This is a genomic window from Corynebacterium uberis (assembly GCF_020616335.1).
Lineage (GTDB): Bacteria > Actinomycetota > Actinomycetes > Mycobacteriales > Mycobacteriaceae > Corynebacterium > Corynebacterium uberis.
Genome location: NZ_CP085051.1, coordinates 515774 through 631116 on the forward strand (window position 1 = coordinate 515774; position 115343 = coordinate 631116).

A 115343-nucleotide genomic window follows, 5' to 3' on the forward strand; every position below is an offset into this window, starting at 1 on the left:
CGGGTGGCGGTGGTGTTGGGGGCGTTGTTTGTGCTGGTGGCGATCGTGGCTGCGACGCTGATGTGGGGTCGTGGTGGGGCCGTGATGGCTGTGGTGATTACTGCGGTGGGTGTGGGGGTGTTGGTGGCGCCGGCGCTGGTGCGTCTGTGGGGCAATCTTGGCCAGGAGCGTGCGCAGAAGCTTGCTGCGGATGAGCGTGCGCGCATCGCCGCGCACTTGCATGATTCGGTGTTGCAAACCCTGGCGTTGATTCAGCGGCAGTCTGGGGATGCGCAGGTGGTGGCGCGGCTGGCGCGGCGCCAGGAGCGGGAGTTGCGCCAGTGGCTTTTTGATCCTTCGGAGAAGCTTCAGCCCTCCGTGTTTGCGGCCCTGACTCATGCGTGTGGGGAGGTAGAAGACGCTTTTGGGGTGCGCATCGCGCCGGTGACGGTGGGGCAGGACCGGGATACTGATGCCGCTACCCAGGCGGCGGTGTTGGCTGCCCGGGAGGCGATGGTCAATGCGGCTAAGCATGCGGGGGTCGCAGAGATTGATGTGTATGCGGAGCTTGTGGGCGGGCGTTTAGAGATCTTTGTTCGGGATCGTGGCTGCGGCTTTGATCAGGAAACGGTGCCGCTGGGCGATGGGCTGCGTGAGTCGGTGTTCGCCCGGATGAAGCGCGCCGGGGGGACGGCCACGGTCACGTCTACCCCGGGAAGTGGCAGCGAGGTGGTGGTGGCGGTGCCGGTATCGTGAGTGCCATGGTTACTGTGGCTCCGGTGCGGGTGTTTTTGGTGGATGACCACTCGGTGTTTCGCTCCGGCGTGCGCGCGGAGTTGGCCCAGCGGGTGGAGATCGTCGGTGACGCTGGCACGGTGGCGGCGGCGATTGCGGGTATCAATGCCACCCGCCCTGATGTGGTGCTTCTCGACGTCCACATGCCCGACGGCGGCGGAATGGCCGTCATCCACGGGGTCACCGTTGCCACCACCTTTTTGGCGCTGAGTGTCTCCGATGCCGCAGAAGACGTCATCGCCGTGATCCGTGCCGGGGCCCGCGGTTACGTGACCAAGTCCATCTCTGGGGAGGAGTTGGCGCAGGCCGTGGAGCGCGTCCACTCTGGGGATGCCTATTTTTCTCCGCGGCTGGCGGGCTTTGTCCTGGATGCCTTCGCCGGGGGCGAGGTCATTGAGGATACCTCGGATCCGGTTCCCAACGAGCCGACTGCGGCGGATCCTGTCGCCCAGCATGATCCGGTTGTCGATGCCTTAACGCGCCGGGAGCTAGAGGTGCTGCGGCTGCTGGCGCGCGGCTACACCTACCGCGAGATTGGCACGCAGTTGTTCATCTCTGTGAAAACGGTGGAGACGCATGCCTCTAATATCTTGCGTAAGACCCAGCAGTCCAACCGCTATGCGCTGTCGCGGTGGGCGGCGTCGCGGGATTTGGACTAGCCGCGGCCGCGCGCCGCGCTATAGGCCCTGCTAAGGAGCACCTTTTTATGAAGATCTTTCACATCGACCCCGTGCGCAGCCTGCTCTTTGCGGTGGTGTTTAGCATCATTTTGTGCTGGCAGGCGAACCTGAATTGGATGTGGTGGCTACCCACCGGGCTGGTGGTGTGGGCGGTGTTTTATGTTGCCAACGTGGCCTACGTGGCCATTAATAACAAGATCCAGCAGGTGGCCGCCGATCAGCGGGAGCGGAATCGGCCAGGTTCCGGCAGGGCCTAAGGGGAGTATCGGGGCTGCTAGCGTGCGGGGCTGTTAGCTTTTGTTCCGCTGGTGGTTAATCGACAAACGCCAGCACTCGGGTGCCATCAACGTGGGGGAAGACCAGCCACATCCAGCCAAAGATGCCCACAAAGACGAGGATAGAGCCCCAGAGTGGAAGCGGGGCGAACGCGGGAATGATCATCAGGGTCAGCCAGACGAGGAAGAGCGGGATGATTTGGCCTAGTCGGGGGGTGTAATGCAGGTTGCGCTTGTCCAGGAAGGCGCGGATGTCGCGGCGGTAGGGGTGGGAGAAGATCAGCAGGCAGGCCGCGGCGATGAAAATGAGCATGAGTGCCAGTTGGATGGCGTGGGAGAGGTCGAGGGACAGTGCGGCGACTCCGGCGGCAATGAGCGCGGATCCTCCCAGCCGGACGGGCTCGGGCGTGGGGATGGGGGTGGTGTGTGCGCGCATGGTGGAGTAGCCGTTCATGCCGGTCAGACTACCAGTTGACGGGGGCGGTCATGCGGCGCAATAATCGTACCCAGCAATAGAACAGGTGTACGTATAGGCGCGTGGGGAGGTGGTGCGAGTGGGACTACGGCAGGTCGGCGACGCGGATCGCGCCGCGGTCATTGCTTCCCTGCGCAAGCAGATGGGGGCGCTTGCTCCGGCGCCAGACCTGGGCGCGAAGCGTCGGGCCTTAGGCCCGGAATCTCGAAGCGGCGGCGTTATTAGTACGCCAGAACCGCTGGCTGCGGCGATTCCGGCGGGTGGGTTGCCCCGCCGCGCGGTCACGCAGGCCTCTGCGTGCGCGGCGCTGGTCGTGGAGCTTGTGGCTCACGCAACCGCCTCAGGGGCGCGTGTGGGGGTGGTGGGCTGGCCGGAACTATCCTTTGCGGCAGTGGCCGCCTCTGGCGGTGATCTCGAACGGGTGATCGCTGCTCCGCTGCCAGGTCCGGACGCGCTAGGGATCGCCGCGATCTTGTGCGAAGGCCTTGACCTGGTGGTCTGCCATGCGCCTTCCCCGGTGCGGCTGACCCCAACACAGATGCGCCCGGTGGCCGGGAAGCTGCGCGTTGGGCAGGCGGCCTTGCTGTGCGTGGGGGTGGAGGTGCCTTCGCCGGCGCTGCGTTTGGGCGCGCGGGTGACCCAGGTGCATGGTTTGGGGCGTGGGACTGGCCGCATTCGAGGGGTAGACATCGCGGTAGACGTGCAGGTCAAAGGGGTACCTGCGGGTGCGGTGACACTGCGTGTGGGCACGGCAGGGCAGGCATCAGCAGGACAGGCATCAGCTGAGCAAGCATCGACCGGGCAGGCATCGGCGACGCAGTCTCCGGCAGGACAAGAATCATCGGCCCGTCGGCTGCGTGCGGTATGAGCGGGCAGCGGGTGGCCGCGCTGTGGTTTCCGGACTGGCCGGCGCAGGCCTACGCCCTGGCCAGCGATGACGGCTCCGCGCTGGGGACGCGCCCGGTGATCATCGCACGGGACCACCGGGTGCTGGTGTGCAGCGTGGCCGCGCGCCAGTCCGGCGTGCGCCGCGGGATGCGGGTGCGCCAGGCGCAGGCCCTGTGCCCGGGGGTGGAGGTGGCGTCGGTAGATGAGGAACGCGACGCGCGCTTCTTCGAGCCGATTGTCTCTGGGCTCGATGAGGCCGCCGCGTCGGTTGAGGTGCTGCGCCCGGGGTTGGTGGTGGTGGAGCTGGGCGCGGCGGCGCGTTTCCACGGCGGGGAGGATGCTGCCGCGCAATTGCTTATCGACGCCGCCCAGCGCCGCGGCATCGACTCCTGCGTCGGGATCGCCGATGAGCTCGCCACCGCGATCCTCGCCGCGCGCGCAGGCAGGGTGGTCCCCCCGGGCGGGTCCCGCGCGTTCCTCTCCGACTTGCCGCTGCGGGTGCTGGCGGCGGAGGTGGCGCTGGGCTGTGGGAAGGGGGGCGTCGATAAGCTGCACCAGCTCGGAGTGACCACCCTGGGCCAGCTTGCGCAGCTGCCGGTGCGCGCGGTGACCACCCGATTTGGTGCACAGGGGCGCCGCTGCCACGACATCGCCTGCGCAGTGGCTGACCGGCGCGTCGCCCCGGATGCGTCACCTGTCGATCTTGCTGTGAGCATGCGCCCCGAGCATCCCATCGAGCGTGTCGACGCCGCCGCCTTCGCCGCCCGCACACTCGCCACAGCACTGCACCAGCGCCTGGCGGCAGCGGGATTGAGCTGCCAACGGCTGCGCGTCACCGCCGAATTCGACTACTCCCGCCAACGCTCGCGCATCTGGCGCACCCGGGAAGCGCTGAGCGAATCGGACACGGCCCAGCGCGTGCGCTGGCAACTCGACGGCTGGCTCACAGCCGGAGCAACAGGACCGCTGACCGCGCTTTACCTTGATCCCGTAGAGGCCAGCCCGCCCGACCCCGCAGGACCCCTGTGGGGTGCAGACACCGGCACCCAGGCACAATCCCGGGTGGTCAGCCGCGTGACCGCCACCTTAGGAACCGACGCAGTAGTCCAACCCCGCCTGGCTGGCGGCCGCGGAGTTGCTGAACGCATTGCCCTGATCCCCTACGGCGATGACCCCACCCCTGCGACCACCGCCGAAGAAGGGCGTTGGCCAGGCCGGATCCCCCCACCGCTGCCCACACGGATGATCAGCCCCACCCACCCCGCCAGCGCCATTACCGTGCTGGATGGGTCCGGACAGCGCGTGCTCATCACCGCAGAAGCCCTCCTCAGCGCACCGCCAGTTGGCGTGGCCTGGGCGGGGGCACGCTACCGCGTCACCGGCTGGGCCGGGCCCTGGCCGGTAGACGCCCAATGGTGGGATACCGCCACCGGCAGGCCCAGGCTCGCCCGGCTGCAACTGAGCGGGACGGATCCGCGTACCGCCGAGCAGCGCGCCTGGCTGCTGGTGTGGGTCGAGCGCACCTGGCGGGTGGAAGGGATGTATGAGTAGGCGCTTGGAACCGCGCGGAGGAAAGGGCGCCGTTAGCGTGCCAACTGTGCGTAATCATCTTCCCAAACCTGCCCGAAAAATTCAGAATTGATACGTCCTCAGATGTGGGTAGGCAACGTAGACGGTGATATTCCCTTTTGGTCCAGGTGTGTGGCAACAATTCTTCAGACAAGGGAAGAACGTTGGACAAGGCTGTCCAGAGTTCGGGAAGGCGCGTGTTACCCAGATTGCATGGTGGAGTCTATTTTTCGGGGAATCTTTGACTTATGTGCCCCTCGGTCGACCGGACTCTCTTGATCTCCCCACGGTTGATGATCCTGGGCGTCGCGACGGTTGGCTGGTACCCTAGCGATATATCTACTGAGATAGCGCTGGTTGCTCTCGTTAGGACAAGCATTGGTGGAGGTTAGCTCTCTAATAGGTCCTACCGAGGAGGGCCTGGGGCGTTACAAAAATTGCAATTATCTGTGGGGATGAGAGTCAGTGATTTATAGAAATAGATTTGTAGTACTACTTCCTGTCGTTGCAGTTATGATGTTATCTGGTGCTCTCGTGTCCTGCAGCGATGATGAATCACATCAATTGATAGGGCCAGATACTTCTGTAGTGTCTGATCGTGGTGAAAGTGGCGCCCCGGTTGAGGGGTTAACAAGTGATCCAAGACCGACTTTGCCTAGTTCAGAGAAAGATGAGCCAAGTAAGTCTCCCGAAGCTACTGAGTCTCGTGTTTCCATGGGTAGCGAAAGTGGTCTCCCGGAAAACTTCTCGAACAATGGCGCTACTCCCGGAGAAGCGGGGTTTATGAGCCACCAAACATGGGCTTTGACAAAATGGTCGAGCCGAGCTGGGGCCATCGTTTTCGATGATAGTGCTCGGGGGGTTGTGACTAGGTATTATTTCCCTGGATCCGTTGCTGAGGGGCCAGAAATTAACGATGAATCAGTTTTGAAAGTTGTAGATATTAAAGGTCACCCCAACCAGGGTGAGATTTATGCTCGCGTATTGGAATCGCGCCATTACAACGATGCGAACGGCGGCGCACCATTCGCGGTTGGAGATATAGTAAAGTTAACGGTCGAGAGGGGTATACTGTATGATCCGGATGGAAATCTATATTGCTCAGATTACACTCTAGACTCGGCTAATGCATGTAACGTATAAGACCTGCTATTTTTGCCGGTATGTCTTGTAAATTCCGGAGTGTGAGGAACTTCCTTTATTTGTTCCGGTACTTGAGTTTGGCGCTCCATATAGTGTGATGAACCAGGTGAGCGGTAAGGCGTGCCAACTTGAATCCGTTATGGGATTAAGCCCCAAGCCTCATCGCACCAGGTCGATGACCAGGCGGGTTGGCCCTTGGAGGACTTGTACGGAGTAGGGGACGCGTTCGCCAAGGCCAACAATGTACTGGGCGCGGCCTTCAAACATGCCGGCGCTAATAACCTCGGTCACGTTGCCGTCTTCTATGCCATCAACGTGGGTTGGTGCCGTGTCTTCCACGCCGGCCTCAAAGGGGTAGGCGGTGCCGTCAATGTTGACGTTGAGAGCGGTGGTGCCTGTGTAATTGATGACGTGCCCGGAGGCCTGTTGGGTGGGCCGGTCGGTGTAATCCACGAACCATCCGGGTTCACCTTGGCCAACAAATTCGAAAACCACGCGATCAAAGCCCTTGTGGTGTCCGGTGCGAATCTTGGTGACTACGAGCTGATTGGGTGCCTTGGGGCGCTCGGTCTTGCGCTCGGTGTCGGCGTTTCCTAAGGGGGTCAGGCCCGCGGGCGGGGTGCGATCCGGCCCGTCCTCGGTGTGTGGCTCGTCCGCGCTTGGCGAGCTTCCCACGCTGCCTAAGGTCGTTGCCTGCGCATCCGTGGGGGTACTGCCGTGCGAGCAAGCGGCAGTCCCGGCGACCAGGGCTGTCATGGCGCTCAGGGCGCACAGGCGTGCGGCGCGCCGCCAGGCGGGGGTGCACATCGCGAAAGGCATGATTCTTACCGTATATGCCGCCGGGCGGATCCGGAAGAGTAAACGGTCTACCCGGGGGTGACAGGAGGGGGTGACCATTGGTGGGGTGCTTATCGACGCCCCGGAGCATCCGCAGGCACGTCCCGCAGCGAGGGCACAATCCAGCGGTAATCTTGGGCGCAGAATCCATGTTGACGTGGTCACAGGGGATGACAGCAGCCGTAAGGAGGAGCGCGTGATTGATGTCGATTGTGTCATTGGGCACGCCGGTCACGCCTTGGGCCATGTTCGGGTGCAGTGGCCGGCGGGGTGTCTGGTGGCGCTGACCGGGGCGAATGGTTCAGGCAAGTCAACGCTGTTGGCAACCATCTCCGGGGAGGTGGAACCGCTTGCCGGGCAGGTGCGTACGCAAGCCCGCGTGGTCAGGATCTCCGAGCCGGTCTTTTACCCAGAACTTAGCATCGGCGAGCATTGTCGCCTCCTGCGCCGGTGCCAATCCCCGGCGGAGGAAGAGTTCATGGTGGCGCGGTGGCGGCTGGCGGAGATCCTGCGGGTGCGCCCTGGTCAGCTTTCGTCTGGACAGCGCCAGCGGGCATACCTGGCGACACAACTAGCTGTGGTCCAGCCGCACAGCGTGGTGGCTATTGATGAGCCTGAGCGCCACCTGGATGCGCAGTGGACCGAGGAGTTGGTGCGTTACCTCCGGGAGCTTGCCACCAACAAAGGATGCTGCGTGGTTGTGGCGACCCACCACGAGCAGATCATTGCGTCCTGTGATGTCACCTCCACCATGCAGGACCTGGTGTCATGAGCTTTTTTGACGTGGTCGATCGCGTGACGGACAGGATTTATCCGCTATTTGTGTATTCCATGATCGCCGGTGCGTTGGGTACGGCGATAGGTGCGCTCACGCATCCACCGGCGAGTTTTGCGGCCCCCGGCCCGCTGGCGCGATGGTTCGCGGCTGTGCTTATTGCCGCGGTGTACGTGTTCATGGCTCAGCGCCTTGCCCCGCTGGTGGGGATCACCGAGGAAGATTGGGTATGGAAGCTCCGCGGTAGCGATCGGTTGCCCCGCTGGGACAGGGTGTCGGCGGTGCAGTGGGTCGCGGCCAGCGTCGTTGGGGCGGCATTAGGTGCCTGTGCGGGGTGGTCGATCACGGCAAGTGTGGTGAGCGGCGCGGTCGTGGGGGCGGCGAGGGTCGGATATGGGTGGGCGTGTGCGCGTCACTGGCGGGTGGCACACCTGCTGGAGGCGGGCCGCCGCCGCTTCCTGGTGACGCACTTCTTTTCCTTCCAAGATTCGGAACTGGTCTCAGATGCGCTAGCCGTGGCGTGGCAGGGTGCTCGCCCGCCCCGTACGTGTGGGGCACCCGTGGCGGTCAGCCGCTTGTTGCGCCGGTACTACCTGGTACTGATTGCGGTGGTTGTGGCCTTGTGGTCGTGGGCGCTGGCGCCAGCATACGGCGGCTATGGTCTGACCGTGGCTGCGGGCGCCTGGATGCTGCTGGCGCCTGCCTGGTTCCGTGTCGGGGACTTCACCCGGTTAGTTGATTCCAGCCCGGAGCGATGGGTGCTGCTTGGCGCCCATTCCGTGGTGGGCGTCCTGCTTCTTCTTGTTGCTGGCATGGGGGCGTTGGGGATAGCCATCAGCGTTGTGGCCTGGTGGTATGCGGGGATTGTGCGGGGCCGGCCGCGCGTGGTTTCTGACCTGACGGTGATGGATACCGGGCAGGGGTTGTCGGTGTCGCCGGAGATTGTGGGCTACTACGTGCGCGGTCTGTGGCCGGTGGCGGCTGTGTTGTGGGTGGCTGCGCGCTAGTTGTTAGCTGCCCAGGCGGGCGAGGGTGGCGTCGATAAGCGTGTGGGCCGCGGCCTGGGTGCGCGCGGGTGGGCGGCGGAGCCACTGCACACCCTCCTTGACGGGGCGCACCCCGATCAGGCGTCCGTTGTTGATGATCAGCGGGCGGAACATGCCGTTGCGCGCGGGGCAGATGAGCTGGTCGCCGGCGGCGTCGGTCAGGCAGGTGCGATTGGTGTAGCCAACGTAGATTTCGTCGAAGGAGGGCAAGAAGAGCAGCCGGGTGGCGTCGGCGTAGTTGTCGGCGAGGATGCTGGGAAGCTGCGTGGACATGTAGAGCAGTCCGCGGCGTTGCTGTGCGGTGCGCGCCGGGTCGGCCGGGACCAGGGCGCCGTCTTCGCCGCCCGCGGCGCTGAGCTGGTAGCGGCCCAGGGTGCTATCGGCGGCGCAGGCTGCTTCAAGAAGCTCCGCGGAGTGCCGGATGCCCAGGCCTGTCCACCAGGACAGGTCGGCCACGCTCACCGGGCCGTGGCCGAGGATGTACCGGCGGGCGATTTCTGTCAGCCCACGCTCGCGGGTGGCGGGGGTGAGGGGGAAGCCGGACTGTGGGGCGTCGGCAGCCGGTAGGGTGCGCGCGTCAATGAAGTAGTGCTGGTTGGTCCCCAGCGGGCCTTCGATGACCGCCCCCTGGCGGGCCAGCGACCACATGAGGCATTGGCACCAGCGGCGCTGGGAACGCGAATCCGTCAGGTGCGTTGGCGCCAGCGCGTCGATCCAGGCGGCAAACAGTGCCGCGCGTTCTCTGCGCCCGCCGGCGGCAGCGATGGCCTCCCAGGAGACCTCCGCGGCCTGTGCGCACACGGCATCGTCAATGCCCAGACGCTGGCGCTCGCGCGCCTCCCAGGTGGGGATCTTTTCCTTCAAAGCCAGGCGCATCCAGTGAAAGTCGCGCGCGTGGGTGATGTGCACCGTGCCGCGCATCGGGCGGTGGCGCACCAGAAGACCCTGGTTAAAGGCGCGTGCGACATCGCTGCCCCGGGCACCGGGGCACCGGGCCAGCAGCGCGTGCGGCAGGGCAGAGACCTGCTGGCCCTGCACGGCCAGCAACCTGTCTGTCACCTCCGCGACGCTTCGGGCAGCGGTGGCAGGCACCAGCCCTTGGGCGCAGATGCGCAGCAGGCTGATCTGGGTGGGCAGGGCGACGTGGGGGCGGGGCATGGGTGTGGTCCTGAGCAGCAGGCTAGCGGGCGAGGACGTCCGCGATGAACTCCTCGGCGGTGTCAACCACCACGTCGGTGGCTGCCTGCACCTCAGCAGGGGAGTAGCTAAAACTTGCGGAGTGATCCGCCCAGCGATGCATATCGACGTCGTTGTAGGAATCCCCGATGCTCAACGTGCTCCACTGCCCGCCCAACAGCTCCACCAGTGCGCGAAGTCCGCCGGACTTGCTGGAGCCCGCGGGCACGATATCCAAGACATCAACGTTGCGGTGGACGTCCACGTCCGGGAAATCCTGGGCTAGTTCGGCAGCAACCTCGCCGAGTTCATCCAGGTTGGGGATCCACAGGGGAATGCCCATGACAGACTCGGCGACGACCTGCTCCGGGCTGCCATCCGCGCACGTCAGCGGGATGGGCATGGTGGCACCTGCAACGCCCTTAGACACCAGGTAGTCCGTGTCACCCAGGGTGGTGGCGTAGACGTCGATTCCCGGGCGGTGACAAAAGCGGGCGAAAAGTTCGGTGGCGCGATCGTCGGGGATGCCGGTGGCGTGTTCGATGCGAAAGTCGCCGTCGGTGATGGCCGCGCCGGTGTAGAGCACAAAGTGATCAAAGTGCACCCCCTGGTTGACCAGGGAACCGCGGGCGGAGGCCAGTGACTTTCCCGTCGCGCACACGGCCAGGTTTCCGGCATCTTGCCACCGCCGAATCGCCGCGGCGGTGGCGGGGCGGACCTGGGAGTGAAAAAGGATCGTGCCGTCCATGTCAAAGGCCATCATGCGTCGCGTCATGGGCTCCACCCTAGGGCATCAGGCCCGCAATTGGTCACATGTTTGGGTGAAAACGTCAACCCCCTCCGAGCGGCACTGGTGGGTACCTTTCGGTGGGGGAGGGGGCGTCGATAAGCAGGACAGGAGGTGAGCCCGCCGTTGTGCTAGCGGCGCATGATCTTCTTGGACAGCCAGTTGCCCAGGAATTGGGCGGCCTGGACCAGAATGACAATGGCAATGACGGCAACATACATGGCCTCATTGTCAAAGGCTCGGTAACCGTAGACGATGGCAAAGTCACCCAGGCCGCCGCCGCCGATGTAGCCGACCATCGCAGACATATCCACAATGGCAATAAAGATGAAGGTGTAGCCCAGCACCAGGGGACCCAACGCCTCCGGGATGATCACCGAGGTGATGATCTTCCAGGGGCTCGCCCCCATCGACCGCGCGGCCTCAATCACGCCAGGATCAATGGCCACCAGGTTTTGCTCCACAATGCGCGCCACCGTAAACGTCGCCGCAATGATCATCACAAAAATGCCCGCATTGCGGCCAATCGATGTGCCAATAGCCGCCACCGTCAGCGGCTTAATCGCCGCAATGAGGATGATAAACGGAATGGGGCGCACAAAGTTCACCAACAGATTCAGCGTGGTGTAAACAAAGTTATTGCGCAGAATACCGCCCTCGCGGGTGGTGTAGAGCAGCATGCCCACCACCAGGCCCAGCAGGCCCGCAACCACCATGGTGACCGCCACCATGATGAGGGTGTCCAAGATGGCCTTGCCAAAAGTGTCACCCAGCCGGTTCCAGTCCGCGGCGAGCGTGGTTACTGTTATCTGGTTCATCGGGTGATCTCCTCAATGGTGGTGGAGGCCTTGAGCGTGCGGTAGAACTGCTCAATGGCCGCGGTGGGCCCGTTGAGCCGGACGGTCATCTTGCCAAAGCTGTGGCGCTGCAAGGTGGTCACCCCGCCGTGCACGATGGACAGCGCCACCCCCGCGGCGCGGGCATCAGCGGTGGCGCCGAAGAACCCGGAATCCTCCGTCAACTCGATGGTAAACAGGCGACCCTCGTGGGCCAGCAGATCCTCCGCCTCCACCAGGTCCGGGGTGTTGCGCAGGGAGGTGGCCACAAACTTGGCGGCCACATCCGTCTGCGGATCAGAAAAGACCTCATAGACGCTGCCGTATTCGACCACTCGGCCGGCCTCCATGACGGCAACCTTGTCCGCGATGGAGCGCACCACCTCCATCTCATGGGTGATCACCACGATGGTGATGCCGAGCTCCCGGTTGACGCGGCGCAACAGCTCCAGCACGTCATGGGTGGTCTCCGGGTCGAGGGCAGAGGTGGCCTCGTCGGCCAGCAGCAGGGAGGGATTGCAGGCTAGCGCCCGGGCGATGCCCACGCGCTGCTTCTGCCCGCCGGAAAGCTGCTCGGGGTAGTTCTCGCCCTTATCGGACAGGCCCACAAAGTCCAGCAACTCCGCCACGCGCTTCTTGGTCTCCGCCTTGCTCACGCCCGCCAGCTCCAAGGGGTAGGCGATGTTGCCGGCGGCGGTCCGCGAATGGAACAGGTTGAACTGCTGGAAGATCATGCCCACGTTGCGCCGGATGGCACGCAGCTGCTTTTCCGACTTGCCCACCACGTCTACCCCGTCGAGCAACAGCTGGCCGGAAGTGGTGGTGTCCAGGCCGTTGATCAGGCGGACCAGCGTGGACTTGCCGGCGCCGGAATAGCCGATCACGCCCAGGATCTCCCCGGGCTCGACGGTCAGGGTCACGCCGTTGACGGCCGTGGTCTCCTGGGATTTCTTGTTGCGCGAGGGAAAGACCTTGGTGGTTTCCCTAAACTCCAGGCGGGTGCCGCGCTGGGAGCGCTCGGCGTGTGCCGGTGCGGCCGGTGTGGCCTGCTCGGCCGGTACGGCTTGCTCTGCCGGTACGGCGGGCGTGTTGGGGTCGTGCGCGTTGTGGGGCGATGGCGATGTTGGTGCCACGGGGGTGGTGCTCGCTCTCACTGTGAGGCTGATGGATAAGGGGGAAAGGTGAAAGTCAGAGGAGGGCAAGAGGGACGCGTGCCCGCCCGGTGGGGGCGGGCGGGTGCGGGCCTACTTGCTGGTGGCCGACTCTTCGAGCTTGTGCAGGATCTGCTGGAGCTCTTCGGGGGAGCGCTTGACCTCCACGGACGTGCCCTTGGAGTCCTCGGCGACGGCGGCCTGGACGTCCGGGTCGTGCCACAGCTCGACGAGCTTGGCAATCTTGTCATTGTCCTTGTCTTCTTCGCGGGTGACAAAGACGTTGATAAAGGGCTCCGCGCTGGCGCTGGAGGGATCGTCCTGGAAGACGGAGGTCTTCGGGTCGATGCCGGCGCGGTCCAGGAAGGAGTTGTTAATGATGGCCGGCTGGCCCTCACCGTAGGCCACCGGCGACTGGGCGGCTTCGACGGGGGTGACGGTGACCTTGGAGGACCCGGCGTCAATGTCGGCGGGGGTGGGGTCGAGGGTGTCCTTCTTCTTCAGGGTGATCAGCCCGGCCTGGACTAGGACGTTGATGGCGCGGCCCTGGTTGGTGGAGTCGTTGGGGATGGCCACGGACTTGCCTTCGATGCCGTCGAGGGAGGAGTGATCCTTCCAGAACAGCGCCAGGGGGACAACCTCGGTGGAGCCGACGGGGGTGAGCTTCTGGCCGGTGCCGGCGGTGTAGTTGGCCAGGAACTTCAGGTGCTGGAAGAGGTTGACGTCCAGCTGGCCCTGGGCCAGGGCGTCGTTGGGGGTGTTGTAATCGGAGAAGTCCTGGACGGTGAGGTTGATGCCGGCTTCCTGAGCCTTCTTTTCGTAGACCTGCCAGGCCTTCTTGGCGGAGTCGGTGGTGCCGATCTTGATGGTATCTTCGCTGCCGCAGGCGGTCAGGCCGGTTGCGGCGATGGCGGCGACGCCGATGGTGGCAAACAGTGCGCGCAGTTTCATGGGTGGGACCTTTCGGGGGAGTGTTTTGTGGAAAAGAACTTGGAAGCGACAATAGCAGCCACCGTACCGCTCGGTCTACAAACGGGTCTGCGGGCTAGACAGAGCGTGTCACTCTGCGGCTGTACCCGGCCCCCATCGTGGAACGGGTGTTCGATTCTGCGCTAGGGTGAAAGCATGCGTTTTCACGGCGGGTCGGCCCTGGGATGGTCGCGCATAGAAAGGATCCTCTCCGGGCGCCCCCACCCGGACCTTATCCCGGCAGGTCCCCCCAGCTTGACGACGCCCCCTCCCCCCACCGCGGCACCGGAGCCACCCGCACGGCGCGCCCCGTCCATCCCCTTCGCCGAGCTGCATGCGGTCAGCTCCTACAGCTTCCTCGGCGGCGCCTCCGAGCCGGAGGAGCTCGTCGCCCGCGCAGTCGAGCTGGGCCTGTGCGGCTTGGGGCTGCTCGACCGGGATGGTTTCTATGGCGTGGTGCGCTTTGCCGAGGCCGCAGCCAAGGCCGGCCTGCCCACCATCATCGGCGCGGAGCTGACCCTAGACAGTGCTGGTGGCGCCGTCCTGCCGGTCATCTGCCGCGGACCGGCGGGATACCAGGCGTTATGCCAGGTCTTGACCCATGCGCACATGGTCACCGGGACCAAGGGGCAGGTGGCCTATCCGCCGCTTGCGCAACTTGCGCAGCGCCTGGCCGGGACGTGCCTAGTGCTGGCCAATCACACCTGGGCAGACCGCCTGGAGGAACTGGTGGACTGCTTTGGGCCCCAGGGGGTGGTCCTGGAGTACCAGGCCACCATGGTCCCGGAGGATGCTGATCACGCCATGGCTCTCGACGCCGCCCGCCAGCGGTGCGCGCGCAGCGGGCGGGCGGGACTGCGGGCCATTATCAGCGCCGCCCCGGCCGCCGCCACCCGGGACGGGGTGCGCCTGGCTGCGGCCAAGCGGGCCTTGGCGTGCCGGGAATCCGTGGGGCAGGCCGCCCCGCGCCTGCACCCCATGGGGGCGCCGTGGTTGCGCTCCGGGCAGCAGGTGGCGGCCCTGGCCCCCGACCGCTCGGCAGAGATCGCACAGACCTGCGAAATTGCGGCGGAGTGTGCCTTCACCCTTAACCTGGTGGCCCCCCAGCTTCCGGACTGCCCCACCCCGCAGGGCTACACGGAGATGACGTGGCTGGCCCACCTGACGCGCACCCGGGGCCAGCGGCGCTACGCGGCGCGCAGCGCGGACGTTCAGCGCCGGGCGTGGGCCCAGATCGATTATGAGCTGGGGGTCATTGAGGAGCTGAACTTTCCGGGCTACTTCCTCATCGTGCTGGGCATCGTGGATTTTTGTGCCCGGGAAAACATCTACTGTCAGGGCCGCGGCTCGGCGGCGAACTCCGCGGTGTGCTTCGCCCTGGGGATCACCAACGCGGAACCGATCAGCGCCGGGCTGCTCTTTGAGCGCTTTCTTTCCCCGGAACGCGACGGCCCACCAGACATTGACCTAGACATCGAATCGACCCGCCGCGAGGAGGTCATCCAGTATGTTTATGCCACCTACGGGCGCGACAACGCCGCCCAGGTGGCCAACGTGATTACCTATCGCCGCAAGGGCGCTACCCGCGATGCCGCGCGCGCTCTGGGCTACCCGCAGGGCGCGGCTGACTCCTGGGCGCAAGGGGTCCATGAGGTGCCAGAAGACGTGGCTACGCTTGCGCACCAGTTCCTTGGCCAGCCCCGCCACCTGGGCATTCACTCCGGCGGTATGGTCATCTGTGATCGTCCGCTAGCGCGCGTGGTGCCCACCGAGTGGGCGCGCATGAAGGATCGCTCCGTGGTGCAGTGGGACAAGGATGACTGCGCGGGCGCCGGGCTGGTGAAGTTTGACCTGCTGGGCCTGGGCATGCTGGAGGCGCTGCACCACATGGTGGATCTGGTGGCGCAGACAACCGGAACAACCATCCACCTCTGGGACCTAGACCTGACGGAGCCGGCCGTGTATGACATGCTGTCGCGCGGCGATGCCGTCGGGGTCTTCCAGGTGGAATCCCGCGCCCAGCTGGCCACCCTGCCGCGGCTCAAACCCCGCGTATTTTTTGACCTCGTGGTGGAAGTGGCGCTCATCCGGCCCGGGCCCATCCAGGGCGGCTCCGTGCACCCCTACCTGCGGCGCCGGGACGGGCGCGAACCGGTCACCTATGAGCACCCCTGCCTGGAAAAATCGTTGGGCAAGACGCTGGGTATTCCGCTGTTTCAGGAACAGCTCATGCAGATCGCCGTCGATGCGGCTGGGTTTTCCGGCGCGGAGGCAGACACGCTGCGCCGGGCGATGGGCTCTAAGCGCTCCCCGGCCAGGATGGCCGCCCTGCGTGAGCGCTTCTTCGCCGGCCTGCGCGCCACTCACGGCATTGAGGGCGATACTGCCCAGGCGTTGTGGAACAAGATCGTCGCCTTCGCCGCCTATGGGTTTCCCGAGTCCCACTCCCAGTCTTTCGCCTCCTTGGTGTTTTTCTCTGCTTGGTTCAAGCTGCACTACCCGGCCCAATTCTGCGTGGGCCTGCTGCGTGCCCAGCCGATGGGCTTTTATAGCCCGCAGTCGCTGATCCAGGACGCCCGCCGCCACGGGGTGGACATCCTGCCCGTGAGCATCGCGGAGTCGGAGGAGGAAGCCACGGTGACCCCTGGCGGGGCCATCCGCCTTGGCCTTAACCTCGTGCGCGGCCTGGGCGCTGGGGCGGCACGCATCCCCGCCGCCCGGGCCGCCGGTGGGCCCTTTGCCTCCATGGCGGACCTGGCCCGGCGGGCGGAGCTAAGCGTGGAGCAGGCAGAGGCGCTTGCCCGCGCCGGGGCGTGCGACTGCCTGGGGGTGGATCGCCGCCAGGCGCTGTGGGCCGCCGGGGTTGCCGCCACGGAGAAGGCCGGCATGCTGCCGGGGCTGAGCCAGCTGGATGCCCCGGTGCTGCCCGGCATGAGCGCGCTGGAGATCCTGGCTGCCGACGTCGCCGCCACCGGGGTCACCCCGCATGCTCAGCCCATGGAGCTGCTGCGCGCCGGGCTGGAGGCCGCGGGCGTGATCCCTGCTTCCGGGCTGATGGGTGTGCCGGATGGCACCCGCATCCGCATCGCCGGGGTGGTCACCCACCGGCAACGCCCGCAGACGGCCTCGGGGGTGACGTTTTTTGGGCTTGAAGATGAGACCGGGCTGATCAACGTCATCGTCTCCCCGGGGCTGTGGGCTCGCCAGAAGGTGCTGGCGCGCACCGCGCGGGCGCTGATCATCCGCGGAAAGGTAGAAAACGCGAGCGGGGTGGCTGCGGTGGTGGCGGACAAGTTGGAGCCGCTTGCGGTGGGGCAGGTGCTCTCGCCCGGCTCGCGCGACTTCCGGTGAGGATGGTGAGGACGGTGAGGGGCGGGCACGAGGCGGCGCGGGGGCGTCGATAAGCAGGCGTGTTGTTTTTTTGCTGATGCCGCGCCTCCCGCCTCGGTAGCGTGATGGTTCATGGAAGGATTCGTCTCCCCGCTATCCACCGGCGCGCTGTTGGGGGTGGCCGCCGCCGCGGTCGCTGTGATCCTGGTGCTGGTCATCGGGTTTAAGCTGCACGCATTTCTTACCCTTATCATCGTCTCGGCGGCCACGGCCATCGCCGCCGGCATCCCCATAGACCAGGTGGTTCCCACCATGACCCAGGGTTTTGGCACCACCCTGGCCTCCGTGGCGCTGCTGGTGGCCCTGGGTGCCATGCTCGGCCGGCTGGTGGAACGCTCGGGTGGCGCGGCCAGTTTGGCAGAGGCGCTCGTTGCCCGCTTCGGGGAGCACCGCGCCCCCTTCGCGCTGGGGCTGGCCTCCCTGATGATGGGCTTTCCCATCTTCTTCGACGCCGGCCTGGTGGTCATGCTGCCGGTGATCTTTGCCGTGGCGCGGCGTCTGGACGGGCCGGTGGTGGCCTACGGCATCCCCGCCGCCGGCGCGTTTTCCGTCATGCATGTTTTTGTGCCGCCGCACCCCGGCCCGATCGCGGCCGCGGAGTTCTATGGGGCGCAGGTCGGCGCGGTGCTGCTGGTGGGCCTGCTCGTCGCCCTGCCCTGCTGGTATCTCACCGGTTACCTGCTCGGGCGCGTCCTGGGCGCCCGCTTTACCCAAGCGGTCCCGGACCTTCTCGCCGGTGGCCCACCGCTTGCCGACGCCCCCTCCGCCCCCGCGTCCGCCCGCGCCGTCACCGCCATCCTCGCCCTGCCCATGCTGCTCATCTTTGGCAACACCGGCATCCACATGGCCGCGGCGGCGGGCCTGGTTGATGCACAGGCTGGGTGGGCGCGCCTGCTGACCTTCCTGGGCGCCACCCCCGTCGCCCTGACCATCACCGCGCTGGTGGCGCTGGTGGTGCTCGGCGCGCGGCGGGGGATAGGTGCGGCGCAGCTGGAGGACCTGCTGGAGTCCTCGCTGGGGCCCATTTGCTCGGTGGTGCTCATCACCGGCGCCGGCGGCATGTTCGGCGGGGTGCTGCGCACCTCCGGGATTGGCGATGCCCTGGCCGGATCCATGAACCACCTGGGCCTGCCCGTCATCGCCGCGGCCTTTGTTGTCGCCGCCGCCCTGCGCGTGGCCCAAGGCTCTGCCACCGTGGCGCTGACCACCACCGCGGCACTGATGGCCCCAGCCGTTGTCGCCCAGGGCTATCCGCCCATCCAGCTCGCCGCGGTGGTGGTGGCCACCGCGGCAGGTTCCGTGATTGCCAGCCACGTCAATGACTCCGGCTTCTGGCTGGTAGGCCGACTGATGGGCCTGGACGCCGCCACCACGCTGCGCACCTGGACTGTCAACCAGACGCTCATCGCGGTGGTGGGCTTTGTGCTGGCGTGGGCGGTGTTTGCCCTGGCCGGGGCGGCGGGCCTCTAAGCGCGCCGCGCCGGTGCTACATCACGCCGATGATCTGCCACCACAGCGGCCCGATAGCCAGCCAGATGATCAGATGCACCGCGCCGAGGGCAAGGCCGATCTTCCACCACGTGCCCACCGAGACTGACCCGGTGCCAAAGTAGAGGGGAGCCGGGCCGTTGCCGTAATGGGTGAGGCATCCCATGAGGGTGGGCAGCGCTGCGAGCAGCACAATGAGCGGCGTTGCCGGGATGCCCAGTGCGATGCCGGTGCCCAGGAAGACGCTAAACATGGTGGCGGTGTGCGCCGTGCCGGAGGCAAAGAGGTAGTGGCTCAGCGCGTAGACCACGCCGAGGATGACAAAAGCCACGCCGGCCGAGAGCCCGCCGAGGTGTTGCTGAACCAGCTCACCCAGCCAGGAGATGAACCCGGTCTTGTTCAGGTACGCGCCCATCATCACCAGGGCGGCAAACCAGGTCAGCGTGTCCCACGCGGACTGCTCCTTTTTGATGTCCGTCCACGTCAGCACCCCCGTCAGCAGCAGCAACCCCAGGCCGATGAAGGCAACCGTGGTGGCGTTGAGGACGGATGATCCTCCCACCCACAGGGCGATGATGGTGACAAAGACCGCCAGGGTGACCTTCTCTTTACGGGTCATAGGGCCCAGCTCGGCGAGCTGGTGGCGGGCGTGGACGGGGGCGTCGGGAGTCCGGGTGGTGGTGGGGCGCCACAGCGCGTAGATGACCAGCGGTACCGCGATGAAACCGAGGATGCCGGGCACGCACGCCGCCAGGAACCATCCGCCCCAGGACGGGGCGGTGACCCCCATCTGCTCGGCCAGCTTGGCACCCAGGGCATTGGGGGCCGCGCCGGTGAAGAAGATGACGGAGGCGGCAAGGTCAAGGTTGTAGGTAGACAGCGCCAGGAATCCGGCGGTCGAACCGCGGCGGGGAGTCGCTGTGGTTGCTGTGGTTGCAGTGGTGCCTGTTGCCGAGGAATCGGTGCGCAGGATGGACTGCATGATGGGGTAGACGATCCCACCCGCACGGGCGGTGTTGGAGGGGATGGCCGGCGACGTCGATAAGTCCGCCAACCCCAGCCCGTAGGCCAGACCCAGCGTGGAAGATCCGAAGGTCCGCACGAAGAGGTAGCCCAGCCGGGTACCCAGCCCGGAGGAAATGACGGCGCGCGCGATGAAGAACGCGGAGACGATCAGCCAGATCGTGGAGTTAGAAAACCCGCTGAGCGCTGCGGAGATGGACTCGCTGGGGTCCCCCGGGGCCAGCACACCGGTGGCCGCGCACAGGGCCATAGCAATGATCGCGACCGTGCCCATGGGCGCAGCGTTGAGGATGATGGCCACGATGGTGGCCACAAAGAGGGCGAACAGGTGCCAGGCGTGAGACTCCAGACCGGCGGGAGTGGGGATCACCCAGATGGCCGCCCCGATGGCCACCGCGGCCGCGATCCGGCGCAGGCGAATCTCCCCGGGGGGTGCGGCGGCCGGTGGGGGGTTGGTTGCCGGTGGTGGCACGCGGCGCAACGTGGCGGTCATTTGATGAACCGGACCTTGTCATAGAGCTTCTTCAGCGCGGCCTCTTTGCGTTCGTTGTAAATGACCTTCTGCTGCTCAAACAGGTTCGCGCCGGTGGCGTCGATGGACACGATCAGCGGGCCGAAGCCGGTGACGCGGTTGACCCACAGGCTTTCCGGCATGCCCAGCTCGGTCCAGTGGACGTCTTCGATCTCGTCGACCTCCGTTGCCGCGATGACGGCGTTTCCGGCGGGGAACACGCAGTGCAGGGCGCCAAACTCGGCGCAGCCGCGCTCCGTGTTGGACCCCATCCCGCCCTTGCCCACAATCAGGCGCACCCCGGTGTCCCGGATGAAGTCATACTCAAACTTCTCCATGCGCATCGACGTGGTCGGGCCAACGGAGACCATCTCATAGCCGGAAGCCGAGTCCTCGCTGCGCCGCGTGATCGGCCCGGCGTGCAGGATGGCGCCGTCGCGCAGGTCGACGGGAAGCTCGCGGCCGTATTCGATCAGGCGGCGGTGGGCGACGTCGCGGCAGGTGACAATGTGGCCGTCAAGGAAGACGATGTCACCGATGCGGATATCGGCGATGTCCTCCCGGGAGATCGGGGTGGACAGGTACCAGGTGCGGTGGCCGCTATCCTGGGCGTCCTGGGTGGGGGCAACGGTTGCAATGGTCACAGGTCAAACCCTTCGTGAGTAGACGACTCGAAGGAGCCGTCAGCGTGGATAGTGATGGTGCCGCGCCGGTGCGACCAGCACCCGGTGTTCACGGCCACAGACAGCACGGAGGGGTGCCGCGCAGAGTTTTCAATGTTGACGCCCATGACGGACTTGCCGCCACCCAAGCCCTGGGGCCCCAGGCCCAGCGAGTTGATGGCCTCTTCCAGGTCATCCTCCAACCCGGCAACCAGCTCATTGGGGTTGCGGGATTCCACCGGGCGCATCAGCGCCCGCTTGGACATGTAGGACGCGGAGTCGATGGAGGTGCCAATGCCCACGCCGACGAGCAGCGGGGGGCAGGCGTTGAGCCCGTAGGAGGTCATCACGTCCAGCACGAAGCGCACCGCGCCCTCGTAGCCCTCGCCGGGCATGAGGGTCTTGCCCTGACCCGGCAGGGAGCAGCCGCCGCCAGCCAGGTAGACGTTGAGCGTCAGGTCGGACGAGCCCTCCACAAAGTCCCAGTAGATCCAGGGGGAATCGGAGCCGGTATTCGTGCCGGTGTTGACCTCCTGGAAGGTCTCTACGGTGTTGTGGCGCAGCGGTGCAGTCTGGGTGGCGGTGCCCACGGCTTCCTTGAGCATGGTGTGCAGCTCATCGCGCAGCGGGTAGTGGGAGCCCACGTGGGCAAAGATCTGCACCAGCCCAGTGTCCTGGCAGCTGGGCCGGTTGAGCTTGGCGGCCAGCTCCTGGTTGCGCTTCATGGTGTCATAGATCATCAGGGCGCGCGGGTTGGTTTCATCGGCGCGCAGCCGCTCAAGCCGGCGGGAGACATCGACGGGCAATTGTTTGGAGATCAGATCCGTGAACCGCGCGACAATGTCTACAACGCGGTCCCGGGTGCAGGGAACAACAGTGGTCATGGAGATGACGCCCTTCTGTGTATGAAGGTGAACGGGTACTACACCATTCATTGTTCCGGCGCTGCGCGGTTGTGCGACAGGGAAATTATACGGACTTTTCCGCGCGTGCAACCCCATTATTGCACCATTGGGGGGTGAAAGGAAAGCCGTCAAAGGTATTATTTACCCCTGCCGGAATCGCCTGTGACCTGCTAAAAGGGTGGCGGGCCCGGTGCTTTCGCCCGGCTTCAAGTCAAAAAATTCCCCCTATGGAAACGCCTAAGTATAAGCTTCCCATTAGTGCGTGGTCCGGTTAAGTATAGCGTGGCCTAATGGTCCGCAGTATCGGTATTGTTTGCATTACCTGAGTTGCCCGAATTGGTGGGGCTGTCGCTCAAGATCGCCGCAAGGCGCCGAGCCAAGACCACCGGATCATCCTGATTATCAGTGACCGCGCCGGAGTGCGCCCAGGACGTCAAAGTGGCGTACACATCCGCCTGAGAACGCGGGGTAAAACGACGCTTAAAGGTGGCATCCACCTGCCGGGCCCCGGGCGTGGTGCCCAGATTCGCGCGGTACTTCGACGGCGTCAAACCAAACGTGGACTTAAACGCGGTGGTAAAAGTCTTGGTGTCCGCAAAGCCGTTGTCAAAGGCGATGTCCCCGATAAGCGCGTCCGTGGCAGACAGCTGGCGTGTAGCCGCGCGCAGCCGCACCCGGGAGATGAACTCAAAACACGTCATCCCCATGGTTTGGGAGAACACTGAGGACAGGTAGGGCTCGGAGTATCCGGCCAGGCGCGCCAGCTGTGCCAGCGTGAGGCGCTGGGTATAAGCCTGCTCGATGTAGGCGCACACGCGCCCCAGTGCGGCGGTGATCTCGGGTCCAGGGGCGGCGGCCTCGTCCCGGTGGTCCCGGTAGTTGCGCTGGGACAGCGGGAAGCATTCCACAATGTCGGCGGCTAAATGGCCGACGTCGCCGATGGTGCGCAGCATGTCTACGGCCGAGTCTCCGTCGCGCAGCAGCAAGGTGGCTAGCCGGGCGGTGAGCTGGTCGGTGGGAAACGCCGGGGTAGAAGAAAACTGGGGCGTAAATCCTGGGACGTATTGGGCAAAAATCGTGGGCTGGAGGTGGACCGCAATGGCTCGAGACCCGGGCTCGACAGCCAGGGTGGCGTGCCCCTGGTTGGAGTTGAGCAGTGCCGCATCGCGCTCGCCGAGCAGCGTGGTGGCACCCGCGGTGGCCAGTTCTACCCGGCCGCCCGCCACCACCAGCAGCTCGATGTCGTCGTGCCAGTTGAAGTGGTAGGTGCCAATGTCATAGACGTAGGCGTGTGCGCCGCCGGTGGCCGCCGGGGCGGTGAATTCGAAGGCATCCGGGTTGATCATGGGTTTTACACACCTCCGGCAAATCCCAGTTGGCGCCACGCCTCAAAGACCCCCACGGCCGCGGCGTTGGATAGGTTCATGGAGCGGCGGGCGGGCAGCATGGGGATGCGCACCAGTTCGGTCACTCGGGGATGGTCCATGTGGGCTTGCGGCAGCCCGGTGGGCTCGGTGCCAAAAAGCAGCGCGTCGCCGGGTTGATAGGAGATCTGGTGGTGATACGTGGTGGCGTGTCCGGTAAAGGCAAAGACCCTGGCGCCCGGCAGCTCCGCCAGGCAGGAATCCAGGTCCGGGTGGATGGTGACCTCAGCAAGGTCGTGGTAGTCCAGTCCCGCGCGGCGCAGGTGGCGGTCATCAAAGTTGAACCCCAGCGGCTCGACCAGGTGCAGGTGGGCGCCGGTATTGGCGCACAGGCGGATGGCGTTCCCGGTGTTTCCGGGGATGACGGGGTTATCAAAGATGACGTGCAGCAGCTGGCCCATGGTCTTTATTTTAGGAGGGTGCTTGTGCGCGCCCCGATTTCTGCGGGTCCCATGCGCCTGCCGTGTGGGCGGTGGCATTGAGATGCGCGGTTCAGGTGGGGATAATGGGCACCGTGACTGCGCAAAAACTTGACGGCAAGTTGTATCGCTCTGAGCTGATTGAGGACCTCACCTCCCGGGTGGCGGCCTTGAAGGACAAGGGGGTGACCCCCGGCCTGGCCACCGTGCTGGTGGGCGAGGACCCGGGCAGCCAGAACTACGTGAAGATGAAGCACCGCGATTGCGAGCAGGTGGGCATCACCTCGATTCGCCGGGACCTTCCTGCCGATACCACGCAGGAGCAGCTGCACGCGGTCATCGATGAACTCAACGTGGACCCCGCCTGCACCGGCTACATTGTCCAGCTACCGTTGCCGCGCCACCTCAACGAAAACGCGGTGCTTGAGCGCATCGATCCGGCCAAGGACGCCGACGGCCTCCACCCGGTCAACCTGGGCAAACTGGTGCTTGGTGAGCCCGCCCCGCTGCCGTGTACCCCCAATGGGTGCATCAGCCTGCTGCGCCGCTTCGGCGTGGAGCTCGACGGGGCGAAGGTGGTGGTCATCGGCCGCGGCGTGACGGTGGGCCGACCCATCGGCCTCATGCTCACCCGACGCAGCGAGAACGCCACAGTCACCCTCTGCCACACCGGCACGAAGGACCTGGCCGCAGAGACGCGCGCGGCGGACGTGATCATCGCCGCGGCGGGCAAGCCGCACATGCTCACCGCGGACATGGTCAAGCCGGGTGCGGCGATCCTGGACGTCGGCGTGTCCCGCGTGGATGGCAAGACCACCGGCGATGTGGCCCCGGACGTGTGGGACGTGGCCGGCTGGATTTCCCCGAACCCCGGCGGCGTGGGCCCCATGACGCGGACGTTCCTGCTGGAAAACATCGTGGAGCGCGCCGAGGCGCTGGCGGGTGCCGGTGCCTAGCGTGCGCCCTGCGACCCGCGCCGAGGCGCTGCACAACCCGCACGATGTGGCGCTGCGGCCCTCCCGGATTCCGGTGAGCGTGCAGCGCGCTGGGGTGGCGGCGTTTGTGGCCGTGGCGGCGGCGTCGGCAGTCTTTGCGCTCACCGACCACTGGCGGCGCGCCACACTGTCTTTGGGGGTGGCCATGCTGTGGCTGGCGGTGGTGCGTCTGGTGTGCGACTCGCGGATTGTCGGCGTCTTTGCGGTGCGCTCGCGCCGCTTTGACGCACTGTTCGCTGCCGCCACCGGCTTCGCGATGTCCTTTTTAGCGCTGTCCGTTGATTCGCTGGGCAGCTAGCGTGTCCCAGGATCGGCACTCGCGTTCGGCTGTTCGTTCGTGGCTCATCGCTTGTCGACGCCCCATCGACCCTCTTCGCACGCCCGGCGCTGTCCCCCGTGGTGCCGGCGCAGCCCTCTGCCGAGTGGTGAAAAAGGAAATCTGCGTCCTGCCATGGTCGATGAGGGGCCAAGAATGATACGGTCGCTTGCGAAGCACGTGTAGTCAGTGGATATCCTTGTGCACTCCTCGGGTCCGCTGCGTGCGTGTGGTGGATTCCCTCCCCGGCAAAGGGCACCGGAATAGTTCTCGCCTATAGTCTTGCCCTTCTTATTCAGCTTGCGTGTCTGATTGTGGCCATTGGTGTGCGCGCTGCACAGGGGACAGCATTTCTCCAGGCTGAGCTGGCAATAAACGCCTTAGGCGTCCTGTGCGCCTGCGCTGGTGCGGGTGGTTAACTCATCAACGGTGAGGTCTTTGGCATCAATGTAGATCTGGCCTTCGGTCCACCGATCGCCGCTGTGGTGGCCACGGCTCTGCTGCTAGTGCTGGTGGCGAGGGCAGCTGCGGGAAAAAATGATTGCGCGCGCTGAGCGCGGTGCTGGCAATGCGTGTTTGTGCGACACATCGTGATCCATCATCCTTCTTGTGCGCAGTGGAATTTCTTCGCGGATGGTGGCCTCATGATGGGAATGCGTGCAGCATTCATGCGCCTTTCCGTGTGCATGACTGAGCCGCACAGGGGGATGTGTGGGTCTTTACCGGCTCGGCTGGCTGCGTAGTTTCAGTGCCCCGAACAACAGCCTGCTGTGGTCTCCTAGATGTAGTACTCGATTCTGCCCGTGGTGTCCGGCGCTGTGGGGTCGATGCGCTGGAGGAAGCCGCGCAGGATGCGGTCCATCTGGCGGGTTTCGGTGAGGAAGGCATCGTGGCCCACGGGGGAGACGATTTTGGCCATGCTCAGCAGGTTGCCCAGGTTGCGGGAGAGGTGTTCTTGCTGGTGGTAGGGATAGAGGATGTCCGTGTCCACTCCGGCGACGAGCACGGGGACCGTGATGGCGGCCAGGGCCTTGTTCAGCCCGCCGCGTCCGCGGCCGATGTCGTGGCGGTTGAGGGCGTCGGTGAGTACCACGTAGGAGCCGGCGTCGAAGCGCTCGGTCAGCCGTGCGGCCTGGTAGTCCAGGTAGCTTTCCACGGCGAAGCGCTGGTCGGGGCGTCGATAGGCGCCGAGGGGGTTTTCGCCCGGCTGGGCGGCGGTGCCAAAGCGTTCGTCAATTTCGAGCTCACCGCGGTAGGTCAGGTGGGCGATGCGCCGGGCGGTGGCCAGGCCGTCGAGCGGCGTGGCCCCGGTGTCGTAGTAGTCGCCGCCGGCCCAGGCGGGGTCGTTTTCTATGGCGTCAATTTGGGCTGCCTGGATGCCAATCTGCCAGGCGGACGCCCGCGCGGATACGGCGAAGACCCCGGCTGCTGCTAGGGAGTCCGGGTACATGGCGGCCCATTCCAGGGCGCGGGCGCCGCCCATGGATCCGCCGATGACGGCGCGCAGTCGGGTGAGCCCCAGGGCGTCGAGAAGCTGTTTTTCTGTGGTGACCTGGTCGCGGATGGAGATTGCGGGGAAACGCGAGCCCCAGGCGCGCCCGTCGTCGGGGTGCGGGCTGGCCGGGCCGGTGGATCCCGAACAGCCGCCGATGACGTTGGTGCACACCACGCAGTAGCGGTTGGTGTCTAGCGCCAGCCCGGGCCCGATGAGCCCTGCCCACCAGCTGGCGGCGTTGGGATCGCCGGTCAGCGCGTGCTCGACGAGTATGACGTTGGACCAGCCGTCCTCGTCGGTGCGGAAGTGGCCCCAGCGGCGCACCGCGATGTGGGCGTCGGCAATGATGGCGCCGGCCTCGGTGCGGACGTCGCCGATGGGGCAGACGCTTAAGCGTCCCGGTTCGGGCAGGTGGGGCATGGCGGGCTACTCGGGCTTTCTCCAGGGCTTCTAACAGGCGACCTACGGCCTACAGGGCGGCGAAGCCCAGGTCCAGGTCCGCGAGGATGTCCTCGATGGCCTCGAGCCCCACGGACAGGCGGATGGTGGACTGGCTGATCCCGGCGCGGGTCAGGCCGTGCTCATCCGACTGCGAGTGCGTGGTGGAGGCCGGGTGGGCGACCAGGGAGCGCACGTCGCCGATGTTGGCCAGGTTGGAGTGCAGCTTGAGCGCGTCGATGAAGCGCCAGGCCTCCTCGCGCCCGCCCTCAATGTCAAAGGACAGCACGGAGCCGGTGTAGTCCAGGCCGAGCTTCTGCTTGACCGCGTACCAGGGGGAGGACTCCAGCCCGGCGTAGTTGACCTTGGTCACCTTCGGCTGCTTGTCCAGGTAGTGGGCCACCGCGTCAGCGTTAGTGTTGTGTCGCTCCACGCGCAGGGACAGCGTGTCCAGCCCCTGGAGGGTGACCCAGGCGTTGAAGGGGGACAGGGTGGCGCCGGTGTCGCGCAGCAGGCCGGCGCGGGCCTTGAGCCCAAAGGCGACGTCGCCCAAGTCCACGTACTTCAGGCCGTGGTAGGCGGGATCGGGGTTGACAAAGGTGGGGAAGATCGGCTCGCCGTCACGCTCGACGGTCCAGTCGAAGTGGCCGCCGTCGATGAGGATGCCGCCGATGCCGGAACCGTTGCCCGTGTAGAACTTGGTCAGCGAGGCCACCACCACGTCCGCGCCGAGTTCCAAGGGGCGCACCACAGCCGCGGTGGCGATGGTGTTATCCACAATCAGCGGCACCAGATGCGCGTGGGCGACCTCGGCGATGGCCGGCACGTCCAGCACGTCTGCCTGCGGGTTGGCAAAGGTCTCCGCGTAGAAGGCCTTGGTGTTGGGGCGCGCGGCGGCGTCCCAGGAGGCGGGGTCATCAGGCTCCTCGACGAAGGTGACCTCGATGCCCAGGCGCGCCAGCGTGGACTGGAACAGCGTCTCGGTGCCGCCGTAGAGGCGCGGGGAGGTGACAATGTGGTCCCCGGCGCCGGCGACGTTCAAAATCGCGGCGGTCTCCGCAGCCTGCCCGGAGGCGAAGGCCACGGCGTGGGTGCCGCCCTCCAAGGAGGCCAGGCGGTTTTCCAGCACCTCGGTGGTGGGGTTGGTCAGCCGCGAGTAGATGGGGCCCGGGTTTTCCAGGGCGAAGCGCTCCTTGGCGTGCTCGGCGGAGTCAAAGACGTAAGAGGAGGTGAGGTAGATCGGCTGGTTGCGCGCGCCGGTATCGGAGTCGACGGGCTGGCCGGCGTGGATGGAGCGGGTGGAAAAGTCCCAGTTGGCGGCCTGTGAGTTGTCATACTTGGTGGTCATGGGGGTGGCCTGCGGCTTTCTGTGGTTGGTGCTGTTTTCGTGCTTACCGACGCCCCGTGCGTGCGGCGCGTGCGCTATCCCTGCGGGTCCTCGCGGCTGTTGCCTTGTGGCGGTGCTGCGGTTGCTGCCGTGCTGCCGTTGCCGCGGGGGCTGAGGGATGCAGTGCGTCGTGGTGGGCGGTGCGGGGGTATGCAGGCGACCGTAATGAACCAAGCTGTCTAGTGCGACGGTGCTGTGGCCGGGCCGGCCAAACTCCAAGGTGAGCCCGTGAATAAAAATCCTCCCCAGATCTGCTCTTACGGTACTGTCGTACTGCTTGACCAGGGTTTTCAGTCCGTGTGCAAATGTAGTACCAAGGACGTCTGACGTGTACGGTGGGAGGGGCAATAGTAAGGGCCGTCACAGCGCCCTCGTGACTGCGTGCCATCGCACTGACAGCGAGTGCCCCTGCGGGGCACACAATATGCGGACAGTTCGCGGCCCGGCACCGTAAGTGAAAGGTATAAACACCATGGCAGTAGCCGCACCCCCGGAGGTACCTCAGACCCCCGAGGGGGTCAGACTCCTGCGCAATAAGGACACCGGGCACATCGTCGGGGTGGAAGACACCCGGCGCCCCTCGGTGACCTCCCGCATTGTCATGATGGTCATTGCCATCATCGCTGCCGTCGGCTGGGGCATGGTCGGCCTGAGCCGCGGAGAGACCGTCAACTCCGTATGGATCGTGTGCGCCGCCGTCGGCTCCTACATCATCGCCTACACGTTCTATGCCCGGCTGATCGCCTACAAGGTGGTCAAGCCACGCGATGACCGCGCCACCCCGGCCGAGGAGCACGCTGACGGCAAGGACTTTGTGCCCACGGACCGTCGCGTTCTGTTCGGCCACCACTTCGCCGCCATTGCCGGCGCCGGCCCGCTGGTCGGACCCGTCATGGCCGCGCAGATGGGCTACCTGCCCTCGACGCTGTGGATCGTGCTGGGCGTCATCTTCGCCGGCGCCGTCCAGGACTACCTGGTCTTGTGGATCTCCACCCGGCGCAAGGGCCGCTCCTTGGGCCAGATGGTGCGCGATGAGATGGGCACCATCGGCGGTGCTGCGGGCATCCTTGCGGTGATGGCCATCATGATCATCATCATCGCCGTCCTGGCGCTCGTCGTGGTCAATGCGCTGGCGCACAGCCCGTGGGGCGTGTTCTCCATCGCCATGACCATCCCCATCGCCTTGTTCATGGGCGTGTACATGCGCTACCTGCGTCCCGGGCGCATCGTGGAGGTCTCCGCCATCGGCGTCGTCCTGCTGCTGCTGGCCATCATTGCCGGTGGCTGGGTGGCTGACACCACCTGGGGTGCAGAGATGTTCACCCTGTCCAAGGTGGCGCTGGCCTGGTGCCTGATCATCTACGGCATGGTGGCCGCGCTGATGCCGGTGTGGCTGCTGCTTGCCCCGCGTGACTACCTGTCCACGTTCATGAAGATCGGCGTGATCGTGCTGCTGGCCATCGGCATCATCATCGTGCGCCCCGACGTGGAAATGCCGGCCGTGACCCACTTCATCCACGGTGGCGGCCCGGTCTTCTCCGGTTCGATTTTCCCGTTCCTGTTCATCACCATCGCCTGCGGCGCGCTGTCCGGTTTCCACGCCCTGATTTCCTCGGGCACCACCCCGAAGCTGGTGGAGAAGGAATCTCAGATGCGCATGATCGGCTACGGCTCCATGATCATGGAGTCCTTCGTGGCCATCATGGCGCTAATCACCGCGGTGATCATTGACCGCCACATGTACTTCATCATGAACGCCCCCACCACGCTGACCGGCGGGGATCCGGCCACGGCCGCAGCCTGGGTGGATTCCATCGGGCTGCCGGGCAATGACCTGACCCCGCAGGACCTGGTCGCTGCGGCGCAGGCGGTGGGCGAGGAGTCCATCATCTCGCGCACGGGCGGTGCACCCACGCTGGCGTTCGGCATGTCGGACATTCTCACCCAGCTGTTTGGTGCGGATTCCCTCAAGGCCTTCTGGTACCACTTCGCCATCATGTTCGAGGCCCTGTTCATCCTCACCACGGTGGACGCCGGCACCCGTGTCGCCCGCTTCATGATGACCGACACCCTGGGCAACATCCCCGGCCTGAAGCGCTTCCACGACCAGACCTGGACCGTGGGCAACTGGATCTCCACCATCGTGGTGTGCGGCCTGTGGGGCGCGATCCTGCTGATGGGCGTGACCGACCCGCTGGGCGGCATCAACGTGCTGTTCCCGCTGTTCGGCATCGCCAACCAGCTGCTCGCCGCGATCGCACTGTCCCTGGTGCTCGTGGTCGTTGTAAAGAAGCGCCTGTACAAGTGGGCCTGGATCCCCGGCGTCCCGCTGGTGTGGGACCTGCTGGTGACCATGACCGCGTCCTGGCAGAAGATCTTCTCCTCCGACCCGTCGATCGGCTACTGGGCCCAGCACACCCGCTTCCGCGACGCCGCAAACCAGGGCCTCACCGAGTTCGGTACCGCCACCTCGCCGGAGGCTATCGACGCCGTCGTGCGCAACACCCTCGTCCAGGGCCTGCTCAGCGTCCTGTTCGCGGTGCTTGTCCTCGTCGTTGTCATCGCCGCCGCGGTGGTGTGCGTGCGCACCATCCGCGCGCACAGTCGCGGCGAAGAGGCGGAAACCAGCGAGGAACCCTACAGCGCTTCCAACTTCTTCGCTCCCGCCGGCATGATGGCAACCGACGTCGAAAAGCGAGTAGCGCAAGCACAGGGTGACGATGAACTCGCCGCCACCGCGGGGCACGCATGATCCGCGCACTCAAAGCGGTGCGCTGGTACCTCGGCGCCATGATGGGTGAGCAGGACTACCCGCGCTACGTCGCACACCTGCGCGCCCACCACCCCGACGCCCCCGTGCCCACCGAGCGCGAATTCTGGCGCAACCGCTGGGCCGAACAGGACGCCAACCCGGGGGCGCGCTGCTGCTAGAAGGGTCACCGCGCCGCTTGGCGACGCCCATGGCGGTTACCCTTGCGCGCATTGCTCACCGCCACCACGATGAGCACCAGCACCCCAAGGGCAACCACCGCGCCCAGGGCGTACCACCCCACGGGCGTCCCTTTGAGCTCCTTGGCGCACCCGGTGAGATCCTTGCGCAGCTGCTGCTGAAGCTGCGCAAACTCGTCCGAGCGCTGAGTAAACAGCTCCTGCTCAATGGTGGCGATGCGCAGCCCTGACGCCGCCTGCGCCGCCAAGGAATCCTGCGCCGTCCGGGTGGGATCTTGCGCAATCTTGTCCGCGGCGGCCTGGGCCTCTTCCGCGGTGTAGGTCAGCTCGGCCGGCTGAGTCTCTGCGCCGGGGACACCATCGGCGGCTGCGGACCGGTGCGGGGCCAACATCCCAACGCCCTCCGCCGCGCCAGCCCGGGTGAGCATCTCTTGAAGCTCGCCCGGGCTCTTTGCGCCCGGCTGCTGGTGGTCATAGGCCTCAATGGCCGGCTTGATGCCCGGCACCTGCGCTTCAAGCTCACCGAGGCGCTGGGCAGCCGCATCCGCCTGAAGGCGGGCCCAAAACTCCACGATTGGCGAATCCTCCTGCGCCGGGTTGACCTTGCACACCCCAGCATCCTTATCTGCGGTGATGGTGTACGCATGCTGGGTTTCGGCGAGAGCAGGCGTAGCGGCGGATAGGCCCACCAACACGGTGGCCAGGGCGAGAGAAAAACGACGAGCGTGCATGGGAGGGATCGTAGCCGATGGCCCTAGCGTGCGGGCCGGACGTCCCGCCGTCGCCGTGGTGCCCTCGCGCCGTCCTCCCATGCCTTGGTGTGCGCCCCGGGTGGGGTGGTGTGCGTCGCCGGGGCTCTTCTCCATACACCGTGTGACTGGTGTGACTGGGTGAATGCGTTTTCGGGGGGTAAAAAGGGCGCGTTTCGGGGGTGTTTTACGCACCGTGTTAATCCCACCAGTCACACGGTGCAAGGAGGGGGAGGGACGGGGTAGGAGCGGAGAGGGGCGCGTACAGGGGTGGGCGGATCGACGGAGCAAGGGCGTCCGCAGCGGGTGGAAACCCCGCGGAATGCTTTAAACAATCACGGATGGGTTTGTGGGGCTAGTGGGACTGGAGGGGTGATCCGGTGAGTGGGTGCGTGATTGTGTGTCCGGGTGTGGCGTGTTTCGCGGGTATTGCGAGCCCCGGGGTGCGCCCCCATGCACCGTGTGACTGGTGTGACTGGGTGAGTGCGCTTTCGGGGGTAAAAAGGGCGCGTTTCGGGGGTGATTTGTGCACCGTGTTAATCCCACCAGTCACACGGTGCAGGAGGGGCGTGCGGAAGGGGTGCAGGAGGGGCGTGCAGGAAGGCCGTGCAGGAAGGGCGTGCAGGGAGGCCGTGCAGGGAGGCCGTGCAGGAAGGGGCCTGTCATGCACAAGACTGAAGCCCGCCGAACCGGGTGGTCCGACGGGCTTCAGTATGAGTGAGATATTTACAAGCAGTTGCTACTGTAGCACTGCGGCTGCCGCCTGTCATCTTTTTGCGCGGCAGGCGTGTGACCTCGGGAAATGTCGGTTGTAGTGGCTACTCCTTGATTCCATCGATGATCGCGTTGAAGGTCTCCGACGGGCGCATGACCTTGGTGGTGGCGGCGTCGTCGGGGTAGTAGTAGCCGCCCAGATCGGCAGGCGAGCCCTGGACTGCCAGCAGCTCCGCGTCGATGGCGTCGGCGTTTTCCTCCAGCGCGGCGGCCACGGGGGCAAACGCTGCGGCAAGATCCTGGTTGTCTTCCTGCGTGGCCAGGGCCTTCGCCCAGTAGGTGGCCAGCCAGAAGTGGGAGCCGCGGTCATCGATCTCGCCGACCTTGCGGGAGGGGGACTTGCCCTCGGTGAGGAGGGTTTCGGTGGCGGAGTCGAGGGCGTCGGCAAGCGTGCGGGTTTCCGCAGTGCCGATGTGGCGCAGGGACTCCGCCAGGGCCAGGTATTCGCCCAGGGAATCCCAGCGCAAGTGGTTTTCTTCTTGGACCTGCTGGACGTGCTTCGGTGCTGAGCCGCCCGCGCCGGTCTCAAACAGTCCGCCGCCGGCCATGAGCGGAACGATGGACAGCATCTTTGCGGACGTTCCCAGTTCAAGGATGGGGAACAGGTCCGTGTTGTAGTCACGCAGCACGTTGCCGGTCACGGAGATGGTGTCCTCGCCACGGCGGATGCGCTCGATGGACACCTTGGTGGCCTCCACCGGATCCAGGATCCGGATGTCCAGGCCTTCCGTGTCCTCTTCGCCCAGGTAGGTGTTGACCAGGTCGATGAGGTTGCGGTCGTGGGCGCGCTCCGGATCGAGCCAGAAGATGGCGGGCATCCCGGAGGTGCGGGCGCGGTTGACGGCCAGCTTGACCCAATCGCGGATGGGGGCGTCCTTGGTCTGGCAGGCGCGCCAGATATCTGCGGCGGCAACGTCGTGGGACAGGAGGACCTCGCCGGCGGAGGTGCGCACCTCGACGCGGCCGTCGGCGTCGATGATGAAGGTCTTGTCGTGGGAGCCGTACTCCTCAGCCTTCTTGGCCATCAGGCCCACGTTGGGAACCGTGCCCATGGTGGTGGGATCGAAGGCGCCGTTGGCCTTGCAGTCCTCGATAACCGCCTGGTAGACACCGGCGTAGGAGGAGTCGGGAATGACAGCCAGGGTGTCCTGCTCAGCGTCGTTCTTGTTCCACATGTGTCCGCCGGAGCGGATCATCGCCGGCATGGAGGCGTCGACGATGACGTCGGAAGGCACGTGCAGGTTGGTGATCCCCTTAGCGGAGTTGACCATGGCCAGATCCGGGCCGTCGACCAGAGCTTGGTCGAAGGCTGCCCGGATCTCGGCGCCGCCCTCCAGGTCCTCCAGGCCGGCGAAGATGGCGGCCAGGCCATTTTCCCCGGTCAGCCCCGCGGCGGTGAGCGCGTCACCGTACTGGGCGAACACGTCCTTGAAGTAGGCGCGCACCACGTGGCCGAAGATCACCGGGTCAGAGACCTTCATCATGGTGGCCTTCAGGTGCGCGGAAAACAGCACGCCTTCTTCCTTGGCGCGGGCGACCTGGGCTGCCAGGAACTCGTCGAGGGCGGCCGCTGACAACACGGTGGCGTCCAGGACCTCGCCCTTTTCCAGGGGCAGCTCCGCCTTGAGGACGGTCTCGGTGCCGTCGGCGGCCACGTGCACGATGCTCACGGTGTCCGCCTCGGGGAGGATGACGGACTTTTCATTGTGGCGGAAGTCCCCGGCGTCCATGGTGGCCACGGCCGTCTTGGAGTCGGCCGACCACTCGCCCATGGAGTGGGGGTGGGTGCGCACAAAGTTCTTCACGGCCTGCGGGGCGCGGCGATCGGAGTTGCCCTCGCGCAGCACCGGGTTGACGGCGGAGCCCTTCACGGCGTCATAGCGGGCCCGGGCCTGCTGCTCTTCGTCGGTGCTGGGGTTATCCGGGTAGTCCGGGAGGTCAAAACCGGCGGCCTGGAGTTCCTTGATGGCTGCCTTGAGCTGCGGCAGGGAAGCCGAGATGTTGGGCAGCTTGATGATGTTTGCTTCCGGGGTGGTGGCAAGCTCGCCAAGCTCCGCAAGCGCGTCGCTCTGGCGCTGGTCCTCGCTCAGGCGCTCCGGGAACTGGGCGATGATGCGTCCGGCTAAGGAGATATCCCGCGTTTCCACGTCGACACCGGCGGTGGAGGCGAAGGCCTCCACGATGGGCTTGAGTGAGTACGTTGCCAGCAAGGGGGCCTCGTCAGTACGAGTCCACACGATCGTGGGCATGGATGACTCCTTATCTCTGTGAAAGATTCTCAACTGAACATAAAAACCCGCGCGGGTTCGTGCACCCACGATACCGGCGTTTTCCGGTTCGGGGGTAGAAAACCGCCGCCACGGGCCCCGCCACGGCCGTCGCGACAGACACCACCACAGCCGCTGACGCGGCCGCCTCCGCGCCTAGCTGCGCATGGCCACACCCCGGCGCCAGTACCCCATAAACGTCAGCATGTCTTTGGGCCGGTCATCCAGGCGCCGCTTCAGGGCGCGCACCACCCCGGACTCCGCGCTGATCCACACGTAGGTCTGTGGTCCGAGGGCATCGGGATCCGAAGCCAATAGGTCGTCGAGGGCGTTGTGGAGGACGACGCCGCGGTCGTGCTTGCCGCGCGGGAGCCAGCTGACGGTGGGGCGGGGGGCGTCGATAAGCAGGGCGTCCTCGGCTGTGGGTATCTCGATGTAGGCGCGCAGGCGGGTGTCGTTGAGGTCTTCGGCGGTCCGGGCGATGGCGGGTGCTGCGGTTTCATCGCCCAGCATGATCCAGCTGGTGGCGTGGTCGGGGGGAAGGAATTCGATGCCGCCCAGGTCGGCGTAGCCGCGTCGCGGGCCGGCGATGATGACCCGCTGACCGGGGCGCGCCTGCGCTGCCCACGCTGCCGCCGGCCCGGTTGCTCCCGGGACGCAGTGCAGCACAAAGTCGACGGTCATGCGGGTGGCGTGGGGGAGGTGTTCGAGGGCGCGCACGGAGTAGGTGCGCATGATCCCGCGCTGGCCGTCGGGGATGGCCAGCCACTCCTGGTACCAGTCGGGGCCATCGGATAGTGCGGGGAGTGCCCCTGTTGTGGGGTCGGGGATCACGATCTTGATGCGCCGATCGCGGGGGCAGTCATCGCCGATGATGGCGCTGTGCGGGTCGGCGAACACCACCCGCATGAAATGCGGGCTGATCTGCTCGGCCGACTCCACGATCATGGGGGTAATGGCGTAGGGCGCGGGCGAGGGCTCCGGCGGCACAGGCGGCACGGGCTCCGGCGGCACGGGCGACGCAGCCACCGACGCTTCGGACGGCCTGCGGGATGCGGGAGAGGTGGACATGGGAAGGTCAGACACCTGGCTTTCAGTGACTCAATGGAGGACCGGGGGGTAGGGGGCTAGCCAGCGGTTACCGGCTGACGTGGTGGCGCCCTTCGGGACTGACCAGGGGCCCTCCGGAGACGGGATCGGGGACGATGACCGAGGAGATGCCAAAGACTTCGCGCATAGACGCCGCGGTGATGACTTCCTCGGGGGTGCCGCTGGCCACTAGCCGCCCGCCGGCCATGGCTACCAGCCGGTCTGAGTAGCGCGCCGCCAGGTTCATGTCATGGAGCACCATGACGATGGTGGTGCCGCGCTGCCTGTTTAGGTCCGTTAGCACGTCAAGGACTTCAAGTTGGTTGGCAATGTCCAGGTAGGTGGTGGGCTCGTCGAGCAGCAGAATGTCCGTCTCTTGGGCGATGGCCATGGCGATCCACACGCGCTGGCGCTGTCCGCCGGACAGTTCGTCGATGCTGCGTTCCGCAAGCTCGGCGGTACCGGTGACCTCCATGGCGTGGGCAACCACCTCATAGTCGTGGCGGGACCAGCGCCCAAACAGGCCCTGATGCGGGTGCCGGCCGCGTCCCACCAGGTCAGCGACCACAATGCCCTCCGGGGCCACCGGCGTTTGCGGCAGCAATCCGAGCGTCTGCGCCAGCTTCTTGGGCCGGTGCTCCCGCAGCGCCACCCCGTCGAGGGTCACCTCACCAGCGGTGGGTGCCAGCAGCCGCGACAGCGCCCGCAACAGCGTGGACTTCCCGCAACCATTGGGTCCGATGATCGAGGTCACCGCCCCGGGAGTGATAGCCAAATCCAGCTTATCGACGACCCTGCGCTCACCGTAGGCAAGCGAGATCCCGTGCGCAGTCAGCTCGTGGGAGCCCGCCCGGCCCAGCGCCGGCGAATCGTGTGCCGGCGTGCCGGCGGTTGGAGAAACAGCGTTATCGCTCACAGGGACGCCCCCGATCGATTGGAACGGACAAGAAGATAAATCAGGTACGGGGCACCGAGCACGCCGGTGATCACACCCACCGGGTAGCGCGTACCCAGCAGGTTTTGGCCCAGCAGGTCCGCACCCAGCACCAGCGCCGCGCCGACCAATGCTGCCGGAATAACCAGATTGGCCGCAGGGCCCACCAGCCGTGAGGCGATGGGCCCAGACATGAAGGCCACAAAGGCGATCGGCCCGCAGGCGCTGGTAGCCATGGCCACCAGGGCGACGGCCGCCAAAATGGCCACCACCCGCACCCGCCCCGGGGTGACCCCGAGACTCTGGGCGGAATCATCACCCAGGCGCAGCAGGCCAAGCTGGCGGGAAAACACCGTGATGGTGGGCAGCAGCACCGCGCAGCACACCGCCACGGGTATCACCCGCTGCCAGGTCGCCCCGTTGAGCGAACCAGTCAGCCAGCGCGTGGCGGTGACCAGGTCCCATGCCGCGGCCTTGGACAGCACATAAGACACCACCGAGTTGAGCATGGCGGCAACACCAATACCGATGAGGATCAGCCGCGTGCCAGCAAACCCGCCCTTGATGGACAGCAGGTAAATCAGCGCGGCCGTGCCCAGCGCGCCCACCAGGGCTACCAGGGAGACCATGGTCTGGGAGTATTGCAGCACCACAATGGCGGTCACCCCGGCGGCGGAGGCGCCGGAGGAGATGCCGATGATGTCCGGCGAGGCCAGCTGGTTGCGCAGCATAGTTTGGAAGATCACGCCGGCCGCGCCGAAAGCGGCGCCGGCTACCAAACCTAAGGTGGCGCGCGGGAGCCGCAGTTCCCCAACAGTGTAGGACGCGCCGGGGACAGTCTGTCCCAGAATGACCCGCATGACCTCGCCGGGGGAATACCAGGTTTCCCCAATGAGCAGGCTTGCGGCGTACAACGCGCAGGCCAGAATGGCTAGGGCGATACCCACGCCCACGCGCCGCAGCATGCGGGCGCGCCGGGCGCTGCGCAGCGCGGCGATCTCTGGCGTCTCAGCGCCGATTCCAGCACCAGCACTAGCGTCGGCGGTTCCAGCATTGTTAACAGGTTGGTTCACAGCTCACGCACCTTGTGCCGGCGAACAATCCAAATGAATAGCGGGGCGCCGATGATGGGGGTGATGATCCCTACTGCCACCTCGGAGGGGCGGGTGACCACTCTTCCCACGATGTCCGCGCTCAGCAGCAGCACTGCCCCGCACAGGGCGCTGATGGGTACCAGCCAGCGGTGGTCGGTTCCGGTGAGTAGTCGCATGACGTGGGGGACCACCAGGCCCACAAACGCGATGGGGCCAGCCAGCGCGGTGGCCACGCCACACAGCGTGACCGCTCCCAGGGAGGAGATCAGCCGGGCACGTAGGACGTTGACGCCCAGCCCGGTGGCCACGTCATCGCCGAGGGCCAGCGAGTTCATCCCGGAGGCGCAGCCCCAGCAGATGACAAAGCCAAGGGCGAGTAGCGGCAGTCCGGTGGCCAGGTCTTGCCAGGAGGCTCCGCCGACTCCGCCGATCTGCCAGAACCGGAACCGGTCCATGACTTGGGCGCGGGGCAGCAAGATGGCGCTTACTAGGGAAGAGGCGGCCGCCGTGGTGGCCGCCCCGGCGAGGGCAAGCTTGAGGGGGGTGGCGCCGCCGCGGCCTAGGGAGCCTACGGCGTAGACGAAGACTGCCGCCGCGGCTGATCCCACCACTGCCACGATCATGGTGGGCAGACGTTGGGAGAGGCCAAAGAAGGTGATGCCGATGACCACTGCCAGCGACGCTCCGGAGAGCACGCCGAAGATGCCGGGGTCCGCCAGCGGGTTGCGTGTGACGGCTTGCATGGTGGTGCCGGAGACGGCCAGTGCCGCGCCGATGGCTACGGCCATGACGGTGCGGGGGATGCGGGCGCCGGCGGCGGCCTGATTGACGGTGTCGGTGGCGCCGGTGAGGGCGGAGAGGGCGTCGGCAAGCGCAATGTCGCGGGCGCCAAAGACCACCGAGGCCACGGCTGCCAGCCCTATCAGGATGGTCAGCACGGCGACGGTGGTCACGCGGGAGGCTGTGTTCACGGTGAATGCGGGGGTGGAGTGACAGGGACGCGGGGGTGGGAGGTTACTTCAGTGCCTGGGCGATGGCGTCGAAGTACTCCTTGAGGTTGTAGGGGATGGACAGCGGGGAGGGGTTGGCGCCGCTGGCCAGGGTGCCGTTGCCCAGGAAGACCACGTGGCCGTCGCGGATGGCGGGGATGCGTCCGCGCAGCGGGTCGGCTTGAAGGCCCTTGAGGATCTCTTCATCCTTGGCCTTATCTCCGGTGCCGTAAGCAACAATGGCGTCGACGTCGGAGAACTCATCGGGGTTTTCGGCGGAGATTTCTGCCCAGAATCCCTTCTCCTTGTCCGAGGTCTTCTTGACAATGTCGGGCACCCCGAAGCCGGCGCGCTCCAGGAACCCGGCGCGCGAGTCGTGGGAGGTGTAGAAGCCGATCATGTTGGGCTTGTCATCCCCGGCGAAGCCGGACATCATGACCTTCTTGTCCTTGAACTCTGGGTGGGCGTCAAAGGCGTCCTTGACCTGCTTGTTCAAGTCTTCGAGGAGCTTCTTGCCTTCCTTTTCCTTGCCGATCGCCTTGGAGTTGAGTTCGATCATCTGCTCCATGTTGGTGCCCCAGGCCTGCTCTGGGTAGGCGACGGTGGGGGCGATCTTGGATAGCTGCTCGTAGTCTTCCTTGGTGATTCCGGAGTAGGAGGCCAAGATGACGTCGGGCTTGGTGTTGGCGATCTGCTCGAAGGGCAGTGCGTCCGTCTCGTCGAAGAGGACCGGTGTATCGCCGCCAAGTTCGGCAACCTTGTCCTTGACCCACGGCATCATGCCGTCGCCGTCCTCATCGCCCCAGGTGGCCTTGGACATGCCCACGGGCATGACGCCCAGGGCCAGCGGAACCTCGTGGTTCATCCAGGCGACCGTGGCAACGCGCTTGGGGGTGCCCTTGATCTCGGTGGTGCCCAGCGCGTGGTTGATGGTGATGGTCTCGGCGGTGTCTGAGCCGGCGGCGTCGGAAGCGTTCGTCGACGATCCGGAATCAGTGGCGCAGGCGGCAAGCCCGGTGGTCACTGCTGCGGTGGCGGCGAGTGCTGTGAGACGGCGGGCACTGCGTAGGTGCATGGGAATTCTCCTTGGTGTGTCGGCTCGACAATGGGGATTCGAAATTCAAGGTGAGTTTCAGGACTCTTTTAGGTAAGGCGTCCGTTAGTCGCAGGAATCAACTCTACGTGAAGTCGCCGGAGCCTGCGTTTGTTGGCCCGCCGCACGGCCATAGATACGCTGGTGGGCATGGCTTTAACCATCACCAGCATTAACGTCAACGGCATTCGGGCGGCCACCAAGCAGCGCAGCGAGGACAACCTGGGGCTTTTGGACTGGCTGAAAAACGCCCCCTCCGATGTGGTTCTCCTTCAGGAGGTGCGCGCCACCGAGGAACAGTCACGCGCGGCGCTTGCCCCGGCGTTGGATGCCGGGTGGACCTATATTGGGGCGCCGGCGGCGGCCAAGGGGCGCGCCGGGGTGGGCATCCTCTCGCGCATCCCGCTTATCGACGCCTCCGTGGGCTTCGGATCCTTCACCGATTCCGGTCGGTGGGTGGAGGCCACACTCGACGGCACCGGCGTGCGGGTGGCCTCCCTCTACCTGCCCTCCGGCGCGGCTGATACCGCCAAGCAGGATGAAAAGTACCGCTTCCTCGACGAGTTCACCGACGTGCTTGACCAGCGTGCCCGCGACTACCCGAACATGGTCATCGGCGGGGACTGGAACATCTGCCACCGCCGCCAGGACCTCAAAAACTGGAAGGCTAACCAGAAGAAGTCCGGCTTCCTGCCTGACGAGCGCGCCTTCATGGACGCGGTGGTGGGCACCTACCCCGACGAGGCCTCCCAGGTGGAGGGCGCAGGCGCGTGGGCTGGCGCCGTGGACTACGCGGGTGGTGCGGCCCGCGTTCCGGCCGCCGACGCCCAGTGGTTCGACGTGGCCCGCAGGCTCAACCCGCAGGCCGATGGCCCGTATACCTGGTGGACCTACCGGGGCCAGGCCTTCAACAATGACGCCGGGTGGCGCATTGACTACCAGCTGGCAACCCGGGCGATGCTGGACCGCGCAGAAGAGACGTGGGTGGACAAGGCCGCAAGCGTGGAAATGCGCTGGTCCGATCATGCCCCGCTGAGTGTGCGGTACGCCTGAACCCAACGGGGGTGAAAAGTGATTTATTTGCCACTGCAACCTATAGTAGGAACCGTTGTCTTGGTTGCTATAGATAGGAAAAAGCTCAGTGGTTAAGTCACTCATTTTCGTTGTGCTCGGTGCCGCCATCGCCGTGGGAGGCTTCTATCTCACCTCCATGGTCGGTCACACCATCGCCGGCATGTTCACCATCGCTGTGGTGGCAGTAGGCATCGGCATGGCCGTCTGGGCCCTCGGCGTCATGGCGGACATCAATTCCCCCACCTCTAAGAAGCTCTAGGCGGGTTGCGGCGCTGTTCGCCTGCCGCGATGCAGCGCCCACCAGGAGCCGGGAAGCCCCACGATAATCAGGGGAGCGAGGGCGATAAAGAGGCCGGGGACGGGGGCCTCAAAGCTCACCATGGCGCGCGTCATCAGCGACATCGCTACCACGTACCCGATCACCAGAACTATCAAGGTGACAATGACCACCGTGACCCCCGTGTAGCGCCGCAGCGCACCGATGAGCATTCCCAGGGCGGCGGATGCGAAGAAGATGGTAGCCAACCCCGCGCAGGTGGCAAGAAACATGGCGATGGGTTTATCGCCGAGGAAGACTAGATCAGAAGCCGACTGCCCGGGGACGACGGTAGGCATGTTGTGTGGCCCTACAACAGCATCGGCATACGACTCCGCGATGTGATCCGGGATCTTCGTGATAATCACCGACTGCCTGAAATCGTTCGCATCCTGATTGGTATACACGGTGGACAGCCCGGCTAGCAGCGCTAGGACAGCGCTGATGATCAGCGCCCACCCCGTGTTGATCAGCCACCAGCGCGTCGGGCTTACTCCCATGTGAATGACGCCCAGGCTGCGCGATGCAGCAAGTGCCCACAGGGTTACCAAGACACCCGGAGCAAGAAGGAAAAACACCACGGCATAGAGGAAGCCAGTGTGGGGCAGCATGGTCAAAAGCGTAAGAAGGATGAGTCCACCTAGCCCAACGGCAGCCGGTTGCCTGATGGGCAGGAAAAACAGTTTCCATGATGTCATGACTGCTAGCCTTTCTGTGCAGCGGCGTAGTGGGTTACGGCCGCGTTGATGGCATCGGCGTCATCGGCGATGTTCACGCGGACGCCGGTAGGGGGTGGTCCCAGGGGCGCGTCCACCGCTAAGGTGACTCGCCGGAGGCCGCCCAAGTGGGCGTCGCTGAGCACGGTGGCAGTGCCGATGAATGCGGTGACGGAATCCGCGGGACCTTCGACGGTGGGGTAGTAGGCACGCAGCTCGTCGATGGACAGTGGGGTGCGAACGCGTCGCCCGGATACCACCGTGATGTCATCAATGAGTCCGGAGAGATCCTCGGCGCGATGGGAACTGATCAACACGGTCGCGCCTTGCTGTGTGATGCTCAGCAACACCGCGCGCAGGTGCGTGCGCAATGTGACGTCCAGTCCGGTGAAGGGCTCATCAAGCGCCATGATCTCGGTGTGAGCAGCCACGGCGGTGGCTACTGCGACGAGCTGGCGTTGCCCCACACTCAATGTGCGGATGGCGCTGCGGTCGGTCAGCTGTAGTGGTGCGATGACCTCGGTGGCGCACTCGCGCTGAAAGCGGGGAAACACCGCAGCGGCAGTGCTGAAATGATCCCCGATCGTATCGCCCACGAGTGCCGCATCCGAGGCCGCGTGTGCCATGGCTGCCGACGCCGCCGTGCGCTCGCCGGAACGTAGCTCCATCAAGCCAGTGGCCAGGCGAAGCAGGGTTGTTTTGCCCGCGCCGTTGGGGCCAATGATGCCGTGGCATCCGGGCCCAAAACTCACGGACACAGGGCTGAGCACGCGGCGGGCATCCACCGCGTGGCTCAGATTAAGAGTGGTGCTCATGATTGCTCCCGGTGCCTTTCTTCATCGATGAGCATGGACAATTCTTCGGGGCTTAAGCCCAGGGCGGCGGCCTCGTTGAGCAAGGGGCGAATAAAGTCCGCCGCCAGCGTGGTGCGCCGCTGCTTGAGCACCGTGTCGCGGGCAGTGGGAAGGACAAACATGCCTATTCCGCGGCGTTTTTCTACTAGTCCGTCTTCGGCCAACTGGTTGAGAGCTCGCGCGGCCGTGTTGGGGTTGACGGAATGGAAAGCGGAAAGCTCATTGGTCGAGGGGACCTTATCGCCGGGGCCAAGCAGGCCGGCGGCGATTTGGTCGGCGATGCCTGCGGCTATCTGGATATAGATGGGACGAGGGTCGGATGCCATGGGTCACCTCCTTACTTCTGTTTCTGTGTGGGGTTTTCTGCGTGGGATGGGGCTGAGTTGGCTCCGTGGAGTGTCTGCATCGCTGGAGCTCTGGGGTGTACTGGTTACCTAGGTACATAGGTAACCATAGTAGGGGTCAAGTAGCTGGCGCAAGGCCCACCGGCGGGTCGCGCCCACGTTGCCGGCCCGCCACCGCACCACCGCACTTACCTTTCGGCTCCGGGCGATATGCTGAAACCCATGACTGCACAGACCACCGCTGAAACCAGCGCCCCACAGCGCGTCCTCTCCGGAATCCAGCCCACCGCGGACTCCTACCACCTGGGCAACTACCTGGGAGCACTCAAGCAGTGGATCGAGTTGCAAGACTCCTATGACGCGTACTACTTCATCCCGGACCTGCACGCCATCACCGTGGACCAGGACCCCACCGAGCTGCGCCATCGCACCATCGCCGGAGCAGCACAGCTGCTGGCGCTAGGCATTGACCCGGAGCGCTCCACCCTCTTTGTGCAATCCCAGGTCCCCGCCCACGCCGAACTCGCCTGGGTGCTCACCTGTATGACTGGCTTTGGTGAAGCCTCCCGGATGACCCAATTTAAGGACAAGTCCGCCAAGCGCGGCGCCGACCGCACCTCCGCCGGGCTGTTTTCCTACCCCATGCTCATGGCGGCGGATATTCTGCTGTACCGCCCACAACTCGTCCCGGTGGGGGAGGACCAGCGCCAACACCTCGAGCTCACCCGCACGTTGGCGGAGCGCTTTAACTCCCGCTACGGCACCACCTTTGTCGTGCCGGAGGGCTTTGTTCCGCAGGGCTCTGCCAAGGTGTATGACCTGCAAAACCCCACCGCCAAAATGTCCAAGTCTGGCGATAACCCCAAGGGCATTATCAACCTGTTGGACCCGCCGCGCACCTCCGCCAAGCGCATTAAATCCGCGGTGACGGACAATGATGGCGTCATCGCCTTTGACCGCGAGGCAAAACCGGGAGTGTCCAACCTGCTGGCCATTCAGTCGGCGCTCACAGGTACCAGCATTGAAGACCTGGTGGCCGGCTATGAGGGCAAGGGCTATGGCGCGCTCAAGGTCGACACCGCTGACGCCCTAGAGGCCTTTACTGCACCGCTGAAAGCCAAGTTTGACTCCTTCATGGAGGATCCGGCTGAGCTGGAGCGCATTCTTGACCGCGGCGCGCAGGCGGCCTCTGCCGTGGCTTCTGAGGTCTTAGCGGAGGTCTATGACAAGGTGGGCTTCCTGCCTCCGCGGCGGCGCGCATAGGCTCACGCGTGGGCCTTTCCGCCGGAGCAGCACTGGTACCGGCGAAGGGGATTAAGGCCGCGCCCGCACACCCCGGTGTACCGCGATATGCTGGGCACCGTTAGCGTTATTTCCGCAGTACCCGTAGTCCGCTGCACTGCCTGCAGTGCGTCCCACCCGCCCAGTGCGCGCAGTGACGGCGCTTTGCCTGCCACGCGCGCACCCGCTTAGACCCATACGAGGAGAACCGCCCCGCCATGGCTACCGTGACTAGCTCAGATAAATCAAAAACTGATGAATACGGCATCGAGCGGGTACATAAAGATGACCCCGGCATGGTGGATAAGCTGCGGGAAAAGTGGGGCTGGTTCGACCACATCATGCGCATGCAGGACCGCTATAGCTCCATGGGCGGTAACCAATACGCTGCGGGAATTACCTATTTTTCGGTGTTGGCGATCTTCCCGATTCTCATGTTGGCGGTTGCTATTTTGGCGTTCGCTCTGGCTGCGAATCCGGATCTTTTTGATCGTATCCAAAACGCGGTGACAGATTCCCTGGATGGGCAGCTGGGAGACACCGTCAATCAAGTGCTAGAAACTGCGATTGACCAGCGCGGCACGGTCGCCGGCTTGGGTGCAATCACGGCGCTGTGGTCCGGGCTGGGCTGGATGAACAACCTGCGCTACGGCGTATCCAAGATGTGGCGTCTGGATCCCACGGACGGAAATTTTGTGAAGAAAAAGCTGCTGGACTTGGTGGGGCTGCTGGGCCTGTTCGTGTCCTTCGCGGTGGCCTTTGGTATTACGGCGGTGGGGTCGTCCGGGTTGACGGAACGCATTCTCGCGCGGATGGGAATTGACGATGTCCCCGGGATCTTCCTGCTAGTCAACCTCGTTGCCATCCTCGTCGGTGTCTTGGCCAACTTCCTTGTGATGTCTTGGATGATTATGTTCCTCCCGCGCACCCGCGTGCCGCGCCGCTCAGGATTCTTTGCCGCTGTTATCGGCGCCATCGCATTCGAGGTCATTAAGCAGCTGGGCTCCCTGTTTGCCTCCAATGCGCTGTCCAACCCGGCCGGCGCGACCTTCGGCCCAATCATTGGTCTGATGGTGGTGATGTACCTCATCTGGCGCGTGGTGCTGTATGTGTCTGCCTGGGCCGCCACCACCGAGGAATCCCTGGCACTGGCTGTGCAGCCGGTACCGGAGCCCGCCGTCGTGCGCGTGCGCACCCAAATCCGCCCGGAGGGCGTGACCACCTCCACCGCTGCCGGGCTGGGCATTGCCGCAGGCATCGTGGGCAGCGGCCTCCTGCGCTACCTGCGGCGCCGCTAGCTCGCTTTTCGCTTATCGACGCCCCGTCTCCCCGCGGGCGGGAGCGCTGAAGCACTGGTTTATCCGGGCTAGGGAAGAACTGATCTGCGGATCCGTGGAGGTACCCGCGGGAGTATCAAAAGCGGTGGTCAGCGGTCCCATGAGGGAGGAATCGCACAATTCTGCCACACTGTTGGCAAGCTGGGTGCGCACCACGGTGTCATCGAGGCGCTGAGGGGGCAGCAATCTGCGCTGACCTTCCAGGGTGAGGGATAGCCGCGGCTCCGGGGTTTCCCGCAGTGCGGCGCCACGATTGTGAAGGCGCACTTGAGTGGGGAGCTCCTGGGCGTAGGCAGAAGAACTCACCAGCGTGTCAAGAGTCTTTGCCGCAGGCTGGAGATAGGGAATGTTGGAGTCGGCGGCACAGACTTCCCCGTGGGGGCCAAAGCGTTCGCATCTGGTGTACCCGTAAGCGCGGGCCTGATCACGGTCTGTGTTCGGGCTAATCAGCGATGTTGTGATGAAGTAGCACCCCGCGAGTGCCACGGCGAAAACTGCCGGGGCTACCCACAAGGTGGGCACGTACCATCCAACAAGTAGGCCGATGAGGCCGCACAGGATCCAAACAATCAGAAGCAGGCCAAGACTTGCGGCACTACTTCCCAGGTCTTTGAGCCCGGTAGAGATTGGCATCCCACCATGCAGTGCGCCGAATAGCGACGCTGCGCCCAGGATGAGTACAGAAAGAATAAACACGATGACCACGCCGCGGAGGAACGGGCGGACAATCAGCAACACAATGCGTGCGGTGTGCCGGGGGGACGTGCGCTCCCACGCGGTCACCTCGATGCGGTGCCTGGTGTTGCCTATCATCACGCCCGCCAGTGCAATAACAGGTGTGATGAGACTTGATGCGGCCTGGAAGTTATCACTGCTCATCATCCGTGGGCTCGCGCCCCACGAATTCACAAGCGAAAACATGGTCACTGCCGTGAGAAGCCCAGAAGTGACCAGCAGTATATTTCTGTAGCTAGCGCTGGCTAATCCGTGTTGGAGATACTTGCGCGGAGAACGCTGCACCGCATGGTGTGTTCCGTGTGCGGTCGCGGGTGTTGTGAATGCAAAAGAACTATTTCGTAGATATAAAACCGTGCCTAAAACAAAAACTGCTGCACACACAAGGAGGCTCACGTCCCATCCGCCGCCGTGCATGCGCCAGGTGCCAGGTGCACGCAGGGCGCCCCAGACAGAATGGGACGTCGGGGCGTTCCATGGCCAACCAAAGGTCATCGAGGCCACGGTGGCCACAACCGGGGCCACCCACATGCGGTTTTGGGGAACGAAACTACGGGAAATAAGCGCTAGCCCCAACAGCCCAAGAATGCTGCGAAACGTAGCGACGAGACCAAAATCAGTGAAATTAGTGGGGTAGGCGGCAGCGGCAATGATCGCTGCGGTCACAAGGCTGACTGCAACGAGGATCCCGCGCCTGAGTGCCAAGGATCGCGGTGCGATCGGGTCCCATGGTGTCTCATGGGCAAAAAGCGTCATGAGAACCAGGCCACTTGCTCCGGCTATCCACAGCTGCGCAATGTCTGTTTGACTATCAGCGCTCAGAAGATTTATTACCCGGATACTCACCCCCACCATGAGCGTGAGCACCACAGTGGGGATCACCCAGTGCTGGCGCAAGAAAATGCGGTTCCCACTCATCGGGCCACCGCCTGCAAATACCGCTGTTCTACCGCGGCGAGATCACGCCCTGCCCCAAATTCTTCCCAGGGGCCGACGTAAATGAACTGTCCTTTATTCATCACCGTCAAGGTATCGGCAATGGACAGCACATCTTCGACGATGTGTGTAGACACGATGACCGTGGCGCCTTGGGCAACGCGGGAGACAATGGAGCGCAGGCGATCTCGCTGCGCGACGTCTAATCCCGCTGAGGGCTCATCCAGGATGACTAGCTGGGGGTGCCCGGCCAATGCCGAGGCAATACCCACTCGGCGGCGCATGCCTCCAGAAAGTGCTGAGATTCGGCTATGTGCTTGATCCTCAAGCTCGGCAATTGCCAGAAGTTCCTGGATATGCTCGGGCGTGTGGTGTTCGGGGATTTCTTTGAGCCAGGCCATATAGGTCAGGTGCTCGGTGACTGTCATGCGGGATTTGCCCAGATTGTCTTGGGGCAAATACCCCAGGGTGCGTCGCACGTCTGCGCCGGTGCGTCTGTCAATGGAAAAACTTCCCGACGTCGGCTTGCGTAGCGTAGCCAGCGTGCTCAGCAGGGAGGATTTCCCAGCACCATTGGGGCCCAGTAGCGCGTGGACGCCGGGGCCTAAGTCCCAGTCCACGGCGTTGACGGCGGTCTTATTCCGATAGCGTACGGTGAGTTTGCTTACTGTCAGTCGCATGGCTGAACTACCTGCCTCAAAGTGTCAACGAATGCCGATTGTGGGGAATGTCGCTCTTCTCCCCGTTGGCTAGGCCACCGTGTGTGTTGAGGGCTGTGCGGCAAGGGCCTGGAGCATTTGTTGTGCGTAGCCGCATGGCCGTCATCCCCTGGGTAAATGTTGGCTGTAGTACCTATGTTTAGCGTAGGGTTATCGGCTCTGGGCTGTCACTGGTATCGCCAAAGTAGGGCCAAAGGGAGACACCCGTTGGCGGTGCGCCCTTCTCAGCAGTGCGAGGACAGCACATACGCGCACACGTCGACCCGAACCCGGAAAAACCTAGGTCAAGTCTCTACCTCAGAGGCATCAGAGGGAAGCTGACTTGTGAACAAGATACTCGGATAAGTCGGCAAACCTCTTGAATCAGCGGTGGTAGTTACCGGCCTCAACAGTGGGAAACTACCGGCGCCGGCGCAGGCTCCAAACACCTGCACCTATGGCGGCGATGATGACGACTGCCGCAACGATGCCGCCGATGAGGGTGCCGTGGGCGTCGCTAAGCGCGGAAGACGTATGCGCCTCGGCTGGGCCTGGGGCTTCGGGAGCCTCGGAGGTGGCATCCGGTGCGGGTGGGGGCGTATCCAGGCTGCCGATCTGGGCGGCTGGAGGCAGCGCATAGGCCGCGTTGAGGAGGCGTTGGGCCTGCTCCCAGGGGCGGCCCTTGTCGATGGTGGTATCCAGAATCACCGCGGCCAGGCGCCGCCCGCCGCGATCCATGCCGCCGACGAAGGTGTGGTTGGCGTCATCGGTGTAGCCCGTCTTGCCGCCGATGCCATCGGGATCATTCATGAACAGGCCGTTGTCGTTCCACACCTGGTAGCCGGGGTGGTCATCGTAGCCAGGGAAGTCCACGTGTTCGGTGTTGACGATCTGGGCGAACAGAGGGTTGCGCCAGGCCGCCCGGTAGAAGCGTGCCAGGTCCGTCACGGAGGTCATCTGCCCGGCGGAATCCAGGCCGGTGACCGCACCAACGTGCGTGTCCGTGGCGCCGAGCTGCTGGGCCAGCTCGTTGACCTTGGCCAGCGCCACGTCCGTGCCGCCGAGTGCCTGGGACAGGGCCGTCGCGGCGTCATTGCCGGAGGCCAGCAGCAACCCATAGAGCAGGTCGCGGGTGGTGTAGCGCCCGGTGGTGCCCACGCCCACGGCCGAGCCTTCAATGCCGGCAGCCTCCTCGCTGATGGGGACCACCGCATCAATGTTTAAGTCGCGCAGGACCACCATGGCCAGCAGGACCTTGATCACGCTGGCCGGACGGTAGCGCCCGTGCGGGTCCTTGGCAGCAACGATCTGTCCGGAATCAATATCGAAAATCAGCCAGGAGCTGGCCGTCAGCTCGGCGGGTACCTGGAATCCCGGAGCGGCGCTGACCCCACAGGGCCCCTGGTAGGTCACCGGCGGGGGAGTAGGCGCAGCCTGGCCGGGGGCCAGGGCCTCAGAGGTGGTGCGGGCCTGCGGGGGGACCAGCGCATTGGGGCAGTTGTCCGTATTGGGCGCGGCGGAGCGGGTCGGGATGGCTGCGGGATCAGACGACTCGCCTCCATCGGCCCCGGCTGAATCGGCTGCATCAGCAGCATCAGCGGAGACCCCTCCAGGACCGGGGTTGCCGGGCGCCGCCGGCGGTGCCGGAGCTATCCCCGGGGCAGGCGCCGGTGCGGGAGCTGGTGCCGGCACGGGCGCAGCACCAACCTCCACAGCGAGTGCGGGGCCTGCCGCAACGGGCAGGACAAGGCAGGCGGCAAGCGGCAAGGCCAGGGCGCGCAGGCGGGCGGCGGAGGTAAGTCGCGTCAACATCGCTCAACATAGTAGGACGGGGCCACGTGTTTTCTTAATCACAGCCCCCGCCCAGGGGGTGGCGCTAGCTGCGGGAGAAGCGCTTGACCAGCATCTTTTCCAGTTCTGCCCAGCCTTCGGAGTGCTGGGTAAACGGGGCGGAGGGGACGTACCCGGAGGTTTCCGTGGAGCCGAGCATGTAGGCGATGTAGTCCTGCATGCGCGGGTGGGCCAGGAAGTAGGAGTTCAGGGAGTCGTCGGCGGCCCAGTCGGCGGCGTCGGCAAGCAGTTCGTAGCAGCGGCCCAGCTGCTTGGTGTCCACGGCGTCGACGCCCTTGGCAATGTCGCGGCGCAGCCCGTTGAAGGCGTAGACGTTGTCCGGGTGGACGGTGACGTCTAATTGGCCGTCGTTGGCGGCGGCGACGAGGGATTCCCAGGTAGACAGGTTGGCCAGGTTGTGCTCGTCATTGCCAATGATCCACCGCACCAGCGCCTTGCGGCTGTTGAAGGTGAACATTTCGCCGTAGCGGCCCAGGAAGACGGGCACGTCATCGACGTAGGTGCGCAGCGTGTACAGGGTGGAGCCGTCGATGACAATCTTGATGGGGTCAATGCCCGAGGTGGCCCACACGGTGGTGTCGTAAGGATCGGCGTTGTCCAGCTCTTCCTTGCGCGCCGCGCGTTCCTTTTCCTTGGCGGCGGCAGCGTTGGCTACGGCGGTGGCAACGCGGGTGTCGGCGTCCCCACCCACGGCCTCGTCCACGTCGACGAGTGTGACCTTGGCATCCAGCGCCTCGACGACGCGCTTCCAGTTTTCTAGAACAACCCGACCCACGCCGGACCATTCGCTGAGCCCATGCTCGCCCGCGTAGTGCTCGAAGCCGCGGTCAACGTTGTGGAGGATGGAGTGGGAGGCGAAGAAGACCTCCACGGCCTCAGCGCCGGAGACCTGCGCCAGGGAGCGCGTGAAGGCGAAGATGCCGCTGAGCTGCTTGACGTTGACGTGTGACGGGCGCTGGGCGAGCAGCGCGGGCGCGCCGATGATGTCATAGGTGTGGCGCTCCTGCGGGGCGACCCGTGACTCATCTGCCGCGGCGAAGGTTTCCCACTTGGGGTGTTCGGTGAGGTCGTGGGGCTTTCCGGACTCTAAGAAGGCCAGGAGTTGGCCCGGGGAGCGGAAGAAGTAGAGCTCATCGTCGGCACCTAAGAAGGCCTGCCATTGGGCGCCGTGCTCACGCCAGGCGGGAGCCCAGAGGGTGTAAAAATCGCCCTCGGTAAGGGAAAGCTTCACAGGGACGATGGCTTTGGTACTCATGGCGCTGCATCTTACCGTAAACGCCCTAACCGGTCGGCCGGAAGAACCCCTTAAAAGCCATCCCCATGTTTGAGGTGCGCAGTGGGTTGGTCTGCACGGGATCACCGGCCTCGATCAGCTGCCCATCGCCGGCGTACATGGCCACGTGGCCGTCCCACACGGCCAGGTCTCCGGGTTGGAGCTCGGCAGCGCTGACCTGTCTGCCTACGCACTGGTCTTGGGCGAGCCGGGGCAATTCCACGCCGGCTTGGCGCCACGCCCATTGGGTCAGCCCGGAGCAGTCAAACCCGCCGTTCCCGGTGCCTCCCCAGGCGTACGGCGTGCCGATGGCGCTGCGGGCCGCGGCAACCGCTTGGCGGCCTTGTGCGGATCCGGAATCGCTTGTCTGCGTCCCCTCCATCACCGCAGTTCCGCCCAGCTCGGGGGAGTCTTCTTCCGCAGGAGGGTGTGTGGGATCATGCGCGCGCGTCGCCGTGGGTATGTGCGCGGCAGCTGGGGCGGCCCCGCCCGCCGCTTCCGCATCAGGTGCCGCGGTGCCTGCGGCTACGGGCGGCCCAGGCAGCGCGGGCAGTGCGTCATCGGTGGCGGCTAGCTTTTCCAGCGAGCTGGTGACGGGAGCTAATTCTGTTTCGAGGCGCGCGGCGCGCTCCTGGCCGTGCGCGACCGCAGCGGCGGCGTGGGCGCCCAGTCTGCCCACTGCACCGGCGATGATGACGGGATTGCCTGAGGCCAGGGCGGGAAGCTCGCGGGCGCACTGGGAGAACAGCTGCTGGGCGATGGTGAAAATATCGGCGCGGGCGGCACCGACCAGCCTGGCGGCCAGTCCGGTCAGGGTGGAGAAGTCCGTGTAGTCACGCCCGAGGGATTCGCGCGCATGGAGGATGGGAAACGCATTGGTGTCCAGTTCGCGGGCCAGGGCCAGGACAATTTCGTCGATGTTGGGCAGCGGCAGCGCAGAGAGGGGAGAGGTGGCAAAGCTTGGCGGGCGAAGCCCGTCGAGCGTGCGCAGCGCAGACAGCACGGGAATCATCGCGCCACCTCGTTGAGGCTTCGGGCGGCTGCGGAGTCTGTCGCGTCGAGGTGATCGACCCAGTGGGCAGAGGTTTGCGCAAGCGTGTGCAGGTGGTCGCAGAGCCGAGATTGCCTTCCCGCCAGCATCGTTGCGGCGGCCTGGGCGGCGTGTGCGAGGCCCTGCGTGCCGGGACCGCCCTGGAAAGTGGGCAACCCGGCGGGACCGACCATGCTGGCCTGGGCGAGTTCGGAGGCCAGCCGCCGGGCCCGGGTGCAGTCGATGTTAAGGTCAGCGCCTATTGGGCGGGGAGGGGATGCGTGCAGGAAAGGTGTCATGGTCCATTCGACTCTCCCGACTGTCAGGTTGGTTCCCCGCCCGTGGCACAAATCCCATGCCCCGGCGGCTTACCATGGTCATCATGGACATCACCGTCATCGACCATCCCTTGGCCGCCTCCAGACTGACCCTCATGCGCGATGCGCGCAGTGACAATGCCGCGTTCCGTGCCGCCCTGGCCGACCTCGGCGCCATGCTCATCTATGAAGCTTCCCGTGAGTTGCCTGTCGAGCACTTTGACACCACCACCCCGGTAGGAGTCGCGCAGGGTACCCGCTTGAGCCAGCCGCCGATCATCGTTCCCGTCATTCGCGCTGGCCTGGGAATGGTGGACCCGGCGTTGTCCATGATCCCGGATGCGCAGGTGGGATTCATCGGCTTGGCGCGCGATGAGACTACCCATGAGCCGGTGCCCTATCTCGAAGCGCTGCCTCGTGACTTGTCCGGGCAGCCGGTCTTTGTGGTCGATCCGATGCTGGCCACCGGCGGATCGTTGTTGCACGCCATCCGCCTGCTGGCAGACCGCGGGGCCACGGACATCACGGCGGTGTGCATGGTCTCTGCGCGGGAGGGGGTCGCCGCCTTGGAGGACTCCGGCCTGCCGGTGCGCCTGGTCACTGCGGCGATCGACCCTCAGCTCAATGAGGACGCCTACATCGTTCCGGGGCTGGGAGACGCCGGCGACCGACTCTACGGTCCGCGCAACATAGAGATGGCTGGGGACTAGCCAGGCCGAGGTAGCTGCAACAAGACGGTCTGCCAACCGCAGTTGGCAGACAATTCCCATTGCGGTGTGCACAGTGGGCTGTATGGATCGCAATGGGCTCGAAGACTGGCCGCAGTGGACCTCCTATGGATACTGCTTTGCCAGCAACCTTTCCCAGCTCCGCGAGTTGCGCGGGCTGACTCAACAGGAGCTGGGCGATTTGGCTCAGCTCAGTCGCAACCAGATCAGCAACATGGAGCGCAACGAAACCTCTAAGGGCTCCCCAAATGATCCGTTTATGTCCACGGTGTACCGGCTTGCGCGCGCCCTGGAAGTCCCACCGGCAGTACTTTTTCCGCAGGCCATGCGAAACGTCGATCTCATCTGTGCACCGCCCACGGCGATGGTCCTGACCATCGGGGAAGACAAGGAAGGCAAGGAAGACAAAGAAGACAAGGAAGACAGCGGAGCCCCGGCGGATCCGCGCCTGCCCGCGGAGAACTTCGCGGCAGAGGCAGAGACCGCCACATCCGACGCTTCTCCAACCACACCCCAAGAGGCCTAGAAGAAGCCTAGAAAGCACCGAGAAGGACTGCGACCGCCAACGCCGGCCGTGCCGGAATACCGGTACGGCCGGCGTCACGCGTGGCTGGCCCCGGAGGGAACCCACCTGCCGCACGCGACGCAGCAGCAGACTGTATAGCGGGCGCTAAAGAGGAGTAAGGACGAGGAAAAACTCGGCCCCGGGCTATCATGAGCACAGAAACTCCGGCTGCGGCTGTGCCTGATGCTTTCTTGCCCGGGTGGATTCCTGCTTAGGGTGAGGGGTGGGGGCGTCGATAAGCGCAGGCTAGGGCGCAGGCGCAACCGGGTGAGCTCGATAAAGATGGACCCAGATTTGAGGAAGACCCAGTGCGCATAACCCAGCATGTCAGCGCGTGGCTTGAGCGCAACCGCGAGGAGGTGCTGGCGTGGCGTAGGCATTTGCATGCGCACCCGGAGTTGTCGCATCAGGAGACCGCCACCACCGCATTTGTGGCCCGGGTGTTGGAGGACCATGGGTTGACGCCGCGGCGTTTTCCGGGGACCGGATTGATGGTGGACATTGGGCCGCACGATGAGCATCTGGTGGCTTTTCGTGCGGACATTGATGCACTTCCCATCGCGGATAGTAGTGGCCTGGAGTGCGCTTCAACCCGCCCGTCGGTGAGCCATGCGTGCGGCCACGATGTGCACACCACCATTGCTTTGGCGCTGGCGTGCAGCCTGGCGGATGCCCCGCTGGAGCGCGGCGTGCGGGTGATTTTCCAGCCTGCGGAAGAGGTCCTTGAGGGTGGGGCGAGTGAGGTTATTTCTTATGGGTGCCTAGAGCGCGTGGGCGCGATCTTTGCCGTGCATGCGGAACCCAAGCTCAAGGTTGGCCACGTGGGTGTGCGCACTGGGGCGATTACGTCGGCCACAGATATTGTGTCTATTCACGTCACTGGGCCGGGTGGGCATAGTTCGCGTCCGCATTTGAGCGCGGATGTGGTCTACGGCCTGGGGGCGTTGATTACGCAACTGCCGGCGCTGTTGTCGCGCCGGGTGGATCCGCGCACGGGGACGGTGTTGGTTTTTGGCAGCGTGGATGCGGGGCATGCGGCAAACGCCATTCCTACGCGCGGGGTGCTTACGGGCACGCTGCGCACTGCCTCTATTGGGGTGTGGCGCACGATTGAGCCGCTGCTGGTGGAGCTGGTGGAGCAGGTGTTGGCACCGACCGGGTGCTCCCATGAGGTGCACTATCAGCGGGGCGTGCCGCCGGTGATTAATGATGAGGTTGCCACGGCGTTTCTGGTGGAGGCCGCCCAGGCCGTCGACCCGCAGTGCATTATTGAGGCCCCGCAGTCGTCTGGCGGGGAGGATTTTTCGTGGTACCTGGAGCATGTTCCGGGCACCATGGCGCGGCTGGGCTGTTGGTCTGGCAAGGGGCCGCGGCAGGATCTGCACCAGGGCGACCTGGTGGTTGATGAGCGCGCCATCGGCGTCGGGGTGCGCCTGTTTGCGGCAACCATCGACCGCCTCAGCCAGGGTGCCGGGGCCGCCGGGGGCGCTGCCGCGGCGGACTGAGTGCGCGCGGGTGAGTGAACAAAAGCACTGGTGTTCCCCCTTCAGGTGCACCGGGTGGCGTGGTGTGCGTGGTGGTTTCGGGGGTGGTTGCCGTGGGGAGTCGGTTACCCTGAGGGGGACACTGCATCTGTTTTCCCGTTGATCCGTTTTGGAGGTTTGTTGTCATGCCCGCTTCCCAGCGCATAGTCATCATCGGTGGTGGTCCTGCCGGTTATGAGGCCGCGATCGCCGGTGCAAAGTATGGCGCCAGCGTCACGCTGATTGAAGATCAGGGGATGGGGGGATCTGCGGTGATCCATGACTGCGTGCCGTCGAAATCCTTCATCGCCGGCGCGTCTATTCGCACGGATCTGCGGCGCGCGGATGCGATGGGTTTGGGCGACGGGGTCACCCAGGCGACGGTGCATCTGGGGGCGCTGAACGCGCGTGTTCAGGCGCTCGCCGGGGAGCAGTCGGATGACATCGCAGAGCAGATGACAAACGTGGGGGTCCGGGTGATCAACGGGCGGGGTTGCATCGAAGATGGCGGGGCGCACCAGACCATCCACCAGGTGCGCGCCACGGCGGCGGATGGTTCCTCCGAGCTCATCGAGTGTGACCTGGTGCTCATTGCCACCGGGGCCACGCCACGGGTGCTGCCGGACGCGCGCCCGGATGGGCGCCGGATTCTGACCTGGCAGCAAATCTACGATCTGCGCGAGCTGCCGGAGCACCTCATCGTGGTGGGCTCGGGTGTGACCGGCGCGGAGTTCGTTTCCGCGTTCACGGAGCTAGGCGTGAAGGTGACCATGGTCGCCTCCCGGGACCGCATCCTTCCCCACGATGACGCGGACGCGGCGGACGTGCTGGAGACGGTGCTCTCCGAGCGCGGGGTGAGCCTGGAAAAGCATGCGCGCGTGGAAAAGGTGACGGCCACGGACACCGGGGTGACGGTCTTTACCACTGATGGTCGCCAGATTGCGGGCAGCCACGCACTGATGACGGTGGGTTCGGTGCCGCAAACCTCAGGCATTGGGCTGGAGGACATCGGTGTTGAGTTGACCCCGTCCGGGCATATCAAGGTGGACCGGGTCTCGCGCACCAACGTGCCGGGCATCTATGCCGCGGGCGACTGCACGGACCTGTTTCCCCTGGCCAGCGTGGCGGCGATGCAGGGGCGCATTGCCATGTACCACGCGCTGGGGGAGGGGGTCAGTCCGCTGCGGCTCAAGACGGTGGCCACGGCGGTGTTCACCCGCCCGGAGATCGCCGCGGTGGGGGTGACCCAGCATCAAATCGAGGCTGGCGAGGTCACCGCGCGCAGCGTGATGCTGCCGCTGACCACCAATCCGCGGGCGAAGATGCGATCGCTTCAGCACGGCTTTGTCAAGCTGTTTTGTCGCCGCAATTCCGGCATTGTCATCGGCGGTGTGATCGTGGCACCAACGGCCTCCGAGCTGATCTTGCCGGTGGCGGTGGCGGTGACCAACAACCTGACGGTCAACGCCTTGGCGGACTCTTTTGCTGTGTACCCGTCCCTGTCCGGTTCGGTCACGGAGGCCGCGCGCAGCCTGGTCTCGCACGACGACCTGGAGTAAGCACCCCTAGCCGCTTATCGACGCCCCGGTGCTCACCGCACGACCGGCGCGCCGGGGTCCGCATCGGCGGCGGTTGCCGTCGCGTACGGTCCGGGTGCGCTGGAGCTAAAGGAGACGACCACGCGGTGCCCGGACTGGGGGAAGGCGCGTTGCGGGCACAGGGGCCGCGAGCAGGCCCGGCAGCCCGGCCCGATGGGGGTGGAGGACTGGCCGGTTAAGTCGAGCCCGCGCGAGTAGACCAGCCGGTGGGCCTGGTGGAGGTCGCATCCCAGGCCGACGGCGAATTCCTTCTGGGGCTGGCCGAACCCGCCGGCGGGTTCGGTGACGGTGCGCGCAATCCACAGGTAGCTGCGCCCGTCGGGCATGACGGCTACCTGGCGGACGATGGACCCGGGGTTTTCAAAGGCGCGGTGGATGATCCACAAGGGGCAGGATCCGCCGCCGCGGGGGACGTGGAAGGCGGTGGAGGATTGCCGCTTAGAGATGTTCCCGGCGCGGTCGGTGCGGACAAAGAAGAGGGGCACGCCTTCGCGCCCGGGGCGCTGGAGGGTGGACAGCCGCTGGCAGGTGGCCTCGAACCCGCCGCCGTAGTGCCGGGAGAGCAGCTCGATGTCGTAGTGGAGCTCTTCGGCGCGATCCCTAAAGGCCGTGTAGGGCATGGTCACCGCGGCGGCGTGGTATTGGGCCATGCCCAGGCGGGCGACCTCGCGTGCTTGGGGGTCGTGGAGTTCGGCGATGGCGGCGTCGATAAGCGTTGTGCGGGTCTCTAGGGCCAGGACGAGGGCGAGCTCGAAGCACATTTGTGCCTCGCGTAGGTCTCGGCGCAGGGTGAGCACCCCGGCGTCGCGGTCGAGGTGGCGCCGGGGGCCGGTGGCGGAGCCGGTGAAGCGGACGGATACGCCCAGGTGGGTGTCTATGGCCGCGGCGAGGCGGCTGAGCCGCAGTGGGGGGTCCCCGAGTCGGGCGGCGAAGTCTTCGGCGTCGGCGTCGAGGTCCGGGAAGTAGTTGCGGTGCTGGTAGAAGAAGTCCTGGACGGCCTCGTAGGGCTGCGGGTGGGGGCTGGCCGGCGGGTTGAGCTTGGTCAGGATGGCGTGGGCGATGTCAGGGTGGCGGGTGGCCAGGTCGGTCAGTTCGGTGGGGTTGATGCTGGGGAGGGCGTCGGCAAGCTGGGCGGCGGTGTGGGTCTCTGCGTCGCCGGAGAAGTGCTCGGCGGGCACCCCGAAGGTGCGGGTGAGGGTGAGCAGGACAGGGACGGTGAGGGGCCGCTGGTCATTTTCCAACTGGTTGAGGTAGCTGGTGGACAGGTTCACGCGCCGTGCCATCTGCGCTTGGGTCAGCCCGTGGGACCGACGCAGGGTGCGGATCCTACCCCCGGCGTAGAGCTTAGTCATGTCTGCTTCAGCCTCCTTAGGGTGATTGGCGAACCTTCTAGCTGGGGAATTAGCAGATATTGCAAAGTGTGCAGAACGTGTAAACGCATAGTACGCATCATGGACTGTGATTGCAGCCACACGTTTCGGCCTAGCATGAACGCCACCACCGAAAGATCCCCCCAATACCCCTGAATCGGCTGGTTGCAGAACGATCATCCGACTGATTGACATGGAAAGTACTACCCCCGCGGGGGTAGTTACCGGGGTGGGGTCACACACCAAAGGAGGCGCCCATGATTGACCACGAGGTCCGCACCCACGCTTCGGCAGAGGACTTCCCCTACACAGAACACCTCGCCTACAAGATCGCCGCCGTCGCGGCTGACGAGGTCGACGTCCCCGCCGACACCGCGGAGATGATCATCAACCGCATCATCGACAACGCCGCCGTCTCCGCCGCGTCCGCCCTGCGCCGCCCCGTCACCGCCGCCCGCGCCCAGGCGCTGGCCCACCCGGTGACCACCGGCGGCGCGGAAGTCTTCGGGGCCACCGGGGTCTACTCCGCAGAGTGGGCAGCCCTGGCCAACGGCACCGCCGTGCGCGAGTTGGACTTCCATGACACCTTCCTGGCGGCCGAATACTCCCACCCCGGCGACAACATCCCGCCGATCATCGCCGTGGCCCAGCACCGCGGCAGCACCGGGCGCGACCTCATCCGCGGGATCGCCACCGGCTACGAGATCCAGGTCGACCTCACCCGCGGCATGTGCCTGCACGAGCACAAGATTGACCACGTCGCCCACCTGGGCCCCTCCGTCGCCGCCGGGCTGGGCAGCCTCCTCCACCTGGACGTTGACACCATCTACCAGGCCATCGGACAGGCCCTGCACACCACCACCGCCACCCGCCAGTCCCGCAAGGGCCTGATCTCCTCCTGGAAGGCCTTCGCCCCGGCCTTCGCCGGCAAGATGGCCATCGAGGCGATCGACCGCGCCATGCGCGGCGAGGGATCCCCGGCGCCCATCTGGGAAGGCGAGGACGGCTTCATCGCCTGGATGCTTGGCGGACCGGACGCCTCCTACACCATCCCGCTGCCCGGCCCCGGCGAGCCCAAGCGCGCCATCTTGGACACCTTTACCAAGGAGCACTCGGCCGAATACCAGTCCCAGGCGCCCATCGACCTGGCGCGCCGCATGCGCCCGGCCGTCCTGGAGGCCACCGGCGGGGACTTGAGCAAGGTGGAGTCCATTGTCATCCACACCAGCCACCACACCCACTACGTCATTGGCACCGGCTCCAATGATCCGCAGAAGTTCGATCCGGACGCCTCGCGCGAGACGCTTGACCACTCCATCATGTACATCTTTGCCGTCGCATTGGAGGACGGGGAGTGGCACCACGAGCGCTCCTACGCGCCGGAGCGTGCCCACCGCCCGGAGACCATTGAGCTGTGGCGCAAGATCTCCACGGTCGAGGATCCGGAATGGACGCGGCGCTACCACTCCGTTGACCCGGAGGAAAAGGCCTTCGGCGCGCGCGTGGAGATCACGCTTTCCGACGCCCGCGTCCTCACCGATGAGCTCGCCCTCGCCGACGCCCACCCCTTGGGCGCGCGCCCGTTCGCGCGCGAGAACTACATCGAGAAGTTCCGGACGCTGGCGCACGGCGTCGTCGCCCCAGCCGAGCAGGACCGCTTCTTGGAGGCGGCGCAAGCCCTGCCCGATCTTGACGATCTGCGCGAGCTGAACATTCACCTCGACGATGACGTGCTCGCCCGCGCCCCGCAGACCCCCGAAGGACTGTTCTGATGACAGCACTGTATTCCACTCCCGTTTCCCCCACGCAACGTCGCAGCGCCTTGCGCGCCGGCCTGGCCTCCGGAACCATCCAGCGCCTGCCGGGCGCGTTCTCCCCGCTGGTGGCGCGCGCCATCGAAGATGCCGGCTTTGAGGGCGTCTACGTCTCCGGGGCTGTCGTCGCCGCAGACCTGGCGCTGCCGGACATCGGCCTGACCACCCTGACTGAGGTCGCCGGGCGCTCCCGCCAGATCGCCCGCGCGACCAACCTGCCGGTCCTCGTCGACGCCGACACCGGCTTCGGCGAGCCGATGTCCGCGGCGCGCACCGTCTCCGAGTTTGAAGACGCCGGCGTGGCCGGCTGCCACTTCGAAGACCAGGTCAACCCCAAGCGTTGCGGGCACCTCGACGGCAAGGAGGTCGTCCCCGTCGAATTGATGGTGCGGCGCATCTCCGCGGCCGTCGGCGAGCGGCGCGACCCGGAGTTTGTCATCTCCGCGCGCACCGACGCCGCCGGCGTCGAAGGCATAGACAAGGCCATCGACCGGGCCAAGGCCTATGCGGATGCCGGCGCAGACCTCATCTTCACCGAGGCCCTGCACACCCCCGAGGAGTTCGAGCGCTTCCGCGCCGCCGTGCCCGACGTGCCGCTGCTGGCCAACATGACCGAGTTTGGCAAGACCGAACTGCTCACCGCCAGCCAGCTCGAAAGCATCGGCTACAACGCGGTGATCTATCCGGTGACCACGCTGCGCATCGCCATGGGCCAGGTCGAATCTGCCCTGGCCGACATCGCAGCAACCGGCACCCAGACCGACTGGCTGGAGCGCATGCAGCACCGCTCGCGCCTCTACGAGCTGCTGCGCTACGCCGAATACAACGCGTTTGACCAGCAGGTGTTCACCTACTCGGCGGACTCCTACGACCCCACCCACTGATCACTTTCCCGGAAAGGAAGGACTACACCATGAGCACCTCCACCACTCCTGCAACGCCCGCCGCGGACGAGCCGAAGGTCTACAAGGGCCTGGCTGGTGTCGTCGCTGACTACACCGCCATCTCCAAGGTCGTCCCGGAAACCAACTCCCTGACCTACCGGGGATACCCCGTCCAGGAACTGGCCCGCTACTGCACCTTCGAAGAGGTGGCCTACCTGCTGTGGAACGACGAGCTGCCCACCTCTGATGAGCTGCGCCGCTTCTCCGCCCGGGAAAAGGCCCTGCGTCACATCGACCGCGGCCTGATCGACTTGGTCCGCGCCATGCCGCTGTCCTGCCACCCCATGGACGTGCTGCGGTCGGCGGTCAGCTACATCGGCGCCCAGGATCCTGAGGCCTACACCAAGGACTCGGACCACATCCGGCGCACCTCCCTGGAGCTGATGGCCAAGCTGCCCACGGTGGTCGCCCTGGACATTCGCCGCCGCCGCGGCGAGGACTACCTGGAGCCGTCGGTGAAGAAGGGCTTCGCGGAGAACTTCCTCTACATGGTCTTCGGCGACGGGGAGGACTCCCCGGCAACCAACCGCGCGGACGTGGAGGCCTTTGACAAGTCGCTGATCCTCTACGCCGAGCACTCCTTCAACGCCTCGACGTTCACCGCGCGGGTGATCACCTCGTCGATGTCGGACACCTACTCGGCAGTCACCGGTGCCATCGGCTCGCTCAAGGGCCCCCTGCACGGCGGCGCCAACGAGGCCGTCATGCATACCATGCTGGAGATCGGGGACCCGGACAAGGCCAAGGCCTGGGTGACGGACGCCCTGGACAACAAGCGCCTGATCATGGGCTTTGGTCACCGCGTGTACAAGAACGGCGATTCGCGGGTGCCCACCATGGAGGCCGCATTCCGGGAGCTCGCGGAGGCGCACGACGGGGACAAGTGGGTGCAGATGTATGAGATCATGGCGCAGGCCATGGACGAGCGCACCGGCATTAAGCCCAACCTCGATTTCCCCACCGGCCCGGCTTATCACCTGCTGGGATTCGAGGTGCAGTTCTTCACCCCGATCTTTGTCATGGCCCGCATCACCGGGTGGACCGCGCACATCATTGAGCAAAATGAGCACAACTCGCTCATCCGCCCGCTGTCGGCCTACAACGGCCACGAGCAGCGTCCGGTGCCCAACAAGTCCCTGGAGTAGGACCGGCCAGACCAACACATTTGCGTAGTATGCCCCGCCTCGGATAAAACCGGGGCGGGGATCCGGCCGTGAGGGGCCAGATACTGGGCTAGACTTCATGGACACGCGTAGTTTCCCTCACTATTCCCACGTGGGAAAGGACTTTTCAAACGTGGTTTCGCCAACACTGCCTTCTTTCAAGAAAATCCTCGTAGCCAACCGCGGAGAAATCGCCGTTCGGGCGTTTCGTGCTGCCTATGAGGTCGGCGCGCAGACTGTCGCCGTCTATCCCCGGGAGGACCGCAACTCCTTCCACCGTGCGTTTGCCAATGAGGCCGTGCGCATCGGCGCCGAGGGCTCGCCCGTCAAGGCGTACCTGACTATCTCGGAGATCATCCGAGCGGCCAAGGAGTCTGGCGCAGACGCCGTCTACCCCGGCTATGGCTTCCTGTCGGAGAATGCGGAGCTGGCCCGCCAGTGCGCGGACAACGGCATCACCTTTGTTGGCCCGCCGCCGGAGGTGCTTGACCTCACCGGCGATAAGGCGGCCGCGGTGGAGGCGGCCCGCGAGGCCGGCCTGCCCATCTTGGATGATTCGGCGCCGTCTAAGGACGTCGATGAGCTGGTCGCCATGGCCGAAGGCCGGGAGTTCCCGCTGTTTGTCAAGGCTGTAGCCGGCGGCGGCGGGCGCGGCATGCGCTTTGTGCCCTCGATGGATCAGCTGCCGGAGCTGGCTGCGGAGGCCTCCCGCGAGGCGGAGGCCGCGTTCGGCGACGCCAGCGTGTACCTGGAGCGTGCGGTGCTCAACCCGCAGCACATCGAGGTGCAGATCCTCGGCGATGAGGCCGGCAACGTCATCCACCTCTATGAGCGTGACTGCTCGTTGCAGCGCCGCCATCAGAAGGTCGTGGAGATCGCCCCGGCCCAGCATCTGGACCCGAAGCTGCGGGAGCGCATCTGCGCGGACGCCGTGGCGTTTTGCCGCCACATTGGCTACCAGGGTGCCGGCACCGTGGAGTTTTTGGTTGATGATCAAGGCAAGCACGTCTTCATTGAGATGAACCCGCGCATCCAGGTCGAGCACACCGTCACCGAGGAGGTCACGGGTGTGGATCTGGTCAAGGCGCAGCTGCGCATCGCGGCGGGTGCCACCTTGGATCAGTTGGATCTGCGCCAGGAGGACATCACCACGGAGGGTGCGGCGTTGCAGTGCCGCATCACCACGGAGGATCCCAACAATGGGTTCCGCCCGGATTCCGGCACCATCACGGCGTACCGCTCGCCGGGTGGCGCGGGCGTGCGCCTGGATGGGGCGGCCTCTCTCGGCGGGGAGATCACCCCGAACTTTGACTCGCTGCTGGTCAAGATGACCTGCCGGGGTACCAACTTTGCCGGCGCCGTGGCGCGCGCGCAGCGGGCGCTCAATGAGTTCACCGTCAACGGGGTGGCCACCAATATCGGCTTCCTGCGGGCGCTGCTGCGCGAGGATGACTTCCTGCACTCGCGCATTTCCACCAGCTTCATCGCGGATCACCCGTGGCTGCTGCAGGCGCCCCCGGCCGACGATGAGCCCTCCCGCATCCTGGACTACCTGGCCAACATGACGGTGAACAAGCCGCACGGCCCGCGGCCCACCGACCTGATGCCGGTGGACAAGCTGCCGGAGTTGCCCACGGGTGAACTCAAGCGGGGCTCACGCGACCGGCTGCTGCAGCTTGGCCCCAAGAAGTTCGCTGAGGAGCTGCGCGCGCAGGACGCCCTGGCGGTCACGGACACCACGTTCCGCGATGCGCACCAGTCCTTGTTGGCCACGCGGGTGCGCAGTTCTGCGCTGATCCCGCCGGCCAAGGCCGTCGCTGCGCTCACGCCGAACCTGTTGTCGGTGGAGGCCTGGGGCGGGGCGACCTATGACGTGGCCATGCGCTTCCTCCACGAGGATCCGTGGGCGCGCCTGGATTCCCTGCGTGAGGCGCTGCCGAACGTCAATATCCAAATGCTGCTGCGCGGGCGCAACACCGTCGGATACACCCCGTACCCCACCACAGTGTGCCGCGCCTTCGTGCGCGAGGCCGCCGACTCCGGGGTGGACATCTTCCGCATCTTTGATGCCCTCAATGACGTCTCCCAGATGCGCCCGGCTATCGACGCCGTCTTGGAGACGGGCTCCACCATCGCCGAGGTCGCCATGGCTTACTCGGGCGACCTGACGGACCCGGCAGAAAAGCTCTACACGCTGGACTACTACCTGGGTCTTGCCGAGCAGATCGTCGAGTCCGGCGCGCACATCCTGGCGGTCAAGGACATGGCCGGGCTGCTGCGCCCCGCGGCGGCAAAGAAGCTGGTGACGGCCCTGCGCAAGGAGTTCGACCTGCCGGTGCACGTGCACACCCACGACACCGCCGGCGGCCAGCTGGCCACCTATCTCGCCGCCGCGGATGCGGGTGCCGACGCCGTCGATGGCGCCTCTGCCCCCATGTCCGGCACCACCTCCCAGCCCTCCCTGTCGGCCATCGTCGCCGCCTTTGCCCACACCTACCGCGACACCGGCATCAGCCTGGACGCCGTGGGTGACTTGGAGCCCTACTGGGAGGCCGTGCGCAACCTCTACGCGCCGTTCGAGTCGGGCATCCCCGGGCCCACCGGGCGGGTCTACCACCACGAGATCCCGGGTGGCCAGCTGTCGAACCTGCGCGCCCAGGCCACGGCGCTGGGCTTGGCGGACCGCTTCGAGCTCATCGAAAACACCTACGCGGATGTCAACGAGCTGCTGGGGCGCCCCACCAAGGTCACCCCGTCGTCCAAGGTGGTCGGCGACCTGGCGCTCTACCTGGTGGGCGCCGGCGTGACGGCCGCGGAGTTTGCCAAGGATCCGCAGAAGTATGACATCCCGGATTCCGTCATCGCCTTCCTGCGCGGTGACCTGGGTACGCCTCCCGGCGGCTGGCCCGAGGAGCTGCGCGATAAGGCACTCAAGGGCCGCAAGCAGGGCAAGGATCCGCTTGCCGCGATCCCGGATGAGGAGGCCGCGCACCTGGAGTCGGAGGACACCAAGGAGCGCCGCGGCGCGCTCGATCGCCTGCTCTTCCCCAAGCCGGCCGAGGAGTTCGCCGACCACCGCCGCATGTTCGGCGACGTATCCAAGCTCGGCGACCGCGAGTTCTTCTACGGCTTGGTCGAAGGCGAGGAGATCTCGATCTCCCTGCCGGGCTCCTCGCGCAACATGAACGTGCGCCTGGATGCGGTCGGCGAGCCGGATGAAAAGGGCATGCGTTCGGTGGTGTGCACCGTCAACGGCCAGGTGCGCCCCATGAAGGTGCGCGACGAGTCCGTCGAGTCCGTCACCGCCACCGCGGAGAAGGCCAACCCGGCCGTGGCCGGCCAGGTCGCCGCGCCATTCGCCGGCGTGGTCACCCCGTCGGTGGCCGTGGGCGATGAGGTCAAGGCCGGCGATCCGGTGGCCGTCATCGAGGCGATGAAGATGGAGGCCACCATTTCTGCCACCATCGACGGCACCATCCAACGGGTGGCCATCACGCAGGCCACCAAGGTGGAAGGCGGCGATCTCATCGTGGAGATCGCATAGCCCCCACTTCGCGGGCAATGTCACAAGCCCCCAGCAGCGGAAAGAAATACCGCTGTTGGGGGCTTGTGCTAGCTGGTAGGCGCTGGCCTAGTCTGTGATCTCCAGCATCGTATCGCCCTTGGCCACGCCGTCGCCCGCGGCGACGGCCAGCCCGGTCACGGTGCCAGCCTTGTGCGCCTTGACTGGGTTTTCCATCTTCATGGCCTCCAGGACCACGATCACGTCGCCTTCGGCAACGCTCTGGCCTTCCTCCGCATTGACCTTGATCACCGTGCCCTGCATGGGAGCCACCACGGCGTCGCTGGAGGCGGCAGGGCCGGCACCGGCGGTGCGGGCGCGCTTGCGCTTGCGGGGCGCGGCACCGCCAACGCCGAAGGTAGCGGGCAGGGCGACCTCGATGCGGCGCCCGTCGACCTCCACGGTGATGCGATTGCGCTCGGTGGGGGAGGAGGCGTCGGCAAGCGGATCCTCCTCGACGTAGGGGGTCAGCGGGTTGTCCCACTCCTCTTCGATCCACCGGGTGTAGACGTCAAAGTGATCCTCGTCGCCCGTGAAAGCCGGTTCGGTGACCACGCGGCGGTGGAAATCCAGGACGGTGGGCAGGCCTTCGACCTGGAACTCGGCCAGGGCGCGGCGGGCGCGCTGGAGGGCTTCGGTACGCGTGGCGCCCCAGACGATGAGCTTGGCCAGCATGGAGTCGAATTGGCCGCCGACGACGCTGCCGCCGCGCACCCCGGAATCCACGCGCACGCCCGGGCCGGTGGGCTCGTGGTAGGCGGTGATGGTGCCGGGCGCGGGCATGAAGTGTGCCCCCGGGTCCTCGCCGTTGATGCGAAACTCGATGGCATGGCCGCGCGGGGTGATCTCTTCGGGCAGGTCAAGGCGGTGGCCTTCGGCGATGCGGAACTGGGCGCGCACCAGGTCGATGCCCGAGGTGGCCTCGGTGACGGGGTGCTCGACCTGGAGGCGGGTGTTGACCTCCAGGAAAGAGATCAGGCCATCGGCACCCACCAGGTATTCCACCGTGCCCGCGCCGACGTAGCCGGCCTCCCGGCAGATGGCGATGGCGGACTCGTGCAGGCGGGAGCGCTGCTCCGCGGTGAGGAAGGGGGCGGGGGACTCCTCCACGAGCTTTTGGAAGCGCCGCTGCAAAGAGCAGTCGCGGTCGCCGACCACAACCACCGTGCCGTGGGTATCAGCTAGCACCTGGCACTCGACGTGGCGGGCGCGGTCCAAGTAGCGCTCCACAAAGCACTCGCCGCGGCCGAAGGCGGCCGTGGCCTCCCGGGTGGCGGACTCGAAAAGCTCCGGGACTTCCTCGATGGTGTGGGCGACCTTCATGCCTCGCCCGCCGCCGCCGAAGGCTGCCTTGATAGCAATGGGCAAACCATGGGTGCGGGCGAAGTCCACCACTTCCGCGGCGCTATCCACCGGGTGATGGGTACCCGGGGCCATGGGGGCGCCCACCCGCTCGGCGATGGCGCGGGCGGTGACCTTGTCGCCCAGGGCAGCGATCGCCTCCGGAGACGGGCCGATCCAGGTCAGGCCGGCGGCTTGCACGTCGCGGGCGAAGTCAGCGTTTTCCGCCAGGAATCCGTACCCGGGGTGCACGGCATCCGCGCCGGCTCGCTCGGCCACGGCGATGATGGCCGCGCCGTTGAGGTAGGTCTGTGCTGCGGTGTCGCCACCAAGAGCGAAGGCCTCATCGGCCAGGCGCACGAAGGGCGCGTCCACATCAGAATCCGCATAGACGGCCACGGAGCTGATGCCGGCGTCAGCGGCGGCGCGGATGATGCGGACGGCGATTTCGCCGCGGTTGGCCACCAGGACCTTGGTGATGGGCCGGTTAGTGGTGTTGCCTGTCACGGGCACGGGGCAGACACCCTCCTTAGGGCGATCGATGAACAACGAAACATAAAAACTCACAACTGGGAATCCACAGTGGTGCCGGGTGCGGCGCGCAGTGGGCGCCGCACCAGCGCCGATCCGGCGCCGACCAGGCATCACACCGGTGCCAGGCGGCCCGAAGACTGCCAAAGACAGCACTGTGTAGCCCGCCGGCCAGCTGGGTGCCGGCGCGACCCCACGCGGTTGAGCAGCGTGGAACGGGCATATAAGACGTATCGGCGCAGCAGGCAGCGGCGTTAGCGGGACCCTGTCAGGCCCAGTTACGGGCACACACCTTACACGCAGGTCGCTGTTTTTTAGCCCTCGAACGGGCGCCTGGACGCAAAGTTGGTACTAAAGGTCCTTGGTGGAGTCTCCGGAAGGACCTGCGCCGACCTCGATGGGCATGGCGATCATGTTTCCCCACTCGGCCCAGGAGCCGTCATAATTGCGCACCTGCTCGAATCCCAGCAGCGCGGTGAGCACGAACCAGCTGTGCGCGGAGCGGTCCCCGAGCTGGCAATAGGTCACCGTCGGGGCCTGTGGGTCGAGTTGCCCGAAGGCCTGCGCAATCTCGTCGCGGCTGCGGAAGTTGCTGTTGGGGTACACCGCGGACGCCCAGTTGCGGTTGACCGCCCCGGGGATGTGACCCGTGCGCTGCACGGGGGTGACTACCCCCGGGCGTGGGGCGGTGTTGCCGCTGAATTCCTCCGGGGAGCGCACATCGAGGATCTGAGTTCCCCCGGTGCGCGTGCCCGCGAGGATTTCGGAGAAGAAGGCGCGGGCGGGGGCGTCGAGACGCGGAACCACCGGGTAATCAGACTCTGGATACTCCGGAACGGCGTAGGAGGTGTCGCGTTCCTCGGCCATCCAGGCGTCGCGCCCGCCGTCGAGAATGCGCACGTCGGGGTGCCCGAAGAGGGTGAACACCCACAGGGTGTAGGCGGCCCAGGAATTGGCGCGGTCGCCATAGATGACCACCGTGTCATCGCGGCGGATGCCCTTGGCGCGCATGAGGGCGGCGAAGGCCTCCCCGTCGATGATGTCGCGGGTGACCGGGTGGGAGAGGTCCCGGCGCCAGTCGATGCGCACGGCGCTGGGCAGGTGACCGATGTCATAGAGGAGGGCGTCCTCGTCGGATTCGACGACCCGCAACCCCGGGGTGCCCAGGCGGGCAGACAACCACGAGGCACTGACCAGCCGCTCCGGGTGGGCGTACTGCGCAAACTGCGGGTGAGGGTCAAAGGGTACGGGCACGGTTGTTCTCCACTTTCAGCTGTAGCGCTTAGCTCTACGCGCGGCGTCGCGCCGGGGAATCGGCGTGCGTCGCGGAAAGAAAATACTATCCGCCCCCTGCTTCAAGTCCGCCCGTCCGGGTACCGCTGCGCGCCTTTGTGCAGGTCACGCAGAAGGCCACGGTGCACGCCGCGGGATCTCCCGCGGGACAAGGGGCCCGGTGCGGCCAGGAAGGCAGGGGTGCGCGGTACACGTCCCGCGGCGGCGAGTGCGTGGCTTGAAAAGCCCGGGGCACTGGTTACCTACCCTAGCCTGAAGGCGTGCGGCGGTGCCCGCATATCGGCCGGCCTGTGGCCAGTGCCACAGGGGGAGCAGGGGTGCCTTCCGGCGCCCGGGAGTGGACGGCCGAATGGTGCCGGTTCGTCGTTGCGCTGCGGGGGTAGTGGCTCCTGCATTACGCTGGGACGCAGTGGAACCGCGCCGTGTTAAGCGCCGAGGTTGTGCGTGCTTGTAGCCGGGAATTTCCCGCCCGCGGGCGGGCGCATGCGGGGTGAGCGTGGGCCCTGTAAAGGCCGTGTGCTGCACGCGTGTGCTGGTGGTCATTGCGGGTCCCGGGTGCGTGGCCATCAAACCTCATTGTTGCTATCCCCCGCGGTCGCCGGGAGTACATGTATGTGTTCACCCGGCCGCTGCGCGCTCCCAGAAAGGGAACTGACTGCCGTGCATAAGGCTATTGTCGTCTTCGAGGTTGAAGGCGGATCTGACAAATTCATCGATGGGCACCGCAAGGACACCATGCCCATTGTCAACGCGATCAAGGATGCCGGGTGGCATGCGGAGGTCGTCTTCTTCCGCCCGGAGTGGACCCAGGACCTGTTTGATTATGTGTCCCAGAACTTTGACGCCTACATCTCGCGCGTAAATCCCGGCAATATTCCCGGCGGGGAAAAGGGATACTTTGATCTGCTGACCCGCCTGTCTGAGGCCGGCCTGGTGGGCATGTCCACCCCGGAGGAAATGATGGCCTATGGGGCGAAGGACGCCCTGGTCAAGCTCAATGACACGGACCTGGTTCCCAGCGACACGGCGGCCTACTACGACGTCGAGTCCTTCCACCAGACCTTCCCCACGTCCTTGTCCTATGGCGAGCGGGTGCTCAAGCAGAATCGCGGATCCACGGGTTCAGGCATTTGGCGTGTGCAAATCCAGGACGCGCACTTGCGTGATTCAGTGCAGCCGGGCACGGCGTTGCCGCTGGATACCAAGCTCAAGTGCACGGAGGCCGTGGACAATCACACGGAGGTCCGGGAGCTCGGCGAATTCATGGATTTCTGCGATCAGTACATTGTGGGCGACAACGGCATGCTGGTGGATATGCGCTTCATGCCGCGCATCGTTGAAGGCGAGATCCGCATTCTCTTGGTGGGCCCCCACCCGGTATTCGTGGTGCACAAGAAGCCGGCCGCCGGCGGAGACAATTTCTCTGCGACGCTGTTCTCCGGCGCGCAATACACCTATGATTCGCCCGAATCGTGGCAGGACCTGGTGGATATGTTCGCCCAGGCCCGTCCCGTGATTGCAGAAAAGCTGGGCGGGGATAATATTCCGCTTATTTGGACGGCGGACTTCATGCTGGATACCGCCGAGGACGGATCCGATACGTATGTCCTCGGCGAGATCAACTGCTCGTGCGTGGGCTTTACCTCCGAGCTGGATATGGGAATCCAGGAGCTGGTGGCCAAGGAAGCCATCGCGCGGGTGCAGGGCGAGGGTTAGTCGCCCGCCGGCGCGTCCAGCAGCGTGGCCACGCTGGCCGGGTCGGCGTCGGAAAGCAGCTGCCGGCAGCGGTCATACTCGGAGTCTTCTCCGATGAGCGCTGCCGCCCGCGCCAGCGCGGCGATCGCCCGCAGTACCCCCTGGTTCGGCTCGTGGTCGAAGGGCACCGGGCCCCAGCCTTTCCACCCGTTGGCCCGCAGCCGGTCGAGGCTGCGGTGGTAGCCGGTGCGCGCCAGCGCGTAGGCGTGGATCTTGGCCGCGCCGTCTGGGGTGGGGGCTGCCAGGGCGTCCTCGGCGAGGGTGGCCCACACAAGGGGGCTGTCCGGGTGGGCAAAGACCGTGGCGGGGTCATGCAGGTCCAGCCCGGCCGCGGGGTCCGCGGGCAGGGTCACTGGCGGGGGAGCGAGCATGTCATTGATTTCCATGCCCCTCACCTTAGAGTGGCTGTCGGGGCCACGGCCGGTGCGGGGGTGCGCCGCTGGTCTTAGGCCCGGCGGGGTGTGCGTGCCGGGCTGATGAGCTTGAGCACCTTGGTCATGGCGGCTTCGAGCGGGCCGCGGCGGAAGATGCGGAACCACAGCCAGGCGAAGACGAGGGGAACAAGCAGGTTCGCCGCGGCGTAGCCGGGCTCGGAGATGTCGTGGCCCTGTCCGCGCAGGTAGCCGATGGCCAGGATGTGGGCCACATAGGCGGTCAGCGGCATGCGGCCAAGTTCGCTGAAGGGGCGGGTGAGCACTCCCAGCAGCGGTACGGAGCAGGCCAGCAGGCAGATGCCGATGACAAGGAAGGAAAAGCCCACCGAGGAGAAGATCTCCACCACCGAGCCGCTGTGCGGGACGTAGAGGTACATCCAGCGCGGGGTGTCCGGCGGCGTGACACCAAAGGCGTTGTGCATGAGGAAGTCCGCGGCCGGCTCGCCGCCGGGGTGGAGGTCAGAGTACCAAGCGAAGAAGTGGGTGCGGTGGGCGTAGGTGTCGCTGACGGTCTGGGCGCCGGCGAAGAGCACCGCGCCCCAGGCGGCAAGCCACCAGGCGGCGTGCTGGATGCGAAACAGGGCCCGCCCGGCGACCATGCCCCAGACGAAGACGGGCGCCCAGGTGATCAGGGGGAACAGGCCGGTGATGAAGAGCAGCTGGAAGAACTGCGCCCACTCGCCGTCGACGAGGAGCCCAAAGGTGGGAGTATCGCCAAACTGTGAGGCCATGGGAAGGTCTTGGCGCAGCACAAAGGAGCTTAAGGGGGCCAGCACGGAGGCGGCGACGGCGGTGGGGATCAGCGCATACAGGGGCAGCCGGAAGGTCAGGGGGGCGATGAGCAGGTATAAAAACCCGTAGGTCACCAGGATGACAATGGGCCCTACCGCGTCGGTAGAGATGGCCAGGCCGATCCCGGTGAGGATAACGCCCCTGCCGATGAGCTGGATGAGGGACTGGACGACGGTGCGCGACTTGGTCAGCAGGATGACGGAGACCCCGGCGAGGACCGCAAAGAGGATGGATGCGCGGCCGTCGGCAAGCCGATAGATGAGGTTGTCATCGAGCCGATGGCCCCAGGTATGCATGTAGAACATGCCCATGATGGCCAGCGCACGGGCCAGGTCGATGCCGTCGAGGCGACCTGGTGGGCGGCGATCAGGCAGCAGCGAACGCCATCGCGGGTTGATGCGACGACGGGTGCGAGTGCGGGGGGTAGGTGGTAGCGCGGATGTCTCTGGCATGGCCGGTGTCAGTGATCCCGTCCCGCCGTGGTGGGCTGGGCCCAGAAGTCATGGACGCTAAAGCCAAAGGAATACAAACCCCGGCGCAGCGCGGGCAGGGAGATGCCGATGACGCTGGAGGGGTCACCCTCGATGCGGTCGATGAACCAGCCACCCAGGGCCTCAAGGGTAAAGGCGCCCGCGCAGCCAAGCGGCTCCCCGGTGGCGGCGTAGGCGGCGATGTCCTCATCGTGGGCCTGGGCGAAGTGGACGGTCGTGGAGGTGACCTCCGTGTAGCGGGAACCATCCGGGGCGATCAGACAGTGCCCCGTGAGCAGCGTAGCGGTGGTGCCGGCCTGCTGCTTCCAGCGTGCGATGGTTGTCTCCACGGTGTGCGGCTTGCCCTGAAGGGCCCCCTGCGCGCTGAGCAGCATGGAGTCGCAGCCGATGGTGACCGCATCGGGCTGAGCCCCCAGGGCCTCGGCCTTGGCGCAGGCCAGGGCCTCAACCACGGTGTTGGGCGCCGCGGTGGCCGGTAGCTGTGCGCGCACGGCATCCTCATCGACGGCGCTCGGGCGCACGAGGGGCGCAATCCCGGCGGCGGCCAGGACGGCGCGCCGGGAGGGGGATTGGGAGGCCAGGATGATGCGCATTGCTGGGATGGTACGGGACTTTCTCAATGGGGAAAACTGCGGTGGGTGCGGTGTTGGCAACTAGCGGTACGTGATCAAGCTAAAGGCGCGCGGAGAATACGCTGCGGCGCGGTGGCGCTGGCGCGCCGGGCCCTGTGGGGTGTAGCTGCCCCACCGATCGGCGGGCGCGGTGCGCGACTGTGCATCGGCGCGGGCAAGGTCTGCCAGGGCGGCGCGCACGGCCTCCACCTCGGTGTCGGTGGGGTTGCCGCGTAGCACCGTGAGCTGGGGGGCAAAGGGGTCTGTTCCTGCCATGGGGCGTGGGTGTCCTTTCTGCGCGGCGTGTCCGGTGCCGCGTCGCGGCGGCTAGCGGCCGATGGTGGAGTGTTTACGCTCGGGGGCGGCGACGACCTTGCGGTCAAGCAGCCGCAGGCCTTCAATGAGCTGTGCCCGGGTTGTGGCAGGAGTGATCACGGAGTCGACCATTCCGCGCTCCGCGGCCTGGTAGGGGGTGAGGAATTGTTCCTGGTAGTCGGCGATGAACTGCTGCGTCAGGGCGGCGACGTCCTTGCCCTTGCGCTGGGCCTTGGCCAGTTCGCGGGCGTGGATTTCCGGCACGGCGTCGGCGGCCTCGGCGGCGGCGATCTGCGCGGTGGGCCAGGCAAACACGAGGTCAGCGCCGAGGGCCTTGGAGCCCATGGCCACGCCAGCGGCGCCCATCGCCTTGCGCGCGACGATGGTGACCAGGCCAACGGTGGCCTCGGCGTAGGCGGCTGCCAGCGCGGCGGTGTCTGCGGCCGCGCCGCCGAGTTCTTCTTCTGTGGCGGGCAGGTTGCCGGGGGTATCCACCACGGTGACCACCGGGATGTTGAAGGCATCGCACAGCCGGATGAAGCGGGCGGCCTTAGCCGCGGCGGCGGAGCTGAGGCAGCCGGCCAGTTCGGTGGGCTGGTTGGCCACCAGGCCCACGGAGCGGCCCTCCACGCGGGCTAGTGCGGTGACCAGGTTGGCACCGTGCTGGGGGCGCAGTTCCAGTAGTGCGGCGTCGTCGACAAGCTCGGTGAGGATGTCGCGGGCGTCGAAGGGCTGCCGGGTGGAGTCCGGGATGGTGGTGTCCAGCGCCGGGGCGGTCACGGTAATCGGGCCGGTGAGCTGGGCCTCTAGCGGACGCGGTGCCTCCGCCCGGTTGTTGGAGGGCAGGTAGCTGAGCACGTCGCGCAGGGCGTCCAGGGCGGCGGCGTCGTCGGTCACCGTGATGTCGGCCCCGCTGCGGTGCGCGGCGGCTGCCTGGGCGCTGAAGTCCGCCGCAGTGCAGGGCGTGCCGGTGACCGTGGCGATGGTCTCCGGGGCGGTGAGGTGGGCGGGCGCCTCAGCCTGGGCGATGACGATGTCCGCCAGGCCCGCAAAGAGCGTGTGCGGCCCTGCGGTCAGCCCCGTGACCACGGCGACCTGCGGGATGACCCCGGAAGCCGCGGTGGCTTCGCGCAGGATGGCACCGTAGAAGGACAGCGCTGCGGTGCCCTCTGCGGCCCGCGCGCCGGCGCCCTCAACGAAGGTGATCAGCGGCACCCCGGAGGTGCGGGCGAGCCGGGCGATCTTGAGGATCTTCTCCCCGTAGACCTCGCCGAGGCGCCCGTCGAAGATGGTGGCGTCATGGGCGATCAGGCACACCTTGCGCCCATCGACGGTGGCGTATCCAGTAATGACGCCGTCCGTGGCCGGGCGGGTGGCATCGAGCCCGTAGGCGGTGACCCGATGGCGGGCGAGGGCATCGACTTCAACGAAGGAGGCGGCGTCAACAAGCGACTCGATGCGCTGGCGCGCGGCGGGGACGGTGCCGTCGCCGGCGGGGGCGTGGGCCTGCGCCACGCGGGAGCCGAGGTCCGCGAGCTTTCCTGCCGTAGTGCTCAGGTCTGTCATGGTTGCACATTCTAGGCACACCCCGAACGGTGTTCGTCTTCGGCGGGCCCTGCGCGCCCGGCAGGCCGCGCGCTCGCCCTCCTGTGTGTAGTGCGCCGACCCCGCGCCCGCCCCCGAGCGAGCGTCGCGCCCGCCCGCGCGCCCGCCCGCCAGCAATTAAGGTAGGCGGGGTGGATGAGCTTAATCAGGCACAGGTGGCCGCGCAGCTAGCCGGGCTTTACAGCCAGGTAACGGTGGTGGAGTCGTGTCCTTCCACCAACGCGGCGCTGCTGGCCGACCCGGGTGCGGCGCACGGCACCGCCTTGATCACCGATGACCAGACCGCTGGGCACGGCCGGATGGGGCGGGCGTGGTCGGCCCCCCGGGGTACCCAGCTGAGCCTGTCGGTGTGCTACCGCCCGCCGACGTCGTGCGTTGACCGGCTGGGCCTGCTACCGCTTGCTGCCGGGGTGGCCATTACTGACGTGCTCGACGGCGCCCAGCTCAAGTGGCCCAATGACGTCTACATGCAGGGCCGCAAGGTGTGCGGGATCCTTGCCGAGGCCGCCGATCTGGCCACCAACCCGCGGGTGATTCTCGGGTTGGGCATCAACGTGACCATGACGCGCGCCCAGCTGCCCGTCCCCACCGCCACGTCGCTGCTGCTCGAAGGGGTGGACACGACCGTTGCCGCCCTCGCCGTTCCGGTGCTGCGCGCCCTGGCGCACCGCTACGCGCAGTGGGAATCCGGAAGCGCGGAGTTCATGTCCGCTTATCGACGCCGCAGCTGCACCGTGGGCAATACCGTGCGCGTCGAGCGGCCCACCGAAACCATCGTGGGGGTGGCTACCGGCATCGGGCCCACCGGCGAGCTTGAGGTCACCCAGGGCACCCGCACCCGCAGCTTCTCCGCAGGCGACGTCACCCACCTGCGGCCCGCCGGGCCTGCCTGAGCGCGCCGAGGTAGGATCCGGTGCCATGACGGGATGGCACGCGCGCGAAGGTGAAACGGTGGTGGCGGACCTGGTCGCGCCCCTGCACACCCTGACTTTCCCCGTGCTAGAAACCATCCTGCTCACCGCGGTCTTCTTCGGCGGGCTGGGCGTGGTGGATCGCTACGAGATCGCCGCCGCCCTAGGGACAAACGCCGCCCCGCTGCGACTCATTCTGCTGGGGTGCTGGGCCGTGGGCGTGATCTGGCGCCTGGTGGTGCCCCTGTGGCGCTCCCGGAGGCGCCGCGTCTTGGTCACCGACCAGCGCCTGGTCGCCCGGCCCGCGCGAATTACGGGCAGGGCAGACACCATCGGCTGCGCCTACATCCAGGGCGCGGCGCGCACCCGCGGGGGGCGCGTTGCGGTCACGGTGGTGGGCAGCGCCACGCCCATCATTTTGGACCAGGTGCCGCGCCCCAAGCGGCTGGCGCAGGTCATCGCCGCCCAGGCGCAGCACGCCTCTACCCGGGTTCCGCCCGCGGCCTGGGGATAGCCGGCTGGACCGGGGTGAGCGTTGGGGGCGACTATAGTAAAACCCTGTGATGGACTCCGCGCACGCACAACCAGGTTCCCGGGCCGGGGATGCCCACGCCCCCGGCATGCCCGTCATCGCCGTCATCGGCGACGGGCAACTCGCCCGCATGATGCAGACTGCCGCCATCGAGCTGGGTCAATCGATCCGGCTGCTGGCTGGCGCGCCGGACTCCGCGGCGGCGCAGGTCGCCGCCGACGTCATTGAGGGGGACTATACCCAGATTGACGATCTGCGCCGGGCCGCTGCCGGGACCACCGCGGTGACCTTTGACCACGAGCACGTGCCCAACGAACACCTTGACACCCTCATCGCCGAGGGCATCAACGTTCAGCCCACCCCGCAGGCCCTGCTCTTCGCCCAGGACAAACTGGCCCAGCGCACCCGGCTGTCCGAACTGGGCTGTCCCGTCCCCGACTTCGCCGCCATCCGCAGCGCACAGGACGCCCGGGACTTCTACCAGCGCGTCGACGGGGCCGTGTGCCTGAAAGCCTGCCGCGGGGGCTACGACGGCCACGGGGTGTGGTTCCCGGAAACACAAGACGAGTGCGCGGCGCTGGTCGATGAGCTGCTGGGCAAGGGCGTCGACCTCCTGGCCGAGCGCAAGGTGGCCTTCGACCGCGAGCTGTCGGCCATGGTGGCGCGCACCCCCTCCGGGCAGGTGGCCGCCTGGCCGGTCGTGGAATCGGTGCAAAAAAACGGCGTGTGTGCCGTGGCCATCGCCCCGGCGCCTGACCTGCCCCCAGAAATCGACGAGCACGCTCGGAGCCTGGCCATGACCATCGCCGGTCAGCTCGAGGTCACCGGGGTCATGGCCGTGGAGCTTTTTGAAACCCACGATGACTCCGGCAACCAACGCCTGTGGATCAACGAGCTCGCCATGCGGCCCCACAACACCGGGCACTGGACCCAAGACGGGTGCGTGACCAGCCAATTCGAACAGCATCTGCGCGCGGTTGCGGATCTTCCACTCGGCACGACGGCCCCCACCGCCCCGGCGACCGTCATGGTCAACGTGCTCGGCGCGGAGCAGGACCCGGACCTGCCCATGCCCGACCGGATGGCCGCCGTCTGGGCTCGTTTCCCGCATGCGCACATCCACCTCTACGGCAAGGGCTATCGGCCGGGCCGCAAGCTCGGCCACGTCAACGTCACCGGCACGGACGCTGCCGTTGTCCGCCGGGAGGCGGAGCTGGCCGCGCACTTCCTCATCCACGCGGTGTGGGCGGACGGCTACATCACCCCCGAAGACACCCTCGCACCGACGATCTGACAAGGACTATTCATGCAACCGCTCGTTGGCCTGATTATGGGCTCCGACTCTGACTGGGACACCGTGGCGCCCGCCGCCGAGGTGCTCGCCGAATGTGGCGTGCCCTTCGAAGTTGGGGTGGTCTCCGCCCACCGCACGCCGAAGCGCATGCTCGCCTACGCGGAGTCCGCGCACTCCCGCGGGCTGAAAGTCATCATCGCCTGCGCCGGCGGGGCCGCCCACCTGCCGGGCATGGTTGCGGCGGCGACGCCGCTGCCGGTCATCGGCATCCCGCGCGCCCTCAAGGACCTCGACGGCCTGGACTCGCTGCTGTCCATCGTGCAGATGCCCGGTGGCGTGCCGGTGGCCACCGTGTCCATCGGCGGGGCCAAGAACGCGGGGCTGTTGGCCGTGCGCATCCTGGGGGCCGCCGACGGCGCCCTGATGGATAAGATGCTCGCCTACCAGAAGCAGATGGCGGAGGCGGTAGCGGACAAGGATAAGGCGCTCAAGGATCGCCTGCTTGGCCAGTGACCGCAGCCACGCCACGCCGGGCGGTCCTGGTGCTCGGCTCGCGGGTGCGCCGCGGAAACGTCGATGAACTGCTTGCCTCGCGCCTGCGCACCGCGCTGGAGCTGATTCGCCGGGAAGGCCCGGATGCCGGCCCAGTGGTGGTCAGCGGGGCAGGGGAGGCCCCCGCCATGGCGCGGTGGCTGCGCGCCCACGGCGTGCCCGCTGAACGCATCGTCATTGAACCTGCGGCCCGGTCAACCAATGAGAACCTAGAAAACGCCCACGCCCTGCTGCCGGAAGTGACCTCCTGGACCGTGGTGAGCAGCCGCTTCCACCTGTGGCGCACGCGCGCCTGGGCCTGGCACCTGGGATTGGCGGTCACGGCCGTCGGCGCGCCCACGCCACCAGGCCAGCTGCCGCGGCTGCTGCTGCGCGAGGGCGCGGCGTTGGCCCACAGCGCGGCGCGCATGGCCTTTCGCCGGGCCGTGGCGGTGGTGCGCTGGCGGGCGGGGCAGCGCCGCTGACCTGCCCCGACCGGGGGCAGTGCGAGAACTGGTTCGGGTTTTCTATTGAAAGTGGCCGGCAATGTGCGTATGCAGGGGACATGAGCACATTCCACCTCACTAACCCATCCACCGGCCAGCAAGAGCAGGCCTTCGAACGCATCGCCGATTCTCAGCGCGATGACATCCTTGACCGCTCCACCGCCGCCTACCACTCCTGGCGGACCACCACCATCGAGCAACGCGCCGCCGTCCTGGAGGCCACCGCCCGGATCTATGAAGAACGCGCAGACGAGCTGGCCAGCATCATCGGCCGTGAAATGGGCAAGCGGAAGCCCTGGGCGCTGGCAGAAGTCCAGATCGTGGCGGACATCTACCGCTGGTACGCACAGCGCGCCCATGAGCTGTTGGCGCCCACGCACCTGCCTGCCCAAGACGCGCTGCACACGTGGGTGCGCAAGGACCCAATCGGCCCGCTGCTGGGCATCATGCCCTGGAACTTCCCCTACTACCAGGTCGCGCGCTGGGCGGCCCCGAACCTCCTGTTGGGCAACTCGCTGGTGCTCAAGCACGCGTCCTTGTGCCCGTTGTCCTCGCAGGCCTGCCAGGACATCCTGGAGGAGGCCGGGCTGCCCGCGGACGTCTTCATCAACGTCTACGCCTCTGGCGAGCAGATGGACGCCTTTGTGGCGGATCCGCGCATCGCCGGGGTGTCGCTGACCGGTTCTGAGGCCGCGGGTGCGGCGGTGGCCAAGACGGCCGGCGCGCACTACAAGAAGTGCCTGCTGGAGCTGGGCGGGAACGATCCGTTCATCGTGCTCGACGCGGACAACCTGGACTGGGTGCTTGATCGCTTCGTGGACATCCGCATGTACAACACCGGCCAGGCGTGCAACGCGCCGAAGCGGCTCATCGTCTTGGAGTCCTTCTACGACCGCGCCGTGTCCGCCTTGGAGGAGAAGATCGCCGCGCTGAAGGTGGGCGCCTGGGACGAGGAGGGCGCCGACATCGGGCCGCTGTCCTCGGTGGAGGCCCGCGATGGCATCGTTGAGCGGCTTGCCGCCGCCGCGAAGGCCGGGGAGGCCACGATCCGCGTGGGCGGCAAGGCGCTGGATCGCCCGGGCGCATTCATGGAGCCGACGCTGCTCAGCGACGTCGATAAGCATGCCGATGTCGGCTGCAATGAGATCTTTGGTCCCGTGGCCGTGATCTACAAGGTTGCCGATGCCGCGGAGGCTGTCGCCCTGGCCAATGATTCGGACTACGGGCTGTCGAGCTCGGTGTGGTCCACGGACCTGGATCAGGCCTGGGAGGTAGCCTCCCAGCTCAAGGACGGCATGACCTTTGTCAATGAGGCCTCTGTGACCGCCGCAGGCCTGCCGTTCGGCGGGGTGGGGCGCTCCGGCTACGGCCGAGAACTGGCCGAGTGGGGCGTGGGCGAGTTTGTCAACGAACACCTGCTGCGGGTCAGCCCACAGCGCCCGGACCAGCCGGCGGCGGGCCTGTCCCCGGCCTAACGGTTCCGGGGCCGGCTAGGCCCGGTCGGTGACCTTTTCGGCGCGGGCGATGTCGTCGAGGCGGGCCACGTCCGTGACCCCGGCCACGATGACCGCCGACCCGCCGGCGGCCAGGGGCCCCAGGACGGTGCGGGTGAAGGAGTCGCGGTCGGTCCACCCGGTGGACAGCAGCCGGGTGCCGGGCTGCGGCAGGGGGCCGTCGACTAAGTCCGCCAGGCCGGGGGTGGGGCCGGGGAAGTCATCGGAGTAGAAGCGCACGGTGGGGCCAAAGTCGATGGCCCCTTCGGGCAGGGTGCCGCCTGTTTCTACGACGCCGCGCCCGAAGGGGTCTGCGGTGACCACCACGAGGTCGGGGTAGGAGCCGGCTGGTGGCGTGCCTTCGGGGATGCGGTCGGTGCTGCAGAAGATGACCTCGGGGCTGGACAGGTCGGGAGGGCCGAAGCGGTAGTCAATTCCTGCCGCGAGTGCGCCCAGGGCGATGACCGCGGCCTGCCAGCCGGCGGGGAGGTCGATGGTGATGGTGGCTGCGGGTTCTAAATCCAGCTCCTCGTAGAGCATGTTGGCCACTTTGGCCGCCCAATTGTCCAGTGTGAGGGCGGAGAAGTCGAGCCGGGAGTCGGTGGACTCGTCATAGACGGTCAGACGCGGTCCGGCGGGATCGGCTCTCAACAGTTCGGCGAGGAGTTGCATATGCCCGATGGTAAAAGAAAATCCTCCCGCGGGCCGCGGGAGGTACAGCGTTGAGGGGGCTGTTAGTTCACGCACCGCGGCCCGTTGCCGCCGGCGTCGATCTCTGGGGCTACCTCGGCTTCTCCGAAGTCGGCGCCGGGTTGGCCCACGGTGTCTTCCGGAAGCGGGGAGTGGGTTTCTTCGGGGGCGGCCTGGGGGCCTGCGTAGTCATCGGCGGTGACTACGATCGCGGTGCCGGGGGCCTGGGAGGCGTCGACGGTGATGGGCAGGTTGCCAAGGTCTCGGGAGAGGCGTTGCACGCTGGGATCAGTGTCGTTGGCCGCCACGATTTGGCTATAGGTATACACGCCGGCGGGCGCGTTGGTGACGTCGCCGACGGGGTGTCCGGAAGAGCGGACGATCTGCGCGACGGAGGCCGCCAGGCCCGGGATAGTTCCGGCGTTGTAGACGGTGACGGCGTTGAGCGGTTGGCCGCCGTCGCCGTCGCCGTCGCCCTGCGCGTCGGGGTTGGAGGCGTCCGGGGTGGGGGTGGAGTCCTCGCCCAGCAGGGTGCGCATGTAACGGTGGACTTCATCCCGGTCGACGGTGACGATGGATTCGCCGTAGTCGCCCACGCCGTCAATTGAGGTCACTGGGATGGTATTGAAGACCACGTTGCCGCCGGCCAGGTTGGACAGCTGGGTGGCAAAGCTCATGACGTCCAGGTCATCGTCGAGGACCACGGAGCGTTCCACCGCGGAGCGCATCTCGTTGAGGCGGGAGGGGTTGGCCATTGTCCCAGCGGAGAGCACCTTGTTGACCATGGAGGCCATGAACGCTTGCTGGCGCACCACGCGGTCGAGGTCGCCGCGGGGCAGTCCGTGGCGTTGCCGGACGTAGGCCAGCGCTTGGCGCCCGTCGAGGGATTGGCGTCCGGCGTGGAAGTTGGCCCCGGAGAATTCGTCGCTGGTGGCCTGGTTGAGGCAGACATCGACGCCGCCGACGGCGTCGGTAAGCAGCACGAAGCCGAGCAGGCCGATCTCGGCGTAGTGGTCAACCTCGATGCCGGTCAGGTCGGTGACGGCCTTGATCAGCCCGGCGCGCCCGGCCTGGTTGGATTCGCGTTCGATGCGCCGGGTGTCCGTGTCGCCTTGTTCTTGGAGTTGTTCCTTTTTGGTGTTCTTGTAGGAGGAGAAGACGCCGTTGATTTTGAGGTTTCCGTAGTTGGCGTCGTGAATGTAGGTGTCGCGGGGGATGGACACGGCGGTGGCGGAGGTGCCGTCGTTGGGCACGCGGACGACCATCATCGTGTCGGTGTTGAGGGCCCCGTCTTCCACGCCGGCGTTGAGGGCGGCGAGTTCTTCTTCGCTCAAGGGGTTGCCCTGGGCGTCGGTACGCGAATCGGATCCCACCAGCAGGATGTCTACGGCACCGTCGGCGCCGTGGCCTTTGACTCCTTTGCCGCCGCCGAGTTGCAGGTTGCCTGCGGAGGCGATTTGGCTGCCCAGTTGGCCCACGGAGTAGTAACCCAGCGCGGAGACCACGAGCACGAGCACAGACAGCACGGTCAGGACGGTCTTGACGGACGCCGGTCCGGCCTGCCGGATGGTCGGGGCTGCGGTCGGCGGCGCCTGGATGTCGCGCACGGGGCGGTACATGTCATTCACTGGGGCGGTGTCTCCGAAGTACTGTGGGTGGGGCGTGGGTTGGCACGCCGGAACTCATTTACCTTAGGAGTTTATATCCGTGAACACCATCGTCGTTACCGGAGCGGCAGGTCAGCTGGGCCGCGCTTTGGCGCTGACCGCGCCGTCTACCTGCACTGTCAGGTGGTTGCGCCGCGCCGATTGTGATCTCAGCGACCCCGAGCAGGTGCGCGCTCATCCGGCGTTCGCGCAGGCGGATACGGTTATCAATGCTGCTGCTTTCACGCTTGTCGACGCCGCCGAATCCCACCCCACAGCCGCCCGCCGCGCCAATGCGCTCGCCCCCGAACTGCTGGCGCAGCACTGCCAGCGCATCGGCGCCCGGCTGATCCACCTGTCCACCGACTACGTGTTTGGCCCGCACGCCCCCCGGCGCCCCCTGCGTCCTTCCGACCCGGTCGCCCCGGACAGCGTCTATGGCGCCACCAAATTGGCGGGGGAGCGGGCGGTGCTTGGTACCGGTGCGACCGCCTGCGTTGTGCGCACCGCCTGGGTCTACTCCGGGTTCCTGCTGCCGGACCACCGCGACTTTGTCACCACGATGGCCCGCTTGGCCCGCGAGGGGTCTCCCGCGAAGGTGGTTGACGACCAGCACGGCAGCCCCACCTACAGCGTTGACTTGGCGCGCGCGCTGTGGCAGCTGGCGGGGCAGTCCTGGGATTCCGGGATCATTCATCTTGCCGGCGGGCAGGAGGCCACGTGGTACCAGCTCGCCCGAGCGGTGTTTGCGGCCGTGGGTGCGGACCCCGGTCTGGTCACCCCCACGAACAGCGCCGGATACCCCACCCCGGCGCCCCGCCCGCCCTGGTCGGTGCTGGAATCGGCGCGCGAGCTGCCCGGTTGGCCAGCCGCCCTGCCCCGAGCACTGGAGGCTAGACTGTGACAACCGTGAACCACCCTGCGCCCCGCCCGCCCCTGGCCGTGATCACCGTCACCTATTCGCCGGGGGCGCATCTTGCCGCCTTAGCTGACTCCTTAGCCCAGGCCACCGCCCAGGACACCGTGCTGGTCCTGGCGGACAACGGCTCGACCGACGGCTCGGTAGAGGCCGCCGCGTACCGCGGGGCCGTCCTGCTGCGCACCGGAGGCAACCTGGGCTACGGGCGGGCCATCAACGTCGCGGCGCGGTGGCTCGACACGCCCCAGGCCCCGCAGGTAGATCCGGACTTTCTGTTGGTGGTCAACCCGGATGTGGCGTTGACCCCGGGCAGCGTGGACGCGCTGCTCGACTGTGCCCGCCGGCATCCGCGTGCCGGGGCCATCGGCCCGCGCATCCAGCAGCCGGACGGCTCTGCGTACCCTTCCGCGCGGGCGATTCCGCGCCTGAGCACCGGGATTGGCCACGCGGTGTTAGGCCAGGTGTGGCCGGGGAACCCGTGGACGCGGCGCTATCGTTCCGGCGATGGCGCAGCCATGGCTCGTGAGCGTACGGCGGGCTGGCTTTCCGGCTCGTGCCTGCTGGTGCGGCGCCAGGCTTTCGCGGAGATCGGTGGCTTTGATGAGCGCTATTTCATGTACATGGAAGACGTTGACTTCGGCGATCGGTTGGCCCGGGCGGGGTGGGAAAATGTCTACTGCCCGGAGTCGGTGATTACCCATGATCAGGGCCATGTGGCGGGGTCGCATCGGGGGCTGACCCTGCCGGCCCACCACGCCAGTGTGTATCGCTTCATGGCCGATCGCCTGCCGGGCTGGCCCTGGGCGCCGGTGCGGCTGGTGCTGCGCGCAGGCCTGGCGGCCCGGTGCAGATTGCAACTTGGTCTCGATCGGGTGCGCGCCTCGGCGTGCGAGACTGGTTCCGGCCCGGACTCATGAGAAACTTGGTCGAGTTTGGTCGAACTGTGCCCCGTGACGGGGTGAACTGTGTAAGGACAACAAAGGAAAGCTATGTCACATCCCCAACAGACTGATGCCGTCATTCTTGTCGGCGGCAAAGGTACCCGGCTGCGTCCGCTGACGGTGACCACTCCCAAGCCCATGCTGCCCACTGCGGGGTACCCCTTCCTGGAGCACTTGCTGGCCCGCATCAAGGCCGCTGGGATTGAGCACGTGGTGTTGGGGACGTCCTTTAGGGCGGAGGTCTTTGAGGACTACCTGGGCGATGGGTCTCGGGTGGGCCTGGACATCGAATACGTGGTGGAGGACAGCCCGCTGGGCACCGGCGGGGGTATCCGCAACGTCTATGACAAGCTGCGCCATGACACGGTGATGGTGTTTAACGGCGACGTGCTGTCTGGGACGGATCTGACCGCGGTGCTGGATACCCATGAGCGCACGCAGGCGGACGTCACCTTGCATCTGGTGCGGGTGTCTGACCCGAGTGCCTTTGGCTGTGTGCCCACGGATGATGAGGGACGGGTGCAGGCCTTTTTGGAAAAGACCGAGGATCCGCCCACGGATCAGATCAACGCGGGCTGTTATGTGTTCCGCCGGGAGGTCATAGCTGGAATTCCCGCTGGGCGTCCGGTGTCTGTGGAACGGGAGACCTTTCCTAATCTGTTGGCTGAGGGCGCGCGCGTCTATGGGCATGTTGATGATGCGTATTGGCGGGACATGGGCCGGCCTGAGGACTTTGTTCGCGGCTCCTCTGATCTGGTGCGTGGAATTGCACCTTCTCCGCTATTGCAGGGGCGAACTGGGGAGAACTTGGTTGATGAATCCGCGGGCGTGCGTGATGGTGTGATCTTGCTTGGCGGCACCGTTGTGGGTCGCGGTAGTGAGATCGGTGCGGGGTGCCGCTTGGATGACACCGTGGTATTCGACGGCGTGACTATCGAACCAGGTGCGGTAATACAGGATTCGATTATCGCTTCTGGGGTGACCATTGGCGCCAATGCCCGTATTCGGGGATGCGTCATTGGAGCTGGGGCGAATATTGGTGCACGCTGTGAATTGCGTGATGGGTTACGGGTGTGGCCAGGGGTGACCATCCCGGACGGGGGTATCCGTTTTTCCACGGATGCGTAGCCGTACACCACTGATTGCGGGGGGAGCGGGGGCTGACTGGAGCCGCTAAGGCCTAGTCGGCTGGGCGGAAGGTCGGCCGCGGGGGGTGCGATTGCCGGCCTGGGCCCGCAGCCGCCGAGGGGGCGGGGGTAACCGTTTTATCTCTGTACTGTGCCCGGGAAAGGGGGGTACCACAATATGTAGTACCCCCTCCTTCTACCCCCGTATCGACGATGTTTATCGATTAAACCACCTCCACCGCCATGACCAGGGCGAATTGCCTCATTGTCAAAAAACTTTGAAACTATTTGTGCACAAGAGTTGACCTCATCTAGTTCCTGGTGTTGAATTTCAACCATGTAAGTACTGGCGGGCGTCACGGTATTGTCCAGTATTGATTGTCACTTCCTCACCGTTCGCGGGCGACTAGAGTGGTTGTTGCAGCAGGGGCGAGCGTACGGGGGAGATGCGTGGCGCCTGGTTGGAGTTCGTCGAGAAGGAAGGGAAGGTGGCGTGGAGTACATCGCCGATGACGCCACTGACCGTGGCTCGACCGCCAGGCTGACGTTTGATGATCTCTTCGGGGCCGTCGAACAGGAATGGCAAGACCAAGCCTTGTGCGCCCAAACGGATCCGGAAGCCTTCTTTCCGGAAAAGGGCGGTTCTACGCGCGAGGCAAAGCGCATCTGCCAGGCCTGTGCCGTGCGCGATGAGTGCTTAGAGTACGCCCTGGAACATGATGAACGCTTTGGCATTTGGGGCGGGCTGTCAGACCGTGAGCGGCGCCGCCTGAAGCGCGAGCTGGGCTAAACCCCGAGTCACGTTATGCCCGCGCCGCGGGCGTGACCCCGCGCGATCCCGCGTGCCCGCCCAGCGCCAGTTCCCCTTACCACTGAAAATCTGGGTCCACGTCGCGCGGATCCATGTTGAGGTATTCCGCAACCAGCGCGGTCAGCACGGTGGTCAACAGCTCCCGGCGAGACTCTACATCCGCGGCCCGGCGGGAGATGGGCATGCGGAACAACACCATGCGTGCCCGGGTGGGGCGCCCCGCGCCGTCGACGGCGGCGGGGATGAGGCGCCCGAGCGGCACCGGCCCATCGGCAACCACGTCTTCGCTTAACACCGCCAGGTCCGCGCTCATGCGCATCCGGGGTACGGTGTCCACCGCGAGGTCGAGGTGCGCGAGCTGCTCGTGGTAGCGCTCGGCGAGGGGGGCGTAGGCGTCGAGGACGGCGGCGTCGAAAAGCGCCGAGCGGGTGCGCGCACGGGGGATGGAGGCGGGGGTCAGTGGGCCACGCGGCCCGCGCCCGCGCCGATCGCGTACGGGGACGGTAGGGCTCATAGCCCCTCACCCTAGGCGGCGGGGGCGGGGGTAGTGGGTGCGACCCGCCGCCGGTGGCACTATCCAAATCTCAAGTTGAGGTCTAGACTGCGGTGCGTGAGTCAATTTCGTCGCTGTTCCCGCCCCGGCTGCGGCAAACCTGCGGTGGCCACGCTGACCTACGCGTACGCGGAGTCCACCGCCGTGGTTGGACCGCTAGCGCCCTCGCCAGAGCCGCACAGCTGGGATCTATGCGCCCATCATGCCGAGCGCATCACCGCCCCTTTGGGCTGGGAGATGCTCCATGTCGACAGCATCGATATTGACGAAGATGAAGAGCTGACCGCGCTCGCAGAGGCCGTCCGCGAGGCCGGCCGCTTCTCCTCCGGGCTGGTCTCCGGATTCGACCCCACGGTGGATGACTCCGCCTTCGACCCGGACGCCTCGCGCCACCCTGTCCACCGCACCAAGCGCATCGACAGGGCTCCCGTGACCCGCCGCGGCCACCTGCACGTGGTCCCGGAACCCATCGACGAGGACGACCCGGACGAGTCCTAAGCCCGGCCCAGGCGAATGGGTGCGCACCAGCCGGGGGAGTACTGCGGCTAGACTCAATGAGGTTGACATGAAGCGTCCGTGTGCAGCCGCGTCCCCCAGCGGGGCGGGACTGTAGGCCGGTTCGACCGGCGGCCGTGGAGCGTCATGGACCAGACAACCCCACAACCTCAAAGTGCTAGGGAGCAGAAAAACTATGCGTAGCCGTGAAGCCGTCACCGCCGTGGTCAAGGCCTATGACGTCCGGGGGGTCGTGGGCACCGACATCGATGCCGCATTCATCAAGGATGTGGGTGCCGCTTTCGCCCGCTTGGTGCGTGCGGAGGGGGAGACCACCATTGCCGTGGGCCATGACATGCGTCCGTCCTCGCCGGAGCTGGTGGACGCCTTCGCGCAGGGGGTAGTCGAACAGGGCCTAGACGTTATTACCCTGGGCCTGACCTCGACCGATGAGCTCTACTTCGCCTCCGGATCGCTGGAGTGCGCCGGCGCGATGTTTACCGCCAGCCACAACCCCGCCCAGTACAACGGCATCAAGATGTGCCGGCGTGGGGCGCGCCCGGTGGGCCAGGAGACCGGCCTGGGGGACATCGTCGAGGACCTGGTCGCCGGTGTGCCCGAGTTCGATGGCCAGCGCGGGACGATCAGCCAGCGCGACGTGCTCGATGATTACGGCTCCTACCTGCGTTCCTTGGTCGACCTGAGCGATATCCGCCCGCTGGTGGTGGCCGTGGATGCCGCCAACGGGATGGGCGGGATGACCGTGCCCGCGGTCTTCGCCGGCCTGCCGCTGGATGTGCGGCCGCTGTACTTTGAGCTCGACGGCACCTTCCCCAACCATGAGGCCAATCCGCTGGAGCCGAAGAACCTGGAGGATTTGCAGCGCTTCGTGGTGGAGCAGGGCGCGGACATTGGCCTGGCCTTCGACGGCGACGCGGATCGCTGCTTTGTGGTGGATGAGTCCGGCGCTCCGGTGTCCCCGTCCGCCATCTGCGCGCTGGTTGCCCAGCGCTACCTGGAGGCCAACCCGGGCGCCACGATTATTCACAACCTCATTACCTCCAAGACCGTCCCGGAGATCATTACCGAGCACGGTGGTACCCCGGTGCGCACCCGCGTGGGCCACTCGTTTATTAAGGCGCAGATGGCCGAGCACAAGGCGGTCTTCGGCGGCGAGCACTCCGCCCACTACTACTTCACCGAGTTTTACAACGCCGATTCGGGCATCCTGGCCGCCATGCACGTCTTGGCGGCGTTGGGCAGCCAGGACGCGCCGCTGTCGGAGCTGATGGGGGAGTATTCCCGGTACGCGGCCTCCGGGGAGATCAACTCCACGGTCGATGATCAGGAGGCCGCCACCCAGGCGGTGCTGGATGCGTTTGCGGATCGCACCGAGTCCATCGATCGCCTCGATGGGGTCACGGTGGAGCTTAAGGGCACGCCCGCGTGGTTTAACGTGCGCGCGTCGAACACGGAGCCGCTGCTGCGCCTCAACGCTGAGGCGGCCACGCAGCAGGAGGTAGACGAGCTCGTCGCCGAGGTCCTGGCGGCTATTCGCGGCTAGGAGGGTTCGCCGGGTGCGGGGGTGCTGCCCGGCGTGAGCCAGGGCGGGGAACTGTGCCGAGCCGCGCCGAACCGTGCGCGGGCGCAGGTCCTGGCTATCGTGGAGCACATGACGGTTCCTGATTCCGCTTTTGCCCGTTTCCTGCCCGCGGCCTATGAGGGCGCGCACGTGCGGGCCATCGCCGGCGGCGTGGGTGCTGCCGCTGAGCAGCTGGCGGGTCTCAATCCGCGCAGCATCGTGGTCATTGCCACCGACGGGTTGGCCCAGCGGTGCGCCCAGGCCGGCGGTGATCTGCTTGCCCCGCTGCCGGTGCCCTATGTTGTCACCGCGACCCTGCCGCCATTCGTGGGGGCACTGGATGTGGTCATTGTCGTCGGGGATCGGGGGGAATCGCCGGACGCGGAGCAGGCGGTGCGGGTGGCGGCGCGCCGGGGTGCAGCCACGGTGCTCATCTGCCCGGATAGTGGGCCTTTGCGTGACGACGCCCCCTCCTCCACGGTCTGCCTGCCCATCCCGGTCAGCGCGACCGACCGGTCGCCGTTGCGCTTCCTGGTTGGCATCTACACCGTGGTGGCGCTGCTCAGCGAGGACCCGGACCTGCTCGCCGAGCAGCTGCGCGGCGTGGCAGACCTTGTTGATGAGGAGCTGGCGGCGTGCGCGCCCGACCGGGATGCCGCCGTCAATCCGGCGCGCGACCTTGCCCACTGGGTGCGGGGGGTATCGCGCCGCCCCCTGGCCACCCACGTGGCAGCCCGCCCGGATGGCAGGGATCGCACAGTCGCTTCCGTCAACGCCTATCAGTGGGCCATCGCCGGGGCGCCCGGAACTGCGCTGTGGGGCGAGGATGTTCCGGCCCCGGCCGCGCCACCGGATCTCTTCTACGATCCCTTCCTCGACTCGGGGGATGGTGGCGGTTCTGAGGGGGCCAGCGCCCCGGTGGCCGTGGTGGCGTGGGACACGCAGTGTGAACCGCTCGCGGATCCGCCGGCCGGCTGGCGGGTAGAAAAGGCCGATGACGCCGGGTTTGGGCGCCTGGGCGCGGTCGCGCGGCTTCTCGCCCGGGGGCGTGCTGCTAGCGTGTACCTGGCTGACGGCAGTTAGCCTTGTGCCCTCCCTTGCCTGGGGCGTGCGGATGCGCCGCCCGGCGAGGCGCGGCTGTAACGATTGTGATCCAAGGAGCAAAACAGACACATGGACAAGCTTGAAGGTGTTATTCGTGCCTACCCGTGGGGGTCGCGCACTCTCATCCCTTCGCTGCGTGGCCAACAATCGCCGGCATCGCGGCCGGAGGCGGAGCTGTGGTACGGCGCCCACCCGGCCTCCCCGGCGCGGCTGGCGAGCACCGGGGAGGCGCTTGATGGCGTCATCGCTAAGGATCCCGAATACCAGCTGGGGGCGCGGGTGGTTGCCCGCTACGGGGCGCAGCTGCCCTTCCTGCTGAAGCTGTTGGCGGCCGCGGAGCCGCTGTCCTTGCAGGCGCATCCCTCAAAGGAACAGGCCGTGGATGGCTTTGCCCGCGACAACGCCGCCGGGATTGATCTGCACGCGGCGAACCGCAATTACAAGGACGATAACCACAAGCCGGAGCTCATCGTCGCGTTGACGCCGTTTAAGGCGATGGCGGGTTTTCGCCCCGTGGCCCAGACGCGGGAGCTGTTCGCCGCGCTGGACTGCCCGGAGGCTGACCGCTACCTCACGATGCTGGGGGCCGGGGGCGCGGACGGCCCGGATCCTGCCGATGATGCGGCGAGCATGCGGGCGCTGTTTACCACCTGGATTACCATCCCGCACGATGCCCGGGTGACGCTGATCGATGCGATCGTTGCGGCGGCCCAGCCGCGCAGCGCCCAGGCCGATTGGATCGGCGGGGTCTGTGAGGTGGTCTGCGAGCTCAACGAGCGCTACCCGGGGGACATCGGCGTGCTTGGCGCGTTGCTGCTCAATCACGTGGACTTAGAACCGGGGCAGGCCGTGTACTTAGACGCCGGCCAGCTGCATGCCTACGTGCGTGGCTTGGGCGTGGAGATCATGGCAAATTCAGACAACGTCCTGCGCGGGGGGTTGACCTCCAAATACGTGGACATTCCTGAGCTGTTGCGCGTGCTTGATTTCCGGTGCCTGGATGACCCCCGGGTCCGCGCCGTGGACGGCGAATACCCGGTTCCGATCGATGAGTTCCGGCTTAACCGCCTGGAAGTCACGGCGGACGGGGTGACCGTGGATCATGATGGCCCGAGCATTGTCATGGTCACGGAAGGCTCGCTACAGGCTGGCGATGTGCAGCTGCAACCGGGTGATGCGGTGTGGATCCCCGCCGGGGATCCTGCCGTGGAGTTGCGCGGAAAGGCGACGGCCTTCTGGGCGCGCACCTAGCGGGGGTTATTTACGGGGGTTAGTGGCGCCCCAGCAGCTGACCGAGTACGGGCAGCGGCGGCAGCGCGCTCGCCGGTGCGGGGCCGGGGACGGCAGCAGGGGAGACCGGCTCCGGCGTGGGGGCGTTCGTGGTCTCCGCGGCTGCGGGCTGGGGGCTGGGCACGCCGGCGCCGGCCGCGGTGGGCGCCGCGGTTGGTGTAGCGGTCGCGGGGGCGGGCGTGTTCGTGGCAGTCGTTGTGGCTGCGGGGGCGTCGGCAGGCGAGTTGGCCTCTGCTGCGCCGTCGGCGGCGGGCTCCGGGGAGGGCTGTGCCGAGGGCTCCGGTTCGGGCGTGGGCAGCGGGAGGGCCGGGATGCCGGGGATGTTCGCCGGCAGGCCGGGGATCTCCGGCTCGGGGGAGGCCGACGGCTGGGGTGCCGGGGCGGGCTCGCTCGGGCCCTGCTGGGGCCGCTGGCCGGAGTCGGTCTCGTCGGACATCGGCGCGGTGATCGTCGGCGCGGATTCGGTGGTGCTGGTCTTATCCGGGACGGTCAGGTTGTTGGGGCGGTAGACGCGCGTGGGTTCGGCATCGGTGCGCGTGGTGTATCCCGGCCCCAGCGCCTCGGCGGGGGAGTCCGGGTCCGCGGTAGTGCCGCCCGCGCGGCGGCGGTCAATGAAGCCGGCGACGTCATCGGCGCGGTTGTGGGAGCCCTCATCGGTGCGGTGGCCGGTGGTCGGCGTGCCGGTGGCGTGGGGCTCGGGGTGGGTGTGCTCGCCGTCGTCGGCGGCGGGGCGCTGCGAGGACGAGCCCGTGTCCGCCGCCATGGCGGAGCGTTGGGTGGATTCGGCGGCGGAGTCTAAGGACAGGCGCGTGGGTTCGGCTGGGATGGAAAACCTCCATACCAGCGTGCCAATAAGCAGCGCGGCGGTTATTCCGGCTGCGATGAATGCGAGAGCCTTGAGTGTCTCCGACTTCACTCGATACCAACCTCTGTGTCCACTCGTCGGGGTGGAACTTAAGATTCCTTGCCTGCTGTGCCTCGTGCGCCGACCCGCAGGGTGTGTCCGGGCACTCACCGAGGATGCTCGCCGCGGACTAGTGTCGTGTACAAGGAGAGAGCGTAGCTGCTATCAGTGCTCTCACCCGCCACCGTTGACATGGTCATGGAGCTGTCCTGCAGGATGATCCTGCCGGCATCAGCACCGGATACCCACCTATTGTAACGGCGCGATAACGAAGATAGCAGAATACTGACCAAATGGATAGGCCCTCGTGCTCACCCGGCTTGGCACCAGGCATGACGCCCGCCCCACCTGCGGGCCACCGGATGACTGGTGTCTCCTGCTGCCAGTGTGGTGTGTGGCACATGGTGCTTGAGACAACACAGAAAGGACTACTCATGGCCTCATGGGACGCCGTGGTCTTTGACACGGAAGCAGCCACCGATTTTCTTGACGAGCTCAGCGACCGGGACGCGGATGAGGTCCGGGACAGCATCGTGGATGCCTGCACGATCGCGGCGTCGGAAAGCGCCAGTGCTGACGACGTCGCCGTGGGGCAGGCCGCGGCAACCATCGCCGCCATCTGGGCCGGCGCTCCCTTCAGCGCGGGGGAGGTCGCCGATGCGTACCCCTTCATCCGCGAGCTGATTGGCACCACCAGCGAGGAGCTGACCGACGCTGCCGCCACGGTCCTCGAGGCCGCAGCCGAGGAGGACGCCGGCGACACCGCCCCAGACGACCTCGACGTTTTCCTCGAAGCCCTGTCCTAAGGGACGCCCCCGGCGCCCCGCCGTGCCCGACTACTAAGGTGGGTGCCTGACATGTGCGCCCTGCCGTGCCGCAGCATGACGGCGGGCGCACCGCGGCGAACACACCAGCGGCCACCATCCACGTTGTGTAGAGACCAAGAAGAACAAAAGAAGCACGGAGAAGCAATGACTAGCGCGCAGGATCATCCCCAGGACACCACCAACGCCCCAGCCTTCAAGGTCGCCGACCTCTCCCTCGCGGAGGCGGGACGCCACCAGATTCGGCTAGCGGAACATGAAATGCCGGGGCTTATGGCGCTGCGCCGCGAGTATGCCGAGGAACAGCCGCTCGCCGGGGCGCGCATCGCCGGGTCGATCCACATGACCGTGCAGACCGCGGTGCTCATTGAGACGCTCACCGCGCTGGGCGCGCAGGTGCGCTGGGCATCCTGCAACATCTTTTCTACTGACGACGCCGCCGCCGCGGCCGTCGTGGTCGGCGACGGCACCCCGGACGATCCGCACGGGCCCGCCGTCTTCGCCTGGAAGGGCGAATCCCTCGACGAATACTGGTGGTGCCTCAACCAGGTATTTAGCTGGCCTGAGGGGCAAGAACCCAACATGATCCTCGACGACGGCGGCGACGCCACCATGGCCGTGATCAAGGGCGTGGAATTTGAGCAGGCCGGCGCGGTGCCCCCGGCCCAAGATGCTGACTCCGACGAAGAGATCGCCTTCCGCGCCATGCTCGCGGACACGCTCGCCGCCGACGCCACCAAGTGGGGCCGCATCGCGCAGAGCGTCAAGGGCGTCACCGAGGAAACCACCACCGGCGTGCACCGCCTCTACCACTTCGCGGCAGAGGGCGTCCTGCCCTTCCCGGCGATGAACGTCAACGACGCGGTGACCAAGTCCAAGTTTGATAACAAGTACGGCACCCGCCACAGCCTCATCGACGGCATCAACCGCGCCACCGACATGCTCATGGGCGGAAAAAACGTGCTCATCTGCGGCTACGGTGACGTGGGCAAGGGCTGCGCCGAGGCGATGAAGGGCCAGGGGGCCCGCGTGAAGGTCACCGAGGCCGACCCCATCAACGCCCTCCAGGCGCTCATGGAAGGCTTCCCGGTGGTCACCGTCGATGAGGCCATCGCCGAAGCGGACATCGTGATCACCGCCACGGGCAACGTGGGCATCATCACCTTCGAGCAGATGCTCAAGATGAAGGATCACGCGGTCCTGGGCAACATCGGCCACTTTGACAATGAGATCGACATGGCCTCCCTGCTCCACCGCGACGACGTCTCCCGAGTCACCGTCAAGCCCCAGGTCGATGAGTTCACCCTGCCCAATGGGCGCTCCATCATCGTGCTGTCCGAGGGCCGCCTGCTCAACCTGGGCAACGCCACCGGACACCCCAGCTTTGTCATGTCCAACTCCTTCGCGGACCAGACCATCGCCCAGATCGAGCTGTTTACCAACGGCGCCAACTACGGCAATGACGTCTACCGGCTGCCCAAGATCCTCGACGAGAAGGTCGCCCGCATCCACGTCGAGGCCCTGGGCGGCAGCCTGACCGAGCTGACCAAGGAGCAGGCGGACTACATCGGCGTCGACGTCTCCGGGCCCTTCAAGCCGGAGCACTACCGCTACTAATGCTCATTGCAATCGAGGGCATCGATGGTGCCGGCAAAAACACACTCGTCCACGCGCTGATCCCCCTGCTCACGCAGGCGGGATGCGCCACGGTGTCCGTATTATCCTTCCCCCGCTACGCCGAGAGCCAGGCCGCCCAACTCGCGGCGGCGGCCCTCCACGGCAGCGTGCCCGGAGTCGGCGAATCGCCGCTGGCCATGGCGGCCCTGTTCGCCCTCGACCGGGCGGGAGTGGCGGACTCGCTGCACGCGGCAGCTGCCGCGCCCGGGCAGGTGCTCCTGCTCGATCGCTATGTGGCGTCCAACGCCGCCTACACCGCCGCGCGCATCGCGGACCTGCCTGCCGCCCGCAGCACCATCGAGGAGATGGAGTTCGGACAGCTGGGGCTGCCGCCCGCGGACCTGACGGTGCTGCTGGATACGCCGCCGGAGACGGCGTCGCAACGCGCCCGCAACCGCGAGCACCACGACGAGAGCCGCACCCGCGATCGCTACGAGCGCGATAGTCAACTCCAGCAGGCCACCTACGATGCCTACCAGCAATTGGCGCAACAGCAGTGGCAGGGCCCGTGGCTGGTAACCTCTAACGCAGCTGCGATCGTTGACAAGGCCCAGCACGTGGCGCCTGCAGCTTTCTGTGACGCGAAAGGACACAAGTAAGTCATGGCCCCCAAGATCCTGGTCGTAGACGATGACCCCGCGATCTCTGAGATGCTGACCATCGTCTTGGAAGGGGAGGGCTTTGACCCGGTCCCCGTCATGGACGGCATGGAGGCGATCGACGCCTTTGAAAGCGAACAGCCGGACCTCATCCTCCTGGACCTCATGCTCCCCGGGATGAACGGCGTGGACATTTGCCGCGCGATCCGCAAGCAGTCGACGGTTCCGATCGTGATGCTCACCGCCAAGACGGACACCGTTGACGTGGTCGTGGGCCTGGAATCCGGGGCGGATGATTACATCACCAAGCCCTTCAAGCCGCAGGAACTGGTGGCGCGCATCCGCGCGCGCCTGCGCCGCACCGACAGCGAGGCCGTGGAAATCCTGGAGGTCGCCGACCTGGTCATCGATGTCTCCCAGCACATCGTGCGCCGCGGCACCGAGGAGATCGCGCTGACCCCCCTGGAGTTTGACCTCCTGGTGGAACTCGCGCGCAAGCCGCGTCAGGTGTTCTCGCGCGAAGAGCTGCTAGAAAAGGTCTGGGGATACCGCCATTCCTCAGACACCCGCCTGGTCAACGTCCATATTCAGCGCCTGCGCGCCAAGATTGAAAAGGACCCGGAAAACCCGCAGATCGTGGTCACCGTGCGCGGGGTGGGCTATAAGACCGGCCCCGGGGAATAGGGAGCGCGCGGGTGAAAGAGTGGTTCGCCGGGCTGCGTGATCGCGTCGCGGAGGCGTGGCGCACCTCGCTCCAGGTGCGCGTCATCGGCTCCATCTTTGCGGCGACGTCCCTAGTGATGCTGATCCTGGGCATGGCCATGACCTCGGTGGTCACGCAGCGGCTGGTTGACCAGGAGCTGGAAAACGCGCAGTCGGAGATCACCCGGGCGCGGGCGGCCGTCGAGCAGCAGATCAGCTCCACCTCGACGGGCAGCTCTACCCAGGCGCGCGTCAATTCCGCCCGGGCGGTGCTGACCAGCCGCGCCGGCCAGGAGCCCGATTCCTCCTCCCCCTATCAGCCGGTGTTGTTGGTGGCTGACCGCGGGGGGACCGTGACCACCGCCCCGGAGAATTACACCATCCCGGAAAAGCTGCGCCACTTTGTTGATGAAGGCACCATCGCCTACCAGTTCTCCCCGGTGCAACTATCCGACGGCTCCCGCTATCACGCGCTGATCATTGGCACCCCCACCGACTCGGACATCCCCGGCCTCCAGGTCTACCTGGTCCTGTCCACCAGCAAGGACGAAAACACCCTGGCCATCATGCGCGGACTCATCGCCGCGGCGGTAGTGGTGGTCCTGGTGCTGCTCGTGGGCATCTCCTGGCTGTTCTCCCAGCAGGTCATCACCCCCGTGCGCTCCGCGTCACGCATCGCCGAACGGCTTGCCGCCGGCCACCTGCGCGAGCGCATGTCGGTCGAGGGCGAGGACGAAATGGCCCGCCTGGCGGTCAGCTTCAACTCCATGGCCGAATCGCTGTCCAAACAGATCAACCAGCTCAAGGAATACGGGGACCTGCAACGGCAGTTCACCTCGGACGTCTCCCACGAGCTGCGCACCCCGCTGACCACGGTGCGCATGGCCGCGGACATGATCGCCATGAAATCCGAGGACTTCGACGCTGGGACCAAGCGCGCCACGGAGCTGATGGTCGCGGAGCTGGATCGCTTCGAGGACCTGCTCGGTGACCTGCTGGAGATTTCGCGTCACGACGCCGGCGTTGCGGACCTCAGCGAAACCCAACTGGATGTGCGGTTGTGCATCAAGGACGCCTGGCGGCAAGTCGAACACCTCGCCACGGAGCTGGGCATCGAATTCAGCTTCATCGGCTCCCAAGACCCCGACCAGCCGCTGACCATCACCGGGGATTCGCGCCGCATCGAAAGGGTGCTGCGCAACCTGCTGGCCAACGCCATCGACCACTCGGAAGGCAACCCCGTGGTGGTCAACTGGGCAGGCAACGATGAGGCCGTCGCCATCACCGTCACCGACCACGGCGTCGGCCTGAAAGAAGGGCAAGAAGACCTGGTGTTCAACCGGTTCTGGCGCGCCGACCCCTCCCGCAAACGCCACTCCGGCGGCACCGGGCTGGGCCTGGCTATCGCCCAGGAGGACTCCGCCCTGCACGGCGGGCGTCTCGACGCCGCCGGTACCTATGGCGTTGGTTCCCAGTTCCGGCTGACCCTGCCGCGCACGCCGAACGCGCCCTACCAGACCAGCCCGCTTGACCTGGAGGCCCCCACATCATGATCAGCTCTTCGCCCCACGTTCCTGGCCCCCGTGGCCTGACCGCGCGCCGTTGGCGGGCTGTGGCCTGCGTGACGGCGGTGGCGCTGGGGGCGGCGTCGTGTAGCTCCCTGCCCACCTACACCGAGCCGAAGGTCCTCGAGTCCTTCTCACCCGCGCAGCCGGAGGCGCAATCCTTCGCACCCGGGCCGGATCGGGCACCCGACCTGCTCTTACATGACTTTTTCTCCGCCTCCTCCCAGCCGGCGCAGGCCTACCAGGCCGCCCGCGCATTCCTGGCAGACGATGACGCCATCCAGCGCTGGCCCAGCGGCAATGACATCATCGTGGTCGACCAGCTGGACTTCAGCACCAAACCAGGCGCCACGGACAGTGCCCAAGAGTTTGCCGTCAAGGGCAACATCATCGGTCGCCTCGACCGCTCCGGGGCGTTTCGCCCCGACAGCCAGCGCTTCGACGCCTCGGTGCGCATGGAGAAAAACCGCGACGGCCAATGGCGCATCACCTCCGTGCCGCCGGAGGTCATCATCGACCGCACCGAACTGCGCAACCACTACGAGCCGCAGCGGCTGTTCTACCTCGACGCCAACGAGTCCGCCCTGGTGGGGGACCGGCGGTGGGTCTTCTCGGGGCAAAAGAACATCGACGACGTCCTCATGGGCCTGCTCGCCCACGGGCCAAGCCAGCGCATCGCCCCAGCCGTGAGCTACCACCTGCCCGAAGACGCCGTCTACATGGGCTCAGAAGGCGGCGTCTACCGCTTTTCTGGATTCAGCTCGCTCAACCGGGAACAACGCATGCACTTTGGCGCGCAGGTGGTGTGGACGCTGGCAGAAAACTCCATCCCCGGCCCCTATGAGATAGAGCTGGACGGCGCCCCGCTGGCTGAAGGCCGCGAGCGGCTGACCACCGACGACTTCGCCGACTTCAACCCCACCTCCGCCGCCACCTCCACCGCGCCGCTTTACGCGCTGACCAGCCAGGGCCAGGTGATGAAGGTGGCGGCCAACGCCGCCGAGCGGGTAGACGGACCCCTCGCGGACGTCGGCCCGGTGGAGCGCGCAGATATCACGGCCGCCGGGGCGGCAGCGGTGGTGCGCCGGGCAGGAGACCGCGATGAGCTGCTCCTGGGCACGCTCAGCGGCGGGCCCTTTAGCTCCGGGCTCAAGGCCAGGAAGATCTCGCGGCCCAGCATGGAGGACAACGCCCAGGCCGCCTGGGCCGTCGTGGACGGCCACGAGGTGGTGCGCGTGGTGCGCTCCTCCAGCAGCGGCGAGGTGGTCCACTCCACCGTGAGCCTGGCGGACGTCGAAGAGGACCTGGGGCTGGGTGCCGCGGGAGACGATTCTTCTCCGAGCGGCCGGCAACCCAGCTCCCCCGGGCAGAAATCTTCCCGTGTCATCGAGGAGGTCCGCTTGTCCTGCTCCGGGGCGCGCCTGGCCATGCTGGTCAGCGGCCACGTCTACGTCGGCGTGGTCAAGCGTACGGAGTCCGGTGCCCGGTCCGTGGTTAACGTCATCGAGTTGGCACCGCAGCTGGCCGGGCAGGCCACGGCTCTGGCCTGGAATGCGGATGGCTCTTTGCTGGTGGGGACTTCTGTGCCAGAAAGCCCGGTGTTCCGGGTCGAAGACGACGGCTCAGAGACGCGCAACCTCAACTCCGTGAGCGTCAGCCCGCCCGTGGAGGCAATAGCCAGCACTCCGGGCACGCTCTACCTCACGGACGCGCAGGCGCTACGCCAGCTCTCGGTGGACCCGTCCAATGAGGGTTCCTTCTGGCGGGAGGTCCAGGGATTGCAGGGCACGAAGGCGACGCCGCTCGTGGTGCACTAGGGTGGGTGCACCGGGGCGGGTGCGCGTCAGCTGGCACGAACGGCACAACTAGGCAGCAGGAGGGTGGCTGTGGCGGGGATCGGGGAGCTGATCTTTCCGCGGTCCTGCGCGGGCTGCGGCCGCCCCGGGGCGGTGTTGTGCGCCCAGTGCCGTCGGGAGTTTCAAACCCCACCCGTGCGGGTCTTTCCGCCGGTCGATCCGCTGGTTCCGGTGTTTTCCTTGGGCCCGTGGTCCGATCCGCGCAGGGGCGTCGTTGTGCAGATGAAAGAGCAGGGCAACAAGGCTGTGCGCCCGCTTATCGGTGCGGTGGTGGCCGCCGCGGTGGCAACCTTGCAGGCGCGCGGCGAGCTCGATGCGACGCAGCTGGTGTTAGTCCCGGCGCCGACCCTGCCCGCGCACGCCCGACTGCGCGGCGGCGATCACGTCACGCAGGTGTGCCGGGCGTCTGGCCTGCCTACTGCTGCGGTCTTAAGCTACGGCGTCCGCGTGCGCGATCAGTCGGGTTTGAGCGCGCAGGAGCGCCGCCACAATCTCGCGGGTGCCGTCACGCTGGCGGGGGCACCGCGTGGCTGGGTGGTGCTTGTCGACGACGTGGTCACCACCGGTTCCACACTCCAGGCCAGTTGCGCCCGTCTTCTTGCCGCGGGGGTAGCGGTGCGCGCGGCGCTGACCTTGGCACATGCGTAAGACCAAACCCCTCGGTGGGGCAGCGAGGGTAGGGTAAAAGGCGAGACAGAAGTCCCACCAACCTAGGGAGGTAAAGCAGATGTCTGATGCTGCTGAGCACGCCGAGACGCTAAGCCCGGAGGCCCGGGTTTCCATCACCGGCCGAAACGTTGAGGTCCCCGAACACTTCGCCGAGCGGGTCAACTCCAAGCTGGCAAAGATCGAGAAGCTCGACCCCACGCTCACCTTCTTCCACGTTGAGCTCCAGCACGAGCCCAATCCGCGCCGGGAGTCCCAGGCGGATCGCATTCAGATCACCGCCACGGGCAAGGGCCACATCGCCCGCGCGGAAGCGAAGGAAGATAGCTTCTACGCAGCCCTGGAAACTGCCCTAGGCAAGATGCAGCGCTCGCTGCGTAAGGTCAAGGCGCGTCGTTCCATCGCCCAGTCCGGTCACCGCGCACCGAAGGGCGCCGGGGAGCTGGCTGCGGGCCTGGCCCATGAGGCAGAGCGGGCCCGGGAAAACCAGGGGCAATATGATGTTGACCCCTACGCGGACCAGATCGAAGAGTCCCTGCCCGGCCGCATCGTGCGTACCAAGGAGCACCCGGCCACCCCGATGAGCGTGGATGACGCCCTGTCTGAGATGGAGCTGGTGGGACATGATTTCTACCTCTTCGTCGATGAAGAGACGCAGCGTCCGTCGGTGGTGTATCGCCGGCACGCCTATGACTACGGTCTGATCTCCCTGACCGAGGAGAACTAAGGCCGTCCTTGTTTGACCACCGCGCCGCTCCCTGTCTTTCCTGCCGGAAAGCGGGGGGCGGTGTTGCTGCTGTGCTAGTGTTCCCCCGTACACTACCAACGGATCTTATGCACCATTTACCTCTGCGGGGCATGAACCTCTGCGAGACCGAAATGAAGGATTGTTAGACGTGCTTGGACTGTCGAAGCTGCTGCGTGCCGGCGAGGGCCGTACCGTCAAGGAACTGAAGAAGATCGCGGACAAAGTCATCGCGCTCGAGGACGATTACGCCGCGCTGAGCGATGAGGAGCTCAAGGCCACCACAGCCGAGCTGAAGAAGCGCCTGGACAACGGTGAGACGCTAGAAGACATCAAGCTAGATGCCTTTGCTGCGGCCCGCGAGGCTTCCTGGCGCGTGCTCGGCCAGAAGCACTTCCCGGTGCAGATTATGGGCGGCGCCGCCCTGCACAATGGGTTCGTCGCAGAGATGGCCACCGGTGAGGGCAAGACCCTGACCTGTGTGCTGCCCGCCTATCTCAACGCCCTGGAGGGCAAGGGCGTGCACGTGGTCACGGTCAATGACTACCTGGCTAAGCGCGACGCCGAGTGGATGGGCCGCGTCCACCGCTTCATGGGCCTTGAGGTGGGAGTGATCCTGTCTGACATGCGCCCCGAGGAGCGGCGCAAGGCTTACGCTGCGGACATCACCTATGGCACGAACAATGAGTTCGGTTTTGATTACCTGCGCGACAACATGGTGCGTTCCCTCAACGAGGCCGTGCAGCGCGGCCACCACTACGCCATCGTCGATGAGGTTGACTCGATCCTTATCGACGAAGCCCGTACCCCGCTGATCATCTCCGGCCCGGTCAACGGCTCGTCGGAATTCTTCAGCGTCTTCGCACAGCTGGCCCCGCGCATGCGGGAGGGGACCCACTATGAGGTGGATCGCCGCAAGCGCACGGTGGGCATCCTGGAAGATGGCGTGAGCTTCGTGGAGGACCAGCTGGGCATTGATAACCTCTACGCCCCGGAGAACTCGCAGCTGGTCAGCTACCTCAATAACGCCATTAAGGCCAAGGAGCTCTTTGAGACGGACAAGGATTACATTGTCCGCAACGGCGAGGTGCTCATCGTTGACTCCTTCACCGGTCGCGTGCTGTCCGGGCGCCGCTACAACGAGGGCATGCACCAGGCCATCGAGGCCAAGGAAGGGGTGGAGATCAAAAATGAGAACCAGACCCTGGCCACGGTGACTCTCCAGAACTACTTCCGCCTCTACGACAAGCTCGCCGGCATGACCGGTACGGCCGAGACTGAGGCCGCGGAGCTGAACCAGATTTACAAGCTCAACGTGGTAGCCATCCCGACCAACCGCCCCAACCAGCGCACCGACCACGCTGACCGCGTGTACAAGACGCAGGAGGCGAAGTTCGCGGCGGTGGCTGATGATATTGCTGAGCGCCAGGCCAAGGGCCAGCCGGTGCTGGTGGGTACCACCTCGGTGGAGCGCTCGGAGTACCTGTCTGAGCTGCTCAAGCGGCGGGGGATTAAGCACAACGTGCTCAACGCCAAGCACCATGAGCAGGAGGCGCAGATCGTTGCGCAGGCGGGGCTTCCGGGCGCGGTGACGGTGGCCACGAACATGGCTGGTCGTGGTACGGACATCGTGCTGGGCGGCAACTCCGATATCTTGCTGGACATCCGGCTGCGCGACCGCGGCCTGGACCCGGTCGAGGATGAGGAGGCCTACCAGCAGGCCTGGGAGGCCGAGCTGGAGGGCTCGAAGGAGCGCACGCAGCGCCTGGGCGACCGGGTGCGGGAGGCCGGCGGCCTGTGCGTGATTGGTACGGAGCGCCACGAGTCGCGCCGTATTGATAACCAGCTGCGTGGTCGTTCCGCCCGTCAGGGTGACCCCGGCGAGACGCGGTTCTACCTGTCGATGCGCGATGACCTCATGGTGCGCTTTGTGGGCCAGTCCATGGAGAACATGATGAACCGGCTCAACGTGCCGGATGATGTGCCCATCGAGGCCAAGATGGTGACCAACTCCATCAAGGGCGCGCAGACTCAGGTGGAGAACCAGAACTTTGAGATGCGCAAGAACGTGCTCAAGTATGACGAGGTTCTCAACGAGCAGCGCAAGGTCATCTACCGGGAGCGCAAGGAGATCCTGGAGGCCACGGACATCCGCGAGTACATCCAGCACATGATCGATGAGACGGTGGGCGCCTACGTCGATGGCGCGACCGCGGTCGGTTACGTGGAGGACTGGGACTTAGACGAGCTGTGGCACGCCCTGGAGTCCCTCTACGGGCCTTCCTTCGGGTGGCGTGAGCTGCTTGACGGATCGGAGTACGGCGCCCCCGGTGAGCTGTCTGCCACGGACCTCAAGCGCGCTCTGCTTGCCGACGCCCACGCCCAGTACGCCGAGCTGGAGAGCAACGTCGCCGCCGTCGGTGGCGATGACCAAATGCGCGAGGTCGAGCGCATGATCATTCTTCCGGTCATCGACCAGAAGTGGCGTGAGCACCTCTATGAGATGGACTACCTCAAGGAGGGCATTGGCCTGCGCGCGATGGCGCAGCGCGACCCGCTGGTGGAATACCAGAAGGAAGGCGGCGAGATGTTCCGCGCGATGAATGACGCCATCAAGGAAGAGACCGTGCGCCAGCTGTTCTTGCTGCGCAAGCAGTTCGCCGCACCGCAGGAGGCCTAGGCTTTAGGCCCAGCCAGCCACGTACCGCAGCGACCTGCCGGCAGAGCGAAATGCCAGCACCACCGGGCGCGTGCGCATCCCAGGAACTTAGGGGTGCGGCGCGCCCGGTGGCGTGCGTGTGGGGTAGCCCAGGATGGTGAAGTCGCACAGCTGGGGGCCGCGAAGCTGGCCGGTGATGGCGTAGCGTCGCTGGCCCAGCGCGCAGACTCCGATGACGTCGATGTCCTGCGCGTTGCTGCCGGGGCGCAGGTGCAGGCTGATCAGGCGCGCGCCACAGCGGGTACCGGAGCCGTGATAGGCGGCGATGGTGGCGATGACGGGCGCACCGAAGGCCCGGTAGTCAAGGTTGCGTACCGAGCGCGCCCCGCAGGCGGTCTCCAGGGCCACGAGGATGCGGGCGTGCGCCGTGCGCTCGGCGGCGGCGCTGATGGGGGCGTGGGAGGGGGCGTCGCTAAGCGGACTGGTGGGGTCGGGGACGTAGGCGGCCAGGCGGGCGAGTCCGGGGATGGGAAGATACATGTGCGCTCCAGTGCAAACGGCATTTCGGGCGCGGGGCACACGGGTGTGGCGGCAGGCTAGGTATCATTGTGGCACGAATCCGCAATGGAAGTAATGGGAAAGGACTTTTCTGTGCGAGGACTCATCGTCGACTACGTGGGCGTGCTCGACGGCCCCGAGGAGGATCAGCGGCGCTGGCGCAACCTTTTTGCCGCCGCCCGGAAGAACGGTGTGGGCACCGCGATCCTGTCCAATGATCCGGGTGGCCCCGCGGCTGAGCCGATCCGGGAGTGGGAATTCCGGGGCGTGGTTGATGCGGTGCTGCTCTCTGGCGAGATCGGCGCGGAAAAGCCGGAGACGGAGGCCTTCCGCATCGCCGCGGACTCGCTGGAGCTGCCCATGAAGGACTGCGTCCTCATCGATGATTCGATTGTCAACGTGCGCGCGGCGGTCGAGTCTGGCCTGGTGGGGGTGCTCTACCAGAGCTTTGACCGCACGGTCGTGGAGATCATGGGACTTTTTGATATTGAAGGGGAGTTCTAGGCCCTCATGCGCGTCTACATTCCGGCCACCTATGCCACCTTGCGCGGGCTCAACGAGTCCCAGGTGGTCACCGCGCGCTCCGGGTGGGCGTTCGCGGTCACTCCGGCGCTGCGGGAGTTCTATACCGCCGGCGATGAGGAGGAGATTGCGCACGCGGCGTTCCAGGATGCCGCGGAGGCGTCTATCCGCCTGCTCGCAGCGGGGGATGAGACCCAGTTCCCCCACCGCCGGGTGGTCATTTCCGCCGATGTGCCGGACGCGCACGTCACCGCGACCCCGGATAATGGCGAGTCGGTGGTGCGACTAGACCCGGCGCAGATCAACGCGGTGGATGTGGCCGCGATCCACGTCGATATTCCCGAATCCGAGGAGGCCACCGCGCGCGCCATTGCGGCTATCGACGCCGCCGACCTCGGCGATGAGGATGCCGAGCTCACCGTCGGCGACGCGCTGGATAACTTCCTCGCCTGGTATGACCCCAGCGAGCTGCCGGTACTCGTGGAGCTGCTCTAGTCCCACTCGGTGTTCGTGCGCAGGGCGGCCAGCAGGTCCCGCACGGCGTCGGCACGTCGGGCGCTCGCCCCGGTCAGCTCGTCGAGGCCGCATTCGGGGTCCGCAGGCGGGCCCGCGTGGGTGCACCCGCGAGGGCAGGACTCGGCTGCCGCGGCGAGGTCATCAAAGACGGCGATGATGCTGTCCGCGTCCACGTGAGCAAGCCCAAAGGAGCGAATCCCCGGGGTGTCAATGATCCACCCGCCCTGCGCGCCGGGCAGCTGAAGGGCCACCGACTGGGTGGAGGTGTGGCGCCCCTTGCCCACCTCAGAGACCGCGCCCGTTGCCCGGGCGGCCCCGGGGACCAGCCGGTTGACCAGCGTGGATTTGCCCACCCCTGAGTGCCCGATGACGGCGCAGACGTGGCCGTCGATGAGCCCGTGGAGCTCGGAGAGGTCGTCGTTGATGCCACAGCTGACCACCGGCACATCCAGGTCCGCGAACTCCGCTGCGAAGGAGCTCGGGTCGTCCAGGTCCGTTTTGGTCAGGCACAGCACCGGGCGCAGGCCGCCGACGAAGGCGGCGATGAGCGAGCGTTCCACAAATCCGGCCCGTGGCGGGGGATCAGCCACCGCTGAGACGATGAGCAAGAGGGCGGCGTTGGCTACCACGATGCGCTCGTAGGGGTCGGTGTCATCGGCGGTGCGGCGCAGCACGGATGAGCGCGGCTCAAGTTTGACGATGCGCGCCAGCGTTCCCGGCCGGCCCGAGGTATCTCCCACCACGCCGACGCGGTCGCCGACCTCGATGGGCACGCGCCCGAGCTCCCGGGCGCGCATGCACACCACGGGGTTGTCTGGCTGGGGGTGCTCGTCGAGCACCACCCCCCAGCGGCCCCGGTCCTTGGTCACCACCATGCCAAACAGGGCGTCGTCGTGGCGGGGGCGCTGCTTGGTGCGCGGCCGGGTGCCCTTCCCGGGGCGGATGCGCACATCCGATTCGTCGTAGTGGCGCCTAGCCACGGGTGGTGCCCTCCGCGATCATGGTTTCCCACAGTTGTGCGAAGCCGGGCAGGGTCTTGGCCGTGGTGGCGATGTCCTCGACCTGCACCCCGGGCACCGCCAGGCCGATGATCGCCCCGGCGGTGGCCATGCGGTGATCGGCGTAGGAGTGCCAGACGGTGGGCCTCCAGGCGTCGGGGTCGGTGGGGGAGATCTCCAGCCCGTCTGCGCGCTCGCGGCAGTGCCCGCCCGCGGCGGTGATCTCCTGCGCCAGGGCGGCCAGCCGGTCGGTCTCATGGCCGCGCAGGTGGGCGATGCCGGTCAGCCGGCTGGGGGTGGCGGCCAGGGCGGCCAGGGCGGCGACGGTGGGGGTGAGCTCCCCGATGTCTGACATATCGATGTCCACGCCGCGCAACCCCCCGGCAGACGGCCCCTGGACGCGCAGCCCACCCGCGGCGGCGCTGTGGCTGACCGTGCACCCCATGGTGGTCAGGATCCCGCGGATGGCATCGCCAGGCTGGGTGGTCTGTTCCGGCCAGTCGGGGATGGTCACGCTGCCCCCGGTGACTGCGGCAGCGGCCAGGAAGGGCGTGGCATTGGAGAGGTCCGGCTCGATGGCCCAGTCCCGGGCGGCGATGGGCCCCGGGTGGACGGACCAGGTGGCGGCGGACGGGTCGGCGTCGACGGTGACCCCGGCGCTGCGCAGCATGTCAACGGTCATGGCGATGTGCGGCCCGGAGGGCACGGAGCTGCCCGCGTGGACCACCGTGATGCCCTCCTGGTAGCGGGCCCCGGAAAGCAGAAGTCCGGAGACGAACTGCGAAGACGCCGACGCGTCGATCTCCACGGTGCCGCCGCGCGGCGCGCTGCCCGTGCCGCACACCTTAAGGGGTAGGGCATCGCCCGTGACGGCGACGCCCAGGGCGCGCAGCGCCTGCGTAATGGTGGACATGGGGCGTTGCCGGGCGCGTTCGTCGCCGTCGAGGAACACCTCGGAGTTGGCCAGGGCGGCCAGCGGCGGGACGAAGCGCATGATGGTTCCTGCCAGCCCGCAGTCGATGGTGCCGCCGTGAAGGTGCGGCGGTGGGGTGACGGTCAGCTCGGTGGGGGAGGGGGCGTCGATACGCACTCCCAGGGCGCGCAGGGCCGCGATCATCAGGTCGGTGTCCCGGGAGCGCAGCGCCCCGCTGATGCGGGAGGTCCCGTCGGCGAGCGCGGCGAGGATGAGGGCTCTGTTAGTGATGGACTTTGAGCCGGGGATGGGCTGGGTCCATTCGATCGGGCGGGGGCATACGGGGGCATTCCACAGGTCACACTTTTCAGGCACAACACCAATAATAGGGGGTATGTGTGGAAGGTTTGTGCTTTTTACTACCGCCGAGCAGCTTCTCGACGCCGTCGGGCGCCTGCCCGCGGACCCCGCCATCGCCGCGGTGCGTGCCCCGCAGCACACGCCGCCGCCCCGCTACAACATCGCGCCCACCCAGATGGTGGCCACCGTGCGGATGGACAACTCCCAGGCGCTCGTGGAGCCGGCGCGCTGGGGGCTGCTGCCCGGCTGGAAGCGCGACGAGACGGGCCCCACGCTGTTTAACGCCCGCGCGGAGACCATCGCCGAAAAACCGTCCTTTCGCACTGCGGTGCGGCGGGCGCAGCGCTGCCTGATCCCCATGGATGGCTACTACGAATGGCACGAGCGGCAACCCTATTTTGTCCACCGCACCGACGGGCAACTCCTGTGGGCCGGGGGCCTGTGGGACACCGGAACCGACCGGTTGTCCGCGACGATCGTCACCACCGCCGCCCCCGAGCCGCTGCGCTGGCTGCACCACCGCACCCCGCTGCTGCTTGGCCCCAGCTCCGCTGCGCGATGGCTGGGACCGGACCCCGCCGAGGAGGTGGCGGACCTCCTCGCGCCGGCGGGCGCGGAGGTCACCGACGCGTTAGCCACCCGTCCGGTCACCCGCGCCGTGGGGTCGGTGCGCAACCAGGGAGCGTGGCTGCTGGAGGACCCCGCAGACCCGGTTGATTAGCCGTCACGCCTAGGATGGTGGGCATGGGAGACAAAGAGCTGACCAGTCGTTTTGAGCAGGAGGCCCTGCCTTTGCTTGATCAGCTCTACGGTGGGGCGCTGAAAATGACCCGCAATCCGGCCGATGCGCAGGACCTGGTCCAGGAGACCTATATGAAGGCCTTCCAGGCCTTTGACCGCTTCAAACAGGGCACTAACCTCAAGGCCTGGCTCTATCGCATCATGACCAATACCTACATCAATAGCTATCGCAAGAAGCAGCGCCAGCCGGTCCAAACCTCCGCCGATGAGGTCACCGACAGGCAGCTCTACACCACCTCCTCGCACGATTCGACGGGCCTGGAGTCCGCGGAGGTGGAGGCGCTCAAACGGCTGCCCAACCAACAGATCATCGACGCCCTAGGCCAGCTGCGCGACGACTACCGCATGGCCGTCTACTACGCCGACGTGGAGGGGCTGGCGTACAAGGAAATCGCCGAGATTATGGGCACGCCCGTGGGCACGGTGATGAGCCGGCTGCACCGGGGAAGAAAACAACTACGGGGATTGTTAAAGGAAGTGGCGCACGAGCACGGCATCGGGCTGGATGCGCCCGACACGGAGAAGACCGACAAGCAGCGCACGAGGAAGGCGAATCACGCATGACGCTGGACAAGGAGCCCTGCGGCTGTAACTGCCAGGACGCCGAACAGGCACTCTTCGAGCTTCTCGACGCCCACCTCACGCACCGTGAGTGCGAACAACTACGCGCGCACATCCAAGCCTGCCCGGAGTGCTACTCGCGGTTGCAGCTCGAGGAGGCCGTCCGCGCCCTGCTGAGCAGATGCTGCGCGCCTCCGCCCGCGCCGGTGCAGCTACGCACCCGCATCACCGCGCAGATTCGCATCATCAGCAGCTAGGTGGGGCGCAGGCCCGCCCGTGCGGCGTGCTGCGCCGATCCCGTGGCGGTGTGGCGGTGCACAACCCCGGCATGGCACAGGTCAACACGGCACAGTTCCACACAGCACAGCCCCCGCGGCCCAGGTGATCCCTGGGTGCCGCGGGGGCTGTGCGTGGTACGGCTATTTAAGCGTTGGGGCGCTTACCGTGGTTGGCGGACTTACGGCGACGATCCTTGCGCTTGCGGCCACGCTTGCTCATGTGGTTCTCCTTGTGAGGTATCGGTGTGGCGCGCGAAGCCTTGAATAAAGATCGCGCGCGCGTTCATCAACTCCGCCAACTGTATCGCCCCCACGGGGTGGGGGCGAAATTGGGTACGGGTTGGGGCCAGTTGGCGGGGTGTGTCGGTGTATGGAGTTGTGTGCGCCGGGGGCGTGTGTGCGCCAGGCGGTGGCCCCTGCGGGGTGGGTGTGCCGGGTCGGGGCTTAGACGGCGACCCGGGCGCGGCGGCCGCGGTTGTTGCGGCGCTTGAGCGCGCGGCGCTCGTCTTCGGACAAGCCGCCCCATACGCCGGCATCCTGGCCGGTTTCCAGCGCCCAGCGCAGGCACTGGGAGGTCACCGGGCAGCGGTTGCACACCAGCTTGGCCTTGGCGATCTGCGCCAGGGCCGGGCCGGAGTTGCCAACCGGGAAGAACAGCTCGGGGTCTTCGTCGCGGCAGACAGCCTCATGACGCCAATCCATGGGAATTCTCCTTCTACGGGTCGATGGAGCAGCACGGATGCTGCACGATAGACGCACCAGAATGAGCCCCTGGTTGGGGCGGCGAAATAAAGTGAGAGACTCGTGTGCGGGCGGGCCGGGGGCTCGCGCCTTTTTGAGGATGCCTCGCCGGGCTCCTCGGTCACACCGTTAACCCTCTGGTGCAGTTGGGTTAACGACCGGTTTGGTAACCGGTTGATTTGGTTACTTGGAAATGATGGCATGCGTTTGCCCGCTTGGCTAGAGGTAACGGCCAAAATGTGATAGAACTCACAAAAAAGGAGCACAAAAAGGGGCTGCAATCCGCGGGGAAACGGCCAAAGTACAGCTAAGGCGAACCTAAAATATGCGCGTGTGCAGGGAAAATGCGCAGCTGATGGGGAAATCTAGGCCGTGATAGGAAGTCAAATCGCCCCCTCACTACGGGGGTAGCCTCGCATGGCGAGGTCCAAGCACATCGCGGTACCGCACGCTTCTCGACGCCCTGCGCACGCGCCCGCGGGCACACACCTGCCCCACGCCCACCGCTGCGCGGGCCAATGCTGCCAGGGACTACCTGGGGCTCAGCCGCACCCTGGCGATCCTCCACATGACTAGAATCATCCGCGTGACCCACAACAATCCCGCCCCCGCAGCCGTCAAATATGCCGCAGCCCTCGCGGCCGTACACTCCGTCCTGGGGTTGGCCTACGCCGTGTTGCTGCTCTACCGGCAATTCACCGGAGCCGATGACCCCTCCCTGGTCAGCGAGAAACCCGGGCAGACCTCGTGGGTGGGGCTGGGCACGGCGGTGTTCTTCATCATCGTCTTCGGCGCCGTCCTCGCCGCGGCGGTGGTGCTGCTGCGCTCCACGCACCCCGGGCGGTGGCCCCGCGGGCCCATCGTCATCCTGGAGTTGATCCTGCTGCCCATCGCGGTAGCCATGATCAAGGGCGGCGCCTGGCCGGCGGGCATCGCCACCGGAATATCCGCGGCGGCCAGCCTGGCGCTGATGTTTTCCAAGCCGGCCCTGGACTGGGCGACTGCCACCTATGACGTGGCCGAGGACGCTGACTAAGAGGCGCTACAGATCGCGCTGGAGCGCAACGACGGTGTCCCCGCGGCGCTCGATGATCTTGTCCTGGGCCACGCCCAGATAGACCGTCTCCGGGTGCTCCGGGCGGTCCACCCGGGGGGCAGACAGCTGTTGTCCCGACTTCGGGTTGATCACCCGCAGGCCGTCCTTGGTGGGGTAGGCAAAAGAGCCAGAAACCATCACGCCGGTGCCAATGGCGTCATCCAACACACGGGTCACGGCCAGGTTTTCGGGGTCGAAAAGATAGAGGCGCGAGCCGTCAAACCAGCTCATGTTGTTGGTCATATCCGCGGTCGCCGCGGCAAAGACGGACTCGGAGGCGGCCGCCTGGTCCGCCCACGGGGAGGCTGCCACGTCCTTGACCGCAGCCCGGGACCCATCCTTCTTAGCAAAGCTGATGATCCGCGGGTGGCTGCCGCCCACATAGACCGCGGCGTGCGTGGCGCTGACGGCCACCACCGCTGCGGGGCCATCCAGCTTGATGTCCTTGAGTATTTCCGGCTTGCGGGACTGCTTCGGGGTGGTCTTTTGCAGGCGCAGCCAGGAGCCCTTATCCGCCGGGCACGTCTCCGTGACGGCGAGGAGGTCCTTGCGGGTCAGGGCCGAATCGATGGCGCAGTCTTCGTGCGGCTGCAGGTTCGGCTCCTGCTTGGCAATGACCTGCCCATACTCCACGGTGCGCACCAGGTCAGAGCGCCACAGCTCCACGCGGTTGCGGGCCACGGTGCCCACATTGTCATTGGAAGACAGGGCCCAGACCGGGTCGCCGTTGTAGGCCGAGCGGGTGCGGGCGTAGGCGCCGTCGGTGCCGCGCAGGGCTACCACGTCGCCGCAGCCCAGGCCGTCGCGATAGGTGACAATCACCTTGTCCCAGGCCACCGCGGTGGAGCACAGCTCGCGATCCCGCGAGTAGGACCACACCTCCTGGCCCTTAGTGTCCACGGCGCGCACGCCGTGATCATCATTGACAATGACCAATCCCTGGGTCACCAGCGGCCGGGTCACCCCGCGCAGGGGCGTGGCGGTGGCGCTCCAGGCTGGTGACACCCGCTGCGGTACTGGGATCGCTACCGGCGGGGCGCTGAACTCTTCCTGCGCCACGTGGTGGTCCACCTGGTTGGCGGGGGCGGTGAGCATCACGCCGGCCACGCCAAGGACGGCGACGCCGGCGATGACGCCGGTGGCAATCAGGTCTCCGCGGGTGCGTCGCAGGGGCCGCCCGGCACCGTCCTGTGACTGTGGTGGCGCGGGCGGTGCGGGCGGGGTTTGCGGAGTCTGCGGGTCTACGGGGTGGCTCACCGCTGGCGACGCCCCTTTCGTCTGGCTTGCGTGTTGGCACCCCCAAAGACCTTGCGCGGGGAACCGACGGTATCTGATACGTGGTCGGGCAGGTTGAAGGCTTCGGCGAGTTCGGGGGAGGTGGAGAACCACTGCGGGGGCTCCGGCTGCCCAAGGTCTACCTCGTCGTTGACGGCCTGCCACTTCGGTAGTTCATCGTAACCGATCAGCGTCACGGCGGTTCCGCTGCTCCCAGCACGCCCTGTGCGGCCGATTCGGTGGACGTAGGTCATGGGGTCGTCGGGGGTTTGGTAGTTGACCACGTGGGTGACGTCATCGACGTCGATGCCGCGGGCGGCGACGTCGGTAGCCACCAGGATTTCAATGGTGGCATCGCGGAAGGCTTTCAGGGAGCGCTCGCGTGCCGGCTGGCCCATGTCCCCGTGGACGGCGCCCACCAGGAAACCGCGCTGCGCGAGGTCTTCGGACACCTGCGCGGCGGCCCGCTTGGTGCGCGTAAAGATGATCGTGCGCTGGCGTGTCGGGGATTGCAGGATGCGTGCCAGGATGGCCGGCTTGTCCATGCGGTGTGCTTGGAACACCACCTGCTTGGTGTTCTTGTGGGTCATCCCAGATTCGGCCTGTTCGGCGCGGATGTGCACCGGGTGGTGGAGGAAGGACCGGGCCAGGGTGAGGATGGGCCCGGGCATGGTCGCGGAAAACAGCATGGTCTGGTGCTTGTGGGTGAGGGCGGAGAGGATCTTTTCAATGTCCGGAAGAAAGCCCAGATCGAGCATCTCGTCCGCCTCGTCGAGGACCAGCACCGCCACTTTGTCTAGGCGTAGGGATCCGCCTTGGTGCAGGTCCAATAGTCGGCCCGGGGTGCCCACGATGACGTCGGCGCCGGAGTTGAGGGCGTCAATCTGTTCGTCGTAGGGGCGCCCGCCGTAGATGGTGACCACGCGCACGGGCAGGTTGGCGGCCGCGACGCGGAGGTCTTCGCCGACCTGGTCAGCCAGCTCGCGGGTGGGGGCGACGACTAAAGCCCGGGGGGACCCGTCGAGTTCTTCGACGTCGGCGGAGTCGAAGACTCGGTCGAGCAGCGGCACCCCATAGCCGAGGGTTTTGCCCATGCCGGTACGCGCCTGCCCAATGATGTCCTTGCCATCGAGGGCCAGCGGGAGCGTCAGCTCCTGGATGGCAAAGGTGTGGGTGATGTTGACGCGGGCCAGCGCGTCACAGATTTCGGCGGCGACACCAAGGTCGCTGAAGGTGGGGCTACCAGTTAGTGCAGACACACCCTAGATACTATTCGTTGGAAGCTATGATGGTCTCATAGCTCGTGGCCTAGGGCCTGCCCAGTTGGCCTAGGATCCTCGCGGACCACAGGAGTTTGCGGCCTCCACCGTGACGCCGCCGCGGTCGCGTCCCGGTGATACCACCGTCACGGCGCGGTGCCGGCGGGATTGTTGCGGCGGCGGACGCTGCGGTGTGTGCCTGTCGGAGCGGCCGGAGTCCAGGTAGTCTGCGAGGATAATGGTCCCTGGGACGGGCGCTGTGGCTGCGGCGTGGCCTGGCATCGCGCCGCCAGTGTCGGCGATACGTCAATGAGACCGAGCATGATTCGACGGTCCGAAAAGGAAAGGTCTTAGTAGCTTTTATGGATATCAAGATCGGTTTTACCCAGGCTCCCCGCGAGCTAGTTATCTCCAGCTCAGCGGAGCCGAAGGATATTTCCCAGAAGGTTGCGCAGGCGCTGGGCGGACAGGATGCGACGTTGACCCTTGAGGATGATAAGGGCCGGTCTTATGTGCTGCGCACGGACGCTATCGCCTACGTGGAGGTGGGACTGCCGGAGCGGCGCTCCGTGGGATTCGCCGGAGCCTAGCTGGGCTTCCGCGAGAGCACGGCGCATGTTGCTGGTTGGTTGTTCTTAAAGAAAGAGCGTGTAGGCCCCGATCATGGTTTCTGAAAGCCCCCTGGTTCGCTTCGCTCGTGACTACGGATGGCGCGCGTATGCCATCCCCGTCCTGGCGGTGATTACCGTGTGGATCCTGGTGGACGTGTTCACCTCGCCCACGGATTCGGATGACGCTGCCTCGGCGCAGGTGGCGGCGACGCAGCAGGCCGGCGAGCACGGGGGTGGCCACCAGCATGATCACCAGGGGGAAGAGGGCAAGACGGGGCCGAATCCGGCGGATGCGGCCGCCCCTGCGGTGGCGCCTGATCAGCTGCCGGCTGGAGGCCCGTTTACAGAGCGCGGTGATGCGACGTATCGGGTGATCGGCACTCCGGGGCTGGCGGTTGGCCAGGGCCGGGAGAAGGTGGTGCGCTACGTCATCGAGGTTGAGGGCGGGGTGGATACTGCCGGGGTCGGCGGGGATGACGCGCTGGCCGCGATGATCGATGCCACCCTGGCTAATCCCAAGGGGTGGACCCATGACCCGGCGTTCCGCTTTGAGCATGTGGGCGCGGATCAAGACCCGAACATGCGCATTCAGCTGACCTCTGTGGGCACAACCCATGAATTGTGTGGGACGAATTTGGCCATGGAGACCAGCTGCTTCTACACCGACGGCAACCGCGTGGTCATCAACGAGTCGCGGTGGGTGCGCGGGGCCGCCCCGTTTGCCGGTGACGTGGGTTCCTATCGCCAGTACCTGATCAACCATGAGGTTGGCCACGGGCTGGGCTATGAGCACCACGAGCCGTGCCGGGCGAGCGGGGAGTTGGCACCGGTGATGATGCAGCAGACGTTGAGCCTGGACAATTCGCAGCTGCATGCCTTCGATTCTGCGGAGGTCTACCCCGATGATCACGCCCAGTGTTTGTACAATCCATGGCCCTATCCAAAGGTGGCACCGTAAATGAAGTCAGTGAATAAGCCGGAACAGCAGCCGCAGGCCCAGCCGGAGGCGGAGCCCATGGAGCTGCCGGAGCAGGTGGCGGACATCTTCCACGCGGACGGCGCGCCGGGTTCGGCAGTGCCTTTGGGTGCGGCGTGGGATTACGGGTGGCGCCGCGGGGGCATCGTGTTGTCGCGCGCGTTGGGCCCGCATACGGCGTGGTCTGCGCGGGTGCGCGAGGGCCTATCGCCGCGTGGCGTGTCGGTGGCGCGGCCGGTGCGCGCCACGGATGGGCGGTATGTGGCGGGGGGTTGGAAGGCCACCGT

At 66.2% G+C, this 115343-nt stretch carries 107 protein-coding genes (2 of these 107 running past the window's edge); 58 read left to right on the top strand and 49 right to left on the bottom strand.

The window, feature by feature from the left end:
* The 3 genes in view from LH390_RS02370 to LH390_RS02380 are tightly spaced (at most 47 nt apart) and all read left to right on the top strand, a layout consistent with a single transcriptional unit that may run on beyond the window.
* Positions 1-735, top strand: partial view of an ATP-binding protein gene (locus tag LH390_RS02370; RefSeq protein WP_227280767.1) — the 3' portion only. 477 nt of this gene lie to the left of the window's left edge; only the last 735 of its 1212 coding nucleotides appear in the window; its start codon lies off the left edge, out of view; it ends in the stop codon at positions 733-735.
* 23 nt (positions 736-758) lie between these two features.
* Positions 759-1433: a response regulator gene (locus LH390_RS02375; protein WP_269961676.1), complete on the top strand. Its 675-nt coding sequence runs from the start codon at positions 759-761 to the stop codon at positions 1431-1433.
* A 47-nt stretch (positions 1434-1480) separates the two neighbouring features.
* Positions 1481-1711: a hypothetical protein gene (locus LH390_RS02380; RefSeq protein ID WP_227280765.1), complete on the top strand. Its 231-nt coding sequence runs from the start codon at positions 1481-1483 to the stop codon at positions 1709-1711.
* Positions 1712-1766: 55 nt separating this feature from the next.
* Here LH390_RS02380 and LH390_RS02385 read toward each other — a convergent pair whose 3' ends face one another.
* Positions 1767-2183: a hypothetical protein gene (locus tag LH390_RS02385; protein ID WP_227280764.1), complete on the bottom strand. Its 417-nt coding sequence runs from the start codon at positions 2181-2183 to the stop codon at positions 1767-1769.
* Positions 2184-2283: 100 nt separating this feature from the next.
* On the opposite strand from LH390_RS02385, the gene LH390_RS02390 reads away from it, so the two are divergent.
* Together LH390_RS02390 and LH390_RS02395 are read left to right on the top strand one after the other, a co-directional pair.
* The gene (locus LH390_RS02390; RefSeq protein ID WP_227280763.1) at positions 2284-3072 is read left to right on the top strand and encodes a hypothetical protein; all 789 of its coding nucleotides are present in this window, start codon (positions 2284-2286) and stop codon (positions 3070-3072) included.
* On the top strand, positions 3069-4643 hold the full coding sequence (locus tag LH390_RS02395) for a DNA polymerase Y family protein (RefSeq protein ID WP_227280762.1): 1575 nt from the start codon (positions 3069-3071) through the stop codon (positions 4641-4643). Before LH390_RS02390 ends, LH390_RS02395 begins: the two co-directional genes overlap by 4 nt.
* Before the next feature lie 1320 nt (positions 4644-5963).
* Here LH390_RS02395 and LH390_RS02400 read toward each other — a convergent pair.
* Positions 5964-6623, bottom strand: coding sequence for an AMIN-like domain-containing (lipo)protein (locus LH390_RS02400; RefSeq protein ID WP_227280761.1), 660 nt, complete (start codon positions 6621-6623; stop codon positions 5964-5966).
* 70 nt (positions 6624-6693) lie between these two features.
* On the opposite strand from LH390_RS02400, the gene LH390_RS02405 reads away from it, so the two are divergent.
* Both LH390_RS02405 and LH390_RS02410 read left to right on the top strand, forming a co-directional pair.
* Positions 6694-7413 (top strand): ABC transporter ATP-binding protein, encoded by a 720-nt coding sequence (locus tag LH390_RS02405; protein WP_227280760.1) that lies wholly within the window; start codon positions 6694-6696, stop codon positions 7411-7413.
* Positions 7410-8423: a hypothetical protein gene (locus tag LH390_RS02410; RefSeq protein WP_227280759.1), complete on the top strand. Its 1014-nt coding sequence runs from the start codon at positions 7410-7412 to the stop codon at positions 8421-8423. The genes LH390_RS02405 and LH390_RS02410 overlap by 4 nt, the downstream gene beginning before the upstream one ends.
* Before the next feature lie 3 nt (positions 8424-8426).
* Here LH390_RS02410 and LH390_RS02415 read toward each other — a convergent pair whose 3' ends face one another.
* The 5 genes from LH390_RS02415 to LH390_RS02435 all read right to left on the bottom strand — a co-directional run bounded on the left by LH390_RS02415 (position 8427) and on the right by LH390_RS02435 (position 13363).
* The gene (locus tag LH390_RS02415) at positions 8427-9620 is read right to left on the bottom strand and encodes a DNA glycosylase AlkZ-like family protein (protein ID WP_227280758.1); all 1194 of its coding nucleotides are present in this window, start codon (positions 9618-9620) and stop codon (positions 8427-8429) included.
* 22 nt (positions 9621-9642) lie between these two features.
* Complete coding sequence (locus LH390_RS02420; RefSeq protein WP_227280757.1) at positions 9643-10413, bottom strand: HAD family hydrolase; 771 nt, start codon at positions 10411-10413, stop codon at positions 9643-9645.
* A 143-nt stretch (positions 10414-10556) separates the two neighbouring features.
* Positions 10557-11234 carry a methionine ABC transporter permease gene (locus LH390_RS02425; RefSeq protein WP_227282654.1) on the bottom strand — a complete coding sequence of 226 codons (678 nt, stop codon included), beginning with the start codon at positions 11232-11234 and terminating at the stop codon, positions 10557-10559.
* A 5-nt stretch (positions 11235-11239) separates the two neighbouring features.
* On the bottom strand, positions 11240-12256 hold the full coding sequence (locus tag LH390_RS02430) for a methionine ABC transporter ATP-binding protein (protein ID WP_227282653.1): 1017 nt from the start codon (positions 12254-12256) through the stop codon (positions 11240-11242).
* Positions 12257-12505: 249 nt separating this feature from the next.
* Entirely contained in the window at positions 12506-13363 is an 858-nt protein-coding gene (locus tag LH390_RS02435; RefSeq protein WP_227280756.1) for a MetQ/NlpA family ABC transporter substrate-binding protein, read from the bottom strand.
* Between the two features lie 174 nt (positions 13364-13537).
* On the opposite strand from LH390_RS02435, the gene LH390_RS02440 reads away from it, so the two are divergent.
* A complete protein-coding gene (locus LH390_RS02440) occupies positions 13538-16732 on the top strand; it encodes an error-prone DNA polymerase (protein WP_227280755.1) in 3195 nt (1064 codons plus the stop codon).
* A gap of 111 nt (positions 16733-16843) precedes the next feature.
* On the top strand, positions 16844-18241 hold the full coding sequence (locus LH390_RS02445; RefSeq protein WP_227280754.1) for a GntP family permease: 1398 nt from the start codon (positions 16844-16846) through the stop codon (positions 18239-18241).
* 16 nt (positions 18242-18257) lie between these two features.
* On the opposite strand, the gene LH390_RS02450 is transcribed toward LH390_RS02445, so the two are convergent.
* From LH390_RS02450 to LH390_RS02470, 5 genes are all read right to left on the bottom strand, one after another.
* The gene (locus LH390_RS02450) at positions 18258-19775 is read right to left on the bottom strand and encodes a DASS family sodium-coupled anion symporter (RefSeq protein ID WP_227280753.1); all 1518 of its coding nucleotides are present in this window, start codon (positions 19773-19775) and stop codon (positions 18258-18260) included.
* Positions 19772-20437, bottom strand: coding sequence for a L(+)-tartrate dehydratase subunit beta (gene ttdB, locus LH390_RS02455; RefSeq protein WP_227280752.1), 666 nt, complete (start codon positions 20435-20437; stop codon positions 19772-19774). The genes LH390_RS02450 and ttdB overlap by 4 nt, the downstream gene beginning before the upstream one ends.
* A complete protein-coding gene (gene ttdA, locus LH390_RS02460) occupies positions 20434-21339 on the bottom strand; it encodes a L(+)-tartrate dehydratase subunit alpha (protein WP_227280751.1) in 906 nt (301 codons plus the stop codon). Before ttdA ends, ttdB begins: the two co-directional genes overlap by 4 nt.
* A 308-nt stretch (positions 21340-21647) precedes the next feature.
* Positions 21648-22706: a helix-turn-helix transcriptional regulator gene (locus tag LH390_RS02465; protein WP_227280750.1), complete on the bottom strand. Its 1059-nt coding sequence runs from the start codon at positions 22704-22706 to the stop codon at positions 21648-21650.
* 5 nt (positions 22707-22711) lie between these two features.
* Positions 22712-23185, bottom strand: a complete 474-nt coding sequence (locus LH390_RS02470) for a tRNA (cytidine(34)-2'-O)-methyltransferase (protein WP_227280749.1) — start codon at positions 23183-23185, stop codon at positions 22712-22714.
* A 113-nt stretch (positions 23186-23298) separates the two neighbouring features.
* On the opposite strand from LH390_RS02470, the gene LH390_RS02475 reads away from it, so the two are divergent.
* Both LH390_RS02475 and LH390_RS02480 read left to right on the top strand, forming a co-directional pair.
* On the top strand, positions 23299-24159 hold the full coding sequence (locus LH390_RS02475) for a bifunctional methylenetetrahydrofolate dehydrogenase/methenyltetrahydrofolate cyclohydrolase (protein ID WP_227280748.1): 861 nt from the start codon (positions 23299-23301) through the stop codon (positions 24157-24159).
* Complete coding sequence (locus LH390_RS02480) at positions 24152-24496, top strand: DUF3017 domain-containing protein (RefSeq protein ID WP_227280747.1); 345 nt, start codon at positions 24152-24154, stop codon at positions 24494-24496. The genes LH390_RS02475 and LH390_RS02480 overlap by 8 nt, the downstream gene beginning before the upstream one ends.
* 796 nt (positions 24497-25292) lie before the next feature.
* On the opposite strand, the gene metX is transcribed toward LH390_RS02480, so the two are convergent.
* Both metX and LH390_RS02490 read right to left on the bottom strand, forming a co-directional pair.
* The gene (metX, locus tag LH390_RS02485; protein ID WP_227280746.1) at positions 25293-26429 is read right to left on the bottom strand and encodes a homoserine O-acetyltransferase MetX; all 1137 of its coding nucleotides are present in this window, start codon (positions 26427-26429) and stop codon (positions 25293-25295) included.
* A 49-nt stretch (positions 26430-26478) separates the two neighbouring features.
* Entirely contained in the window at positions 26479-27795 is a 1317-nt protein-coding gene (locus LH390_RS02490; RefSeq protein WP_227280745.1) for an O-acetylhomoserine/O-acetylserine sulfhydrylase, read from the bottom strand.
* A 511-nt stretch (positions 27796-28306) separates the two neighbouring features.
* Here LH390_RS02490 and LH390_RS02495 point away from each other — a divergent pair.
* Both LH390_RS02495 and LH390_RS02500 read left to right on the top strand, forming a co-directional pair.
* Positions 28307-30586, top strand: a complete 2280-nt coding sequence (locus LH390_RS02495) for a carbon starvation CstA family protein (protein WP_227280744.1) — start codon at positions 28307-28309, stop codon at positions 30584-30586.
* A complete protein-coding gene (locus tag LH390_RS02500; protein WP_227280743.1) occupies positions 30583-30765 on the top strand; it encodes a YbdD/YjiX family protein in 183 nt (60 codons plus the stop codon). Before LH390_RS02495 ends, LH390_RS02500 begins: the two co-directional genes overlap by 4 nt.
* Before the next feature lie 5 nt (positions 30766-30770).
* On the opposite strand, the gene LH390_RS02505 is transcribed toward LH390_RS02500, so the two are convergent.
* The 7 genes from LH390_RS02505 to LH390_RS02535 form a co-directional block, all read right to left on the bottom strand.
* Positions 30771-31514, bottom strand: coding sequence for a hypothetical protein (locus LH390_RS02505; RefSeq protein WP_227280742.1), 744 nt, complete (start codon positions 31512-31514; stop codon positions 30771-30773).
* An 836-nt stretch (positions 31515-32350) separates the two neighbouring features.
* Positions 32351-34555 carry an NADP-dependent isocitrate dehydrogenase gene (locus LH390_RS02510; protein ID WP_227280741.1) on the bottom strand — a complete coding sequence of 735 codons (2205 nt, stop codon included), beginning with the start codon at positions 34553-34555 and terminating at the stop codon, positions 32351-32353.
* 174 nt (positions 34556-34729) lie between these two features.
* A complete protein-coding gene (locus LH390_RS02515; RefSeq protein ID WP_227280740.1) occupies positions 34730-35644 on the bottom strand; it encodes a siderophore-interacting protein in 915 nt (304 codons plus the stop codon).
* A 67-nt stretch (positions 35645-35711) separates the two neighbouring features.
* On the bottom strand, positions 35712-36521 hold the full coding sequence (locus tag LH390_RS02520; protein WP_227282652.1) for an ABC transporter ATP-binding protein: 810 nt from the start codon (positions 36519-36521) through the stop codon (positions 35712-35714).
* 53 nt (positions 36522-36574) lie between these two features.
* Positions 36575-37561 (bottom strand): FecCD family ABC transporter permease, encoded by a 987-nt coding sequence (locus LH390_RS02525; protein ID WP_227282651.1) that lies wholly within the window; start codon positions 37559-37561, stop codon positions 36575-36577.
* A gap of 104 nt (positions 37562-37665) precedes the next feature.
* Positions 37666-38661, bottom strand: coding sequence for a FecCD family ABC transporter permease (locus LH390_RS02530; RefSeq protein ID WP_227280739.1), 996 nt, complete (start codon positions 38659-38661; stop codon positions 37666-37668).
* Positions 38662-38704: 43 nt separating this feature from the next.
* Entirely contained in the window at positions 38705-39754 is a 1050-nt protein-coding gene (locus LH390_RS02535) for an iron-siderophore ABC transporter substrate-binding protein (protein WP_227280738.1), read from the bottom strand.
* 168 nt (positions 39755-39922) lie between these two features.
* Between LH390_RS02535 and LH390_RS02540 the strand changes: the two genes are divergently transcribed.
* Entirely contained in the window at positions 39923-40825 is a 903-nt protein-coding gene (locus tag LH390_RS02540; protein ID WP_227280737.1) for an exodeoxyribonuclease III, read from the top strand.
* 88 nt (positions 40826-40913) lie between these two features.
* Positions 40914-41105: a hypothetical protein gene (locus LH390_RS02545; protein WP_227280736.1), complete on the top strand. Its 192-nt coding sequence runs from the start codon at positions 40914-40916 to the stop codon at positions 41103-41105.
* Here LH390_RS02545 and LH390_RS02550 read toward each other — a convergent pair.
* The 3 genes from LH390_RS02550 to LH390_RS02560 form a co-directional block, all read right to left on the bottom strand.
* A complete protein-coding gene (locus tag LH390_RS02550; protein WP_227280735.1) occupies positions 41102-41773 on the bottom strand; it encodes a hypothetical protein in 672 nt (223 codons plus the stop codon). The genes LH390_RS02545 and LH390_RS02550 overlap by 4 nt on opposite strands.
* Positions 41774-41865: 92 nt before the next feature.
* Complete coding sequence (locus LH390_RS02555; RefSeq protein WP_227280734.1) at positions 41866-42693, bottom strand: ATP-binding cassette domain-containing protein; 828 nt, start codon at positions 42691-42693, stop codon at positions 41866-41868.
* The gene (locus LH390_RS02560) at positions 42690-43058 is read right to left on the bottom strand and encodes a GntR family transcriptional regulator (protein ID WP_227280733.1); all 369 of its coding nucleotides are present in this window, start codon (positions 43056-43058) and stop codon (positions 42690-42692) included. The genes LH390_RS02555 and LH390_RS02560 overlap by 4 nt, the downstream gene beginning before the upstream one ends.
* 240 nt (positions 43059-43298) lie before the next feature.
* On the opposite strand from LH390_RS02560, the gene trpS reads away from it, so the two are divergent.
* Complete coding sequence (gene trpS, locus LH390_RS02565) at positions 43299-44339, top strand: tryptophan--tRNA ligase (RefSeq protein ID WP_227280732.1); 1041 nt, start codon at positions 43299-43301, stop codon at positions 44337-44339.
* A 236-nt stretch (positions 44340-44575) separates the two neighbouring features.
* Positions 44576-45655, top strand: coding sequence for a YhjD/YihY/BrkB family envelope integrity protein (locus tag LH390_RS02570; protein WP_227280731.1), 1080 nt, complete (start codon positions 44576-44578; stop codon positions 45653-45655).
* Between the two features lie 12 nt (positions 45656-45667).
* Here the strand turns inward: LH390_RS02570 and LH390_RS02575 are convergent, their stop codons facing one another.
* The 6 genes from LH390_RS02575 to LH390_RS02600 all read right to left on the bottom strand — a co-directional run bounded on the left by LH390_RS02575 (position 45668) and on the right by LH390_RS02600 (position 52516).
* On the bottom strand, positions 45668-47185 hold the full coding sequence (locus tag LH390_RS02575) for an MFS transporter (protein WP_227280730.1): 1518 nt from the start codon (positions 47183-47185) through the stop codon (positions 45668-45670).
* Between the two features lie 158 nt (positions 47186-47343).
* A complete protein-coding gene (locus LH390_RS02580) occupies positions 47344-48045 on the bottom strand; it encodes an ATP-binding cassette domain-containing protein (RefSeq protein ID WP_227280729.1) in 702 nt (233 codons plus the stop codon).
* A gap of 438 nt (positions 48046-48483) precedes the next feature.
* Positions 48484-49875 carry a D-alanyl-D-alanine carboxypeptidase family protein gene (locus LH390_RS02585; RefSeq protein WP_227280728.1) on the bottom strand — a complete coding sequence of 464 codons (1392 nt, stop codon included), beginning with the start codon at positions 49873-49875 and terminating at the stop codon, positions 48484-48486.
* A gap of 64 nt (positions 49876-49939) precedes the next feature.
* The gene (locus LH390_RS02590; RefSeq protein ID WP_227280727.1) at positions 49940-51169 is read right to left on the bottom strand and encodes a hypothetical protein; all 1230 of its coding nucleotides are present in this window, start codon (positions 51167-51169) and stop codon (positions 49940-49942) included.
* 25 nt (positions 51170-51194) lie between these two features.
* Complete coding sequence (locus tag LH390_RS02595; protein WP_227326846.1) at positions 51195-52199, bottom strand: C40 family peptidase; 1005 nt, start codon at positions 52197-52199, stop codon at positions 51195-51197.
* Positions 52196-52516: a hypothetical protein gene (locus LH390_RS02600; RefSeq protein ID WP_227280725.1), complete on the bottom strand. Its 321-nt coding sequence runs from the start codon at positions 52514-52516 to the stop codon at positions 52196-52198. Before LH390_RS02600 ends, LH390_RS02595 begins: the two co-directional genes overlap by 4 nt.
* A gap of 83 nt (positions 52517-52599) precedes the next feature.
* On the opposite strand from LH390_RS02600, the gene upp reads away from it, so the two are divergent.
* From upp to LH390_RS02620, 4 genes are all read left to right on the top strand, one after another.
* On the top strand, positions 52600-53244 hold the full coding sequence (gene upp, locus LH390_RS02605) for a uracil phosphoribosyltransferase (protein WP_227288266.1): 645 nt from the start codon (positions 52600-52602) through the stop codon (positions 53242-53244).
* Positions 53245-53326: 82 nt separating this feature from the next.
* A complete protein-coding gene (locus tag LH390_RS02610; protein ID WP_227280723.1) occupies positions 53327-53788 on the top strand; it encodes a helix-turn-helix domain-containing protein in 462 nt (153 codons plus the stop codon).
* A 347-nt stretch (positions 53789-54135) separates the two neighbouring features.
* Positions 54136-55332: an amidohydrolase gene (locus LH390_RS02615; RefSeq protein WP_227280722.1), complete on the top strand. Its 1197-nt coding sequence runs from the start codon at positions 54136-54138 to the stop codon at positions 55330-55332.
* Between the two features lie 164 nt (positions 55333-55496).
* Entirely contained in the window at positions 55497-56909 is a 1413-nt protein-coding gene (locus LH390_RS02620) for an NAD(P)H-quinone dehydrogenase (protein WP_227280721.1), read from the top strand.
* Between the two features lie 32 nt (positions 56910-56941).
* Here LH390_RS02620 and LH390_RS02625 read toward each other — a convergent pair whose 3' ends face one another.
* Positions 56942-58300, bottom strand: a complete 1359-nt coding sequence (locus tag LH390_RS02625; RefSeq protein WP_227337389.1) for a short-chain fatty acyl-CoA regulator family protein — start codon at positions 58298-58300, stop codon at positions 56942-56944.
* Between the two features lie 275 nt (positions 58301-58575).
* On the opposite strand from LH390_RS02625, the gene prpD reads away from it, so the two are divergent.
* The 4 genes from prpD (at position 58576) to LH390_RS02645 (ending at position 65783) form a co-directional block, all read left to right on the top strand.
* A complete protein-coding gene (gene prpD, locus LH390_RS02630) occupies positions 58576-60090 on the top strand; it encodes a 2-methylcitrate dehydratase PrpD (RefSeq protein WP_227288267.1) in 1515 nt (504 codons plus the stop codon).
* Complete coding sequence (prpB, locus tag LH390_RS02635) at positions 60090-61016, top strand: methylisocitrate lyase (RefSeq protein ID WP_227280718.1); 927 nt, start codon at positions 60090-60092, stop codon at positions 61014-61016. The genes prpD and prpB overlap by 1 nt, the downstream gene beginning before the upstream one ends.
* Positions 61016-62221 carry a bifunctional 2-methylcitrate synthase/citrate synthase gene (locus LH390_RS02640; RefSeq protein ID WP_399524573.1) on the top strand — a complete coding sequence of 402 codons (1206 nt, stop codon included), beginning with the start codon at positions 61016-61018 and terminating at the stop codon, positions 62219-62221. Before prpB ends, LH390_RS02640 begins: the two co-directional genes overlap by 1 nt.
* A 97-nt stretch (positions 62222-62318) precedes the next feature.
* Positions 62319-65783: a pyruvate carboxylase gene (locus tag LH390_RS02645; RefSeq protein WP_399524505.1), complete on the top strand. Its 3465-nt coding sequence runs from the start codon at positions 62319-62321 to the stop codon at positions 65781-65783.
* Positions 65784-65870: 87 nt separating this feature from the next.
* Here LH390_RS02645 and LH390_RS02650 read toward each other — a convergent pair whose 3' ends face one another.
* Both LH390_RS02650 and LH390_RS02655 read right to left on the bottom strand, forming a co-directional pair.
* Positions 65871-67655 carry an acetyl/propionyl/methylcrotonyl-CoA carboxylase subunit alpha gene (locus tag LH390_RS02650; RefSeq protein ID WP_227280715.1) on the bottom strand — a complete coding sequence of 595 codons (1785 nt, stop codon included), beginning with the start codon at positions 67653-67655 and terminating at the stop codon, positions 65871-65873.
* A gap of 369 nt (positions 67656-68024) precedes the next feature.
* On the bottom strand, positions 68025-68927 hold the full coding sequence (locus tag LH390_RS02655) for a sulfurtransferase (RefSeq protein WP_227280714.1): 903 nt from the start codon (positions 68925-68927) through the stop codon (positions 68025-68027).
* Positions 68928-69626: 699 nt separating this feature from the next.
* Here LH390_RS02655 and LH390_RS02660 point away from each other — a divergent pair.
* Complete coding sequence (locus LH390_RS02660; protein WP_227280713.1) at positions 69627-70682, top strand: Cj0069 family protein; 1056 nt, start codon at positions 69627-69629, stop codon at positions 70680-70682.
* Here LH390_RS02660 and LH390_RS02665 read toward each other — a convergent pair.
* Genes LH390_RS02665 through LH390_RS02685 form a run of 5 tightly spaced genes read right to left on the bottom strand, consistent with a single transcriptional unit; the run spans position 70679 to position 74930 of the window.
* Positions 70679-71107 (bottom strand): DUF3151 domain-containing protein, encoded by a 429-nt coding sequence (locus LH390_RS02665; RefSeq protein ID WP_227280712.1) that lies wholly within the window; start codon positions 71105-71107, stop codon positions 70679-70681. The genes LH390_RS02660 and LH390_RS02665 overlap by 4 nt on opposite strands.
* A gap of 59 nt (positions 71108-71166) precedes the next feature.
* On the bottom strand, positions 71167-72399 hold the full coding sequence (locus tag LH390_RS02670) for a DUF418 domain-containing protein (protein WP_227280711.1): 1233 nt from the start codon (positions 72397-72399) through the stop codon (positions 71167-71169).
* Positions 72400-72407: 8 nt separating this feature from the next.
* Positions 72408-73031 (bottom strand): Maf family protein, encoded by a 624-nt coding sequence (locus LH390_RS02675; protein WP_227324352.1) that lies wholly within the window; start codon positions 73029-73031, stop codon positions 72408-72410.
* Positions 73032-73091: 60 nt separating this feature from the next.
* Complete coding sequence (locus tag LH390_RS02680) at positions 73092-73325, bottom strand: acyl-CoA carboxylase epsilon subunit (protein WP_227280709.1); 234 nt, start codon at positions 73323-73325, stop codon at positions 73092-73094.
* A 51-nt stretch (positions 73326-73376) separates the two neighbouring features.
* Positions 73377-74930 carry an acyl-CoA carboxylase subunit beta gene (locus LH390_RS02685; RefSeq protein ID WP_227280708.1) on the bottom strand — a complete coding sequence of 518 codons (1554 nt, stop codon included), beginning with the start codon at positions 74928-74930 and terminating at the stop codon, positions 73377-73379.
* Positions 74931-75100: 170 nt separating this feature from the next.
* Here LH390_RS02685 and LH390_RS02690 point away from each other — a divergent pair, with 170 nt between their 5' ends.
* The 6 genes from LH390_RS02690 (at position 75101) to LH390_RS02715 (ending at position 80218) form a co-directional block, all read left to right on the top strand.
* Entirely contained in the window at positions 75101-75862 is a 762-nt protein-coding gene (locus LH390_RS02690) for a biotin--[acetyl-CoA-carboxylase] ligase (protein ID WP_227280707.1), read from the top strand.
* 25 nt (positions 75863-75887) lie between these two features.
* On the top strand, positions 75888-76394 hold the full coding sequence (locus tag LH390_RS02695; RefSeq protein WP_227280706.1) for a hypothetical protein: 507 nt from the start codon (positions 75888-75890) through the stop codon (positions 76392-76394).
* 49 nt (positions 76395-76443) lie between these two features.
* Entirely contained in the window at positions 76444-77706 is a 1263-nt protein-coding gene (locus LH390_RS02700; RefSeq protein WP_227282650.1) for a 5-(carboxyamino)imidazole ribonucleotide synthase, read from the top strand.
* Between the two features lie 12 nt (positions 77707-77718).
* A complete protein-coding gene (gene purE / locus LH390_RS02705; protein WP_227280705.1) occupies positions 77719-78219 on the top strand; it encodes a 5-(carboxyamino)imidazole ribonucleotide mutase in 501 nt (166 codons plus the stop codon).
* Positions 78216-78722 carry a YdcF family protein gene (locus tag LH390_RS02710; protein ID WP_227280704.1) on the top strand — a complete coding sequence of 169 codons (507 nt, stop codon included), beginning with the start codon at positions 78216-78218 and terminating at the stop codon, positions 78720-78722. Before purE ends, LH390_RS02710 begins: the two co-directional genes overlap by 4 nt.
* Positions 78723-78802: 80 nt before the next feature.
* Positions 78803-80218 (top strand): aldehyde dehydrogenase family protein, encoded by a 1416-nt coding sequence (locus tag LH390_RS02715; protein WP_227280703.1) that lies wholly within the window; start codon positions 78803-78805, stop codon positions 80216-80218.
* Positions 80219-80233: 15 nt separating this feature from the next.
* On the opposite strand, the gene LH390_RS02720 is transcribed toward LH390_RS02715, so the two are convergent.
* Together LH390_RS02720 and LH390_RS02725 are read right to left on the bottom strand one after the other, a co-directional pair.
* Positions 80234-80908 carry a TIGR03089 family protein gene (locus LH390_RS02720; protein ID WP_227280702.1) on the bottom strand — a complete coding sequence of 225 codons (675 nt, stop codon included), beginning with the start codon at positions 80906-80908 and terminating at the stop codon, positions 80234-80236.
* 62 nt (positions 80909-80970) lie between these two features.
* Positions 80971-82554, bottom strand: coding sequence for an LCP family protein (locus LH390_RS02725; RefSeq protein ID WP_227280701.1), 1584 nt, complete (start codon positions 82552-82554; stop codon positions 80971-80973).
* A 79-nt stretch (positions 82555-82633) separates the two neighbouring features.
* Between LH390_RS02725 and rfbD the strand changes: the two genes are divergently transcribed.
* From rfbD to LH390_RS02745, 4 genes are all read left to right on the top strand, one after another.
* A complete protein-coding gene (gene rfbD, locus LH390_RS02730) occupies positions 82634-83476 on the top strand; it encodes a dTDP-4-dehydrorhamnose reductase (RefSeq protein WP_227280700.1) in 843 nt (280 codons plus the stop codon).
* The gene (locus LH390_RS02735; protein ID WP_227280699.1) at positions 83473-84408 is read left to right on the top strand and encodes a glycosyltransferase family 2 protein; all 936 of its coding nucleotides are present in this window, start codon (positions 83473-83475) and stop codon (positions 84406-84408) included. The genes rfbD and LH390_RS02735 overlap by 4 nt, the downstream gene beginning before the upstream one ends.
* A 72-nt stretch (positions 84409-84480) precedes the next feature.
* The gene (gene manB, locus LH390_RS02740; protein WP_227280698.1) at positions 84481-85560 is read left to right on the top strand and encodes a mannose-1-phosphate guanylyltransferase; all 1080 of its coding nucleotides are present in this window, start codon (positions 84481-84483) and stop codon (positions 85558-85560) included.
* A gap of 540 nt (positions 85561-86100) precedes the next feature.
* Positions 86101-86349, top strand: a complete 249-nt coding sequence (locus tag LH390_RS02745) for a WhiB family transcriptional regulator (RefSeq protein WP_227282649.1) — start codon at positions 86101-86103, stop codon at positions 86347-86349.
* Between the two features lie 76 nt (positions 86350-86425).
* On the opposite strand, the gene LH390_RS02750 is transcribed toward LH390_RS02745, so the two are convergent.
* Positions 86426-86884 carry a metallopeptidase family protein gene (locus tag LH390_RS02750; RefSeq protein ID WP_227280697.1) on the bottom strand — a complete coding sequence of 153 codons (459 nt, stop codon included), beginning with the start codon at positions 86882-86884 and terminating at the stop codon, positions 86426-86428.
* Positions 86885-86980: 96 nt separating this feature from the next.
* On the opposite strand from LH390_RS02750, the gene LH390_RS02755 reads away from it, so the two are divergent.
* The 4 genes from LH390_RS02755 to manA all read left to right on the top strand — a co-directional run bounded on the left by LH390_RS02755 (position 86981) and on the right by manA (position 91355).
* Entirely contained in the window at positions 86981-87421 is a 441-nt protein-coding gene (locus LH390_RS02755) for a DUF3499 domain-containing protein (RefSeq protein WP_227280696.1), read from the top strand.
* Between the two features lie 193 nt (positions 87422-87614).
* A complete protein-coding gene (locus LH390_RS02760) occupies positions 87615-88982 on the top strand; it encodes a phosphomannomutase/phosphoglucomutase (protein WP_227280695.1) in 1368 nt (455 codons plus the stop codon).
* A gap of 108 nt (positions 88983-89090) precedes the next feature.
* Positions 89091-90083, top strand: coding sequence for a MurR/RpiR family transcriptional regulator (locus LH390_RS02765; RefSeq protein ID WP_227280694.1), 993 nt, complete (start codon positions 89091-89093; stop codon positions 90081-90083).
* Positions 90084-90173: 90 nt separating this feature from the next.
* Positions 90174-91355, top strand: a complete 1182-nt coding sequence (gene manA / locus LH390_RS02770; protein ID WP_227280693.1) for a mannose-6-phosphate isomerase, class I — start codon at positions 90174-90176, stop codon at positions 91353-91355.
* 19 nt (positions 91356-91374) lie between these two features.
* On the opposite strand, the gene LH390_RS02775 is transcribed toward manA, so the two are convergent.
* On the bottom strand, positions 91375-92310 hold the full coding sequence (locus tag LH390_RS02775) for a hypothetical protein (protein WP_227280692.1): 936 nt from the start codon (positions 92308-92310) through the stop codon (positions 91375-91377).
* 422 nt (positions 92311-92732) lie between these two features.
* Here LH390_RS02775 and LH390_RS02780 point away from each other — a divergent pair, with 422 nt between their 5' ends.
* From LH390_RS02780 to secA, 9 genes are all read left to right on the top strand, one after another.
* On the top strand, positions 92733-93104 hold the full coding sequence (locus LH390_RS02780) for a DUF4259 domain-containing protein (protein WP_227280691.1): 372 nt from the start codon (positions 92733-92735) through the stop codon (positions 93102-93104).
* A gap of 165 nt (positions 93105-93269) precedes the next feature.
* Positions 93270-94739, top strand: coding sequence for an adenosylhomocysteinase (gene ahcY / locus LH390_RS02785; RefSeq protein ID WP_227280690.1), 1470 nt, complete (start codon positions 93270-93272; stop codon positions 94737-94739).
* The gene (locus LH390_RS02790) at positions 94739-95398 is read left to right on the top strand and encodes a dTMP kinase (RefSeq protein WP_227280689.1); all 660 of its coding nucleotides are present in this window, start codon (positions 94739-94741) and stop codon (positions 95396-95398) included. Before ahcY ends, LH390_RS02790 begins: the two co-directional genes overlap by 1 nt.
* A gap of 3 nt (positions 95399-95401) precedes the next feature.
* The gene (mtrA, locus tag LH390_RS02795) at positions 95402-96082 is read left to right on the top strand and encodes an MtrAB system response regulator MtrA (protein ID WP_227280688.1); all 681 of its coding nucleotides are present in this window, start codon (positions 95402-95404) and stop codon (positions 96080-96082) included.
* An 11-nt stretch (positions 96083-96093) separates the two neighbouring features.
* Entirely contained in the window at positions 96094-97653 is a 1560-nt protein-coding gene (gene mtrB / locus LH390_RS02800; protein ID WP_269961655.1) for an MtrAB system histidine kinase MtrB, read from the top strand.
* The gene (locus LH390_RS02805; protein ID WP_227280687.1) at positions 97650-99482 is read left to right on the top strand and encodes an LpqB family beta-propeller domain-containing protein; all 1833 of its coding nucleotides are present in this window, start codon (positions 97650-97652) and stop codon (positions 99480-99482) included. Before mtrB ends, LH390_RS02805 begins: the two co-directional genes overlap by 4 nt.
* 174 nt (positions 99483-99656) lie before the next feature.
* On the top strand, positions 99657-100169 hold the full coding sequence (locus tag LH390_RS02810) for a ComF family protein (protein WP_227280686.1): 513 nt from the start codon (positions 99657-99659) through the stop codon (positions 100167-100169).
* Positions 100170-100248: 79 nt separating this feature from the next.
* Positions 100249-100914 carry a ribosome hibernation-promoting factor, HPF/YfiA family gene (gene hpf, locus LH390_RS02815; RefSeq protein ID WP_227280685.1) on the top strand — a complete coding sequence of 222 codons (666 nt, stop codon included), beginning with the start codon at positions 100249-100251 and terminating at the stop codon, positions 100912-100914.
* Between the two features lie 169 nt (positions 100915-101083).
* Complete coding sequence (secA, locus tag LH390_RS02820) at positions 101084-103612, top strand: preprotein translocase subunit SecA (protein WP_227280684.1); 2529 nt, start codon at positions 101084-101086, stop codon at positions 103610-103612.
* Positions 103613-103699: 87 nt separating this feature from the next.
* On the opposite strand, the gene LH390_RS02825 is transcribed toward secA, so the two are convergent.
* Complete coding sequence (locus LH390_RS02825; RefSeq protein WP_227280683.1) at positions 103700-104131, bottom strand: hypothetical protein; 432 nt, start codon at positions 104129-104131, stop codon at positions 103700-103702.
* A gap of 111 nt (positions 104132-104242) precedes the next feature.
* Here LH390_RS02825 and LH390_RS02830 point away from each other — a divergent pair, with 111 nt between their 5' ends.
* Both LH390_RS02830 and LH390_RS02835 read left to right on the top strand, forming a co-directional pair.
* The gene (locus LH390_RS02830; protein ID WP_227280682.1) at positions 104243-104653 is read left to right on the top strand and encodes an HAD family hydrolase; all 411 of its coding nucleotides are present in this window, start codon (positions 104243-104245) and stop codon (positions 104651-104653) included.
* Positions 104654-104659: 6 nt separating this feature from the next.
* Complete coding sequence (locus LH390_RS02835) at positions 104660-105166, top strand: DUF6912 family protein (protein ID WP_227280681.1); 507 nt, start codon at positions 104660-104662, stop codon at positions 105164-105166.
* Here LH390_RS02835 and rsgA read toward each other — a convergent pair.
* A complete protein-coding gene (rsgA, locus tag LH390_RS02840) occupies positions 105163-106167 on the bottom strand; it encodes a ribosome small subunit-dependent GTPase A (RefSeq protein WP_227324354.1) in 1005 nt (334 codons plus the stop codon). The two genes, LH390_RS02835 and rsgA, sit on opposite strands and share 4 nt — an antisense overlap.
* Positions 106160-107473 carry a 3-phosphoshikimate 1-carboxyvinyltransferase gene (aroA, locus tag LH390_RS02845; RefSeq protein WP_399524496.1) on the bottom strand — a complete coding sequence of 438 codons (1314 nt, stop codon included), beginning with the start codon at positions 107471-107473 and terminating at the stop codon, positions 106160-106162. Before aroA ends, rsgA begins: the two co-directional genes overlap by 8 nt.
* Before the next feature lie 19 nt (positions 107474-107492).
* On the opposite strand from aroA, the gene LH390_RS02850 reads away from it, so the two are divergent.
* Genes LH390_RS02850 through rsrA form a run of 3 tightly spaced genes read left to right on the top strand, consistent with a single transcriptional unit; the run spans position 107493 to position 109077 of the window.
* Positions 107493-108179 (top strand): SOS response-associated peptidase, encoded by a 687-nt coding sequence (locus LH390_RS02850; protein WP_227280679.1) that lies wholly within the window; start codon positions 107493-107495, stop codon positions 108177-108179.
* Between the two features lie 23 nt (positions 108180-108202).
* Positions 108203-108823 carry a sigma-70 family RNA polymerase sigma factor gene (locus tag LH390_RS02855; protein WP_227280678.1) on the top strand — a complete coding sequence of 207 codons (621 nt, stop codon included), beginning with the start codon at positions 108203-108205 and terminating at the stop codon, positions 108821-108823.
* Positions 108820-109077: a mycothiol system anti-sigma-R factor gene (gene rsrA, locus LH390_RS02860; protein WP_227280677.1), complete on the top strand. Its 258-nt coding sequence runs from the start codon at positions 108820-108822 to the stop codon at positions 109075-109077. Before LH390_RS02855 ends, rsrA begins: the two co-directional genes overlap by 4 nt.
* Before the next feature lie 166 nt (positions 109078-109243).
* Here rsrA and LH390_RS11650 read toward each other — a convergent pair whose 3' ends face one another.
* Together LH390_RS11650 and LH390_RS02865 are read right to left on the bottom strand one after the other, a co-directional pair.
* A complete protein-coding gene (locus LH390_RS11650; RefSeq protein WP_399524571.1) occupies positions 109244-109318 on the bottom strand; it encodes a 50S ribosomal protein bL37 in 75 nt (24 codons plus the stop codon).
* Positions 109319-109542: 224 nt separating this feature from the next.
* A complete protein-coding gene (locus LH390_RS02865; RefSeq protein WP_227280676.1) occupies positions 109543-109800 on the bottom strand; it encodes a WhiB family transcriptional regulator in 258 nt (85 codons plus the stop codon).
* Positions 109801-110425: 625 nt separating this feature from the next.
* Between LH390_RS02865 and LH390_RS02870 the strand changes: the two genes are divergently transcribed.
* The gene (locus LH390_RS02870; RefSeq protein ID WP_227324355.1) at positions 110426-110875 is read left to right on the top strand and encodes a hypothetical protein; all 450 of its coding nucleotides are present in this window, start codon (positions 110426-110428) and stop codon (positions 110873-110875) included.
* Between the two features lie 6 nt (positions 110876-110881).
* On the opposite strand, the gene LH390_RS02875 is transcribed toward LH390_RS02870, so the two are convergent.
* On the bottom strand, positions 110882-112192 hold the full coding sequence (locus tag LH390_RS02875; RefSeq protein ID WP_227280674.1) for an Rv3212 family protein: 1311 nt from the start codon (positions 112190-112192) through the stop codon (positions 110882-110884).
* Positions 112189-113469, bottom strand: a complete 1281-nt coding sequence (locus LH390_RS02880) for a DEAD/DEAH box helicase (RefSeq protein ID WP_227280673.1) — start codon at positions 113467-113469, stop codon at positions 112189-112191. The genes LH390_RS02875 and LH390_RS02880 overlap by 4 nt, the downstream gene beginning before the upstream one ends.
* 362 nt (positions 113470-113831) lie before the next feature.
* Here LH390_RS02880 and LH390_RS02885 point away from each other — a divergent pair, with 362 nt between their 5' ends.
* From LH390_RS02885 to LH390_RS02895, 3 genes are all read left to right on the top strand, one after another.
* A complete protein-coding gene (locus LH390_RS02885; RefSeq protein WP_227280672.1) occupies positions 113832-114059 on the top strand; it encodes a DUF3107 domain-containing protein in 228 nt (75 codons plus the stop codon).
* Between the two features lie 73 nt (positions 114060-114132).
* Positions 114133-115038, top strand: a complete 906-nt coding sequence (locus LH390_RS02890) for a DUF3152 domain-containing protein (protein ID WP_227280671.1) — start codon at positions 114133-114135, stop codon at positions 115036-115038.
* Positions 115039-115343, top strand: the start of a protein-coding gene (locus LH390_RS02895) for a TIGR02569 family protein (RefSeq protein ID WP_227280670.1). The gene runs 565 nt beyond the window's last position; only the first 305 of its 870 coding nucleotides appear in the window; it begins with the start codon at positions 115039-115041; the stop codon falls past the right edge of the window.

Coding starts and splice junctions, on each gene's coding strand:
- LH390_RS02395 (WP_227280762.1), top strand. CDS start 3,069: ATGAGCGGGCAGCGGGTGGCCGCGCTGTGGTTTCCGGACTGGCCGGCG.
- LH390_RS02885 (WP_227280672.1), top strand. CDS start 113,832: ATGGATATCAAGATCGGTTTTACCCAGGCTCCCCGCGAGCTAGTTATC.
- LH390_RS02540 (WP_227280737.1), top strand. CDS start 39,923: ATGGCTTTAACCATCACCAGCATTAACGTCAACGGCATTCGGGCGGCC.
- LH390_RS02760 (WP_227280695.1), top strand. CDS start 87,615: ATGCGTAGCCGTGAAGCCGTCACCGCCGTGGTCAAGGCCTATGACGTC.
- LH390_RS02465 (WP_227280750.1), bottom strand. CDS start 22,706: ATGATCAACCCGGATGCCTTCGAATTCACCGCCCCGGCGGCCACCGGC.
- LH390_RS02575 (WP_227280730.1), bottom strand. CDS start 47,185: ATGACGCTTTTTGCCCATGAGACACCATGGGACCCGATCGCACCGCGA.
- LH390_RS02695 (WP_227280706.1), top strand. CDS start 75,888: ATGACGGGATGGCACGCGCGCGAAGGTGAAACGGTGGTGGCGGACCTG.
- LH390_RS02675 (WP_227324352.1), bottom strand. CDS start 73,031: ATGCGCATCATCCTGGCCTCCCAATCCCCCTCCCGGCGCGCCGTCCTG.
- LH390_RS02570 (WP_227280731.1), top strand. CDS start 44,576: ATGGCTACCGTGACTAGCTCAGATAAATCAAAAACTGATGAATACGGC.
- ttdA (WP_227280751.1), bottom strand. CDS start 21,339: ATGACCACTGTTGTTCCCTGCACCCGGGACCGCGTTGTAGACATTGTC.
- LH390_RS02470 (WP_227280749.1), bottom strand. CDS start 23,185: ATGGGCCAGCTGCTGCACGTCATCTTTGATAACCCCGTCATCCCCGGA.
- LH390_RS02535 (WP_227280738.1), bottom strand. CDS start 39,754: ATGCACCTACGCAGTGCCCGCCGTCTCACAGCACTCGCCGCCACCGCA.
- LH390_RS02680 (WP_227280709.1), bottom strand. CDS start 73,325: ATGGCAGGAACAGACCCCTTTGCCCCCCAGCTCACGGTGCTACGCGGC.
- LH390_RS02440 (WP_227280755.1), top strand. CDS start 13,538: ATGCGTTTTCACGGCGGGTCGGCCCTGGGATGGTCGCGCATAGAAAGG.
- LH390_RS02855 (WP_227280678.1), top strand. CDS start 108,203: ATGGGAGACAAAGAGCTGACCAGTCGTTTTGAGCAGGAGGCCCTGCCT.
- purE (WP_227280705.1), top strand. CDS start 77,719: ATGCAACCGCTCGTTGGCCTGATTATGGGCTCCGACTCTGACTGGGAC.
- rsrA (WP_227280677.1), top strand. CDS start 108,820: ATGACGCTGGACAAGGAGCCCTGCGGCTGTAACTGCCAGGACGCCGAA.
- LH390_RS02715 (WP_227280703.1), top strand. CDS start 78,803: ATGAGCACATTCCACCTCACTAACCCATCCACCGGCCAGCAAGAGCAG.
- LH390_RS02720 (WP_227280702.1), bottom strand. CDS start 80,908: ATGCAACTCCTCGCCGAACTGTTGAGAGCCGATCCCGCCGGACCGCGT.
- LH390_RS02835 (WP_227280681.1), top strand. CDS start 104,660: ATGCGCGTCTACATTCCGGCCACCTATGCCACCTTGCGCGGGCTCAAC.
- LH390_RS02685 (WP_227280708.1), bottom strand. CDS start 74,930: ATGACAGACCTGAGCACTACGGCAGGAAAGCTCGCGGACCTCGGCTCC.
- LH390_RS02560 (WP_227280733.1), bottom strand. CDS start 43,058: ATGGCATCCGACCCTCGTCCCATCTATATCCAGATAGCCGCAGGCATC.
- LH390_RS02825 (WP_227280683.1), bottom strand. CDS start 104,131: ATGTATCTTCCCATCCCCGGACTCGCCCGCCTGGCCGCCTACGTCCCC.
- LH390_RS02765 (WP_227280694.1), top strand. CDS start 89,091: ATGACGGTTCCTGATTCCGCTTTTGCCCGTTTCCTGCCCGCGGCCTAT.
- LH390_RS02890 (WP_227280671.1), top strand. CDS start 114,133: ATGGTTTCTGAAAGCCCCCTGGTTCGCTTCGCTCGTGACTACGGATGG.
- LH390_RS02435 (WP_227280756.1), bottom strand. CDS start 13,363: ATGAAACTGCGCGCACTGTTTGCCACCATCGGCGTCGCCGCCATCGCC.
- upp (WP_227288266.1), top strand. CDS start 52,600: ATGGACATCACCGTCATCGACCATCCCTTGGCCGCCTCCAGACTGACC.
- LH390_RS02505 (WP_227280742.1), bottom strand. CDS start 31,514: ATGCACGCTCGTCGTTTTTCTCTCGCCCTGGCCACCGTGTTGGTGGGC.
- LH390_RS02495 (WP_227280744.1), top strand. CDS start 28,307: ATGGCAGTAGCCGCACCCCCGGAGGTACCTCAGACCCCCGAGGGGGTC.
- LH390_RS02550 (WP_227280735.1), bottom strand. CDS start 41,773: ATGCTGCCCCACACTGGCTTCCTCTATGCCGTGGTGTTTTTCCTTCTT.
- LH390_RS02410 (WP_227280759.1), top strand. CDS start 7,410: ATGAGCTTTTTTGACGTGGTCGATCGCGTGACGGACAGGATTTATCCG.
- LH390_RS02625 (WP_227337389.1), bottom strand. CDS start 58,300: ATGACTAAGCTCTACGCCGGGGGTAGGATCCGCACCCTGCGTCGGTCC.
- LH390_RS02555 (WP_227280734.1), bottom strand. CDS start 42,693: ATGAGCACCACTCTTAATCTGAGCCACGCGGTGGATGCCCGCCGCGTG.
- manB (WP_227280698.1), top strand. CDS start 84,481: ATGTCACATCCCCAACAGACTGATGCCGTCATTCTTGTCGGCGGCAAA.
- ahcY (WP_227280690.1), top strand. CDS start 93,270: ATGACTAGCGCGCAGGATCATCCCCAGGACACCACCAACGCCCCAGCC.
- LH390_RS02400 (WP_227280761.1), bottom strand. CDS start 6,623: ATGCCTTTCGCGATGTGCACCCCCGCCTGGCGGCGCGCCGCACGCCTG.
- LH390_RS02700 (WP_227282650.1), top strand. CDS start 76,444: ATGGACTCCGCGCACGCACAACCAGGTTCCCGGGCCGGGGATGCCCAC.
- LH390_RS02580 (WP_227280729.1), bottom strand. CDS start 48,045: ATGCGACTGACAGTAAGCAAACTCACCGTACGCTATCGGAATAAGACC.
- LH390_RS02805 (WP_227280687.1), top strand. CDS start 97,650: ATGATCAGCTCTTCGCCCCACGTTCCTGGCCCCCGTGGCCTGACCGCG.
- LH390_RS02590 (WP_227280727.1), bottom strand. CDS start 51,169: ATGAGTACCAAAGCCATCGTCCCTGTGAAGCTTTCCCTTACCGAGGGC.
- LH390_RS02850 (WP_227280679.1), top strand. CDS start 107,493: ATGTGTGGAAGGTTTGTGCTTTTTACTACCGCCGAGCAGCTTCTCGAC.
- mtrA (WP_227280688.1), top strand. CDS start 95,402: ATGGCCCCCAAGATCCTGGTCGTAGACGATGACCCCGCGATCTCTGAG.
- LH390_RS02750 (WP_227280697.1), bottom strand. CDS start 86,884: ATGAGCCCTACCGTCCCCGTACGCGATCGGCGCGGGCGCGGGCCGCGT.
- prpB (WP_227280718.1), top strand. CDS start 60,090: ATGACAGCACTGTATTCCACTCCCGTTTCCCCCACGCAACGTCGCAGC.
- LH390_RS02500 (WP_227280743.1), top strand. CDS start 30,583: ATGATCCGCGCACTCAAAGCGGTGCGCTGGTACCTCGGCGCCATGATG.
- LH390_RS02510 (WP_227280741.1), bottom strand. CDS start 34,555: ATGCCCACGATCGTGTGGACTCGTACTGACGAGGCCCCCTTGCTGGCA.
- LH390_RS02620 (WP_227280721.1), top strand. CDS start 55,497: ATGCCCGCTTCCCAGCGCATAGTCATCATCGGTGGTGGTCCTGCCGGT.
- LH390_RS02780 (WP_227280691.1), top strand. CDS start 92,733: ATGGCCTCATGGGACGCCGTGGTCTTTGACACGGAAGCAGCCACCGAT.
- LH390_RS02865 (WP_227280676.1), bottom strand. CDS start 109,800: ATGGATTGGCGTCATGAGGCTGTCTGCCGCGACGAAGACCCCGAGCTG.
- metX (WP_227280746.1), bottom strand. CDS start 26,429: ATGCCCCACCTGCCCGAACCGGGACGCTTAAGCGTCTGCCCCATCGGC.
- LH390_RS02600 (WP_227280725.1), bottom strand. CDS start 52,516: ATGACACCTTTCCTGCACGCATCCCCTCCCCGCCCAATAGGCGCTGAC.
- manA (WP_227280693.1), top strand. CDS start 90,174: ATGGACAAGCTTGAAGGTGTTATTCGTGCCTACCCGTGGGGGTCGCGC.
- LH390_RS02490 (WP_227280745.1), bottom strand. CDS start 27,795: ATGACCACCAAGTATGACAACTCACAGGCCGCCAACTGGGACTTTTCC.
- trpS (WP_227280732.1), top strand. CDS start 43,299: ATGACTGCACAGACCACCGCTGAAACCAGCGCCCCACAGCGCGTCCTC.
- prpD (WP_227288267.1), top strand. CDS start 58,576: ATGATTGACCACGAGGTCCGCACCCACGCTTCGGCAGAGGACTTCCCC.
- LH390_RS02610 (WP_227280723.1), top strand. CDS start 53,327: ATGGATCGCAATGGGCTCGAAGACTGGCCGCAGTGGACCTCCTATGGA.
- LH390_RS02420 (WP_227280757.1), bottom strand. CDS start 10,413: ATGACGCGACGCATGATGGCCTTTGACATGGACGGCACGATCCTTTTT.
- LH390_RS02645 (WP_399524505.1), top strand. CDS start 62,319: ATGGACACGCGTAGTTTCCCTCACTATTCCCACGTGGGAAAGGACTTT.
- LH390_RS02515 (WP_227280740.1), bottom strand. CDS start 35,644: ATGTCCACCTCTCCCGCATCCCGCAGGCCGTCCGAAGCGTCGGTGGCT.
- LH390_RS02665 (WP_227280712.1), bottom strand. CDS start 71,107: ATGGAAATCAATGACATGCTCGCTCCCCCGCCAGTGACCCTGCCCGCG.
- LH390_RS02385 (WP_227280764.1), bottom strand. CDS start 2,183: ATGAACGGCTACTCCACCATGCGCGCACACACCACCCCCATCCCCACG.
- LH390_RS02445 (WP_227280754.1), top strand. CDS start 16,844: ATGGAAGGATTCGTCTCCCCGCTATCCACCGGCGCGCTGTTGGGGGTG.
- hpf (WP_227280685.1), top strand. CDS start 100,249: ATGTCTGATGCTGCTGAGCACGCCGAGACGCTAAGCCCGGAGGCCCGG.
- LH390_RS02525 (WP_227282651.1), bottom strand. CDS start 37,561: ATGCTGCGGCGCGTGGGCGTGGGTATCGCCCTAGCCATTCTGGCCTGC.
- LH390_RS02450 (WP_227280753.1), bottom strand. CDS start 19,775: ATGACCGCCACGTTGCGCCGCGTGCCACCACCGGCAACCAACCCCCCA.
- LH390_RS02415 (WP_227280758.1), bottom strand. CDS start 9,620: ATGCCCCGCCCCCACGTCGCCCTGCCCACCCAGATCAGCCTGCTGCGC.
- LH390_RS02595 (WP_227326846.1), bottom strand. CDS start 52,199: ATGATTCCCGTGCTGTCTGCGCTGCGCACGCTCGACGGGCTTCGCCCG.
- LH390_RS02790 (WP_227280689.1), top strand. CDS start 94,739: ATGCTCATTGCAATCGAGGGCATCGATGGTGCCGGCAAAAACACACTC.
- LH390_RS02380 (WP_227280765.1), top strand. CDS start 1,481: ATGAAGATCTTTCACATCGACCCCGTGCGCAGCCTGCTCTTTGCGGTG.
- LH390_RS02585 (WP_227280728.1), bottom strand. CDS start 49,875: ATGTTGACGCGACTTACCTCCGCCGCCCGCCTGCGCGCCCTGGCCTTG.
- LH390_RS02670 (WP_227280711.1), bottom strand. CDS start 72,399: ATGCCAGAGACATCCGCGCTACCACCTACCCCCCGCACTCGCACCCGT.